At 66.9% G+C, this 100,942-nt stretch carries 89 protein-coding genes, 2 tRNA genes, 1 other RNA gene and 1 pseudogene; 28 read left to right on the plus strand and 65 right to left on the minus strand.

The features are described 5' to 3' along the window. Positions 1 to 24: 24 nt before the first annotated feature. The 3 genes from ABS761_RS14630 to ychF all read right to left on the minus strand — a co-directional run bounded on the left by ABS761_RS14630 (position 25) and on the right by ychF (position 3,376). Complete coding sequence (locus ABS761_RS14630; RefSeq protein ID WP_350409072.1) at positions 25 to 900, minus strand: hypothetical protein; 876 nt, start codon at positions 898 to 900, stop codon at positions 25 to 27. Then, positions 897 to 2,066: a tyrosine-type recombinase/integrase gene (locus ABS761_RS14635; protein ID WP_350409073.1), complete on the minus strand. Its 1,170-nt coding sequence runs from the start codon at positions 2,064 to 2,066 to the stop codon at positions 897 to 899. The genes ABS761_RS14630 and ABS761_RS14635 overlap by 4 nt, the downstream gene beginning before the upstream one ends. Before the next feature lie 218 nt (positions 2,067 to 2,284). Further along, positions 2,285 to 3,376, minus strand: a complete 1,092-nt coding sequence (gene ychF / locus ABS761_RS14640) for a redox-regulated ATPase YchF (RefSeq protein ID WP_350409074.1) — start codon at positions 3,374 to 3,376, stop codon at positions 2,285 to 2,287. Between the two features lie 74 nt (positions 3,377 to 3,450). Between ychF and ABS761_RS14645 the strand changes: the two genes are divergently transcribed. From ABS761_RS14645 to ABS761_RS14670, 6 genes are all read left to right on the plus strand, one after another. After that, positions 3,451 to 4,353, plus strand: a complete 903-nt coding sequence (locus ABS761_RS14645) for a LysR family transcriptional regulator (protein ID WP_350409157.1) — start codon at positions 3,451 to 3,453, stop codon at positions 4,351 to 4,353. A 204-nt stretch (positions 4,354 to 4,557) separates the two neighbouring features. Continuing rightward, positions 4,558 to 5,616, plus strand: coding sequence for a TRAP transporter substrate-binding protein DctP (gene dctP, locus ABS761_RS14650; protein ID WP_350409075.1), 1,059 nt, complete (start codon positions 4,558 to 4,560; stop codon positions 5,614 to 5,616). A gap of 77 nt (positions 5,617 to 5,693) precedes the next feature. Further along, positions 5,694 to 6,314: a TRAP transporter small permease subunit gene (locus tag ABS761_RS14655; protein WP_350409076.1), complete on the plus strand. Its 621-nt coding sequence runs from the start codon at positions 5,694 to 5,696 to the stop codon at positions 6,312 to 6,314. Beyond that, on the plus strand, positions 6,311 to 7,594 hold the full coding sequence (locus ABS761_RS14660) for a TRAP transporter large permease (RefSeq protein ID WP_350409077.1): 1,284 nt from the start codon (positions 6,311 to 6,313) through the stop codon (positions 7,592 to 7,594). The genes ABS761_RS14655 and ABS761_RS14660 overlap by 4 nt, the downstream gene beginning before the upstream one ends. Positions 7,595 to 7,628: 34 nt before the next feature. Further along, a complete protein-coding gene (locus ABS761_RS14665) occupies positions 7,629 to 8,315 on the plus strand; it encodes a DUF2848 domain-containing protein (protein WP_350409078.1) in 687 nt (228 codons plus the stop codon). 38 nt (positions 8,316 to 8,353) lie between these two features. Then, a complete protein-coding gene (locus tag ABS761_RS14670) occupies positions 8,354 to 9,703 on the plus strand; it encodes an amidase (RefSeq protein ID WP_350409079.1) in 1,350 nt (449 codons plus the stop codon). A 39-nt stretch (positions 9,704 to 9,742) separates the two neighbouring features. Here ABS761_RS14670 and ABS761_RS14675 read toward each other — a convergent pair whose 3' ends face one another. From ABS761_RS14675 to ABS761_RS14710, 8 genes are all read right to left on the minus strand, one after another. Then, positions 9,743 to 10,522 (minus strand): CPBP family glutamic-type intramembrane protease, encoded by a 780-nt coding sequence (locus tag ABS761_RS14675; protein WP_350409080.1) that lies wholly within the window; start codon positions 10,520 to 10,522, stop codon positions 9,743 to 9,745. Positions 10,523 to 10,538: 16 nt separating this feature from the next. After that, positions 10,539 to 11,144 carry an aminoacyl-tRNA hydrolase gene (gene pth / locus ABS761_RS14680; protein ID WP_350409081.1) on the minus strand — a complete coding sequence of 202 codons (606 nt, stop codon included), beginning with the start codon at positions 11,142 to 11,144 and terminating at the stop codon, positions 10,539 to 10,541. A gap of 92 nt (positions 11,145 to 11,236) precedes the next feature. Further along, positions 11,237 to 11,857: a 50S ribosomal protein L25/general stress protein Ctc gene (locus tag ABS761_RS14685; RefSeq protein WP_350409082.1), complete on the minus strand. Its 621-nt coding sequence runs from the start codon at positions 11,855 to 11,857 to the stop codon at positions 11,237 to 11,239. A gap of 103 nt (positions 11,858 to 11,960) precedes the next feature. Further along, the gene (locus tag ABS761_RS14690; RefSeq protein WP_350409083.1) at positions 11,961 to 12,911 is read right to left on the minus strand and encodes a ribose-phosphate pyrophosphokinase; all 951 of its coding nucleotides are present in this window, start codon (positions 12,909 to 12,911) and stop codon (positions 11,961 to 11,963) included. 97 nt (positions 12,912 to 13,008) lie between these two features. Next, positions 13,009 to 13,085, minus strand: a tRNA-Gln gene (locus tag ABS761_RS14695). A 3-nt stretch (positions 13,086 to 13,088) separates the two neighbouring features. Next, the gene (locus ABS761_RS14700; RefSeq protein ID WP_350409084.1) at positions 13,089 to 13,985 is read right to left on the minus strand and encodes a 4-(cytidine 5'-diphospho)-2-C-methyl-D-erythritol kinase; all 897 of its coding nucleotides are present in this window, start codon (positions 13,983 to 13,985) and stop codon (positions 13,089 to 13,091) included. A gap of 9 nt (positions 13,986 to 13,994) precedes the next feature. Next, positions 13,995 to 14,552: an outer membrane lipoprotein LolB gene (locus ABS761_RS14705; RefSeq protein WP_350409085.1), complete on the minus strand. Its 558-nt coding sequence runs from the start codon at positions 14,550 to 14,552 to the stop codon at positions 13,995 to 13,997. Continuing rightward, positions 14,549 to 16,327, minus strand: a complete 1,779-nt coding sequence (locus tag ABS761_RS14710) for a tetratricopeptide repeat protein (protein WP_350409086.1) — start codon at positions 16,325 to 16,327, stop codon at positions 14,549 to 14,551. Before ABS761_RS14710 ends, ABS761_RS14705 begins: the two co-directional genes overlap by 4 nt. An 83-nt stretch (positions 16,328 to 16,410) precedes the next feature. On the opposite strand from ABS761_RS14710, the gene mutM reads away from it, so the two are divergent. Together mutM and hmgA are read left to right on the plus strand one after the other, a co-directional pair. Continuing rightward, the gene (mutM, locus tag ABS761_RS14715; RefSeq protein ID WP_350409087.1) at positions 16,411 to 17,238 is read left to right on the plus strand and encodes a bifunctional DNA-formamidopyrimidine glycosylase/DNA-(apurinic or apyrimidinic site) lyase; all 828 of its coding nucleotides are present in this window, start codon (positions 16,411 to 16,413) and stop codon (positions 17,236 to 17,238) included. Positions 17,239 to 17,359: 121 nt separating this feature from the next. Further along, complete coding sequence (gene hmgA / locus ABS761_RS14720; RefSeq protein WP_350409088.1) at positions 17,360 to 18,655, plus strand: homogentisate 1,2-dioxygenase; 1,296 nt, start codon at positions 17,360 to 17,362, stop codon at positions 18,653 to 18,655. 23 nt (positions 18,656 to 18,678) lie between these two features. Here the strand turns inward: hmgA and ABS761_RS14725 are convergent, their stop codons facing one another. Further along, entirely contained in the window at positions 18,679 to 20,091 is a 1,413-nt protein-coding gene (locus ABS761_RS14725) for an FAD-binding oxidoreductase (RefSeq protein WP_350409089.1), read from the minus strand. 202 nt (positions 20,092 to 20,293) lie between these two features. Between ABS761_RS14725 and ABS761_RS14730 the strand changes: the two genes are divergently transcribed. Beyond that, complete coding sequence (locus ABS761_RS14730) at positions 20,294 to 21,682, plus strand: phosphomannomutase/phosphoglucomutase (RefSeq protein WP_350409090.1); 1,389 nt, start codon at positions 20,294 to 20,296, stop codon at positions 21,680 to 21,682. Here ABS761_RS14730 and ABS761_RS14735 read toward each other — a convergent pair. The 14 genes and pseudogenes from ABS761_RS14735 to ABS761_RS14800 all read right to left on the minus strand — a co-directional run bounded on the left by ABS761_RS14735 (position 21,671) and on the right by ABS761_RS14800 (position 36,586). Beyond that, on the minus strand, positions 21,671 to 22,795 hold the full coding sequence (locus ABS761_RS14735; protein WP_350409158.1) for a glycosyltransferase family 4 protein: 1,125 nt from the start codon (positions 22,793 to 22,795) through the stop codon (positions 21,671 to 21,673). The two genes, ABS761_RS14730 and ABS761_RS14735, sit on opposite strands and share 12 nt — an antisense overlap. Positions 22,796 to 22,981: 186 nt before the next feature. After that, positions 22,982 to 24,073 (minus strand): annotated as a pseudogene (locus tag ABS761_RS14740) (glycosyltransferase family 4 protein); the annotation flags it as partial. Continuing rightward, positions 23,994 to 25,127, minus strand: a complete 1,134-nt coding sequence (locus tag ABS761_RS14745; protein WP_350409091.1) for a glycosyltransferase family 4 protein — start codon at positions 25,125 to 25,127, stop codon at positions 23,994 to 23,996. The gene ABS761_RS14745 and the pseudogene ABS761_RS14740, both read right to left, overlap by 80 nt. Before the next feature lie 19 nt (positions 25,128 to 25,146). Then, positions 25,147 to 26,316, minus strand: a complete 1,170-nt coding sequence (locus ABS761_RS14750) for a glycosyltransferase family 4 protein (protein WP_350409092.1) — start codon at positions 26,314 to 26,316, stop codon at positions 25,147 to 25,149. Continuing rightward, positions 26,317 to 27,651 carry a murein biosynthesis integral membrane protein MurJ gene (gene murJ / locus ABS761_RS14755; RefSeq protein ID WP_350409093.1) on the minus strand — a complete coding sequence of 445 codons (1,335 nt, stop codon included), beginning with the start codon at positions 27,649 to 27,651 and terminating at the stop codon, positions 26,317 to 26,319. A gap of 55 nt (positions 27,652 to 27,706) precedes the next feature. Next, positions 27,707 to 28,732 carry an SDR family oxidoreductase gene (locus ABS761_RS14760; RefSeq protein WP_350409094.1) on the minus strand — a complete coding sequence of 342 codons (1,026 nt, stop codon included), beginning with the start codon at positions 28,730 to 28,732 and terminating at the stop codon, positions 27,707 to 27,709. A gap of 10 nt (positions 28,733 to 28,742) precedes the next feature. After that, on the minus strand, positions 28,743 to 30,017 hold the full coding sequence (gene tviB, locus ABS761_RS14765) for a Vi polysaccharide biosynthesis UDP-N-acetylglucosamine C-6 dehydrogenase TviB (protein ID WP_350409095.1): 1,275 nt from the start codon (positions 30,015 to 30,017) through the stop codon (positions 28,743 to 28,745). Positions 30,018 to 30,058: 41 nt separating this feature from the next. Continuing rightward, on the minus strand, positions 30,059 to 31,171 hold the full coding sequence (locus ABS761_RS14770; protein WP_350409159.1) for an MraY family glycosyltransferase: 1,113 nt from the start codon (positions 31,169 to 31,171) through the stop codon (positions 30,059 to 30,061). A 611-nt stretch (positions 31,172 to 31,782) separates the two neighbouring features. Then, entirely contained in the window at positions 31,783 to 32,454 is a 672-nt protein-coding gene (gene coq7, locus ABS761_RS14775) for a 2-polyprenyl-3-methyl-6-methoxy-1,4-benzoquinone monooxygenase (protein ID WP_350409096.1), read from the minus strand. Between the two features lie 14 nt (positions 32,455 to 32,468). Further along, positions 32,469 to 33,071, minus strand: coding sequence for a hypothetical protein (locus tag ABS761_RS14780; protein ID WP_350409097.1), 603 nt, complete (start codon positions 33,069 to 33,071; stop codon positions 32,469 to 32,471). Continuing rightward, a complete protein-coding gene (locus ABS761_RS14785; RefSeq protein ID WP_350409098.1) occupies positions 33,068 to 33,691 on the minus strand; it encodes an SCO family protein in 624 nt (207 codons plus the stop codon). The genes ABS761_RS14780 and ABS761_RS14785 overlap by 4 nt, the downstream gene beginning before the upstream one ends. Positions 33,692 to 33,703: 12 nt before the next feature. Beyond that, positions 33,704 to 34,291 (minus strand): c-type cytochrome, encoded by a 588-nt coding sequence (locus tag ABS761_RS14790; protein ID WP_350409099.1) that lies wholly within the window; start codon positions 34,289 to 34,291, stop codon positions 33,704 to 33,706. A gap of 31 nt (positions 34,292 to 34,322) precedes the next feature. Beyond that, positions 34,323 to 34,913 (minus strand): cbb3-type cytochrome c oxidase subunit II, encoded by a 591-nt coding sequence (locus tag ABS761_RS14795; RefSeq protein WP_350409100.1) that lies wholly within the window; start codon positions 34,911 to 34,913, stop codon positions 34,323 to 34,325. Positions 34,914 to 34,915: 2 nt separating this feature from the next. Beyond that, on the minus strand, positions 34,916 to 36,586 hold the full coding sequence (locus ABS761_RS14800; RefSeq protein ID WP_350409101.1) for a cbb3-type cytochrome c oxidase subunit I: 1,671 nt from the start codon (positions 36,584 to 36,586) through the stop codon (positions 34,916 to 34,918). A 172-nt stretch (positions 36,587 to 36,758) separates the two neighbouring features. Between ABS761_RS14800 and ABS761_RS14805 the strand changes: the two genes are divergently transcribed. Next, positions 36,759 to 37,181, plus strand: coding sequence for an OsmC family protein (locus ABS761_RS14805; RefSeq protein ID WP_350409102.1), 423 nt, complete (start codon positions 36,759 to 36,761; stop codon positions 37,179 to 37,181). A gap of 6 nt (positions 37,182 to 37,187) precedes the next feature. Here ABS761_RS14805 and ABS761_RS14810 read toward each other — a convergent pair whose 3' ends face one another. Genes ABS761_RS14810 through ABS761_RS14820 form a run of 3 tightly spaced genes read right to left on the minus strand, consistent with a single transcriptional unit; the run spans position 37,188 to position 39,773 of the window. Further along, positions 37,188 to 38,159, minus strand: a complete 972-nt coding sequence (locus ABS761_RS14810; RefSeq protein WP_350409103.1) for a thymidylate synthase — start codon at positions 38,157 to 38,159, stop codon at positions 37,188 to 37,190. Then, positions 38,156 to 38,977: an HpcH/HpaI aldolase/citrate lyase family protein gene (locus ABS761_RS14815; protein ID WP_350409104.1), complete on the minus strand. Its 822-nt coding sequence runs from the start codon at positions 38,975 to 38,977 to the stop codon at positions 38,156 to 38,158. Before ABS761_RS14815 ends, ABS761_RS14810 begins: the two co-directional genes overlap by 4 nt. A 28-nt stretch (positions 38,978 to 39,005) precedes the next feature. Beyond that, the gene (locus ABS761_RS14820; protein WP_350409105.1) at positions 39,006 to 39,773 is read right to left on the minus strand and encodes a crotonase/enoyl-CoA hydratase family protein; all 768 of its coding nucleotides are present in this window, start codon (positions 39,771 to 39,773) and stop codon (positions 39,006 to 39,008) included. Between the two features lie 230 nt (positions 39,774 to 40,003). Here ABS761_RS14820 and glyQ point away from each other — a divergent pair, with 230 nt between their 5' ends. The 6 genes from glyQ to gloA all read left to right on the plus strand — a co-directional run bounded on the left by glyQ (position 40,004) and on the right by gloA (position 45,664). After that, complete coding sequence (gene glyQ / locus ABS761_RS14825; RefSeq protein ID WP_350409106.1) at positions 40,004 to 40,903, plus strand: glycine--tRNA ligase subunit alpha; 900 nt, start codon at positions 40,004 to 40,006, stop codon at positions 40,901 to 40,903. Further along, entirely contained in the window at positions 40,900 to 43,056 is a 2,157-nt protein-coding gene (gene glyS, locus ABS761_RS14830; RefSeq protein ID WP_350409107.1) for a glycine--tRNA ligase subunit beta, read from the plus strand. Before glyQ ends, glyS begins: the two co-directional genes overlap by 4 nt. After that, entirely contained in the window at positions 43,053 to 43,601 is a 549-nt protein-coding gene (gmhB, locus tag ABS761_RS14835; RefSeq protein WP_350409108.1) for a D-glycero-beta-D-manno-heptose 1,7-bisphosphate 7-phosphatase, read from the plus strand. Before glyS ends, gmhB begins: the two co-directional genes overlap by 4 nt. Before the next feature lies 1 nt (position 43,602). After that, positions 43,603 to 44,337 carry a lysophospholipid acyltransferase family protein gene (locus tag ABS761_RS14840; protein ID WP_350409109.1) on the plus strand — a complete coding sequence of 245 codons (735 nt, stop codon included), beginning with the start codon at positions 43,603 to 43,605 and terminating at the stop codon, positions 44,335 to 44,337. Continuing rightward, positions 44,318 to 45,196: a M48 family metallopeptidase gene (locus tag ABS761_RS14845; protein WP_350409110.1), complete on the plus strand. Its 879-nt coding sequence runs from the start codon at positions 44,318 to 44,320 to the stop codon at positions 45,194 to 45,196. Before ABS761_RS14840 ends, ABS761_RS14845 begins: the two co-directional genes overlap by 20 nt. Positions 45,197 to 45,268: 72 nt before the next feature. Next, a complete protein-coding gene (gene gloA / locus ABS761_RS14850; RefSeq protein WP_350409111.1) occupies positions 45,269 to 45,664 on the plus strand; it encodes a lactoylglutathione lyase in 396 nt (131 codons plus the stop codon). Between the two features lie 270 nt (positions 45,665 to 45,934). Here the strand turns inward: gloA and rsmA are convergent, their stop codons facing one another. Genes rsmA through ABS761_RS14865 form a run of 3 tightly spaced genes read right to left on the minus strand, consistent with a single transcriptional unit; the run spans position 45,935 to position 50,606 of the window. After that, complete coding sequence (gene rsmA / locus ABS761_RS14855) at positions 45,935 to 46,726, minus strand: 16S rRNA (adenine(1518)-N(6)/adenine(1519)-N(6))-dimethyltransferase RsmA (RefSeq protein ID WP_350409112.1); 792 nt, start codon at positions 46,724 to 46,726, stop codon at positions 45,935 to 45,937. 2 nt (positions 46,727 to 46,728) lie between these two features. Then, positions 46,729 to 48,246, minus strand: coding sequence for a peptidylprolyl isomerase (locus ABS761_RS14860; protein ID WP_350409113.1), 1,518 nt, complete (start codon positions 48,244 to 48,246; stop codon positions 46,729 to 46,731). Next, entirely contained in the window at positions 48,243 to 50,606 is a 2,364-nt protein-coding gene (locus ABS761_RS14865; protein ID WP_350409114.1) for an LPS-assembly protein LptD, read from the minus strand. The genes ABS761_RS14860 and ABS761_RS14865 overlap by 4 nt, the downstream gene beginning before the upstream one ends. Positions 50,607 to 50,737: 131 nt before the next feature. On the opposite strand from ABS761_RS14865, the gene ABS761_RS14870 reads away from it, so the two are divergent. From ABS761_RS14870 to ABS761_RS14880, 3 genes are all read left to right on the plus strand, one after another. Beyond that, on the plus strand, positions 50,738 to 51,781 hold the full coding sequence (locus ABS761_RS14870) for an aminoglycoside phosphotransferase family protein (RefSeq protein WP_350409115.1): 1,044 nt from the start codon (positions 50,738 to 50,740) through the stop codon (positions 51,779 to 51,781). Beyond that, complete coding sequence (murU, locus tag ABS761_RS14875) at positions 51,781 to 52,506, plus strand: N-acetylmuramate alpha-1-phosphate uridylyltransferase MurU (RefSeq protein WP_350409116.1); 726 nt, start codon at positions 51,781 to 51,783, stop codon at positions 52,504 to 52,506. Before ABS761_RS14870 ends, murU begins: the two co-directional genes overlap by 1 nt. A gap of 163 nt (positions 52,507 to 52,669) precedes the next feature. Then, positions 52,670 to 53,392: a hypothetical protein gene (locus ABS761_RS14880; RefSeq protein ID WP_350409117.1), complete on the plus strand. Its 723-nt coding sequence runs from the start codon at positions 52,670 to 52,672 to the stop codon at positions 53,390 to 53,392. 12 nt (positions 53,393 to 53,404) lie between these two features. Here ABS761_RS14880 and glnQ read toward each other — a convergent pair whose 3' ends face one another. From glnQ to ABS761_RS14915, 7 genes are all read right to left on the minus strand, one after another. After that, entirely contained in the window at positions 53,405 to 54,133 is a 729-nt protein-coding gene (gene glnQ / locus ABS761_RS14885; RefSeq protein ID WP_350409118.1) for a glutamine ABC transporter ATP-binding protein GlnQ, read from the minus strand. Further along, positions 54,130 to 54,789, minus strand: coding sequence for an ABC transporter permease subunit (locus ABS761_RS14890; protein ID WP_502881450.1), 660 nt, complete (start codon positions 54,787 to 54,789; stop codon positions 54,130 to 54,132). The genes glnQ and ABS761_RS14890 overlap by 4 nt, the downstream gene beginning before the upstream one ends. Before the next feature lie 300 nt (positions 54,790 to 55,089). Then, positions 55,090 to 55,845: a glutamine ABC transporter substrate-binding protein GlnH gene (gene glnH, locus ABS761_RS14895; RefSeq protein WP_350409120.1), complete on the minus strand. Its 756-nt coding sequence runs from the start codon at positions 55,843 to 55,845 to the stop codon at positions 55,090 to 55,092. Positions 55,846 to 55,950: 105 nt separating this feature from the next. Beyond that, entirely contained in the window at positions 55,951 to 56,733 is a 783-nt protein-coding gene (locus ABS761_RS14900) for a MetQ/NlpA family ABC transporter substrate-binding protein (protein ID WP_350409121.1), read from the minus strand. A gap of 21 nt (positions 56,734 to 56,754) precedes the next feature. Further along, positions 56,755 to 57,414 carry a methionine ABC transporter permease gene (locus ABS761_RS14905; RefSeq protein WP_350409122.1) on the minus strand — a complete coding sequence of 220 codons (660 nt, stop codon included), beginning with the start codon at positions 57,412 to 57,414 and terminating at the stop codon, positions 56,755 to 56,757. Then, a complete protein-coding gene (locus ABS761_RS14910; protein WP_350409123.1) occupies positions 57,411 to 58,421 on the minus strand; it encodes a methionine ABC transporter ATP-binding protein in 1,011 nt (336 codons plus the stop codon). The genes ABS761_RS14905 and ABS761_RS14910 overlap by 4 nt, the downstream gene beginning before the upstream one ends. Positions 58,422 to 58,619: 198 nt before the next feature. Next, positions 58,620 to 58,695, minus strand: a tRNA-Lys gene (locus tag ABS761_RS14915). A 64-nt stretch (positions 58,696 to 58,759) separates the two neighbouring features. Here ABS761_RS14915 and ABS761_RS14920 point away from each other — a divergent pair. Further along, positions 58,760 to 59,533, plus strand: coding sequence for a metallophosphoesterase (locus tag ABS761_RS14920; protein WP_350409124.1), 774 nt, complete (start codon positions 58,760 to 58,762; stop codon positions 59,531 to 59,533). A 266-nt stretch (positions 59,534 to 59,799) separates the two neighbouring features. Here the strand turns inward: ABS761_RS14920 and ABS761_RS14925 are convergent, their stop codons facing one another. Both ABS761_RS14925 and mnmC read right to left on the minus strand, forming a co-directional pair. Then, positions 59,800 to 62,001 (minus strand): glycoside hydrolase family 31 protein, encoded by a 2,202-nt coding sequence (locus tag ABS761_RS14925; protein WP_502881448.1) that lies wholly within the window; start codon positions 61,999 to 62,001, stop codon positions 59,800 to 59,802. Between the two features lie 119 nt (positions 62,002 to 62,120). Beyond that, positions 62,121 to 63,995, minus strand: a complete 1,875-nt coding sequence (gene mnmC, locus ABS761_RS14930) for a bifunctional tRNA (5-methylaminomethyl-2-thiouridine)(34)-methyltransferase MnmC2/FAD-dependent 5-carboxymethylaminomethyl-2-thiouridine(34) oxidoreductase MnmC1 (protein WP_350409125.1) — start codon at positions 63,993 to 63,995, stop codon at positions 62,121 to 62,123. An 87-nt stretch (positions 63,996 to 64,082) separates the two neighbouring features. On the opposite strand from mnmC, the gene ABS761_RS14935 reads away from it, so the two are divergent. From ABS761_RS14935 to mgtE, 4 genes are all read left to right on the plus strand, one after another. Next, positions 64,083 to 64,922: an inositol monophosphatase family protein gene (locus tag ABS761_RS14935; protein ID WP_350409126.1), complete on the plus strand. Its 840-nt coding sequence runs from the start codon at positions 64,083 to 64,085 to the stop codon at positions 64,920 to 64,922. Further along, positions 64,919 to 66,136, plus strand: coding sequence for a M20 aminoacylase family protein (locus ABS761_RS14940; RefSeq protein WP_350409127.1), 1,218 nt, complete (start codon positions 64,919 to 64,921; stop codon positions 66,134 to 66,136). The genes ABS761_RS14935 and ABS761_RS14940 overlap by 4 nt, the downstream gene beginning before the upstream one ends. 102 nt (positions 66,137 to 66,238) lie before the next feature. Further along, positions 66,239 to 66,643 (plus strand): acyl-CoA thioesterase, encoded by a 405-nt coding sequence (locus ABS761_RS14945; RefSeq protein WP_350409128.1) that lies wholly within the window; start codon positions 66,239 to 66,241, stop codon positions 66,641 to 66,643. A 13-nt stretch (positions 66,644 to 66,656) separates the two neighbouring features. Then, complete coding sequence (mgtE, locus tag ABS761_RS14950; RefSeq protein ID WP_350409129.1) at positions 66,657 to 68,135, plus strand: magnesium transporter; 1,479 nt, start codon at positions 66,657 to 66,659, stop codon at positions 68,133 to 68,135. Positions 68,136 to 68,222: 87 nt separating this feature from the next. Here the strand turns inward: mgtE and secA are convergent, their stop codons facing one another. Then, complete coding sequence (gene secA, locus ABS761_RS14955) at positions 68,223 to 70,982, minus strand: preprotein translocase subunit SecA (protein WP_350409130.1); 2,760 nt, start codon at positions 70,980 to 70,982, stop codon at positions 68,223 to 68,225. Positions 70,983 to 71,073: 91 nt separating this feature from the next. Further along, positions 71,074 to 72,066, minus strand: a complete 993-nt coding sequence (locus tag ABS761_RS14960; protein WP_350409131.1) for a M23 family metallopeptidase — start codon at positions 72,064 to 72,066, stop codon at positions 71,074 to 71,076. A gap of 30 nt (positions 72,067 to 72,096) precedes the next feature. Between ABS761_RS14960 and ABS761_RS14965 the strand changes: the two genes are divergently transcribed. Beyond that, on the plus strand, positions 72,097 to 72,573 hold the full coding sequence (locus tag ABS761_RS14965) for a DciA family protein (protein ID WP_350409132.1): 477 nt from the start codon (positions 72,097 to 72,099) through the stop codon (positions 72,571 to 72,573). Between the two features lie 4 nt (positions 72,574 to 72,577). On the opposite strand, the gene lpxC is transcribed toward ABS761_RS14965, so the two are convergent. The 15 genes from lpxC to mraZ form a co-directional block, all read right to left on the minus strand. Next, positions 72,578 to 73,498 (minus strand): UDP-3-O-acyl-N-acetylglucosamine deacetylase, encoded by a 921-nt coding sequence (gene lpxC, locus ABS761_RS14970; RefSeq protein ID WP_350409133.1) that lies wholly within the window; start codon positions 73,496 to 73,498, stop codon positions 72,578 to 72,580. 241 nt (positions 73,499 to 73,739) lie between these two features. Beyond that, on the minus strand, positions 73,740 to 74,903 hold the full coding sequence (gene ftsZ, locus ABS761_RS14975; RefSeq protein WP_350409134.1) for a cell division protein FtsZ: 1,164 nt from the start codon (positions 74,901 to 74,903) through the stop codon (positions 73,740 to 73,742). Positions 74,904 to 74,986: 83 nt separating this feature from the next. Next, the gene (ftsA, locus tag ABS761_RS14980) at positions 74,987 to 76,213 is read right to left on the minus strand and encodes a cell division protein FtsA (RefSeq protein ID WP_350409135.1); all 1,227 of its coding nucleotides are present in this window, start codon (positions 76,211 to 76,213) and stop codon (positions 74,987 to 74,989) included. Continuing rightward, positions 76,210 to 77,013: a cell division protein FtsQ/DivIB gene (locus ABS761_RS14985; RefSeq protein ID WP_350409136.1), complete on the minus strand. Its 804-nt coding sequence runs from the start codon at positions 77,011 to 77,013 to the stop codon at positions 76,210 to 76,212. Before ABS761_RS14985 ends, ftsA begins: the two co-directional genes overlap by 4 nt. A gap of 15 nt (positions 77,014 to 77,028) precedes the next feature. Then, positions 77,029 to 77,976: a D-alanine--D-alanine ligase gene (locus ABS761_RS14990; protein WP_350409137.1), complete on the minus strand. Its 948-nt coding sequence runs from the start codon at positions 77,974 to 77,976 to the stop codon at positions 77,029 to 77,031. Further along, positions 77,973 to 79,382 carry a UDP-N-acetylmuramate--L-alanine ligase gene (murC, locus tag ABS761_RS14995; protein WP_350409138.1) on the minus strand — a complete coding sequence of 470 codons (1,410 nt, stop codon included), beginning with the start codon at positions 79,380 to 79,382 and terminating at the stop codon, positions 77,973 to 77,975. Before murC ends, ABS761_RS14990 begins: the two co-directional genes overlap by 4 nt. After that, positions 79,379 to 80,452: an undecaprenyldiphospho-muramoylpentapeptide beta-N-acetylglucosaminyltransferase gene (gene murG / locus ABS761_RS15000; RefSeq protein ID WP_350409139.1), complete on the minus strand. Its 1,074-nt coding sequence runs from the start codon at positions 80,450 to 80,452 to the stop codon at positions 79,379 to 79,381. Before murG ends, murC begins: the two co-directional genes overlap by 4 nt. After that, positions 80,449 to 81,642, minus strand: a complete 1,194-nt coding sequence (gene ftsW, locus ABS761_RS15005; protein ID WP_350409140.1) for a putative lipid II flippase FtsW — start codon at positions 81,640 to 81,642, stop codon at positions 80,449 to 80,451. The genes murG and ftsW overlap by 4 nt, the downstream gene beginning before the upstream one ends. Further along, the gene (gene murD, locus ABS761_RS15010; RefSeq protein WP_350409141.1) at positions 81,639 to 83,165 is read right to left on the minus strand and encodes a UDP-N-acetylmuramoyl-L-alanine--D-glutamate ligase; all 1,527 of its coding nucleotides are present in this window, start codon (positions 83,163 to 83,165) and stop codon (positions 81,639 to 81,641) included. Before murD ends, ftsW begins: the two co-directional genes overlap by 4 nt. Then, positions 83,162 to 84,334 (minus strand): phospho-N-acetylmuramoyl-pentapeptide-transferase, encoded by a 1,173-nt coding sequence (gene mraY / locus ABS761_RS15015; RefSeq protein WP_350409142.1) that lies wholly within the window; start codon positions 84,332 to 84,334, stop codon positions 83,162 to 83,164. Before mraY ends, murD begins: the two co-directional genes overlap by 4 nt. Then, positions 84,324 to 87,107, minus strand: a complete 2,784-nt coding sequence (murF, locus tag ABS761_RS15020; protein ID WP_350409143.1) for a bifunctional UDP-N-acetylmuramoyl-L-alanyl-D-glutamate--2,6-diaminopimelate ligase MurE/UDP-N-acetylmuramoyl-tripeptide--D-alanyl-D-alanine ligase MurF — start codon at positions 87,105 to 87,107, stop codon at positions 84,324 to 84,326. Before murF ends, mraY begins: the two co-directional genes overlap by 11 nt. Continuing rightward, positions 87,104 to 88,840: a peptidoglycan D,D-transpeptidase FtsI family protein gene (locus ABS761_RS15025; protein WP_350409144.1), complete on the minus strand. Its 1,737-nt coding sequence runs from the start codon at positions 88,838 to 88,840 to the stop codon at positions 87,104 to 87,106. Before ABS761_RS15025 ends, murF begins: the two co-directional genes overlap by 4 nt. After that, positions 88,837 to 89,145, minus strand: coding sequence for a cell division protein FtsL (gene ftsL / locus ABS761_RS15030; protein WP_350409145.1), 309 nt, complete (start codon positions 89,143 to 89,145; stop codon positions 88,837 to 88,839). Before ftsL ends, ABS761_RS15025 begins: the two co-directional genes overlap by 4 nt. Before the next feature lies 1 nt (position 89,146). After that, positions 89,147 to 90,220 carry a 16S rRNA (cytosine(1402)-N(4))-methyltransferase RsmH gene (gene rsmH, locus ABS761_RS15035; RefSeq protein ID WP_350409146.1) on the minus strand — a complete coding sequence of 358 codons (1,074 nt, stop codon included), beginning with the start codon at positions 90,218 to 90,220 and terminating at the stop codon, positions 89,147 to 89,149. A gap of 7 nt (positions 90,221 to 90,227) precedes the next feature. After that, positions 90,228 to 90,656 (minus strand): division/cell wall cluster transcriptional repressor MraZ, encoded by a 429-nt coding sequence (gene mraZ / locus ABS761_RS15040; RefSeq protein ID WP_350409147.1) that lies wholly within the window; start codon positions 90,654 to 90,656, stop codon positions 90,228 to 90,230. Between the two features lie 396 nt (positions 90,657 to 91,052). On the opposite strand from mraZ, the gene ABS761_RS15045 reads away from it, so the two are divergent. Then, positions 91,053 to 92,402 (plus strand): ABC transporter substrate-binding protein, encoded by a 1,350-nt coding sequence (locus ABS761_RS15045; protein ID WP_350409148.1) that lies wholly within the window; start codon positions 91,053 to 91,055, stop codon positions 92,400 to 92,402. Between the two features lie 118 nt (positions 92,403 to 92,520). Here ABS761_RS15045 and ABS761_RS15050 read toward each other — a convergent pair whose 3' ends face one another. From ABS761_RS15050 to rnpB, 5 genes are all read right to left on the minus strand, one after another. Beyond that, positions 92,521 to 93,726 (minus strand): branched-chain amino acid ABC transporter permease, encoded by a 1,206-nt coding sequence (locus ABS761_RS15050; RefSeq protein ID WP_350409149.1) that lies wholly within the window; start codon positions 93,724 to 93,726, stop codon positions 92,521 to 92,523. A gap of 11 nt (positions 93,727 to 93,737) precedes the next feature. Beyond that, positions 93,738 to 94,856 carry a branched-chain amino acid ABC transporter permease gene (locus ABS761_RS15055; protein ID WP_350409150.1) on the minus strand — a complete coding sequence of 373 codons (1,119 nt, stop codon included), beginning with the start codon at positions 94,854 to 94,856 and terminating at the stop codon, positions 93,738 to 93,740. Then, positions 94,819 to 95,526: an ABC transporter ATP-binding protein gene (locus tag ABS761_RS15060; protein WP_350409151.1), complete on the minus strand. Its 708-nt coding sequence runs from the start codon at positions 95,524 to 95,526 to the stop codon at positions 94,819 to 94,821. The genes ABS761_RS15055 and ABS761_RS15060 overlap by 38 nt, the downstream gene beginning before the upstream one ends. Beyond that, on the minus strand, positions 95,507 to 96,364 hold the full coding sequence (locus ABS761_RS15065) for an ABC transporter ATP-binding protein (protein ID WP_350409152.1): 858 nt from the start codon (positions 96,362 to 96,364) through the stop codon (positions 95,507 to 95,509). The genes ABS761_RS15060 and ABS761_RS15065 overlap by 20 nt, the downstream gene beginning before the upstream one ends. Positions 96,365 to 96,507: 143 nt before the next feature. Then, positions 96,508 to 96,909: RNase P RNA component class A (gene rnpB, locus ABS761_RS15070), an RNA gene on the minus strand. 117 nt (positions 96,910 to 97,026) lie between these two features. Between rnpB and ABS761_RS15075 the strand changes: the two genes are divergently transcribed. Continuing rightward, positions 97,027 to 98,853, plus strand: a complete 1,827-nt coding sequence (locus tag ABS761_RS15075; protein ID WP_350409153.1) for an ATP-binding cassette domain-containing protein — start codon at positions 97,027 to 97,029, stop codon at positions 98,851 to 98,853. Positions 98,854 to 98,867: 14 nt separating this feature from the next. Here ABS761_RS15075 and pyrC read toward each other — a convergent pair whose 3' ends face one another. Next, positions 98,868 to 99,932 (minus strand): dihydroorotase, encoded by a 1,065-nt coding sequence (gene pyrC, locus ABS761_RS15080; protein ID WP_350409154.1) that lies wholly within the window; start codon positions 99,930 to 99,932, stop codon positions 98,868 to 98,870. A 122-nt stretch (positions 99,933 to 100,054) separates the two neighbouring features. On the opposite strand from pyrC, the gene ABS761_RS15085 reads away from it, so the two are divergent. Next, entirely contained in the window at positions 100,055 to 100,327 is a 273-nt protein-coding gene (locus ABS761_RS15085; protein ID WP_350409155.1) for an SWIB/MDM2 domain-containing protein, read from the plus strand. 111 nt (positions 100,328 to 100,438) lie between these two features. Here the strand turns inward: ABS761_RS15085 and ABS761_RS15090 are convergent, their stop codons facing one another. After that, positions 100,439 to 100,804 (minus strand): DUF4870 family protein, encoded by a 366-nt coding sequence (locus ABS761_RS15090; protein WP_350409156.1) that lies wholly within the window; start codon positions 100,802 to 100,804, stop codon positions 100,439 to 100,441. Positions 100,805 to 100,942 lie beyond the last annotated feature (138 nt).

The raw sequence follows: 100,942 nt of genomic DNA on the forward strand, positions 1-100,942 counted from the left end.
CATCCCGCGTCCCGGCGGTGCGCGTCAACCGCTCAAGATAGTTGTCGTCCACCGCTCAAGATAATTGTCGTCGTCCAGTATCCCCTTCCACTGCTCGCTCACGCAGTTGTGAAGGCTGACCTCGAACCACTCTTCCTCGTCATATTCGCCTTCCAGGCCATACGTCACTCTGACCGGATGCAGCACGGGAGTCGTGCGCAATGCACGCAAGACGGTCATTGCTCGGCTCTTGGTCAAGGACTCCGCAACTCCAGCCATCTCGAACACGGCAGCAAGGCAACGCACAGCGTCCGGCAGATTGGGCTCTGCTTGATGCTTCCCCTCATTGCTGCCATTGGCCATCCGAATCGGAGACCATCCCGTCGCATGGCAAATTCGGACGAACTCTCGCGCAGCCCAGTGCTCGGCGTGCAATTTCGCACGCCCTGACGGCGATGCTCGCGACAATTTTGCCGAAGCCTTCTCTAGTTCACCCAAGGAGTCCGCCTGGATCGTCAATGGTAGGGCTTGGAACGGCCAATCGCCCGAGCAGAGCCTATCTTCACGATCTTCCTTCTCACTCACACTGGCGTGAGTCCATTGCAACGTCATTTGCTCGCCCAGCGTGCGGATCTCTTTGGGAGAGAGTTCAGCCAGTAAGGCAGCAAGCTGCTGTGATCGGGCTGATATCCTGGCAAACTTGGCCCGAGCATCATCTTGCTCTGATTGCCGTAGCCGCCGATATTGATACTCTTTTGCCAATCCGAACATGTGTCGGCAAAATCGACCCCGATCACGGAAAACGGCGAGGCCCTTTCTGCGAAGGCGGATTTGCGTCTCCACGGCGATCTGCGCGAATTTTTTCTGCGTCTCGGTCAGCTGGCCCTCATACCCCTCAGGTAAATACGGTAGTTTCTTCATTTGTTTTTCCACGCATCCAAGTGATCCGCCCAATCCTGCATCATCGCTCTACGCTCATCAAAGTAAGTCGCATGGTTGTAGGCGCGGCGCACGTTATTCTGATCCGCATGGGCCAGCTGAGCTTCGATAGCATCCGGCCGGTATCCCATTTCATTCAATCGCGTGCTACCGGTTGTTCGGGTGGCATGCGGGCTATATACCCCGCTCCACCCCAGTACCTTCAAGGCCTGGCGCAAGGAGGCCACCGACATCGGCCCATTACGATTATCCCGGCCCGGGAAAAGGTTCCTGCGGGTGCCTGTCAGCACATGCAGCCCCTTGAGCATTTCCACTGCCTGATTCGGCAAAGGCACGGTATGAGCTTTCTTGGCCTTCATCCGTCGTGCAGGAATGCTCCAGGTAGCGGCAACCAGATCAAACTCGGACCACTCCGCTTCGGCGGCCTCAGAAGGCCGCACCAACGTCCACCACATCAGCTGCATGCAGTAGTTAACCTGAAAAGTGCAGCGGTGGTTGTCGAAATCGAGCAGCAGTTTACCGATCTGCTCGACCGTCAGCGCCGTTTTGTGCTGGGTTTTGTTGGCCGGGATGGCCTTGCGCACAGGCCAGACCGGATCCGTATCCGCACGCAAAGTCGCCACAGCGAACTCAAATACAGCCGACATTGTTCGCCGCGCCTCGGCCGCCACCGAGGGGGCACCACGTTTCACAGTAAGCTGCAGAATCGCCAGCACATGTGCAGGGGTCACATCACGCACAGGCAGCTTGCCGATGCTTGGAAAAACGACACGGCTCAGCATATCCAGTCGCCGGTCTTTGGTCACATCTTTCCAGTCTTTCGTCTGTAGCCATTCCTTGGCGACCACCTCAAATGTGTTTTTAGCCGCGCTGGCCTGCCTGACACGCTCGAGCTGGCGCTGCTGAGCTGGGCTAATGCCTTGCTTCACGAGTTTGCGTACGGCGTCACAACGCTCTCGTGCCTGAGACAAGTTCACCCCAGGATAGTCGCCCAAAGCATACATGCTGGCCTTACCGTTCAAGGTATAGCGATAGCGCCATGCCTTCACCCCAGATGGCTTGACCTCCAGATAGAGACCACGGTGGTCATTGATCCGGTACAGTTTGTCGCGGGGCTTGGCATTGCGACAATGCGCGTCCGTAAGCATGGCGTGTAACCTTTAATGACAGTGAACATCGACACTGTACTCACTTTTCGCTTGCGTATCAATTTCCCGTACTCAGCAATGTACTCATAAAATCTCTGACAGCCCCAGAACAACAGAGGAACTATCAGAAACATAAAAGCCGCGTAATTACGCGGCTTTCCAGGCATAAAGATGATTTCACCAAGTTCCAGGAAACACCCAGAAATCCGGCATTCCCATTAGACGTTAAACAAAAAGTTCATCACGTCGCCGTCCTTGACCACGTATTCCTTGCCCTCGGCGCGCATCTTGCCGGCCTCCTTGGCGCCCTGCTCGCCCTTGCAGGCGATAAAGTCCTCGTAGGCGATGGTCTGGGCGCGAATGAAACCGCGCTCGAAATCCGTGTGGATGACGCCGGCGGCCTGGGGCGCGGTGGCGCCGATGCGGACGGTCCAGGCGCGGACCTCTTTGACGCCGGCGGTGAAATAGGTCTGCAGGCCGAGCAGGCCGTAGCCTGCGCGAATCACGCGATTGAGGCCAGGCTCGTCCATGCCCATGTCGGCAAGGAACACCGCCTTGTCCTCGTCGTCCATATCGGCGATCTCGGCCTCGATGGCGGCGCAGACGGCGACCACCGGGGCGCCCTCGGCGGCGGCGTAGTCCTGGACCGCCCGCAGGTGTGGATTGCCGTCGAAGCCATCCTCCTTGACGTTGGCGACGTACATGGCGCGCTTGGCGGTGATGAAGCAAAAGCCCTTGATCACGGCCTGGTCCTCGTCATCCAGCCCCAGGCTGCGCACCGATTGGCCCGCATCCAGCGCGGCGACGATGCGCTCCAGCAGGGCCACCAGGCGGATGGCCTCTTTGTCGCCGGAATTGGCGAGCTTGCGGTTCTTTTGCAGGATCTTGTCGGCGGTGGCCAGATCGGCCAGCGCGAGCTCGGTGTTGATCACCTCGATATCCGAGACCGGGTCGATGCGGCCGGCCACGTGGACGACGTTCTCGTCCTCGAAGCAGCGAACGACGTGCACGATGGCGTCGGTCTCGCGGATGTTGGCCAGGAACTGGTTGCCCAGGCCCTCGCCCTTGGAGGCACCGGCCACCAGGCCGGCAATATCGACGAACTCGACCACGGCCGGCACGACCCGCTCGGGCTTGACGATGGCCGCCAGGGCCGCCAGCCGGGTGTCGGGCACCTCGACCACGCCGACGTTGGGCTCGATGGTGCAGAAAGGATAGTTTTCCGCGGCGATGCCCGCCTTGGTCAGCGCATTGAACAGAGTGGATTTACCCACGTTGGGCAAACCAACGATGCCGCATTGCAGAGCCATGAATTCGATTATCCTTGTGAGACGGGAGGCGGGGCGCGAGCCCGGCCCGGACGAAACTGCGATTGTACTGCCCAATCATGGATTTCAAGCATATCGAAGCCTTCGTATGGGTCGCCGAGGTCGAGAGCTTCCGCATTGCGGCGGAAAAGCTCCACACCACGCAACCGGCGATCTCGCAACGCATCGCGGCGCTCGAGGCGTCGCTGTCCGTGCGGCTGTTCGAACGCAGCGCGCGGGGCATCAAGCTGACCGAGAAAGGCCAGGAACTACTGTCCCACGCGACCCGCATCCTCGACATGCGCACCGACATGCTGACCGCCGCCCAGCGGGAAACCCCGATCCGCGGGCTGTTCCGGCTGGGGGTGGCCGAGACCCTGGTGCACACCTGGCTGCCCGAGTTGCTCGAACGGCTGCACAAGCGGCACCCCGCCCTGGTGGTGGAATTGCAGGTGGACACCAGCCACATGCTGCGCTCGCAGCTCATGTCGCACCAGATCGATCTCGCCATGCTGGTGGGCACCTCGCAGGATCCGCGCGAGCACAGCCTGCACCTCTGGGATTATTCCCTGGCCTGGATCGCCAGCCCCAGCCTGCGCCTGCACGGGCGCACGGTAAAGGTCGGCGAACTCGCCGCCTACCCGATCATCACCTATCCGCCGGCCAGCATCCCGCATCACGCGGTCAAGCGCATCCTGCAGGATGCGGGCATCAAGGAACCTCGCCTGTACGGCAGCGGATCGCTCAGCACGATCGTCCACATGGCGCGGCACGGCATGGGGCCGTGCGTGATCGCGCCCGCCGTGATCTCGGAGGAGCTCGAGCAGGGCAAGCTGCGCATCCTGCGCACCGACGGCACGCTGCCCGACATCAGCTTTCACGCCTGCTGGCTGGACACCCGCGACAGCCATACGGCCCGGATCGTCGCGCGGATGGCCCAGGAGCTCGCGCGCCAGGCGGGCACTCCGAAAAGTCGGTGATAACCCTGGACATTCCGCTGTTTCCCCCTGCGGTCAGCTCGGATAGCGTCCTATCAAAACCATTATGAAACAATGAGTTATACATAGTCGATAAATGATTCTTATGACTTGGCATGCCGATTGATAATTGGACAGCCAAGACACTGCTGGGCTGCAATGGCGGGGTATCGCTCATCCAGAGCATCGTCATATCGAGGAGACCTCATGAAGCATCTGGCAACCGTAACGCTCGCCGCAGGCGCGGTCCTGCTCGCCTCCACCGCCTTTGCGCAAGACAAGGTGGACGGCCTGCCCAAGACCCAAATCCAGGTCGCGGGCGCACTCAGCAACCTGACGCTCTACCAAAATTTTGAACAGCCCTTCTGGACCAAGACCGTCCCCGAACTGTCGAACGGACAGGTCACGGCCACGATCAAGGGTTTCAACGAAATGGGCCTGAAAGGCCCGGAAATGCTGCGCCTGATGTCCCAGGGCGTCATCCCGGTCGGCACCTCGACGCTGGCCTATTTCGCCAGTGACAACCCCATCAACGAAGCCATCGACCTCGCCGGCCTGGCGCCCACCGCCGCGATCGCCAAACAGGTGACCGACGCCTATGCGCCGGCCTACGCGGCCTTCTACGACAAGCAGAACATCAAAGTGCTGGGCTTTTCCTCCTACCCCGCACAGGTCCTGTTCTGCAACGGTGCGATGAACGGCCTGGCCGACCTCAAGGGTAAAAAGGTCCGCACCAGCAGCCGCACGCAAGCCGAATTCATCGAGGCCTTCGGCGGCAGCAGCGTGACCCTGCCCTTTGGCGAGGTGGTGCCGGCGCTGCAAAACGGCGTGGTCGACTGCGCCATCACCGGCTCGATGTCGGGCTACTCGGCCAAATGGTATGAGGTCAGCACGCATCTGTACGCCCTGCCGATCAACTGGAACCAGCAAATCCACGCTGCCAACAAGGCGTACTGGAACAAACTCGATCCCAAGGTTCAGGACTTCCTGCAAAAGAATCTGAACACGATGTTCGACGCCATCTGGGCCGACGCCGCCTCCGAGACGCAGCAAGGCTACGACTGCAACACCGGCGCCGACAGCTGCACGCAGGCGGTCAAGGGCAAGATGACGCTGGTCCAGCCCTCGGACGCCGACCAGGCGCTGCTCAAGAAAGTACTGGCCGAGACCATCGTGCCGAAATGGGCCGCGCGCTGCTCCGAGCAATGCGTCAAGGACTTTAACGACACCGTCGGCAAGATCGTGGGCATCACCGCGTCCAAGTAGGCGGACACGGTCCTCGCTTCGGCTGCAAACCCACGGCCGGCGGCTCCCCCGCCGGCCATTCCGATCCCGGACCCAACATGAACTCTCCCGACCGATACCGCATGCTCGACGGCTTGCTGCGCCGAGCCAACACGCTCTCGCGCGGCGCCATCTGGGTGGCCGGCGGCCTGACCCTGGCGAGCGCCCTCTACATCACCGGCGACGTCCTCGCCCGCTACTTCCTGGGCAAACCGCTCGGCGGCGCCGACGAGCTCTCGGGGTACGCCTTTGCCATCAGCATTTCGTGGGCGCTGTCGTTCGCGACACTGCAGCGCGCCAACATCCGCATCGACGCCATTTACCAATACCTGCCCCCGCGAATCAGCGCCGCGCTCGACTGGATCGCCCTGGTCGTCCTGGGTGTCTTCATCATCTACTGGACCCGCTACGCCGCCACGGTCGCGGGCTTGTCCTGGGACCACCAGGCGACGGCCAACACGACCTTCGCCACGCCTTTGTGGATCCCGCAGTTCCTCTGGGTCGCGGGCCTGCTGTGGCTGTGCGTGGTGCTGGTTCTCATGCTCCTGCGCTCGACCATCGCCCTGGTCACCGGCGACCTGCCCACGGTGCGTGAGATCTGCGGCGTGCGCAGCACCAAAGAGGAAGCCGAGTCCGAAGCCGAAGCCGGCAAGCGCCTGGTCGAAGGAGACGCGCGATGATCGGTACCGCCCTCATCCTGCTGCTCGCCCTGCTGGGGCTGAGCATCCCGGTCGGCGCCGCGCTCGGCGTGCTCGGCCTGATCCTGGACCCCTTGTATTCGATGCTGCCGCTCACCCAGGCCATGGGCGAGGTGTCATGGGGCACCAGCAACGAATTCCTGATGGTCGCCATCCCCTTGTTCATCCTCCTGGGCGAGATTCTGCTGCGCTCGGGCATGGCCGAGAGCATGTACACCGCCATGAGCCTGTGGCTGTCATGGCTGCCGGGCGGGCTGATGCACGCCAATATCGGCGCCAGCGCCTTGTTCGCCGCCACCTCAGGATCCAGCGTGGCGACGGCGGCCACCGTCGGCACCGTCGCCATTCCGCAAATCAAGAAGCAGGGCTACAACCCGTCCCTGTTTCTCGGCAGCATCGCGGCCGGGGGCACGCTGGGCATCCTGATCCCGCCGTCCATCAACCTGGTCATCTACGGCGTGCTCACCAACACCTCGGTGCCGAAGCTCTATCTGGCGGGCATCGTCCCGGGGCTGGCCCTGGCCGGACTCTTCATGGTGGCCATCGCAATCGCCTGCATCGCGCGCCCGCATTGGGGCGGCCAGCGGGTCCACGCGCCCTGGGGCGCCCGGATCCGCAGCCTGGTCCAGCTCGTGCCGCCCATCGGCATCTTTCTGCTGGTCGTGGGGTCGATCTACGCCGGCATCGCCACACCGACCGAGGCCGCGGCGCTGGGCGTCGTCGGCGCGCTGATCCTCGCACTGTTCCAGAGGCGCCTGGGTTGGGCCATGCTGCGCGATGCCCTCGAAGGCACCATGAAATCCTCGGCCATGATCATGCTCATCGTGATCGGCGCGGCCTTCCTGAACTTCATCATGTCGGCCACGGGCCTGACCGATGCGCTGATCTCGACCATCAGCGGCCTGGGGGTCTCGCCCACGGTCATGCTGCTGATCCTGACGCTCTTTTACCTGGTGTTGGGCTGCTTCATGGAAACCCTGGCCATGATGATCACCACTATCCCCATCGTGGCGCCCATCATGTTCGCGCTGGGCTTCGACCCCGTCTGGCTGGGCATCGTCATCATCATCCTGGTCGAATGCGCGCTGATCACGCCGCCGGTCGGGCTGAACCTGTTCGTGGTGCAGAGCCTGCGCTCATCGGGCAGCATGAACGACGTCATCGTCGGCGCGTTCCCCTTCGTAATCATGATGCTGGTCATGATCGCCCTGCTGGTCATCGCGCCCGACATCGCGCTCTGGGTCCCCCGGGTCTTCGGCTAGCGCCCCCCGTCCCTCCTCTTTACCGGAACATCGCATGAAACTGTCTTTCGATCTCTTGTCCACCCAGGCACCCGCGAACCGCGTGGCCGTCGAGTTCCGCCAATGCATCGTGGCCGGCTGGGCCGGCCGCGACCAGGCGGCCATCGAGCATCATATCGAGGAGCTGGCCGCCCTGGGCGTGCCGCGCCCCAGCGCCGTGCCCCTGTACTACCGTATCGCCGCCAACCAGCTCAGCCAGGACGATGCGCCGCAGGTGGTAGGGCCGCATTCCTCGGGCGAAGCCGAGGTCTTTGTATTTCCGGTCGATGGCCGGCTTCTGGTGAGCCTCGCCTCCGACCACACCGACCGCAAGCTCGAATCGGTCAGCGTGGCCCTGTCCAAGCAGATCTGCGTCAAGCCCGTCGCCCGCGAGGCCTGGCTGTTCGACGAGATCGCCACACACTGGGACTCGCTGATCCTGCGCTCGTGGATCGAAGAGGGCGGCCGGCGCGTGCTCTACCAGGAAGGCGCCCTGTCCTCGCTGCGCCACCCCCTCGAACTGATCGATGGTTGCTTTGGCCCGGCGGACATGCCGGCCGGAGCCGGCATGACCTGCGGCACCATGGCGGCTATCGGCGGCATTCGCCCCTCCGCGTCATTCGAGATGGAACTCTTCGATCCCATACTGGACCGCAGCATCCGCCACGCGTATCGTACCGACACATTGCCCGAAGTCGCCTGACCCCGCTTTCATTTCCCGCCACACCGCAAACATACGCCATGCTTCCCTCCCTCATCGAACTGCAAAACGCCCTCGAAGACGGCCGGACCACGTCCGTCGCACTGACGCAGGCCGCCCTGGCGCGCATCGCCGATCCGGACGGCGAAGGCGCGAGCGTGTTCACCACGGTCTGGGAGGAACAGGCGCTGGCCGCCGCTCGTGCCTCCGACATCCTGCGCGCGGCGGGCCTGGCACGCTCGCCGATCGACGGCCTGCCGGTCTCGATCAAGGACCTGTTCGATGTCGCCGGACACGTCACGCGCGCGGGCTCCGCGGTGCGACGGGACGCCGAGCCCGCCAAGCGCCACGCCGACCCGGTGCGGCGCCTGGCGCAGGCGGGCGCCGTGCTGATCGGGCATACGAACATGACGGAGTTCGCCTTCTCCGGGCTGGGCCTCAATCCGCATTACGGCACGCCCAGCAGTCCCTGGGACCGCGCGCGCCGGCGCATCCCCGGCGGATCCTCGTCCGGGGCCGGTGTCTCGGTCGCCGACGGCATGGCGGCGGCCGCCTTGGGCACGGACACCGGCGGCTCGGTGCGCATTCCCTCGGCATTCTGCGGGCTGACGGGTTTCAAGCCCACGGCGGCGCGGATTCCCTCGGGCGGCATGTTTCCCCTGTCGGCAAGCCTGGACTCCATCGGTCCGCTGGCGGCGTCGGTGAGCTGCTGCGCAATCCTGGATGGCATTCTGTCGGATGATGCGCGCCGCGCGCCGGTTGCGCCGCCGCCCTCCCGGCTGCGACTGGCCATCACGAACAGCCTGGTCCTGGACGGGGCCGACGACGTCGTGCGCGGCACCTTCAATGTCGCCATCGAGCGCCTGCGCGCCGCCGGCGTGATCATCGACACACTCGAGATCCCCGAGTTCAGCGAGCTGGCGCACATCAACCGGAAAGGCGGGCTCGTCTGCGCCGATGCCTACGCCGTCCATCGCGAGGCGCTGGAAACCCAGTTCGACCAGTACGACCCACGGGTCGCCTCGCGCATCCTGCGCGGCCGCGACATCGACGCCGCCGACTACATCGAGCTGCGCGCCCTGCGCGCGCAATGGATCGCCGCGATCGAGGCCCGCCTGCGCAACCATGATGCCCTGTTGATGCCGACCGTGCCCGTGATCGCCCCGACCATCGCGTCCCTGCAGGCGTCGGACGAGGCGTACTTCGCCGCCAACGGCCTGATCCTGCGCAACCCCACCCTGATCAACTTCCTCGACGGCTGCGCCCTGAGCCTGCCGTGCCACGCGCCAGGCGAGGCACCGGTGGGCCTGATGGTCGCCGGCCCCGCGCATGCCGATGCGCGGATCCTCGACACGGGTCTGGCGATCGAAGGCATACTGGGCGTGCGCTGACCCAATCGCCTGGAGCCGACCGGCTCGCCTGAACCGCGCTCAGGCGAGCCCGGGGGCGAAGCGCAGGATCAACAGCACTATCAGCAACGGCCCCGCATTGAACAGCGCATGCAGCAGCATCGAGGCGCCGATGCCCCGGCGCACGCGCATCCAGCCGAGCACCAGTCCCGTGAACCACTGCGGCAGCACCAGCAGGGGCATCAGGGCGATCGGCATCTCGTACAGTTGGAAGTTGTACAGGTGCACGGCGCCGAAAGCGACCGCGGACAGGTGATAGAGCCAGGGATATGCGCGCAACATCCCGCGGCGCCGCGCCCAGGACAGGCTCCAGCCTCCGCGCAGACGCGCACTCGCCGGACACCAGAGTGGCGCGAGGCACAACAGCAACGCCACGGCCGCCATCAGCCCCGAGGCAAAGCCCGCCCCTTGGACGACGATGGACACCATCAGCGGAACGAACCACCATACCATGGCGGGTCGCCGCAAGACGTGGCGGAAGGTCAACTCCTCGACGATGGGCGCCCAGATCAGTGCCTGCATCCACGGCAGGTTCGCGAGGCTCAAGCGGTGCTGCGCGCCGCCCATCTCGGCCGCGCCCACCGCCAGCGGCCCGAACACGAACAGATTGGCCAGCCACAGCAGCAAGGCCCATTGGATGAGCCTGACGCCGCGAATGTTCGGCAGGAAATCCACCTGGACGCCATGGCCCACGGCCCGGCCCGGGAGGCGCCGGCCGGGCCGCGGACGGCGCACGAAGCGTAGAAAATCCATGAGTTCGGCACGCAGCCCCACCGGGTGCCCGTCTCGCTTGCCGGACATGCCGCCCCTCCCCGATTCAGGCATTGGCCTGATGGTTGGCCTGATGGAGACGCTCGACCGCTCGGTCGAACTCGCCGTCCAGCAGCAGGGGCAAGGCCACGCGGCAGCGATCGATGACGGCCTCGATACCCGTCAGCTCTGCCCGGCGCGGAGGGTGCAGGACAAAGTTCACGACCTCCTGTGCCAACCCCAGGCTGCGCGGATGGCCGATGCCGATGCGCAGCCGCCAAAAGGCGGGCGAGCCCAGGGCGGACTGGATGTCGCGCAGGCCGTTATGGCCCGCATGGCCGCCGCCCTGCTTGAGCTTGACCGCGCCCGGAAGCAAGTCGAGCTCGTCGTGCAGGACCAGGATTTGTTCGGGCCGCAGCTTGTAGAAGCGCGCCAGCGCGCCCACCGCCTGGCCCGATTTATTCATGAAGGTCGCGGGCTTGGCGAGCAGGAGGGGCTCGCCCGCGTGCCGGGCACGCGCCACCCAGGCAAAGAAGGCTTTTTCCAGCGTGAAGGGCGCGTGCAGGTCGTCGGCGAAATGATCGGCCAGCCAGAAGCCGGCATTATGGCGCGTGGCTTCGTACTCGGGGCCGGGATTGCCCAGCCCCACGATCAGGCGTATGGACTCGGTCATGGGAAATCCGGAAACATGTGACATGATAAGGCACACGGCGCAGTCCGCGGGGAGCTGCGCCGTGCCGGGTCTTGCAAAAAACCGCGTCGGGTTTATTCGGCGGCGGGTTCCGCGGCGGCCGGCGGCGTGTCCTCGTCGTCCGAGCCGGTGCCCTTGGGCATATTGGCCTGGCCCAGTAGCGGATTGACGTCATCACCATGCGGCACGAACTTGACGCCGATCGGCAGGGTGACGTCCGACAGGTGCAGGCGGCCGCCGCCGATCAGGTTGCCCAGGTCGACTTCGATGAAGGGCGGCAGATTGGCCGGCAGGCAGGTGATGTCCAGTTCGGCGGGACCATGGGTGACGATCTGGCCGGCGAGCTTGACGGCCGGGCTGATGTCGGCGTTCAGGTAGTGCACCGGCACCTTGGTGGTGACGGCCTGCGAAGCATCGACGCGCTGAAAGTCCACGTGCAGGACCAGCGGACGATAAGGGTGCCATTGCACGGCACGCACCAGCACCGGCTCGGCCTTGCCGTCGAGCACCATATCGAGGATGGAGGCGTGGAATTCCTCTTTGTTCAGGGCATGGTAGATCTCGTTGTGGTCGAGCTCGATGTTGGCGGGCGCGGACTTGCCACCGTAGACGATGGCGGGCACCCGACCTGCGCGGCGCAGGCGGCGGCTCGCACTCGAACCCTGGACGCTACGCGAAGTGGCGGTAAATTTCATTGAAGACTCCAAAAACGGGACCGTCGTCGGGCCCCGCGATGCAAAAAGTAGCCGGAGCTACGAAACCCCCCGGCCGCGACCAGCCGGGGAGGGAAAAAACCATTCAGTCGGCGAACAGCGAGCTGACGGACTCGGCATTCGAAATGCGCAGGATCGTCTCGCCCAGCAAGGCCGCGCACGAGAGCTGGCGAATCTTGGGGCATTGGCGCGCCTCCTCGGACAGCGGGATGGTGTCCGTCACCACCACCTCGTCGAGGGCCGACTCGAGGATGCGCTTGACCGCCTCGCCCGAGAGCACGGGATGCGTGCAATACGCATAGACCGACCCGGCGCCCCGGTCCTTGAGGGCCTGGGCGGCCTTGCACAGCGTGCCGGCCGTATCGACCATGTCATCCATGATCAGGCAGGTGCGCCCATCGACCTCGCCGATGATGTTCATGACCTCGGACACATTGGCGCGCGGCCGGCGCTTGTCGATGATGGCCAGGTCGGATTCGAGCTGCTTGGCCAGGGCGCGGGCACGCACCACGCCGCCGATGTCCGGGGACACGACCACGAGGTTCTGGAAATTGCGGCGCCAGATGTCCCCCAGCAGGATGGGGCCGGCGTAGATGTTGTCCACGGGGATGTCGAAGAACCCCTGGATCTGGTCGGCATGCAGGTCCATCGTCATGACGCGGTCGACGCCGACGACCTGCAGCATGTTGGCGACGACCTTGGCCGAAATCGATACCCGCGCCGAACGTGGGCGGCGATCCTGGCGGGCATAGCCGAAATACGGAATGGCGGCGGTGATCCGGCCGGCCGACGCCCGGCGCAGGGCATCGACCATGACCATGATTTCCATGAGATTGTCGTTGGTCGGGGCACAGGTGGGCTGCAGCACGAAGACGTCCTTGCCGCGCACGTTCTGGTTGATCTCGACCATGACCTCGCCGTCGGAGAAACGGCCCACGGTCATCTTGCCCAGCGACATGTCGAGGTGATTCACGACGTCGACGGCCAGCCGGGGATTGGCCGTGCCAGTGAAAATCATGAATCGATCTTGTGCCATGGTGTCCCAGCCGGGTTGTCAAACGACAAGGCTGTTGACCAGCGCCCCCCGGGGGCCGCCTCAACAGCCTTTGATGTGCCTGATGCGTACAGGCGTCTGGCTGGGGAAGAAGGATTCGAACCTTCGCATGCCGGAATCAAAATCCGGTGCCTTAACCAACTTGGCTATTCCCCAACACTAACCATTGATCCAATGCCTCAAGGGATGATCGTGCAGGCCGGTGCAAGCCCATGACTGCTCGATCGAACCATCCCCAAAGGACGCTATTTTACTGATAATCCGGTCTTGGTGCATCCGCGCCTGGGCGAGATCGTCAAGCGGTGCAAAGACGCACGAACCCGACCCCGTCATGCGGGCATCGAGCCCCACATCCCGCAGCGTCCGCAGGACTCTTGAAATCCGCGGGTGGCGCCGAAGGACGACCGCCTCCAAGTCGTTGCGACCATAAAGGCCCCAATGCCTGGACTGCCAATCAGCAAAGACCGAAATTTTGACCGAAGGCGTGTTTCTTGTCAAATCCTCGGCCGAGAAAATCTCGGCGGTGGACACCTGCACGGGCGGGCGGACCACCAGATACGCGCGGTCGGGCAGCGCCACCGCCGTCAGGTCTTCGCCGATGCCCTGCGCGAAGGCCGGCTGGCCAAAGACGAACACCGGCACATCGGCGCCCAGCGGCTCGGCCAGGCGCATCAGGGCCGCGCGATCCAGGCCCGCGCCCCAGAGGCGGTTGAGGGCGATCAGCGCCGTCGCCGCATCGCTCGAACCCCCGCCCAGGCCGCCGCCGACGGGAATGCGCTTTCGATAGCGGATCCGGGCACCGTAGGAGACGCCCGCCGCCTGCTGCAAGGCGCGCGCCGCCCGCAGCACGAGGTCCTCGGACGCCGGCAGGCCGGGCGGCACGTCGCCCTCGCGCGAGAGCCCGCCGCCCTCGACCCGCTCGAAATCGAAGGCATCGGCCAGATCGATGAAGCGAAAAACCGTCTGCAGCAAGTGATAGCCATCGGCCCTGCGCCCCACCACGTGCAGGAACAGATTGAGCTTGGCCGGAGCCGGCACGTCGTACAGGGACGGCATGATCGGCCTCTAGTCGACGATCAATTGCACGCTGATCCGGCGCCCCGCCTGATCGCGCGCCAGTCGCAGCCGCCCGGGCCCCAGGCCGTCGTAGTCCCACAGGCGCACGGTCCAGCCATCCTGGACCAATTGGATGATGCGGCCCTGGTCGTCGCGCCGGACGGCGTCGACCGCGCCGCCCGCCCACGGCCGTCCCTGGATCCAGGCGCGCAGACCCGCGACCGGCACGGCCTCGCCCCAGAGCTCGGCGAGCAAGGCGTCGGCGTTGGCGGCGCGCTCGCGCTCGCCGTTGGCCCGTTCGAGAACAGCCTGGCCGGGTTCGACGAAAATCCGGGCCAACACACCGCCCATGGGACTGAGCAGATCCAGTCGCAGGGCGGCACCGGTGTCCCGCCAGGCAAAATTCCCCTGCGCGGCCTGAGCCGGGCCCTCGGCCGGGCGGGCGGAGACCGCGAAGCGGCCGGTGCGCTCGAATGCCGGGCCGGCGCCGCCGATGCGCTCAGGTGTTGCACAGGACGCCAACAGCACGGCGACGAGCGCCAGCGCCAGAATCCGCACCCACTTCATTTGGGCAGCTCCACCTTGAGGCGCCTCAGGGTCTCGAGCAGGGTTTCATTGTCCGGGTCCTGGCGCCGGCCCTCGACCCAGATGCCGCGCGCCTCTTGCGGGCGGTTCAGGACCCACAGGACCTCGCCCAGGTGGGCCGCCACGTCGGCCGCGGGCAGCTTGTCATAGGAGCGCCGCAGATACTCGAGCGCCGCCTCGTAGTCCTTGATGCGAAAGAGATACCAGCCCACGCTGTCCAGGATGTAGGGATTGTCGGGCTCGAGGTCCAGCGCGCGCTCGAGCAGGCCCTGGGCCTCGTCCAGGTTGCGCGCCTGGTCGGCATAGGTGTAGCCGAGCGAGTTGTAGGCATTGGCGTTGTCGGGATCCAGCTCGATCACGCGCCGCATCAGGGTCTCGAACTCGGCGGTTTGGCCCTGGCGCTCGAGCAGCATGGCGAGGTCGTATTTGATCTCTGCGGCATCGGGCATGTCGCGATCGGCGGCGCGCAGGATCTGGACGGCCTCGTCGCTGCGGCCCGCGTCCCGGTAGATGGAAGCCAGGGTGAGCTGACGCACGATCCGCTCGCGGCGGTCGGCCGGACGGATGGCGTCGATGGTCGCGCGCGCCTGGGCGAGATCGCCCAGCTTGCCCTCGAGCACCGCCTCGTGGATGCGCGCCTGGAAACGCAGAGAGGGCTCGTCGATCATCCGCAACTGGCGGATGGCCTCTTTGTAGTCCTCGCGCCGTTCGGCGATCTGCACCAGCAGCAGACGCGCGTCCGAGGCATCGGACTGGGCGTTGGTCGCGCCATCCTCGATGGACTGGCGCCGCTGGTTCTGCACCGAGATGTAGTCGTTGAGCAGGCCGACGGCCACGTCATAGCGGCCGGCGCGCGCATTGACCTCGGCCTCGGTGTAGAGCAGGTCGAAGTCCTCGGGGGTGCGCCGCCGCATGTCCTCGAGCATCTGCAGCGCCTGCTCGAATTTGCCGGCGGAGGTCAGGCGGCTGACCAGCAGGAGGTGCAGCGCGCGCTGGTCGGGATGCGCCCCGAGATAGCGCTGGGTCTGGGCAATGGCGGCGTCCGGATCGACCCTCAGGCCGTATTCCAGCACGCGCTGCGCCGCGTCGTGCGAATCGGGATCGAGCGCCTGGGCGCGCCGCGCCTCATCCAGGGCCCGGCTCGCGTCGCCGGCGGCCCAGGCCGCGTCGGCCAAGGCCAGGCGCGCAAAAGCGGAGGTGTTGACGACGCCCGCCAGCGCTTTTTCCAGGACGTCCAGCGCCAAGTGCTTGTCGGCCATCTTGGACACGATGCCGGCGGCTTGCACGATGGCCTGATCCTGGTCCTCGGCCTTTTGGATGCGCCGCGCCAGGGTCTGGGCCAGGCCCTGCGTCTGGCCGTTGGAGGCCGCGAGCGCCAGCGAGGCGGCGACCGCCTCGGGATTCTCGGGATCGAGCAGGACCCATTGGCGCGCGGCGCGCAGCGCGAGCGGAATATTGCGCGCCGCCATCGCCATCTGGAAGGCGCGCCGGGCGAGCCGGGGATCGAGGGTGTCCCGCGCGACGCCCAACAAGGTCTGGCCGGCATCGTCGAACAGGTCCCGCTGCGCGGCGATCTCGGCCACGAGGATGCGGTACAGGATATCCGGTGTGAGGTTGACGGCGGGCGGCTCGCCGCTACGCAAATGAATGGTTTCGACCGGCTCGGCTGGCGTGGCGGCCGACGGGGCAGCCAAGGCCGCCCCGTGTGCGGCGACCAGCGCCAGCAACACGGGGAACGCGGATGCAGGAAATCTCATTTGCGGTAACCATAGCCGATACGCAGGGAAAATGCGTCAGGTGGCAAAATTGCACAATCGAATGAGGATGTTATCACCCTACCATGCCCGAACTGCCAGAAGTTGAAACCACTCGTCGTGGAATTGCCACGATCATGCCGGGCCGCGTATTACGTCGCCTGCTGGTGCACGACGGACGCCTGCGTTGGCCCGTGCCCGTCGGCTTGCCGGCGACCCTGGAGGGCCGGCGCGTGCTCGCCTGCGAGCGCCGCGGCAAGTACCTGCTGATCCGTTTTGAACACGGGACCCAGATCGTCCACCTGGGCATGTCGGGGTCGCTGCGCCGCGCGCCGCTGGACGAGGATCTGCGCAAGCACGACCATGTCGAGTGGCGCTTCGATGACGCGCGCTTTCTGTTGCACGACCCGCGCCGCTTCGGGGCGGTGCTCTGGCACCCGGCCGAGGCCGGCCCGCTGCTCGCACACCCGCTGCTCGCGAACCTGGGCATCGAGCCCTTCGATCCGGGCTTCACCCCCGAGCTCCTGTATGCGGCCCTGCAGTCGCGCGCGCAGGCGGTCAAGGCGCTGCTGCTGGGCGGGCGCATCGTCGTGGGCGTAGGCAATATCTACGCCTCGGAGTCCCTGTTCCTCGCCGGCATCGATCCGCGCACGCCCGGGCGCCGGATCTCGCGGCCGCGCAGCGTCCGCCTGCACGACGCGATCCTGCAAACGCTCTCTCAGGCCCTGGAATCAGGCGGCAGCACACTGCGCGACTACGTGAACGCCCAGGGGGCCCCGGGCGCCTATTTCACGCTGCACGCGGCAGTCTACGAGCGCGCCGGCCAGGCCTGCCCACGCTGCGGCACCCCGATCCGGCGCATCGTCCAGGGCCAGCGCACCACCTATTTCTGCCCTGGCTGCCAAAAGCGCTGATGACTCCGCCACGGACCAAGGCACTCCCGGCGAATCGCGCCGGCGGCACCCAGGTGCTTCACATATTGACCATTAAAGGTTTAAACTTCAGTCGTATCTTAAAATAGGACGGCGTTACGACATGAATAACCACCTCAGCGGTTTTGGCAACCACCACACCACCGAAGCCCTGCCGGGCGCCCTGCCCGAAGGTCGCAATTCACCCCAACGCTGCCCCTACGGCCTGTACGCCGAGCAGCTCTCGGGCACCGCATTCACGGCGCCACGAGCCGAGAACCGCCGCTCATGGTTGTACCGGATCCGTCCGGCCGCCGCCCAGCCGGCGTTCTCCGCCTGCGACGCCTTCCCGGGCTGGAACCAGGACTATCTGCGCGGACCGGTGACGCCCAACCGGCTGCGCTGGGATCCGCAAGCCCTGCCCGAGGCGCCGACCGACTTCCTGGAAGGCATGCGGACCTGGGCGGGCAATGGCGGCTGGGACCAGCAGGCCGGCATCGCGATCCACCTGTACGGCGCCAATCGCTCGATGCAAGGCCGTTATTTCTACAATGCCGACGCGGAACTGCTGCTGGTTCCGCAGGCGGGTGCGCTGCGCCTGCGCACGGAGCTGGGCACGTTGGAGGTCGCGCCTTGCGAGATCGCCGTGATCCCGCGCGGCGTGCGCTTCCTGGTCGAACTGCCCGATGGCTCGGCGCGCGGCTACGCGCTCGAGAATTTCGGCGCGCCGCTGCGTCTGCCGGAACTGGGCCCGATCGGATCGAACGGCCTGGCCCAGGCCCGCGACTTCCTGTATCCCGTTGCCGCCTACGAGGACGTGGACGGCGAGATGGAGCTGATCGCGCGGTTCGGCGGCGGGTTCTGGCGCACGACGCTGGATCATTCGCCGCTGGACGTCGTGGCCTGGCATGGGACCCATGCGCCCTATAAGTACGACCTGCGCCGCTTCAATGTGATCGGCTCGATCAGTTTCGACCACCCCGATCCGTGCATTTTCACCGTGCTGACCTCGCCATCCGACACCCCGGGCACGGCAAACCTGGACCTGGCGATCTTTCCGCCACGCATCCTGGCGATGGAGGACACCTTCCGCCCGCCTTGGTTCCACCGCAACATTGCCGGCGAGTTCATGGGCCTGATCCAGGGCGCCTACGATGCCAAGGCCGAGGGCTTCGCGCCCGGCAGCGCCAGCCTGCACAACACCATGAGCCCCCACGGCCCGGATGCGGACACCTTTGCCAAGGCCAGTGCGGAGGACACGGGCAAGGCGCACTACATCCGCGACACCATGGCCTTCATGTTCGAGACGCGCCGGGTCATTCAACCATCCTCGGCGGCCATGGACAGCCCCACCCTGCAGGCCGATTACGACCGGGCCTGGATGGGCCTGCGCAAGCACTTCGATCCGACGCGCCGCTGACCGTGCCGGCCGGCGCGCCGGCCTCAGCCCAGGACCTTGCCGGGGTTCATGATGCCCGTGGGGTCCAGGGCGTGCTTGATGCGGCGCATCAGGGCGATTTCGACCGGATCCTTGTAGCGCGGCAGGACATCGCGCTTGAGCTGCCCGACGCCGTGCTCGGCGCTGATCGAGCCGCCCACGGCATGGACGCTGTCGTGCACCAGTTCATAGACTGCCGCCTGGCGCGACAACAGCTCGCCCTCGGCCCACCCCTCGCCGCGGGCGACGTTGTAATGCAGATTGCCGTCGCCCAGATGGCCGAAGATCACGTGGCGGATTCCGGGGAAGGCCCGCTGCAAAGCGAGATTGGTGTCCCGCACAAAGGCCGCCATGCGCGACACCGGGATCGAGACATCGTGCTTGATGCTCTTGCCGGATTCCTTTTCGGCGAGCGGGATGCTCTCGCGCAGGTGCCACAGCGCCTTGCTCTGCGCCATGGACTCGGCGATCACCGCATCGCGCACATGGCCGGACTCGATCGCCTCGCCCACGACGGCCTCGAAGCGCTCGCGCGCGTGGGCCTCGCTCTCGCTGTCGGAGAGTTCGAGCAGCGCATACCACGGCAGGTCCGCCGAGGCGCCCTCGAAGGGCAGGCGCTGTTGTGGAAAGCAGCGCACGACATCCTGCAGGCAATCGCCCGCCATCAACTCGAAGCCGGTCAACGAGGCGCCCAGGCCGCGCCGCGCCAGCGCCAGCATGGCGACGCCGTCCTCGATGGAGTCCAGGGCGAGCAGGGCCGTGCAATGCGCCACGGGCTGGGGATAGAGCTTGAGTGTCGCCGCGGTGATGATGCCCAGCGTCCCCTCGCTGCCGATGTACAAGTCGCGCAGATCGTAGCCGGTGTTGTCCTTGCGCAGCCCGCGCAGGCCGTGCCAGATCTCGCCCTCGGCGGTCACGACCTCGAGGCCGAGCGTCAACTCGCGCATATTGCCGTAGCGCAGCACCTGGGTGCCGCCCGCGTTCGTCGCGAGATTCCCGCCGATCGTGCAACTGCCCTCGGCCGCCAGGCTGAGGGGAAACAGGCGATCGGCCGCGCGCGCGGCCTCTTGCACTGACTGCAGGACGCAGCCGGCCTCGACCTCCATCGTGTCATTGTCCAGGTCCATGGCGCGGATGCGGTTCAGGCGCAGCAGGGACAACACCACGGCCTGCCCCGAGGCATCGGGGGTCGCGCCGCCGCACAGGCCGGTATTGCCGCCCTGCGGCACGATCGGCGCGCCGTGCGCGGCACACAGGCGCAGCACAGCGGCCACCTCGTCGGTCGATCCCGGACGCACCACCGCCAGGGCCTGGCCGCTGTAGCGGTCGCGCCAGTCCGACAAATAGGGCGCCGCATCGGCGTCAGTCAACACATGCTGCCCGCCCACGGCAGCGCGCAAGGCATCCAGAAGACTCATGATCCTATGATTCCAATATCCCTCCCCGCGAAGGGGAACCCAGTCATTGTAAACACCGCGCTCGAGGCTGGCATCCCGAGGCCCCGTTCGATGAATCATTCTTCAAACGGGGCCTGCGGCGCGGGCCTTTGGCGGCCACCGGGCGGACCGTGGCGGCATGGGCGATAATCCCCCCGTGATAATCCCCGACGGAGCCCGAACCGTGTCCCAACAGCCCGACTTGCCCGATGCCGTCTTCAAGGCCTACGACATCCGGGGCACCGTGCCCAACCAGATCGACGAGGGATTCGCCCGGCGTCTGGGGCTGGCCCTGGCGGCCCAGGCACGCACCGAGGGCGTCTCGGCCCTGGTGATCGGCTACGACGGGCGCCTCAGCAGCCCCGCCCTGGCCGCGGCCTTGCGCGACGGCCTGCGCGCCGGCGGCATCGACACCCTGGACCTGGGCCTGGTGCACACGCCCCTGGTTTATTTCGCCGCCCATCTGCAGGGCACCGGCTCAGGGGTGGCGATCACCGGCAGCCACAACCCGCCGGACTACAACGGCTTCAAGCTGATGATGGCGGGCCGCACCCTGCACGGCGAGGACATCCAGGCACTGGCCGCGGCCATGCGCGCGCCGCAGCACGAGACGTCCGCACGCGGCGCGGACGAGCGCCAGGACCTCGTCGACACCTACGTTCGCCACATCGCCGATCACGTCCACCTGGCGCGCGGCATGCGCGTGGCCATCGATTGCGGCAACGGCGTGGGCGCGGTGGCCGCGGCGCGCCTGTACCGCGCCCTGGGCTGCGAGGTCGACGAGCTCTACTGCAGCGTCGACGGACGGTTCCCGAACCACCACCCCGATCCCGCCGACCCCGCCAACCTCCAGGACCTCATCGCGCACGTCCAGGCCTCGGACTGCGAACTGGGCCTGGCCTTCGACGGCGACGCCGACCGCCTGGGCGTGGTCACCAAGTCCGGCCAGATCATCTGGCCCGACCGCCAGATGATCCTGTTCGCCCGCGACGTGCTGCGCCGCGTCCCGGGCGCGCCCATCCTGTTCGACGTCAAGTGCAGTCGCCACCTGGGCCAGGCCATCGCCGAGGCGGGCGGCCAGCCCGTCATGGCGCAGACCGGGCACTCCCTGATCAAGGCAAAGCTCGCGGAAACCGGGGCGCCACTCGCCGGCGAGATGAGCGGCCACATTTTCTTCAAGGAACGCTGGTTCGGCTTCGACGACGGCTTGTACGCGGGCGCGCGCCTGCTCGAGATCCTGTCGCGCGACCCGGACCCCAGCCGGGTGCTCGAGGCCCTGCCGCAGGGGATCTCGACCCCCGAGCTGAAGCTGCCGATGCGCGAAGGCGAGCCGCACCGGCTCATCGAGCGCCTACGCGCCGAGGGGCGCTTTCCGGGGGCCGGGCGCCTGGTGACCATCGACGGCGTTCGTGCCGAGTACGCCGATGGCTTCGGCCTGGCGCGGGCCTCGAACACCACGCCGGTCGTGGTGCTGCGCTTCGAGGGCGACACGCCCGAGGCGCTCGCCCGCATCCAGGACGAGTTTCGCGCCGCCTTGGGCGCGCTGCAGCCCGGCCTCGCCCTACCCTTCTGAACCGCGCAGCAGGGTGCGATAGAGATCCAGGTGCGCCTGGACGACCGGCCGGATGCCGAAATCGCGCTCGGCCAGCGCGCGCCCCGCGGCCCCCATGGCGACGCGTGCGGCCTCGTCGGCGGCCAGCGCGATCACCGCATCGGCCAGCGCCCGCGCATCGCGCGGCGGCACGAGCACGCCGCTCACGCCCGGGTCGACGGCATCGCGGCAACCCGGCACATCCGTGGTGACCACCGGCCGGCCGCAGGCGGCGGCCTCGACCAGAGACTTGGGCAGGCCCTCGCGGTAGGACGGCAGCGCCACCAGGTGCGCCGCCGCGTACAGCGCGGCGACGTCGGCGCATTCACCCACGTATTCGATCGTTCCCGCGCGCACCCAGGCATCCAGCTCGTCCCGGGTGATGGAGGCCGGATTGCCGGGATCGGGGCTGCCCGCCAGCACCCAGCGCAAACCCGCGCCGCGCGCGGCGGCCAGGCCGGCCGCCTCGACGAACTCCGCCACGCCCTTGTCGCGCAACAGGCGCGAAGCCATGACGACCGTGACGGGCCCTGGAGGCAGGGGCTGCGGCGCGTATCGATCCAGATCGACGCCCGAGCCACGGATCATGACAGCCCGCTCGGGGCGCACGGCACCGGCCGCGACCAGCACGTCGCGGTCGCTGGCGTTCTGGAAAACCACGCGGCTGTTGCGATGGCCCAGGGCGAGGCGATAGAGCCACAGGGCACCCTGGCGCAGGGGGTCGACGCCGCCGCGCCCACGCATGAACACGTAGCCCAGCCCCGAGACGGCGGCCACATAGGCGGGTACCCGGGCCAGGCGGCACGCGATGCCGCCGTAGAGGACCGCCTTAATGGTCACGGCATGCACCAGATCCGGCCGCACGCGCCGCAACAAGCGCCGGAACGCCAGCAGGGTGCGCGCTTCGACCCACGGATTGGTGCCGCTGCGCGAGAGCGGCACCACGTGATGATGCAGGCCATGGGCCAGGATCTCGGCCACCGCCGGGCCGTCCGGGGTCGCCACGTGAACCTCCATGCCCGCATCGCGCGCGGCCAGGGCGAGCGGCAGCCGGTGCGAGACCAGGAAGCCCGGATTGTTCACAAAAAACAACATGCGCCGGCGCCCCGTGTCGCCGGCTATCGCAGCCGCCCCGGGCGTCGGAAAGTCCTCTGCCAGGCGGCGCCAGATCGTCGCATAACGCCGCGTCATGGCCCGCAGGCTGTAGCGCGCGGCCACCGACTCGCGCGCCGCCCGCAGGCGCTGCGCCGCGTCGGGCGCGCGCACGGCCGCGATGGCGCGCTCGATGGCCTCGGCCAGGGCGACCGGATCCTGCGGCGGCACGATCCAGCCATGATCGCCCACGATCAGCGCCGCATCCCCCACGTCCGTCGCCACGCAGGCGACGCCGCTGGCCATGGCCTCGGAGACTACATTGGGGAAGCCCTCGGCGCGGCTCGAAAGCACATGCACGTCCAGGGCACGCATCAGGGTCGGAACATCATCGCGCCGCCCCAGGAAAATCAAGTGATCGAGCAGGCCGTAGTGCCGCGCCAGGGCCATCATCGGGGCATTGTCGCGCGACATGCCGGACCCAGCCAGCACACAGCGCAAGTCCGGATGGCGCCGCACGCACAAGGCGAGCGCCGCAAAGAGATTGGCGTGGTCCTTCAGGGGATTCCAGCGGGCCATGCTGCCCAGCAGCGGGACGTCCTCTCTCAGCCCCCACTCGGCCCGCAGGCGGACGCGATCTTCGGCGTCGGGATGCCAAACGTCGAGATCGTAGCCGTTGGGGGCGAGCAGCAGGCGATCGGCGCGATAGCCCCAGTCCGCATGCACCTCGGCCGCCTTCCGGGCGCAGGCGACGATCACTGCGGGCACCCAGCCGGATACGCGCGCGCACAGCCAGGCCGTCGCCCGCGAGGAACGGCTGCTGCGGCCCAGGTCGACGCCCGAATTTCGAATACCCCAGGCCACCGCGCGGATTCCGGCCAGGCGCGCCACCAGGCCGCCGATGAGATCGGCGTGATACATCCAAGTCTGCACCACATCGGGCCGCCGCGCCCGCAGAATGCGGTACAGGCGCAGCAGGCCCCGCGCGGTGCCCGCAATGCCTTGCATGTCCAGCGTGACCACCTCGATCCCCGCCTCGCGCAGGCGCGGACCGAACACGCCCTCGCCGCGCATCGAGACCACGGAATGCCGGACACCAGGTTCGGGGGCCGTCGCGAGGCGATGCAGGACGGTCTCGGCGCCGCCGTGCAGCAGTCCCGAAATGATGTGCATCACGTGCAGCGGCACGGCCACCTCTGAATCAATCGTGTTCATATTCATGGATCTCCGGGCTGCCGGCCTCGTCCGACCACGCGGCGTCCCATTGTCGCAAAATGCCATCCAGGCCGTAGCGCGCGCGCACTGAGGCGGCGGCGCGGTGGCCCAGATCCTCGCGCCATTGCGGCGTGGCCGACATGAGCTGGTCCAGCGCCGCCGCAAGGGCCGCGTCATCGCCCGCCGGCACCAACTGCGCATCGCGCCCCCCGCGGCTGAGCTCGCGCGGACCGCTCGGGCAATCGGTGGCGACGCACGGCAGCCCCAGCGCCATGGCCTCGAGCAGGGCGTTGGGGAAACCCTCGACCGCCGAGGACAATACAAAGGCATGGGCGCCGGCGAGTTCGCGCCACGGCGCCTCGGTGCGGCCCGGCAGCAGAATGCGGTCCTCGAGGCCCAGCTCGGCCACGCGCCCCAGGCAGGCCACGCGCCGCGGCCCGTCGCCCCAAATCACCAGATCCCAGTCAGGATGGCGCGGCGCCAGGTCCGCGAAGACCTCGATCAAGGCCTCGAAGCGCTTGACCGGATTGAAGCGGCCCAGGGCCGCCAGGCGCCGGCGCGCCGGCGCGCCGGGCTCCCGAGCGCGCGGCGCGGGCAGACCATCGGGCAAGGGATTGGGGATGACGGATAAACGGCGCGTGCCGGGCGCCACCGCCATCAGTCGCGGCAGGCTCTGGCGGGTTTGGACCACCACGCGGCGGGCCCAGGGATAGGTCCAGCGCCGCAGCATGCGCAGGGCGGGCTCGAGGTTGACGCTGTGGGCGGGATCAGTGCGCTCGGACACCACCACCGGCAGGCCCAACCCCCGCGTGGCGAGCAGCACAGTGACGTTTACATTGGTGAGAAACGATAGCACCCGGTCGGGCGCCGTCTCACGCGCCAAGGCGCGCAGGGCGCGCAGCTTGTCCAGCGGCCGCCGCCAGCGCGGCCCCTGGATCCGGTCGGCGAGCCAGAGCAGGCGCACACGGGCATCCAGCGCATAGGCGCAGGCCCCCCGCCCCGAATAGCAGCACACCAGCGTGACCGTATCCCCGCGGCGCGCCCAGGCATTGGCCAGCGTCGCCGCCACACGTTCGGCGCCGCCGCCGTGCATCGAGCTGACCAGGAACAGGATGTGCATCGCCCCATGCCTCGCCGGTCTACTCGGCCTCGACCCGCCGGGTCTCGCCGGCGGCTCTCGAGACACCCACCGAACGGCCCTGAAAGACCAGTTCCCACATCGCCATCACACGCGGCACGCCAAAGCGGTCGCGCACGTCCACCGCACGGCTCGCATAACGCCGGCGCTCCTCGGGATGGGCCATCAGGTTTGACAGCCAGGCGGCCAGGGCCTCGGGGTCGCCCTCGGGACGCACCAGCACCCCGTCGATCCCGTCCCGGATGATCTCGCGCGGGCCGGTGTCGCAATCGAAGGCCACGCACGGCAGGCCGCAGGCCATGGCCTCGAGCAGGGTGTTGGACAGGCCCTCGGCGCGCGAACTGAGGACATACAGGTCGGAGGACTCATACCATTGAGTCATATTGCCGACCCGCCCCGGCAGGGACACGCGCGCGGCCAGGCCCGCCTCGTCCACGGTGCGCTGCAGCTCGCCGCGCTGGCCCCCCTCGCCCAGGATCACCAGGTCCCAGTCCGGGAACAGCGGCGCGATGCGCGCAAAGGCGGCCAGCAAGAGGTCGAACCCCTTGACTGGATGCAGGCGGCCGGCGGCCAACAGGCGATGCCGGCCGGGCTGCGCCGGCGGTTCGATCACCGGCTCGCCGGCACCCAGGGGCCAACGCACGGCGTTGGGAATCACCTGGGCCCTGACCCCGGGCAGCGCCTCGTCCAGCCAACAGGCGGTGTCCCGCGTCAGGGCGATGACCGCGTCGGCGCGGGGGTAGGCCCAGCGCCGCAGGCGCTGCCAGACCTCGGGCAGGCGCTGGATCGGCGGATGGGTGTGTTCGGTGGCGATCACGCGGCACGGCAGGCGGCGGGCGGCCAATACGGACAGGATCGAGGCCTTGGTCATCATGCCCAGCACGACACCCGGCCGCTCGTTGCGGATCAATCGCCGCAGGGCCCGCACCCGGCGCCAGTTGCCCCATGCGGCCCGCAGGCCGCCACCGCCATGCGCATCCAGGCCGAGCGCATGGCGCCGCACCCCGTTGGGCAGCGCATAAGCGTCCTCGGCGTCCGTCGTCTGCGTCACGACCGTGACCCGGCACCCCTGGTCGAGCCAATAGGCCGCCAAGTCGACGGCGACGCGCTCGGCGCCGCCGCCACGCAGCGAGTGGATCACGATCATCAGGTGGGCCTGCCTGCCAGTCATTCAAACATTTCCATCGGAGGGTACGGCCGGGCGCCGCAGCGCCAGGCACAGATAGCATACATAGGACGAGGCGTACATGAGGGCTGTGGCCAGCATGATGCCCGCAGGCCCCATGACCGGCGCCAGTACATGATTCATGACCGCCTTCACCAAAAAGTTCAGCACCGCGATCAGTGCCATCAGTCCGTAGCGGTTCTGGCTCGCGAGCAGTTGCACAAGGATCAGCACGCCAAAATAGAAGGGCAATTGCAACAGGCCCCAGCGCAGCACCTCGGACACCACCAGCGTGTCACGCGCGGTGAAGGCGCCGCGCTCGAACAACAGGCTCACGCCCCAGGGCGCCAGCCACCAGCCCGCCAACACCACCAGCGCGCCCACGACCAGCATCCCCGCCGACCATTTCAAAGCCATGCGGCGCGCATGCGCCGGATCGCCCCGCCCCTGGATATCCGCCAGGACCGGCAGCGCGGCGCGCCCCACCGAGGCCGCCCCGATCCCCAGCACCAGGGACAGCAGGCGCGTGGCGTAGCCCAGCACCGCGTTGGCGTTGTCGCCCAGCCGGGCCGCGGTGTACTGGTCTATGGGCCCCACCAGGCTCATCGCCAGTTGGCCCACCAGCATGATGCCCGCCGCCGCGGCCAGCGTCGACCACTGCGGCGCACGGCGGCCCAGCACTGCCCCGCCAGGATGGCCGTCCGCGCGGGCCGCGAAGGCGGCCAGCAAGGTCGCCTGCAAAGCATAGCCCACCAAGGTCCCCCACAGCAGGGGCCACAGGCCCCCCGAGGGCGAGGCCAGGACCCATGCCAGGATCACCAGGGCCGGCATGCTGTCGAGCAGGGTGTTGACATGGCGTTCGTGCGCGCGCAGGCGCGCGGCGCTCAGGCCGGTCCAGACCGTGAACAGGGCCGCGGGGGCAAAGCCGAGAATCAGCAGTGTGCTCATCTCGCGCACGGGCGCGGCCAGGCCCTGCCCGACCCAGGGCACGACCAGCGGCCAGAGCGCCAGCAGCGCGAGGCCGGTCGCCGCACCCAGCAGCAGCGCGGCGCCCTGCAGCTCGCGCAGGAAACGACCGTGCTCGGGCAGGCGGCGGCTGTGCACCAGCGCGGGGATCAGCACGACCGAACAGGCGCCCACCAGCGTGACCGGCAGCCAATTGGCCAGGGTCAGCGTGAACTGATAGGCGTCGACGATGTCGCTCACGCCGTAGCGGTAGGCCACCGCCATTTCCTTGAACGCCCCCACTACCTTGCCCAGCAACAGAAAGAACGCCACGCGCGCCGCCCCGAGGGCGATGCGGCGGTGATCCGCATGCAGGCTTGCGAGCCTGCGTCTCACGCCGAGCGCCACGCGCGCCTCGTCCAGGCCCGCATCGCCGCGATGCGTGTCCCGCTCAACGCAGGAACTGGGTATACCAGGGCATGGCGACCTCGAGCCCCTGGAGGATGTCGTGGCTGGGCACATAGCCCAGCAGCTTGCGGGCCTTGCCGATGTCCGCCTGCGAGTGACGGACGTCACCGGCCCGGAAATCGCCATGCCGCGGCGCGCGCGCATAGCTCACACCGTTGCGCCCCAGCGTGTCGCGCAGATGTTCGAAGAGCTGGTTGAGCGTGGTGCGCGCGTCGTAGGCCACGTTGTAGACCTGGTTCACGCCCTCGGGCGGCGCGAACGAGGCCAGTAAATTGGCCTGCACGACATTGTCGATGTAGCAGAAATCACGGCTGGTCTCGCCGTCCCCATTGATCACCACCTCTTGCTGGCGGATCATGGCCGACACCCATTTCGGGATCACCGCCGCATAGGCGCCGTCCGGATCCTGGCGACGGCCAAAGACGTTGAAGTAGCGCAGGCCGATGGTGCCGAAGCCGTAGGCCCGCGCAAATACATCCGCATACAGCTCGTTGACGTACTTGGTGACCGCGTAGGGCGATAGCGGCTTGCCGATGCGATCCTCGACCTTGGGCAGGTCGGGGTGATCGCCATAGGTCGAGCTTGAGGCGGCGTAGACAAAGGATTTCACCCCCTCGTCGCGCGCGGCGACCAGCATGTTCAGCTGTCCGCCCACATTGACCGCGTTGCTGGTGATCGGGTCCTTGAGCGACCGCGGCACCGAGCCGAGCGCCGCCTGGTGCAGCACGTGCTCGGCCCCGCGCACCGCCTCGCGGCAGGTGTCCAGGTCGCGGATGTCACCCTCGATGAAGCGAAAGCGCGCCCAGCGCTCGGGCGTCACCAAGCGCTGGATCTCGTCGAGGTTGTGCTGGTGGCCAGTGGCGAAATTATCAAGCCCCACGACCGTCTGATCCAGGTTCAGCAGCGTTTCCAGCAGATTCGAGCCGATGAAGCCGGCGCAGCCGGTCACCAGCCACGTGCCGGGCCGGGACCGCAGCGCCGCGCACACCTCCTGGTAATGGGGATTCATAGAGGGCTCCTTACAGACGCAGATCGGATTCGTTGGCCCGCAGGACGTACTTCAGGTCGTAGAGCACATGCTCGGGTTTGCCCAGGGCGCGCAGGGCGGTGGCGCCCATCTCGCCGAACTCGCGATGGGACACCGCGAGGATGATGCCGTCGTAGGCGCCCACCGCCGGCTGAGCGACGGGCCGGATTCCGTATTCGTGCATAGCCTCCTCGGCATTCACCCAGGGATCGTGGACATCCACGTCGATGCTGTATTCGGAGAGCTCGCGCACGATGTCCACCACCCGCGTATTGCGCAGATCGGGACAGTTTTCCTTGAAGGTCAGCCCCATCACCAGCACCCGCGAGCCCTGCACCTGGATGCGCCGCTTGGTCATGGCCTTGACCAGTTGCGCGACCACGTAACCGCCCATGGAATCGTTGAGCCGGCGCCCGGCCAGAATGATTTCCGGGTGATAGCCGATGGACTGGGCCTTGTGCGTGAGGTAATACGGATCGACCCCGATGCAATGCCCGCCGACCAGCCCCGGGCGGAAAGGCAGGAAGTTCCATTTCGTGCCGGCCGCCTCGAGCACGTCCAGGGTGTCGATCCCCAGGCGGTTGAAGATCAGCGCCAGCTCGTTGATCAGCGCGATGTTCACGTCGCGCTGCGTGTTCTCGATCACCTTGGCCGCCTCAGCCACCTTGATGGACGAGGCCCTGTGGGTGCCGGCGACGATGATTTGCCGATAGAGCGTATCGACCAGGTCCGCGACCTCGGGGGTCGAGCCCGAGGTGACTTTGCGGATGGTCGACACCCGATGCGCCTTGTCGCCCGGATTGATGCGCTCGGGACTGTAGCCGGCGTAGAAATCCTGGTTGAACGTCAGGCCCGAGATGCGCTCGAGCACCGGCACGCAGACCTCCTCGGTCGCGCCCGGATAGACAGTCGATTCGTAGATCACGATGTCGCCGCGCTTGAGCACCCGGCCGATGGTCTCGCTCGCACGCTCCAGCGGCGTCAGGTCCGGCTGCTTGAACTGGTCGATGGGCGTGGGCACCGTGACGATGAAGACGTTGGCCTCGGCGAGCTCGGCGGGATCGTGGCTGAAGCGCAAATGCCGCGCCTCGGCCAGCTCATCGCCGGACACCTCGAGGGTATGATCGGTCCCCGCGCGCAATTCCTCGATGCGGCGCGCATTGATGTCGAAGCCAAGCACCTTGCACTGCTTGCCGAACTCGACCGCCAGGGGCAGGCCCACGTAGCCCAGGCCCACGACGGCCAGCTTTACGTCCTGAATTTCCAAGATTTTCTCCGTTACCGAGATGATTTGCTTTAGGCCCCAGTTTACTTATGACGGCCGCCGCGGCCCAGCGACGGCAGCAGCAGCCAACGCGGGCGCCTCCAGGACACCAGGCGCGAATACAGCCAGATGTAGACCCCGGCAAAGGCCGCCATGCTGATGCACAGCATCCAGGGATCGTCCCACCAGATCGTGGCCGGCACCAGCCCGATCAGGGCCAGGACCCATAGATAAGGCGAGGCCAGGGCGTTGCATAGCGCCGGCACCGCATGGCGGCGGTCCCGGCTGAAGGTGACGCGCACCAGCCGTCGAAAGACCAATTGGTGCAGGTGCAGGGCGTCAGGCTGATCGACGGGGACGCCGCGCTTGAAGCGCCGGCGCCAAATCGAGAACAGGGTCTCGAACACTGGATAAAACAGCACGGCCAGCGCATAGAAGGGAGACACGCCCGGGTTGCGCACCACGAGCTGCACCGCCAGTTCAGCCAGCATGAAGCCCAGGAAATAGGCGCCGCCGTCCCCGAGGAAGACCCGCCCAAAGGGGAAATTCCACACTAGAAAGCCCAAGGTGGCCGACGCCAGGGCGGTGGCGATCAAGAAGATCGGGACGTCCTGGACCTGCAAAGCCACCAGGGCGAGGGAGACCGACATCAGGGTCGCGATCATCCCGGCCAGGCCGTTCATGCCGTCGACGATATTGAGCGCGTGAGTGCAGCCGCCCACCGCCACCATGGTGAAGACCAGGGATAGGGGCCAGAACGCGAGCGCCGCATCCGCCCAGGACCACCCCACACGCGACACCCCGCCCAACAGCCACCAGGCAATGGCGGCCGACAGGAAGGCGGCGACGAGACGTTTTCCGGAGCCGACGTCCTTGGTGATATCCTCCAGCAGACCTGCGACGAAGACCGGCATGGCGGCGATGAACAGCACCGGCCACAGCCAGGTCAGCGTCATGTTGCTGGGCCCCAGGACCAGAAGACCGGCCAGGCTGCCGGCCACCACCGCCAGCCCGCCCACGCGGGGTGCGGGGCGCGTATGCACCGCCTGCGGCTTGTGCATGTCGGTGTCGCCGGTCAGCCGCACGTGCCAGCGTTCCGAGGCCACGATCAGCCCGCCGACCACGAAGGCCACGATACCGATGACCGGCCACGTCAGTGTTTCCGACAAGTTGGGAACATTCACGGCAAAACCAGCAAAAAAGGCTACAGGGGGAATTATCGGGCGCGAAGGCCGGCCTCGTCCCCGGTCAAGCGATAAAAATGTAACAAAACGAGCGGCGACACCCTTGCTCGAGCCGCTATCTTACGCTGCACCGCGAATAACTCAACTCGCGCCGCGCCAAGGCGACGACAAGCCCACCCAGCCGTATTCGCGGCTCGAGACCCCCGCCGTGGCCCGAATGAGGCCGGGCCACGCCCCATGGCGAAAAAAAAGCCCAAGATCCGAAGATCCTGGGCTAAATCCACCAAAGGAGGAGGGTGGAGGAGACAACCTGGGCAAGTCGTGGCTACGAGGGCCTGGGCCCGAGCCTGGCGTGATCTAGGGTTTTCCCGCTGCAATCACGTTTCGACATCCGATAAGCAAATTATATAGATGTGAATGGTGCAACGCAAGAAAGATTTGTGTTTTTTAGTGAGCAGTGGCTGAGCGTGGTATTTTTTTAACAAAACCATCGCTGAAATCCGTAATTTGTCATTCAGGACAAACCCTAGGCTCACAATTCTTTACATCATCAACCCGCAGACGCGCCGACACCGGCCGCCGCCCTAGAAACGATAGGCGGTGGTCGTCATGATGCGCGACATCCCGCGCATGGCCATCCGCACAGGCGCCGGCAAAGGATGCGCCCCGTGGTCCTCGGCGGTGGCGCGATGGCCGATCTCGTCATCGCGCATCTGTGCCACGATGCGGCGTGAACGCTCGTCCTGCGGGGGCAGCGCCTCGAGATGGCCCTCGAGGTGTTCCTCGACCTGGCGCTCGGTTTCGGCCATGAACCCCAGGTTGTAGGGAATGCCGGCGCGACTGGCGGCGACACCGAGGGAAAAGGCGCCCAGGTACCACAAGGGGTTGAACAGGCTCGGACGGCTGCGCAACTCGTCGAGACGCTGGCGGCACCACACCAGGTGATCGACCTCCTCGGAAGCCGCCTGATACAGAACCTTGCGAATTGATGCATTGCGGCAAAACAGCGCCTGACCCCGGTACAGAGCCTGTGCGCAAATCTCGCCAACGTGGTTCACGCGCATCAAGCCCGCCGCGTGACGCGCCTGCTCACCCTCGAGGTCGACGGCATCCGCCGGTCGCGGCCCGGCAGGGTTGGGCCGCCCCGCCGTCACCGAGCCATCGAGCACCTGCAACGCCCGGCCCACCTCTGCCAGCACGGCGTCCAACGGGCCTTGGCGCCGCTTCCATCCTGTATCCCCTACAACCTGCGTCACGATGACGGGACTCCTCAACGATTCAAATAACGCCAGATCGGGCCGATCCGGGCCAAAAGCCACGCCGTGGGCAATATGATCGACAAGGCGATCAGGCCCATGCCGGTCCAGGCCTGGTCGTCCTGCAGGTACGCATTGCATAGGCGCACCGGCTGGTCCTGGTAGATCAAGCCGACGATCGCGCTCATCCAGCAGAAATTCCCCAGGAAAAAGAGCTTGACCACCGTATTGGAGCGCCGCAGCGACGCCCTCAGGATCCACCCCGCCAGCGGCAGGCCCAGGACCTTGAAAGCGGCCACCCGCCAATCGACCAGCGCATCGTCCAAGGCCTTGGGCACCATCCAGCACGCACCCACCAGGCTGACGAGCAACAGCCCCGGCATGCCGTATTCATTATAGGACCAGGCCGGGCGTGGTCCGTCGGAGACCCCGCGCGGCGCACGGTCGCGCCACGCGCGCCAGGCCTGCTCGGCACACACCCCGGTCAGCACCAGCAAGGGAATCTGCACCAGCATGTGCGTACTCATCAACGCAGTCAGCGGCGCGCGCCAGATCAGTGCGAGGGCGCACAGCCCCAGCGCGGCGACCGCATTGGCCAGGATGCCGCGCGCGCTCATCGCGCCGCCCCGGCGGCCAGAGCCTCGGCGGCTTGCAGCGCCTCGCCCGGATCATCCAGATCGACGATGCGCGCCAGGCGCCCGCCGGGCGTGACGACGTGAAATGCGGCATTGTGCTCGAACTGACCCAGGGGCGCGGGCACCACGACGATCCCGAACAGGCTCAGCAGCCGGTCGCGCGCGGCCGGATCGGCAAAGGACAGGAACTGCCAAATTTCCGGGCGCGCGTGCATGCGGCGCGCGTAATCGGCAAGCTCGGGCGCGCGGTCGCGCGAATCGAAGCTGAGACTGATCAAGCGCACGCGCCCGGCCAGCCCCTGCTCGTCGATGGCCCGCTGCAGGCGTTCGGTCTGCGCACCCTGGGCCAGGCACAGGGACACGCAGCGGGAATAGAAGAAATTGATGATCGCCACCCGGCCGTCGGCCGACAGCACATCCAGCAGGGACAGCGTCCGCCCGTCGGCTGCGAGCACCCGCGCATCGGGCAGGGGCCGCGGTTCGAGCGCCACGGCCTCGCGGCGGGCATCCTCGGCGGTCAGGGCGGTAAAGCCCGCCGTGACCCAGTACAGCGCCCCTACCCCGGTGGCCAGGGCCAGCAGCAAGGCCAGAGCCCAACGCATGCGCTACGCCGGCTATTTCTTGAGCATCGGCAGGAGCTCCTCGTCGCCGTTCCAATGATCCGGATGATCCTTGGTGGCCTCACGCTCCTGCTGGACCAGCTTGGCGTCGATCTCGCCGGCGGTATTGCCGAAACTCGTGCGTATGTGGCTGACCACCGCGGCCAGCTCGGCATCCGAGAATTTTTCCTTGAAGTGCGGCATCTCGCCGTCGTATTTGGCGCCCTGGACCGTCAGCGGCCCCTTGATGCCATGCAGCACGATGCGCACCGCCACCGCGGGATCACCGATGACCCACTCGGACCCGGCCAGCGGCGGAAAAACGCCCGGCACACCCGCGCCGGAGGCCTGATGGCAAGCAACGCAATTGGCGGTGTAGAGCTGGCCGCCATCCGCCGAGACCGGTACGGCGAAGTCGGCGGCCACCCGGTTATCGCCCAGGCTCGGCGGCATGGGATTGTAGGTCGACCAGATATAGTACGCCGCCCAGACGAACAGGACGCCGATGATGGTGAGCACCACCTTGGGCACCGGGCGGCTGCCCTCGTAGGGCTCGGGCTGCTCGCGTCGCTGCTGGCTGTTCGTCGTCTTTCGTTCCGTCATTCATGTTCTCCTTCGTACCCGCGGCCCGCGTTCAGCGCAGGACGGCGTTGGGCTTGATCGGATACGTATGATCCAGCCCGATGAGGTACTCGACCAAGTCGAGCGCCTCCTGCGAGGCCACGATGACCTGGCCGGACGGCGCATAGCTGGGCGGGACATTGACCACCTTGTCGCCTGGATCGGCCTTGTCCTTGAGTTTGAACAGGAACGGGAACGCGGGCATGGTGCTGCCCGGCACGTAGGCGCGCGGTTCGTAGAGGTGGCCGAGATTCCAGTCCACGCTGGGCTGGCGCGCGCCGATATTGAATAGGTCCGGGCCTGTGCGCATCGTCCCCAGCAGATGCGGGTGGTCGTAGTAGTAGTCTCCAGCCACCGGCGCGCGGCCCCAGCCGCGCTGGAAGTCGGGCGCCTGGGACTGGCTGCGGGGCTGCTGCGAATGGCAATAGACGCAGCCGTTCGCGATATAGACCTGGCGCCCCCGCAACTGAGCCTCGGTGTAGGGTTTGAGCCCCTCGGGCGGCTGCACGTCGGACAACTGCATATAGGGCACCACGACGAGGGTGGCGGTCGCCAGCGCGAGGGTCACCATCGCGCCGCTGAGGAGTTTGTATTCACTTTCCATGATCAGGCACCCACCATCGCCCGAGTCCCAGGCTTACGCTTCTTGTGCAATAGGGCCGGACCCACGCGACGCGGGCCGTAGCGCAGCGCCATGAGAGCGAAATGCACGGCAAAGACCAGATGGCCCAGCGTCATGATCGCGCCGCCCAGCGTGCGCCCTTCGAGGTACGGAATCGTGACAAGCACGGAATCCATGAACGGCCGGCTGGCGTCGAGCATCGCCAGGCCCTGCAGCCAGCCGCCGATCGACAGCGTCACGAAATAGATGGCGAAGCCGACCACCACCAGCCAGAAATGCAGAATGATGAGTTTCGGATGTGGCCACTCCCAGGACATGACGCGCGGCATGACGAAGTACATGGCGCCGAACATGACGAGCGAAAAGAACGCATACAGCCCAAGGTGGGCGTGGGCCACGGTGAAATGGGTGAAGTGCGCGACGGTGCTGATGCTGCGCAGGGCCTCGAAAGACCCCTGCACCGAGCTCAGGGTATACATCATGGCGCCCAGCACGATGAAGCGCAGCGTCGGCGAATAGTACATGGTGCGGAAGTTGCCGCGCATGGTGAGGTGCTGGTTCACCGAGAACGCCAGGACCGGCACGATCATCATCATGCTTTGCACGATGGACAGCGTGATCAGCCAGTGCGGCACCGGCCCGCCGACCAAGTGGTGGCCGCCGACCTGGCCGTAAAAGAACGCCAGCGCCCAGAAGCCGATCAGCGACAGGTTGTAGGACTGGATCGGGCGACCGATGATCTTGGGCAGGAAATAGTAGACCGAGGCCAGCGCGATCGGCGTGTAGTACAGCCCGAGCACATTGTGCCCGAACCACCAGTTCATGGTCGCCTGCTCGACTCCGAAGTGCACGCCGGGAATCTTGCCCACCAGGTACAGCACCGGAAACCAGAACAGGGCGGCGCCCATGTACCAGATCGACACGTACAGGTGCTCGACCTTGCGGTTCTGCAAGGTGAACACCAGGGGCAGCGCGATCAGCGCTCCGCCCAGCACGATCAGGATGCTGACTTGCCAGGGAATTTCGAGCCACTCCAGGCCGTCGTTGATGCCGGCGGCGATGCTGCCCAGGCCGGCAATCAGGCCCGCATTCCACAACATGCAGCCCAGGATGGCAAAGCGCCCGCCGTACAGATGGGTCTTGAGCAGACGCGGCAAGGTCCAGATGGCCACGCCGAAGGCCGCCATCGGCGCCCAGCCGTAGGCCACCATGTTCAGGTGCAGCGTGCGGGTGCGCCCGAAGGTCAGCCAGGCATATTGAGTGAGGAACTCCGGATCATGCAGCTTGATCGAGCTGATCAGGCCGAAGGTCGAGGCCAGGACCAGCCAGACGACCGCGCAGCACAGAAAGGTGAACACCACGAAGGCCGTCGAATGGTCGGCCTCCAGGCGTTCGGCGAGCTCGGCCTTGAGCTGCTCGGCGAGCGAGTGATCGACGGCCACCACACCACTGTCGGATACCGTCTTTTGCAAGCCGGCCTTTTGCTCGGCGGTCGCCGAGGGATCCTCGATGTGGCCGATCTCGCCCGTCGAGAAAATCACGCCCGCCGCCTCGGGATTCTCGTCGAACATATTGCGTCGCAACGACCAGATGAAAATACTCAGGCCGGTGACGGATAAAATGAACGTGAGCAGGAGTATGGTGACGGTATCCACGAGGTTCCCGATTGATGGCTAAGAGGCATGGGAGCGGCCTGAAATCGGCCTTCGACGGGCTGCCAATGGTCTTGTAATATTGATTTATGATAAATCTATTGCCTTAATCAATCCTTAATTTCCCTATATTGTCCGCGGGCTTTCCTGCGGGCTCTCCACAGGATCCACCATCATGGAATGCACGATCGACTGGCGCGGCCCCGAGGGCATGCTGTTCATTTCACGGACGGGCAGCGGCCACGTCATCGCCATGGACGGAGCCCCCGAGGGCGGCGGCCAGAATCTCGCCGCGCGCCCGATGGAAACCGTGCTGACGGGCGCGGGCGGCTGCGCCGCCTACGACGTCGTGCTGATCCTCAAACGCGGCCGGCACGCGATCACAGGCTGCCAGGTCACGCTCACCGCCGAGCGCGCCGACACCGACCCTAAAGTCTTCACCGCCATCCACTACGCCTTCACGGTGGGCGGGCGCGACTTGCCGACGGCCGCCGTCGAGCGCGCGGTCGAGCTCTCGCACACCAAGTACTGCTCGGCGATCGCGATGCTGGAAAAGACCGCCAAGATCACGCACTCGGTCGAAATCCTGGCGGCCTGAGCGCCCCTACACCGCCATCGGCGCCGTCAAGGGCGCATGATGCCGGTAGCCCACCAGAGTAAAGTCCGCAGGCTCGACGCGCTCGAGCCATTCGGGCTCGACGCGCCCAGTCCGGGCATAGTCCGGGATGCGCGGGGACAAGACCAGGCGTGGCAGCGGATGGGGCTCGCGGCGCAACTGCTCGCGCAGCATCTCGACGTGCGTTTCGTAGATGTGGGCATCGCCGATGAAGTAGCTGAACCAGCGCGGCTCGTAGCCCGTCAGGCGGGCCATCAGATGCAGCAACGCGGCGCCCTCGGCCAGGTTGAACGGCGTCCCCAGCCCCACATCATTGCTGCGGATATACAAGCACAGCGAGAGTTCGCGCGTGCCGGGATTGGCGAGAAATTGGTAGAGCAGGTGACACGGCGGCAGGGCCATCTCGTCGAGTTGCGCCCAATTCCAGCCATGAAACAGGATGCGCCGGCTGCCGGGATCGTGAATCAGGGCATCCAGGCAGACGCGCAACTGGTCGACCGCCTTGTACATGAGCACACTGGGCACGCCCTCATCGTCGAACGCGGCCACGCGGCGATAGCCCAGGCCGCCGGCGTGGGCGATGCGGGCTTCGTCGCGCGCGGGCAGCAGCTTGTAGGCGGGCCAGCGGCGCCACTGCACCCCATAGACCGGCCCCAGGTCATCCGGCCCCGACCGATGGGGGTTGGCCAGCCAATGGGCGTTCTCGTTGGCGTTCTGGTCCCAGACCTTGCAACCCAGCGCGCGGAACTGCGCGGCGCTGTCCGCCCCCCGCAGGAAACCGACGAGTTCGCCGATCGCGGACTTGAAGGCGAGCCGCTTGGTCGTGACCGCGGGGAAACCCTCGCGCAGGTCGAAGCGCAGCGACGCGCCCGGCAGGCTGAGCGTGCGCACGCCTGTGCGATTGGCCTGCCAGGAACCCTGGTCGAAAATGCTCTGGACGAGGTCGAGATAGGCTCTCATTGGACGCCTCGCGCGAGCAGGCGACGCGCCCGTTCGATCAGGGGCAGGTCCACCATGCGCCCGTCCACCCGGAAGGCCTGCGCGCCGCTGCGACCGGCCTCGTCGACCACGCGCCGCGCCCAGTCGAGTTCGTCGGCCGACGGCCGGAACGCCTCATGCACGACGGGAACCTGGGTCGGATGGATGCACAGCATCCCGCCGAACCCCATGTCGCGCGCCACCGCGATCCGCCGCGCCAGGCCCTCGAGATCCGAGAAATCGGCGTAGACCGTGTCCAGCGGCGGCGGCAGGCCGTTCATGCCGCTATGCAGGAGGATCTGGTAGCGGATCTGATCGAGGATGCGCGCCGCTCCCTCGGTGCCGGGCCGCGTCCCGAACTCGAGCATCAGATCGAGGATGCCGAAGGACAGGCGCCAGACCCCGGCCGCGCCGGCGATGCCGTCCAGGTTGCGCAATCCGCGCGCACTCTCGATGACCGGCATCAAGGGCTTGCCGGCTCCGGACACGATATGGACGTGGCGCGCCGCCTCGGCCTTGGGCAGCACGATCGCCACGACATTGGGCAGCTCGCGGCACAAGGCCAGATCCTGATCGAACCACACGGTGGTGCCGTCGTTGATGCGCACCATGAAGCGCTCGTCGGGATGTGCCAGCGCAAACTCGGACAAGTGGCGTCGCGCGGTAATTTTTTCATCCCGAGGGACCGAGTCCTCGAGGTCGACGATCACCGCGTCCGCCCCGCTGGCCAGCGCCTTGGGGAGACGGTCGGGGCGGATGGCCGGGACGAACAGCGCGGTGCGCAGCAGTTTGTCATGCATGTCGCTCACTCCTTCGACGGCGAATCGATTACTTGCCCCGCCAGACCGGCGGGCGCTTCTCGGCAAAGGCCGTGGCGCCCTCGCGCGCGTCCTCCGAGACAAAAATATGGGCAATGCGCGGGCGCTGCAGGTCGAACATCTCGTCCTGTCGCCAATTGCGCGACTGCGCGATCACCTGCTTGGCGGTGCGCACCGCCAGCGGCCCGTTGGCCGCGATGCCGCGACCCAGCACCAGCGCCTCGTCCAGCGCCGCACCGGGCTCGGCCAGGCGATTCACCAGGCCAAGCTGATGCAGGCGCTCGGCGCCCATCATGTCGCCCGTGAGCACCGCCTCCATCGCCACATGGTACGGAATGCGGGCCGGCAGGCGCAGCATGCCGCCCGATCCCGGCACTAGGCCGCGCTTGGTCTCGGGCAGGCCGAAGCGGGCCTCGCGCGACGCCACGATCAGGTCGCAGGCCAGCGCCAGCTCGCAGCCCCCCGCCAGGGCATAGCCCTCGATGGCGGCGATCAGCGGCTTGGCCGGGGGACGCTCGCACAGGCCCGCGAATCCGCGGTCGCCCACATAGGGGCGCTGGCCGGTCCGGGCAAAGGCCTTCAGGTCCATGCCCGAGCAGAAATGGCCACCCGCGCCGGTGAGGATGCCCAGGGCCACATCCGGATTGCCGTCCAGTGCGTCCATGGCCGCCGCGATCGCCTCGGCAACCTCTAAATCGACGGCGTTGCGGGCCTGCGGCCGGTTGATGGTCATCACCTGAATGCGGTCCACGATCCGCAGTTCCAGGATTTCGCTCATGATTCCCCCCTTGTCCTCGCCCGGCGAGTGATGGCTGTTCCCCCGATTGTATTGCGTCCCTGCCGACGCGGCCGTCCGGCCCGCCCGCCCATAAGGCGCGGTGAAACAGATAAAATGGGGCGCGGCGCACCGGTCCACTCTCAGGACGGCCCCGGGCGCCAGGCCCGCGAACCGGCCTTCGAACCAAACCCGACCCCACTGACTGCGACGCCCGCGCTACGCCCCATTCCATGCTCACATTCCAACAACTGATTTTATCGCTCCAGCAATACTGGGACCGGCAGGGCTGCACCCTGCTGCAGCCCTACGACATGGAGGTCGGCGCCGGGACTTCGCACACCGCCACGTTCCTGCGCGCGATCGGCCCCGAGCCCTGGCGCGCCGCCTACGTTCAGCCCTCGCGCCGCCCGAAGGACGGCCGCTACGGCGAGAATCCCAACCGTCTGCAGCACTACTACCAATTCCAGGTGGTGCTCAAGCCCGCGCCGCCCGAGATCCTCGACCTGTACATCGACTCCCTGCGCGCCCTGGGCATCGACCCGCTGCAGCACGACATCCGCTTTGTCGAGGACGACTGGGAAAACCCGACGCTGGGCGCCTGGGGCCTGGGCTGGGAGGTCTGGCTCAACGGCATGGAAGTCACGCAATTCACCTACTTCCAGCAGGTCGGCGGCCTGGACTGCAACCCGGCGACCGGCGAGATCACCTACGGCCTCGAGCGTCTGGCGATGTACCTGCAGGGCGTCGAATCGGTCTACGACCTGGTCTGGACCGAGGACGGCCGGGGCGGCCAAGTCCTGTACCGCGACGTTTTCCACCAGAACGAGGTCGAGCAATCCACCTATAACTTCGAGCACGCCTCCACCCAGATGCTGTTTGCCCATTTCAACGACTATGAGGCCGAAGCCAGACGCCTCATCGAGGTGCCGCTGGCGCTGCCCGCCTACGAGGCAACCCTGAAGGCCGCACACACCTTCAACCTGCTGGATGCGCGCGGCGCCATCAGCGTCACCGAACGCGCCGCCTACATCGGCCGCATCCGCAATCTGTCGCGCGCCGTGGCACAGGCCTACCACGACTCGCGCGAGCGCCTGGGATTTCCCATGCTGCGCAAGGAGGTCGCAGCATGAGCACGACCGCCACCCCGCGCGAACTCGTCCTGGAACTCATCACCGAAGAGCTCCCGCCCAAGGCGCTGCATGCGCTGGGCCAGGCCTTCGCCCACGGCCTGCGCGACATCCTGCGCGAGCAGGGCCTGCTCGCCCCGGACTGCGACTGTGTCGACTACGCCACGCCGCGCCGCCTGGCGGCGCGGTTCAGCCACGTCCTGGGCCAGGCACCCGATCGCGCCTATTCCGAGAAATTGATGCCGGCCGCCATCGGCCTGGACGCCTCGGGCGCGGCCACGCCGGCACTGCTCAAGAAACTCGCGGCCAAGGGCCTCGAGGGGATCGACCCCGCGGCACTGGCGCGGCGCAGCGACGGCAAGCAAGACGTCCTGTACGCCGAGGGCATGGCCCCCGGCGCCACCCTCGCCGATGGCCTGCAGCAGGCGCTGGACTACGCCCTGACGCACCTGCCCATCCCCAAGGTCATGCAGTACCAACTGGCCGACGGCCATCGCTCGGTCAAGTTCGTGCGGCCCGCGCACCGCCTCCTCGCCCTGTGGGGCGCCGATGTGGTCCCGCTGCGCGCGCTCGGACTCGAGGCCGGGCGCCTGAGCATGGGCCACCGCTTCATGGGCCGCCCCGAGCTCGAAATCACCGAGGCTGCCCAGTGGTCGCGACAGGTGCGCGACGACGGGATGGTCCTGCCCGCCTTCGAGGAGCGGCGCGACGAGATCGCCCGCCAGCTCGCCCGCGAATCCGCGGCGCTGGGCGCCACGATAGACCCCGCCCCGGGGGGCAGCCCCGAGGTCGCCGAGCTGCTCGACGAGGTCACCGCGCTGGTCGAGTACCCGACGGTCTACGTCGGCGCCTTCGATCCGGCGTTCCTGGCGGTCCCGCCGGAATGCCTGATCCTCACCATGCGGCTCAACCAGAAATACTTTCCACTGTTCGATCCCGCCGACGGTCGCCTGACGCACCGCTTCCTGATCGTCAGCAATATGCGCCCCGACGACCCGCATCACATCATCGAGGGCAACGAACGGGTCGTGCGCCCGCGCCTGGCCGACGCACAGTTCTTCTACCAGACCGACCTCAAGGTCCGCCTGGCGGACCGCGTGGGCGAGCTGGCGCATAGCGTCTATCACAACAAGCTCGGCTCGCTGCTCGAGCGCACCGAGCGCGTGCGCGCCATCGCCCGCTGGCTGGCGCCCCTGCTGGGGGCGGACGCCGAGCACGCCGACCGCGCCGCCCTGCTGGCGCGCGCCGACCTGAACACCAGCATGGTGGGCGAATTCCCCGAGCTGCAAGGCATCATGGGCGCCTACTACGCGACGGCGGACGGCGAGCCCGCCGACGTGATCCAGGCGTTGCGCGAACAGTACCGCATCCGTCTCGACACCCCGGTGACCGCCGGCACGCTGAGCGCGGCCATCCTGTTCATGGCCGAGCGCGCCGAGACGCTGGTCGGCATCTGGGGGATCGGGCTCGCGCCCACGGGCGAGCGCGATCCCTACGGCCTGCGGCGCGCGGCGCTGGGCCTGATCAGCGCCTACGAGCAACTGACCGCGGGCGGATGGCTCTCGGCCAGCGAGGACTCGCCGGCGCGGCTGTCGGCCCTGCTCGAACAAGCCCACGCGGGCTTCGAGCCGGGCCGCCTGGCGGCGGGCACCGTGGCCGAGGTCCGCGACTTCGTCTACGAACGCTACCGCAACCAGCTCGCGCAGGCCTTCGACCGCGCGGCCGTCGATGCCGTGCTCGCACTGCAGCCACCGCTGCACCAAGTGCACGCGCGCATCCAGGCCTGCGTCGATTTCGCCGCGCGGCCCGAGGCCACCGACCTCGCCGCCGCCAACAAGCGCATCGCCAACCTGCTGAAAAAGGCCGAGGGCGGCCTGCCCGCGTTCGATCCCGGCCTGGTCGCCGAACCCGCCGAGCGTCGCCTGGCCGAGATCATCGCCGGGCTCGCCCCCGAAGCCAGCGGCCACATCCGGGCCGGCAACTTCACGGCGGGCCTGGCGGTGCTGGCCGGCGCGCGCGATGCGGTCGACGCGTTCTTCAACGACGTCATGGTGATGGCTGAGGACGCGCGCGTGCGCGCCAACCGGCTCGCCCTGCTGCGCTCGCTGCACGAGCTGATGAACCAGGTCGCGGATCTCTCGAGGCTGGCGCGGTGAAACTCATCATCCTCGATCGCGACGGCGTCATCAATCACGACAGCGACGATTTCATCAAGTCGCCCGCCGAGTGGATTCCGGTGGACGGCAGCCTGGACGCGATCGCCCGCCTGTCGCGCGCCGGCTGGCGCATCGTGGTCGCGAGCAATCAGTCGGGCATCGCCCGCGGGCTGTTCACCATGGACACGCTGACCGCGATCCACATCCGGATGCACCAGGCCGTGGCCGACGCGGGCGGACAGATAGACGCGGTCTTCATCTGTCCGCACGGGCCGCACGAGGGCTGCGCCTGCCGCAAGCCGGCGCCCGGCATGCTGCACGACATTGCGCGGCGCCTGGACGTGCCGCTCGAGGGTGTCCCGGTCGTGGGCGACAGCCTGCGCGACCTGCAGGCCGCCGTCCAGTGCGGATGCGCGCCGTGGCTGGTGCTAAGCGGCAAGGGCCGCAAGACCTGGGCGGACGCGGGCCAACAAGGCCTCCTGCCTGCCGGAACCGAGGTCCGCGAGGACCTCGCGGCCGTGGCCGACGCCTTGCTGAAGACCTGACATGAACACCCTGCGATCCAGCCTCTACATGGCCTTCATGGTCGTCACGGTGATCCCGTATGCGCTCGCCTGCGTGCTGTGGGCGCCGCTGCCCCTGCACTGGCGCTACGTGCTGACCACGGGCTGGCCCCGCATGTGCCTCTGGGCGGCCCGCTGGATCCTCGGCATCCGCTACGAGATCACTGGCATGGAAAAGCTGCCCGACGGCCCGCTGATCATCCTCTCGAAGCACCAATCGGCCTGGGAAACGCTGTTCTTCGCCACACGCATGCCGCGCGACGTGGTCTTCGTCTACAAGAAAGAGCTGCACCGGGTGCCGTTCTTCGGCTGGGGGCTGGCCCTGCTCAGCATGATTCCCATCGACCGGCGCAAGGGCCGGGAATCCTTCGATCAGGTCGTGAGCATCGGCGGGCGCCGCCTGCGCGAGGGCCGCTGGCCGGTCCTGTTCCCCGAAGGCACCCGGGTCGCGCCGGGCGAAACCGGCCGCTACAAGCAAGGGGGCACCCTGCTGGCCTGCCGCACCGGCACCCCGGTCGTGCCCGTCGCCCACAATGCGGGCGAGCGATGGCCGCGCAACGCGTTCATCAAGACTCCGGGCCTGGTCACGGTGTCGTTCGGGCCGATCATCTCACCTGAGGGCAAGACACCGGCCGCCCTCAACGCCGAGGTCAAGGACTGGATCGAGACCGAAATGCGTCGCCTGAATCCGGAACGCTATGCCGGGACAACAGCTTGAGTTGTTCGACCCCGCCCCGGCGGCGGACGCCCGGCAGCGCCCGCGCGCGCCGGCGACCATCGCCGTCCCCGAACCGGCGCCGATCACCCTGCCGGCACGTCCGGCCATCCTGCCGGCGGGCACCCGCTGGCGCGAAATCGCGCTGGACGCCCGGATGCTGGGATTCCTGCTGCGGCGCTCGCGCCGCAAATCCATCGGCCTGGTGATCCGCGACGATGGCCTGCTGGTCCAGGCGCCCACCTGGAGCACGCTGTCGCAGATCGACCACGTGGTGCGCGAAAAGGCCGGCTGGATCCTGCGCAAACTCGAGGAACGCGATCAGCGCCTGCACCTGCTGGCCCTGCAGGCGACACAATGGCGCGCGGGCGGTGCCATCCCCTACCTGGGCGTGCGCATCGAACTCGTCCTCGACAGCACCCGTCCCGCCGGCTATGCGGGCGACGCCGACGCACCCCGGGCCGGGGACGCACTCAGCCTGCCGCTGCCCGAGGATGCCGCCCCCGACCGGGTGCGGGACAGCGCGGGCGCCTGGCTGCAGCAGCGGGCGCGAATCGACTTCGGGCGCCGCCTCGACCGTTTCCTCGGCGCGGCGGGGCTTTCGCTCAAGGACTGGCGCCTGTCCTCGGCCGCGGGGCGCTGGGGTTCGTGCAACAGCGACCGGCGCATCCTGCTGAACTGGCGCCTGATCCATTTCGAACCGCACCTGATCGACTACGTCGTCGCGCATGAGGTCGCGCACCTGCGCGTCATGAACCACGGCCCGGCGTTCTGGCGCGAGCTGGGACGCCTCTACCCCGGATTCAAAGAGGCCCGCGATACCCTCGCCCAGCATCATCCCGACAGCCTCCCGCTGATCTGAGGCCCCCCGTGAGAACCCACATTTGCGTATGATGGGGGAACTCACCATCACCAGGCAGGAGATCCCCTCATCATGCGTCTGCTACACACCATGCTGCGCGTGGGCAACCTCGACCGCTCCCTGATGTTCTACACCGACATCCTGGGCATGCGGCTGCTGCGCCAGAAAGACTACCCCGACGGGCGATTCACGCTGGCCTTCGTCGGCTTCCAGGACGAGGACGACGGGGCAGTGCTCGAACTGACCCACAACTGGGACACCGAAACCTACGCGCTGGGCGACGGCTACGGCCACATCGCCATAGAGGTCGAGGACGCATACGATGCGTGCGCGCGCATCAAGGCCAAGGGCGGCCACGTGGTCCGCGACGCGGGGCCGATGAAACACAGCAGCACCGTGATCGCCTTCATCGAGGATCCCGACGGCTACAAGGTCGAACTCATCCAGCGCGAGGGCCGCGTGGACTAGGGCCTGTTCATACTAATCAAGGAGATCGCGTTGGGTCTGTGCGCTGTCGAACGCAAGGCGTCTACCGCAGCAAGGCTTAATGCCTTGCGAGGATGGACAACGCAGCGGGCGGCGGCGCACGGACCCAACCCTTCGGGAAGCTATGAAAAATCCGTCTGCCCTGCGTTGCCCGTCTTGCGCGTATGGACATACGCGCTGCGCCAGATGCCTTGTTCAGCCAAATTTTTCATGGCTTCGCGACTCCTTGATTAGTGTGAACAGGCCCTAGGGTCAGGCGGTCGGCTCGACCCCGCTGGCCGCCAGGGCGTCGGCCATGTCCATGAAACGGTCGGCCGACAGCTCCTGGGGGCGCGCCGTGGGGGCGATCCCCAGGGCATCCCAGTCCAGGGCCTCGGCCCAGACGCCGAGGCTGGCGCGCACCATCTTGCGGCGCTGCTCGAAGGCGCGCGCCACGACGCGCTCGAAGGCGCGCGCGCTGCGCGGGCGGCGCAGCATGTCTCCGGCCAGCGGCCGCATGCGGACCACCGACGACACCACGCGCGGCGGCGGATCAAAGGCCTCGGGAGGCACATCGAACAAGCTGGACATGCGATAGCGGGCCTGCAGCATGACCGAAAGGCGCCCATACTGGGTGTCCCCGGGACGGGCCACCATTCGCTCGATCACCTCGCGCTGCAACATGAAATGCTGGTCCGTCACCTGATCGGCCCACTGCATCAAGTGAAACAGCAGCGGCGTCGAGATGTTGTAGGGCAGATTGCCGACAATTCGCAATTCGGCGCCCAGCGCGCCGAAATCCATCCCCAGGGCGTCGGCCTCGCGGACCTCAAGGCGTTCGGCCGGCCATTGATCACGCAGCCGCGCCGCAAGGTCGCGATCCAGTTCGATGACCACCAGGCGGTCGAGCCGCTCGAGTAGAGGGCGGGTCAAGGCCGAGAGGCCTGGCCCGATCTCGACCATGCGATCCGCGGGCTGCGGGTCGATGGCCCGCACGATCGAGTCGATCACCGCCTCGTCGCGCAGGAAATGCTGGCCAAACCGCTTGCGCGCCTGATGGGCCATGCTCAGCGCGCCTCGGGTGCGCTCTTCTCGAGGCGATTGTCGATGTAGGCCTGGGCGCGCAATTGATCCAGCCATTCCTCGTACGCGGGCCCGATCCGGCGCTGCATCAGCTCGCGGCGCGCCTGCATGCGGCGGAACTCGTTTTCCATATTCTTGCTGCGGCGCTCCTCGACCTCGATCAGATGCCAGCCGAAGGGCGACTGCACGGGCTGGCTCACCTGCCCATCGCCCAGCGCGTCCATGGCTTCCTCGAAGGCCGGCACGGTGTCGCCGGGCGACACCCATCCCAGGTCGCCGCCCTGCGGCGCCGTGGCGTCCTCGGAGTATCGCTTGGCCAGCTCCGCAAAAGACTCGCCGCGCTCGATGCGCGCGCGCAGCTTCTCGAGCAGCGCGCGCGCCTTGTCGTCGGTCATGACCTTGGTGGTCTTGATCAGGATATGCCGCACATGGGTCTGGGTAACCATCATCGGCCCAGAGGGGGCCTGGCGCTGGGCTGTCTGCTGAGCCGGCGCCGGGGCGGGCTGCGGGGCGGCCTGGCGGCGCGCCGACGACGGCGCCTGGGCATAGCCGCGGCGCAGCACCTTCAGGATATGGAAGCCGCGCCCGCTTTGCAGAATCCCCGAAACCTGGCCTGGCCCGAGATTCCTGACCGCCTGTGCGAACAGATCGGGCCAGTCCGACAACGGGCGTACGCCCATATTGCCGCCATCGAGGGCCTGCGGACCATCCGAGGACGCCGCGGCCGCGCCGGCGAAATCCGCCCCGCTGCGCAGCTTGCGCAGGATGGCCTCGGCCTCGCGGCGTTTCTCCTCGACGACGCCGCTGGGCGCGCGGTCGGGCACCTCGATCAGGATTTGCGCCAGCTCGAGGAGCTCGGGGCCGCGCGCGGCGGGCGGTGCCTCGGGCTGCGGTTCGGGCGTCTCGACCCTCGACGGCGGCACGACCGCCTGGCCGGCGCCCCCTTCCGTGCTCAGAAAGGCATCGATATCGCTATCGCTGATGGTGATGTGATCGGCGACGAGGCGCTGGCGCAGCATGTCGTCCAGAATCTGCTGGCGCAACTCGCGCCGGTAGGCATCCCAGGTCAGGCCGCCGCGCTCGATCTCGCGACGCAGCTGTTCGACCGTCAGTCGGTTGCGCTGGGCGACGGACTGGATGGCATGATCCACCTGCCCGTCGCTGACCCTCAGGCCGACCCGCTCAGCCTCCTGGCGCTGCAATTCTTCGTTGATCATCTGCTGGAGGACTTGGCGGCGCATGGTGGCCTCGTCGGGCACCGGCACGTTCTGCAGCCGCATCTGCTGGCGGATCTGCGCGGCCTTGATCTCGAGCTGGCGCAGGGTGATCACCTGCTTGTTGACCACCGCGGCGATGCCGTCGACGAACTGCTCGCTCGGGGCTTGGGTCGGTTGGGGCTTGGCGGCCCGGGTCGCCGCCAGGGCCGTGCTGCCGGCGGCGAGGCCCGCGAGCGTCCCGAGAATCAGGGCAACGCGGGCCAGATGGTGCGGACGAGACATCATTCATACCTCTCGAAGGCGGTTTTTTCAGGTATGGGCGCGGCCACCGACTCATAGCCCACGACCCGCTCGGACAGCAGCCGCATGGGATCGGTGCCCAACGACCCCAGTCCGGAGAGCTCCAGTTGCAGGAACACGGCCGTGTTGGCCTTTTCGGCCGATACCGCATAGCGCTGCATGACCACGCGGGCCGTCCAGCAGCAGTCGCCGCGATATTCCAGGCCCAGGATCGACTGGGTGCTGCGCTTTTCCTGCAGGGAATAATCATAACGGCCCACCCCGTACCAGCGGCGGGCGATCGGCCATTGGCCGCTCAGGCTGATCTGTTCGCGTGACTCGATCGTGGTGTCGTCGCTATAAACCCGGTAGGGGTCGGAATAGGCATTGGGGTCGCGCTCGTAGCGGTAGGCCAGCGACACGGTCGCCAGGCGCTTGGGGTTCCAGCGCACACCCGTGCTCAGGCGCTCGCGCTGACGGGTCTCGGCCTTGAACTGGCCATCGAAATACACCGAGAATTTGTCGGTGAGCGCCGCGTTCGCCCCCAGCAAATAGTCGGATTTTTTGTCCGACCGGGGAGCCTGGCCCGGCAGCGTGACGCGCAAGTCGGTGAAGTAATAGCGCTGGGCGGCCGAGAGGGACAGGCGCTCGAATCCGGTGTTCGCGTCCAGCCATCGCGTCGTCACCCCCAGCGTGAGCTGATTGGCGTTGGCGATGCGGTCCCAGCCACCGCTGAAGATATTCTCGTCAAAGGCCTGGATATAGTTGAAGGTGGCGACCCCGGTGTCGAAGACCGGCAGTTGCGACTGGTCGCGATAGGGAACGTACAGATAATAGGCGCGCGGCTCGATGGTCTGAACGGCATCGTTGCCGAACAGCGTCGTCGGCCGCTCGAACGTGAGCCCGCCGTCCACCGAGGCGATTGGCAGCACCCGCGACTGGCTGTGCGGCCATCCCGCATAGGCCGGCAAGTCGGCCGAAAACCATTCGGTCTCGTACTGGCTCATGTGCAGGCCGATCTTGGGGGTCAGGTAGGCGCCCGGCAGGAGGAAGGGCCGGGAAATCGTGGTGTAGGAGGTGGCGCGGGTCCCGTTGGGCACGAGGCGTTGGCCGGACTGCTCGGGAAAGGCATCGCCGTGATAGATGGGCGACACGAAACGCGTCGCATAGTTTTCGGACACGATGTCCAGGCCATTCCAGTTGTAGCGCTGCGCCCGCAGATACAGCTCGGGCAGCTTATCGTAGGGCGGCGTGATGAACGCGCCGGTGCTGTCCTGCAGGGTCTGATAGCGGTAGAACTGCAGCGAGCCGCTGAGGTAGCGATTGCCCGTCCACGAAAGCAGGGCCTGACTGGGCATGTAGGTCACGGCCGCGTCGTTCAGGCCAAAGGTCGAGAAGTCGCGGAAATAATCATCATCGGACACCTTGCGCGCATCCAGATAGGCCGTCAGCCCATAGCGGAGCTGTTGCGTGTGCTGCCAGGAATACATCCAGCGCTTTTCGCTAGTCTGCTGGTCGCGCATGAGGTAGGTGCCAAACGCCTGCCCGTTGTAGGATTCGCCCAGATAGCGCGTCTCGAGGCCCAGCTGCAGGCCACGCTTGCTCATGTAGCGCGGAAACAGCGTGGCGTCGTAATTAGGCGCAAGGTTCAGGTAATACGGCGTGGTGAGCTCGAAGCCGCTGTTCGATGAAGTGCCGTACGTGGGCACCAGGAATCCGGACTTGCGCTCGTCGCTGAGGGGAAAGGTCAAGTACGGGGAATACAGGATGGGCACATCCTTGAAGTACAGGACGCCGTTGCGCGCCACGCCCTCGTTGCGATCCAGGTACAGGTCGACGCGGCTGGACTCGATGGTCCAGGCCGGATTGGGACACGGGCAGCCGCTGTAGCTCACGTCATACAGGCGCATCATGTCACGCCCGAGGATGTCGGCGGCGCTGGCCGTCCCGGCGCCGGCGCGGGCGCCCAGGCGAAACGCGGGCTGCTCGATGCGGCCCTTGGACGAGTCGACGTTGTAGCGCAATCGCGGCCCGGTGACGATGCTGCCGTCGCGCATCAGGAGCCCGTTGCCGTGCACGTCCAGATCGCCGGTGGCGCGGTCGTACTCGATCCGGTCCCCTTTGACGACGCCATCGACGCGGCGGACCTGCGCCGCGCCCTCGAGGATGATGCGATCATCGGCGCCCCGGCGCACCTCGTCGCCGATCAGAAAGGCCGGCTGGTCATTGCCACCCGCCACCCGGTGCGCGCCCAAGCTGCCCACCATCCGCATCCCGGAGGACTCGGCCGCGGGCGCTTGCGCCCATGCCTGCGCAAATGCCGCCAGGCATGCCCCCGAAACAATGATGCGCCAGATCCGATGCACGAAGACCCAGTCCCCCAAGGATGATGTTTGTACCGCGACTGATCCGCGCGCCCACAACGACCAGCGACCCAGTATTATAGAGAAGCCGCCGCAGCCGTGCGTGCGACCTCCGACCACCCTGCCGCATCCCGATGAAGACTCCGCCCGCCCCCGATCCCCGTCTCGACAGCCTGAAGCAATGGCTGCGCACTCTGCCCGCCGCACTGGGCGTCGAACCCGACAGCCTGACACCCGTTTCGGGCGACGCGAGCTTTCGGCGGTACTTCAGGGTCGCAACGTCGGGCGGCACCCGCATCGTCATGGACGCGCCGCCGCCGCACGAGGACTGCGGCCCCTTTGTGCGCATCGCCCAGCGGCTGGCCGGGGCCGGGTTGACCGTACCGGCCATTTTCGCACACGAGACGGCCCGGGGATTCCTGCTGCTGTCGGACCTCGGACGGCAAACCTATTACGAGGCCATCCAGGCGGGCCTGGATCCACAGGCCCTGCAGCGGCGCTACCGCGCCGTGCTGCGCGACCTGCCACGGATACAGCAGGTGTCCTGCGAGGGGTTGCCGCTCTATGATGAAACACGCCTGCTCGACGAACTTGCCCTGTTCCCGCAATGGTATCTCGAGACCCACCTGGGCCTGGGGCCCGATGCGGATCGGCAGGCCGTGCTGCAAAGCACCTTCGAGCGTCTCGCGCGAGACGCGGCCCGCCAGCCCCGGGTGTTCGTCCACCGCGACTTTCATTCCCCCAACCTGATGATCAACGAGGCCGGGCCCGACGCGGCGCCCGGCATCATCGATTTCCAGGATGCCGTGCATGGGCCGCTCAGCTACGACATCGCCTCGTTGGTCATGGACGCCCGCACGACCTGGGACGAGCCCCAGCAACTGGACTGGGGCATCCGCTACTGGGAGGCCGCGCGCGCCGCCGGCCTGCCCGTGCCCGCCGACTTCGCCGAGTTCCACCAACAGTATGAATGGATGGGCCTGCAGCGCAACCTGCGCATCCTGGGCGTATTCGCGCGCCTGTCGCACCGCGATGGCAAGCATCACTACCTCGGCCACATCCCACGGGTGCGCGCCTACGTGCGCCAGGTCGCCGGCCGTTACGACGCCTTCCACCCCTTGCTGCGCGTGCTCGACCAGGCCGAGCAGATCCAGACCACCGACGGCTATTCATTCTGATGCGCGCCATGATTCTGGCGGCCGGGCGCGGCGAACGGATGCGGCCGCTGACCGACACCTGCCCCAAACCCCTACTGCCCGCGGGCGGCCAGCCTCTCATCGTCTGGCACATCCGTCGCCTGGTCGCGGCCGGCATCCCCGACATCATCATCAACCACGCCTGGCTCGGCGCGCGGATCGAGGCTGAACTGGGCGACGGGCGGGGCTATGGCGCCCGCATCGACTACTCGCCCGAGTCCACCGCGCTCGAAACCGCGGCCGGAATCGCCCGCGCGCTGCCGTTTTTCGGGGACGAACCCTTTCTCGCCATCAACGGCGACATCTGGTGCGATTGGGATGTCGGCCAGGCGCCGCGATTCGCCGCAACCCTGGGCGACGGGACGCTGGCCCGGCTGGTACTGGTGGACAACCCGGCGCACCACCCCGCGGGCGACTTCTTTCTCGGGCCCGACGGGCGCATCGCTTCCGAAGGCCGGGATGCCCTGACTTTTTCGGGTATCGGCCTCTATCACCCCGCCCTGTTTGCCGGTGTACCGACCGACCACCCGGCGCCGCTCGCCCCGGTGCTGCGCGCGGCCATCGCACGAGGCCGGGTCGCGGGCGAACACCATCGCGGGCACTGGGTGGACGTCGGCACGCCCGAGCGCCTGCGCGCACTGGATCAGTGGCTGCGCACCCGCGCCAGCGGCCAAGGGCCGGGCGACGGTCCGCCCGCACGCTGCTAAACTTCCGATTTTGGCGCTTTGCGCGCCGGATCCGATTCTTTTCCGTGTCTGGCAAATCGAAACGGTGTATGTGAACGGCGCCAGCCGGCCCGCACAACCGTCTAAGCTTCAGGATTTCGCAGGCCCGCGGGCCTCGGGCACACCGCAGTACAGGAACGCACCCATGTCTTTCGGCTCTTCGAAACGCCCCGCCTTCAAACCCACTCCCTATGGCTATACGCGCCAGCGCCGGGGTATTCCGCGCTGGCTGGTGCTGCTGATCAGCGGCATTGTCCTCGGTGCCGGCGGCGTCGTGTTCCTGCAGCGCAGCTACGGCCCGCCACGGCTCACGGCCGAGCAGTCCGAGCAATTACGCATGGACCTCAATTCCGCCAATCTCGAAAAGCAGCAGTTGCAAACGCAGGCCAAACAGCTCAGGACCGATCTCGAGCAGGCCCGCCAGTCGCTGGCCGACCAGACCGGCAAGCTCGAGCAATTACGCGCCGACCACGCCAGCATGGAAGCCGGCGTGGCCGAGCTGATCGCGGCGATCCCCCCTGATCCGCGCGGCACCTCACCCGGCATCCGCGCGGCCGACATGGTCACGCGCAACGATCGGCTGGCATACAACACCCTGCTGATCCAGGAACTGCCCGAGGGCGCAACCGAGGCGCCAGCCTTCGACGGCGCAATAAAGCTCATCGCCGCTGGCCACTACAGCAACGGACAGACGGTCTACGTGGACATCGCCACTCTGCCGCTGCACATGGGGCGCTATACCCAGATCAAGGGCGAGTCCGAGTTGCCCAAGGGCTTTCGCGCCCGCCAGGTGACCGTCCAGATCACCGCGGCCGGTTCCGACAAGATCACCGCGACGCGCACCATCCGCGTCACGCAGGGCAAATAGCGGGACGCCGGCTCAAGCCACGTGCTGCAGAAAATCCTTTAGGCGCTGACTGGGCGGATTGCTGAGCAGGGCCTGAGGATCGCCATCCTCCGCGATCCGGCCCTGGTCCATGAAGATCAGGCGGCTGCCGACCTTGCGCGCGAACTCCATCTCGTGGGTGACCACGATCATGCTCATGCCTTCCTCGGCCACGTCCTGCATCACCCGCAGCACCTCATGGCGCAATTCGGGGTCCAGGGCCGAGGTGGGCTCGTCGAACAACATCAGCCGCGGCTTGATCGCCAACGCGCGCGCAATGGCGACGCGCTGCTGCTGGCCGCCGGACAATTGCCCGGGATAATGTCCGGCCCGTTCGGCCAGGCCGACTTTCGCAAGCAGGGCGTGGGCCTGCTCGCCCGCCTGGACGCGCGGCGTGCCGCGCGCATGGATGGGGCCGAACATCACATTCTCGAGCGCCGTGAGCTGGGGAAACAGATTGAATTGCTGAAACACCATCCCTGCCTCGCGGCGCAGTTCGCGCACCTGCGCCGGGCTGCCGAGCACGCTGTGTCCGTTGACGACGATGTCGCCGCCCTGGATGGTCTCGAGCACGTTGATGCAGCGCAGGAAGGTGGACTTGCCGGATCCCGAGGGCCCCACCACCACCACGACCTCGCCCGGCTCGATCGCCAGGTCGATTCCGTCGAGGACCACATTGTCGCCAAAGCGTTTGGTGACGTTCTTGAATTCGACGATGCTCATACGATCCTCGTCCTGTGCTCGATAAACTTGAGGGCCAGCGCGATGCAGCCTGTCAAGATCAGGTAGATCACGGCCACCGCACCCCAGATTTCGACCGCGCGGAAGTTGCTGGCGATGATTTCCTGCCCCCGGCGGGTGAGCTCGGCCACGCCAATGACGATGAACAGCGACGAATCCTTCAGGCTGATGATGCACTGATTACCCATGGTGGGAATCATGCGGCGCAGCGCCACCGGGCCGACGACGTGCAGCAAGATTTTGTAAAACGGCAGCCCCATGGCCTGGCCCGCCTCGTGCAGCCCCTTGGGCACGGACTGCAGCCCGCCGCGGACAATCTCGGCGATATAGGCGCCCGAATTGATCATCAGCGTAAAGACCGCCGCCGAGAATCCGTCGATGCGCAGGCCCACGATCAGCGGCAGCGCGAAATAGATGAACATCACCTGCACCACGATGGGTGTCCCCCGGATCACCAGGATGTACACCTGGGCGACAAAGGACAGCCCCAGCGGGATCCAGGCATGGAAGCGCCAGACCAGCAGGATCACGATGGCCAGTTGGACGGCCCACCAGGCCCAATCGGGCACCTCGCCCAACACCCCGGCACCCAGCCAGAACGCCAGCCGCAGCGCCCCGTAGACCACCACCACGCCCATCACCGACAGCAGCGCCGAGCGCCAGGTGACCGGGACCCGGACGTAGGTGGTGACCACGCCCGCCAGGGCGCCGATGAGGACGCCGCCGATGAGGCCGAGCAGTGTGATCTGGATCGTCATGAGAGTGCCATCGAGCAGATCGGGCATTGCGGCCCAGATGGCGGACCATTCAAAAGTCACGTTCGTCACCCCGAGTGAGGAATTGGCCCAGCGGCAAAGGTGAACGGCGATCGAGTGGTGCCACCCGATCGCCGTTCACATGAGGCTCGCGCCTGTCAACGCGAAATGAAAAGCCGCGCCCTACTTGACCGCGTCGGCCTTGTTGCCGAACCAGGTCTCGTAGAGTTTGTCGTAGCTGCCGTTGGCGTGCAGCGCCGCCAGCGCCTTGTTCACGACCGGAACGAGCTCGCTGCCCTTGGGGAAGGCGATACCGTAGAAGTCACCGCTCTTGAGGGAACCCACGACCTTGACCTTGCCCTTGCCGGCGGTCTGGGCGTAGTACTGCACATTGGGCGTGTCATGCACCACGGCGTCGACCCGGCCCGTGGCCAGCTCGAGAAAGGCATTGTCGATGTTGGGAAAGAGCTTCAGCTTGGCCGAGGGCACATTGGCCTTGAGGTAGTCCACGGTCGCGGTACCGATCTTGACGGCGACGGTCTTGTCCTGAAGGTCCTTGGCGGTCTTGATCGGACTGTCGTTCGCGACCAGGATGGCCAGGCCGCTCTCGTAGTAGGGATCCGAGAAATCGATGACCTTGGCGCGGTCTTCGCGGATGGTGATGCCAGCCAGCGCCACGTCGAGATTATGGGTCTGCAGCCCGGGAATGATGCCGTTGAAGTCCATCGGTTGCAGGCGGTACTTCAGGCCGGCTTCTTTGGCGATGGCCTCCCAGAGCTGGATGTCGAATCCGGTGTATTTGCCGTCCTGCTTGAACTCGAAGGGAACGAAGGCGGTGTCGGTCGCCACGACCAGTTCCTTGTCCGCCGCCTGGGTGGAGGGCAGCGCCAGGGCCAGGGTCAGGCCAAGCAGCATTGCTTTGAGGGTCTTGGGCAGCATGGGGTCTCCTTGTGGGATAAATTCTGCTAGCTGGGTTCTTCAGGTGTCATGTTAACTGAAAAGAACCACGGCCCGCGAGGGCCGTTTCCCGTGTACGGCGGCCGCTCAGAAGGCCGGAACGATGGCGCCTTTGTAGTGCTCGAGGATATATTGGCGCACCTTGTCGGTGTGCAGGGCGCCGACGAGCGTGCGGATCGCCGGATCGTCCTTGCGATCGGCGGAGGTCACCACGATATTGGCGTAGGGTGAATCCGAACCCTCGATAAAGAGCGCGTCCTTCACCGGGTTCAGACCGGCTTCCAGGGCGTAGTTGGTGTTGATCAGCGCCACGTCCACGTCCGGCAGCACGCGCGGCAGCGTGGCGGCCTCGAGCTCATGGAACTGAAGGCGCTTGGGATTTTCGACCACGTCGCGCGCGGTCGCGAGAATGTTGCTCGGATCCTTGAGCGTGATCAGGCCCTGCTTTTGCAGCAACAACAGCGCGCGCGCGCCATTGGACGGGTCGTTGGGAATAGCCACCTTGGCGCCGTCCTTCAGGTCCTTGATGTCCTTGATCTTCTGGGAATAGGCGCCGAAGGGCTCGACATGGACCAGGCCGACCGTCACGAGCCGGGTGCCGTGTTCCTTGTTGAAGGAATCCAGGTAGGGCTGGTGCTGAAAGAAGTTCACGTCGATCTGCTTGTCGGCGACCTGCAGATTGGGCTGCACGTAATCCGTGAACACCTTGATGTCCAGCTCGATGCCTTCCTTGGCGAGGTCGGGCTTGACGAACTCCAGCAGCTCGGCGTGCGGGACCGGCGTCGCCGCGACCGAGAGTTTGGCGGCCTGCGCGGGAATGGCGAAGGCCAGGGGAAGCGCCAGCGCCAGCGCGAACGTCTTGAACAGCATGGGGAAACCTCCTGAAAAAAATTACTTCCTGTTCATCCTGGCGACCCAACGGTCGCCAAAGACCTGCAAAAGTTGGACCATCACCACCAGGATCAGCACCGTGACGACCATGACGTCGGTCTGGTAACGCTGATAGCCGAAGCGCAGGGCCAGATCGCCCAGGCCGCCGCCGCCGATCACGCCCGACATGGCGGAGTAGCCGACGAGGGTGATGGCGGTGACCACGATGGCCGCCAGAATCCCGGTGGTCGCCTCGGGGATCAGGGCCCACAGCACGGTCTGCCGGGAATCGGCCCCCATCGCGCGGCAGGCCTCGCTCACCCCGGGGTCGAGCTCGCGCAGCACGTTCTCGACCAGACGCGCGAAAAACGGCGCCGCGCTCGCCACCAGCGGCGGGATCGAACCCTGCACGCCCAGGGCCGTCCCCGCGAGCATTCTCGTGAGCGGAATCATCACGATCAGCAGAATCAGGAACGGCACCGAACGCAGCACGTTCACGATGAACGCCATGCTCTGGTAGGCCGCGCGGCTGGACAGCATCTGGCCCGGTGCCGTCAGGAACAGCAGGATACCCACCGGCATGCCGATCAGCACCGTGAACAACAAAGAAAAACCCGTCATCAGCAAGGTGTCGATCGTCGCCTGGCCGATCAACCACCAATCCACATTCGCCAGCATCATGGCCTCAGCACCTCGTGATCGACTCCGGCCGCCGCCAGCATGCCCGCCAGGCGCTCCAGGCCCTCGTGCGGCCCCTGGACCGCGACCACCAACTGCCCGAACGGCGTTTCCTTGATCCGTCCCACGGAGCCCTGCAGGATGCTCAGATCCAGGGACAGCTCGCGGCTGATCCGGCTGAGCAGGGGCTGGACGGTATTGTCGCCGCGAAAGCTCAGGCGCAGCAGGCGTCCGGCGAGGCCATCGGCCATGGCGCGCCAGCCCTCGGCATCGACGCCGCTTTCGGACAGCAGGGATTGCGTGGCGCCGTGCCGCGGGTGCAGGAACACCTCCAGCACCTCGCCGGACTCTACGATGCGGCCCGCCTCGATCACCGCCACCCGGTCGCAGACCGCGCGAATCACGTCCATGCTATGGGTGATCAGGACAATGGTCAGGCCCAGGCGCCGGTTGATGTCGCCCAAGAGGCGCAGGATCGACTGCGTCGTCTCGGGATCGAGCGCCGAGGTCGCCTCGTCGCACAGCAGCAGCCGTGGCCGGCTGGCGAGGGCGCGGGCGATGCCCACACGCTGCTGCTGGCCGCCCGACAGTTGCCCCGGATACTTGTGCGCGTGATCCGACAAACCCACCAGGGCCAGAACCTCGCGCGCCCGCGCCAAGCGCGGCTCGCGGGCCATGCCCGCGAGCCGCAGCGGAAAACAGACGTTGTCCAGGACAGTGCGCGAGCGCAGTAGATTGAAATGCTGGAACACCATGCCGACGCCTCGGCGGTACTCGCGCAACTGGGCGTCGCTGAACGCCGTGATGTCGCGTCCGTCGACCCGCACCGCGCCCTCGGTGGGGCGCTCGAGCAGATTCAACATGCGTATCAGCGTGCTCTTGCCCGCACCCGAGCGGCCGATGATGCCGAACACCTCGCCCTGACGGATCGCCAGGTTCACATCGGCCAGGGCGTGCACGGCGCGCCCCGCGGAATGATAGGTTTTACGGATGTTCTCGAGGTCGATCAAGATACATAATCACTCATGAAGGCCGCCCACCGGTCGGGCGGGCAGCGAGGCACAATTTAACATGACCGATCCAACGAAAAATCAACTAGCTTATTCTGGCTAGTGATATGCGGGGCCCGCATGCCAGCGCCCCGGGCGCCAAACGCGCCACCCCGAACGTAAAAGCGCCAGCCCCCAAAAGGACTGGCGCCTGGATCCTGGTGGGTCGTGCGCGGCTCGAACGCGCGACCAACGGATTAAAAGTCCGGTGCTCTACCGACTGAGCTAACGACCCAACATAAGCCTTAAATTATCGCTTTTGCTCGAAATCCTGTCAAATTAACGGAATCAGCACCGCCATGAACCATTCCAATCTGCGCCTGCACATCCTGTCGGACCTGCATCTGGGCGTCCAGGGCATGCCGCCGCCCGAGGTCCATGCCGACCTCACCATCCTCGCCGGCGACATCGCCCGGCCACAGGCCGCCATGCAGTGGGCAGGCGCGCTGGGGCGCCCGGTACTCTACGTGCCCGGCAACCACGAATTCTACGGCGGCGACATCGCCGGCACGCGCCAGCGACTGGCGGACCTTGCCCACGAGCAGGGCGTGCACCTGCTTGACCAGGGCTGCCTGGTCTTTGGCGGCGTGCGATTCCTCGGCACGACCCTGTGGACGGATTTCGAACTGTTCGGCCCCGAGCTGCGCGCATCGGCCCAGGAAAAGACCGAGGCCTTCATGCGTGATTTCCAGGTGATCCGCAACACCGACGGCAGCCGCTACACCCCGGCCGACGCCTGCGCGCTGTTCGCTGCCCAGTACGAATGGCTCGATCGGGCACTGGACGAGCCATTCGAGGGCCCAACGGTCGTCGTCACCCACCACGCTCCCAGCATGCGCAGCGTGCACCCACGCTTTGCCGATTCGCTGATCAGCGCAGGATTCGCCTCGGACTGCACCTCGCTGATGGGGCGCGCGACCCTATGGATCCACGGGCACACGCACGACAGCTTCGACTATTCGGTGCGCGGCACCCGCGTGATCTGCAATCCGCGCGGCTATTTTCGCGACGGCATCCCGGAAAACCCGGCCTTCGATCCGGCGCTGCGGATCGACATCCCGCTGCGACCGTAAGCAGCATCCTCTCACAGTGCACGGGGCGGCTTAAAAGGTTTTCCGCAACCTTTTGGCCGGCGCCGGAAGCTTCTGAAGGGAACGCGGGGGAATCCGGCGGGCACTGTTTGAGGAGCGCGTAGCGCGACGAGTTTGCCCGCCGCCCGCGTGGACGAGGAAGGTCCGGGGAGTCCGGCGGCAGGCCGGACCGCCGGACGGGTTGCAGAAAACCTTTTAAGCCGCCCCGGGTACGGCGGAACGCAAGCGCACGAATAGGCGGCGGCCGCCTAACGCGCCCGCGAGATCCGGACCTCGGCACCCCGGCGCTTGACCTCCAGCCCCTCCGAAGGGAGGATGCGCAGGCCCTCGAGCCCCTTGATATAGCTCGAGCCCTGCATCTGCATGACGCGGATCTTGTTGCGCATGACGACGGGGCTATGCTCGGGCATCCCGAACATCCAGACCTCGTCCAGGATACGGGCCGAGTTGATCTCTCCGGTATGCTGGGCAATGGGCCCAAGGCACAACATGTGGCCCTCCCGACCGAACACCGGCAGCGTATCCAGGCCGGGCGTCATCGCCAGGCGCGATCCGCCCTCATAGCGCCAGCCCGTGTTCAGATCCCACCAGGCTGCGCCCGCGGGCAGATAGACCTCGGCCCGTCCGCCGGGCTGCATCACCGGGGCCACCAGCAGCGCGGGCCCCAAGAGATACTGAGTATCCCAGACATGGGCCTGCACATCGTCGGGAAAGGCCTGGGCCATCGAGCGCTGTACCGGCAGGCCGGTGCGCACCGCATCCTCGATGATACCGGCCACATACGGCACCAGCCGGTAGCGCCACTGCAACCAATGCTCCACCAGCGCGCGCGTCGCCGCATCGAATGCGTCGGGCATCAGGGCTGGATGCCCCTGGAGGCTGAAATTGGCCGAAAACACGCACATCGCCAGCCAGCGCAGGTAGAGCTCGCCGTCCATGGTCTGCGCCGGCCGCGCCGCGCAGCCCAGGCCGTGGGTCTGCACCGCGATGCCGCTATTGCCCACGGCCAGTGCGGCGCGCAGGGTGCGGGCGTACCCGTCCCAATCGTTGGCGACCTCGGGACCGAGCTGCCAGGCGTAACGCTGGGCGCCCGGGAACAGGTCGCGGCTGGGCAACACCCCCTCCTGGGGGGTCTTTTGTCCCGCCACGGCGTCGAACAGCGCCCGGCGGGCGAGATGCGGGTACAGCGTGCGCAACACCGAGCCGGACTCTCCGCCGCGCGCTTCGACCGTATCCGGAATATCGAATTGCGCGTGGCACACCGGTGCGGCGAGGTTTTCCTCGAAAGCCTGTGCATGGCGCTCGGACCAGAGCCGGTAGACATCCTTATGGGTCAGATCCAGGAGGGCGAACGCGTGGCCATCCGTGACCGGTTGGCCGGGAAAAACCTGCGCCTCGCCGTCCTCGCCGCACAACAGCCAACCGCGATCCTCCCATTCGGCGAACAGCGGCGTATCACGGAGCACGCCCGGGAAACAGGCGCCGGCCACGTGCACATCGAGCGCGCCGCAGGCGGCGGAAAACTCGCGCCAGTCGGGCAGGCGCTGCGCCCACTCGAAGACGGGCTTGTCCGCCTGGAACCCCAGTGCGGCCGGCGGCGCCAGGCTCAGGGCATCCAGGGCAAGGCCCTGCTCGCGCAGCCTGTGGATCTGGTGCAGGGACGCCGCAGCGGCCTGCGCGGGCGCCTGCTCCAGCCAGACGCCCATGGGCCACAGGCCGGGCTGCCCCGCCCGGCCTGTGAGCGCGGTGTACTGGTTGAGGATCTCGGCGGGCTCGCCCACGAACAGGAAGGCATCGAACTGGGCGCCGGCCGCCCGGACGCAATAGGCGTCCGCGTCGGCTGCCACGTCGTGTTCGACACGCCCCAGGGTATTCACATAGAGGCCCCAGCCGCGCGGGCTCCAGGCCAGCGGCAGCACCCGGGCGGCCGGATCGTCGGACACCAACCGGACGCCGCGCCGATCCAGATCGCCCTGTGTCTCGCCCAAGCCGAAAAGCCCCTCGTCCTCGCCAAGGGCCAGGCCGAATTGCCAAACGCGACCGCCCTCATCGTCCTCGACGCCCAAGGCGCCGGGCAGGCTTTCCACGACGAACCGATCGACGTGCTCGACCCGCAAGGCGAAGGGCTCGGCATCGAGCCGCAACACCGCATCGCCCTGGGCAATCCGCCAGCCGGCGCCATCCTCGAGGGCCTCGCAGTCGAGCTCGCCGACCGCCTCCTGGCGCGTCAGCAGCAACTCGGCGTGCCGCTGCGCCCGCGGCGTCGGTTTGTCCGGGTCCAGCGTCCGCCGCTCGCCGCAGCGCACACGAAAGACCCCCGGCGCATGCGCCTCTATCCTGAGGCGCAGATCGCCGCCTTTGAACGCGAAGTCCACGCAGGATGAATTGGCGCGGACAAACTCCAGACCTGTTTCAAGCAATTGGCTAGCCAGTTCCGATTTGGGCGACACAGCGTGATCCCCTGGGCATGACGCCCGTGTGAGTCGTACAAAAACCCTTATTCTGACGGATTTACGCCATAAAATAAAATCCTTGGCCTCTTTGCGTCGTCCGCCAGCCGAATTCCGGCTCAGCGCGGCCGGATACGGTAGGCCAATTCGCGCTCGATCGGCGCGGGCTCGGCGTCCAGTTCCGCGCCCAGTATATCGCCCGCCAGAGCCGACCAACTCAGGCCCCGCGAGCCATAGGCGCACGCCAGCCACAGACCGGGCGCATCCGGCACGCCACCGATGATGGGCAGGTGATCGGCGGTGGCGGCGCGCCAGCCGGCCCAGCCTTCGGGCGAACCGCGATCCAGCCAGGGCACCGCCCCCTCGGGCAGCCAGGCGGCCAGTTGCGCCCGAATCTCCCGATGCCCGGCCGCGTCGACCACGCTTTCGGCGGCGTCGGGGCGATAGGTGCTGCCGGCAACGCCCCAGCCCATGCGCGGCGGCAGGCAATAGCCCTTGCCCGACAGGATGCAGCGCGGCACGTCCGCGCCAGGGGTGCCCGCCGGCACCCGGTACACGCTGATCTGGCCAGCCAGGCGCTGCACGGCCGCGAGTTTGGGCAGGCGTGCCGCTGCATGGCCGGTCGCCAGCAAGGCGCTCGCCTCGGCGGCATTGGCCAGGACGACCCCATCGGCCTCCTGGAGGACGCCCCCCTCGGGACCCAGCAGACGCCAGGCGCCGCCCCCAGCCGCCCGCAGGGCATTGACACACGCCGCGCGGGTCTGGACGCCGGGCATCCCCAGCAAGGCCGGCAGCAAGGCGCCGGGCCGCAGCAGCAACGCCTGTTCGAACCACAAGCCGCCCTCGTGCAGGGTCGCGCCGGCCCGCGCGCCGGCCTCGGCCGCATCCATCCAACGGACCCATTCGGGAGGAAACGCCAGGGCGTCCAGAGCGGCGCACTGTGCCGCCGCCTCGTCCCGGGTCCGTGCGCAGACCAGTGCGCCGCAAACCTCGGGGCGTGCCAAACCCGGCAAGCTCAGCCAGCGACGGCGCGCGCACGCCAAACCCGAACGACTCAAACGCGATCGAGTGTCATCATCCGGGGTCAGCGCGGGCACCAGGGCGGCTGCTCCACGCACCCGCAGCGCCTCCTCGGGTCTTCGCGCGAAGACCGGATCATAGACACACACCTCGTGACCACGCAGGGCAAGCGACTGGGCAATGCCCGCGCCCGCGATGCCGCCACCGACCACGGCCAGCCGCCGGGCGCGCGGCGCGGCAGCCGGCGTCCCCAGGCCCGGGCGCAGCACCGCCACCGTCATGTCCCGCTTGCCGCCGAACCCGGGCGCCTTCTCGACCAGGAAGCCCGCATCGCGCAGATCGCGGCGCACCTGTCCGGCGCTGCACCAGGTCGCGGCGGTGGCGCCGGCCACGGCCAGGCGGCGCAACTGCCCAAACAGCGCCGGCGTCCACATCTCGGGATTCACTCCAGGGGCGAAACCGTCGAGGAAGAAGGCATCCACGCGGGCTTGCGCCTGGGGCGCCATCCGGCGCACCGACCCAAAGGCCAGGGTCAGGGTCACGGCGCCCCCCTCGAATTCGAGGCGATGCAGGCCCGGCGTCAGGAGTGGCCAGCGATCTGCCAGGACGGCGGCCAATGTCGCCAACGCGGACGGCAGACGGGACGACAAGGCACGCCGAAGATCCGCGGCCTCGAAGGGATGGGCCTCGAAGGCGAGATAGTGCAGGCGGCGGCTGCGCCGAGGATCGTCGCGCCACGCCTGCCAAGCCGCCAGGAAATTCTGACCCAGCCCGAAGCCGGTCTCACACACGGTGAAGGCCGCCCGGTCCCGCCAACGCTCGGGCAGGCGGTTGCCGCGCAGAAAGACATGCCGGGCCTGCTCCAGCGCGCCCGAGGCGCTGTGATAGACATCGCCGTACTCCGTGCTGCACGGCACGCCTTGCGCATTGAAATGCAGGCGCGCCGCCCGCACGGCTTCATAACTTCCTGACATGCAAGACTCTTGAGGGCTCACGTACAATGCATGGGAACGCCATGTGCCTTCCCGGGCCCGACGGCGCTGCAGGGGGGCTCCCACGCCATGCAAGCTTCGCATTACCTGTCCGCCGACTGTATGGACGCCGCCGTGACCGCGGCGCACGCCGCAGCCGCCATTCTACAGACCCACGCCCTGCACCGCGCGGATCTGGTCGTCGACTTCAAAATGCGCAACGATCTCGTATCGCAGGCCGATCGCGAGGCGGAACGCGCCATCATCGACATCCTGTCCACACGCACCCCGGATATCGGCATCATCGCCGAGGAAAGCGGCGGCCAGCGGGGCGCCCAGGCAACCTGGCATGTCGACCCCCTGGACGGCACCACCAATTTTCTCAGCGGCATCCCGCACTACGCGGTCTCGATCGCCCTGATCGGACATGCCGGCGCCCACGTCGAGGGGCCGGGGCGCCTCGCGCAAGACACCCCGCTGATCGGCGTGATCTACGACCCCAACCGCGAGGAGCTCTTTTCCGCTATGCACGGCATCGGTGCCTGGTCCAACGGGCGGCGCATCCATTGCTCCGGCGCGAACGACCTCCGCGAGTCGGTCATCGCCACGGGCTTTCCCTTCCGGGATTTCTCGTTCGAACATCAATACATGCCCGCCCTGCGCGAAGCCATCGCCTCCACGCGCGGCGTGCGGCGCATGGGCTCGGCGGCCCTGGACCTGGCCTGGACGGCTTGCGGGCGCTACGACGGTTACTGGGAAATGGGCCTGTCCTCCTGGGACGTGGCGGCCGGCGTCGCACTGGTGCGCGCCGCCGGCGGCATCTGCGAAGACCTCCGCCACCGCCAGCCCTGGCCTGAGGGCGGCGACGTCTACGCCGCCAACCCCCACATCGCCGAAGCCCTCGACGCCATGATCGCCAAACACCTATGAAAAACGACGTCCTCGACACCCTCGGATCCTGGCACGCGGATTTCACCGCCGTCCGCCGCGCCATTCACGCCTGGCCCGAGCTGGCCTTCCAAGAGGTGCGCACGGCGGACACGGTGGCGCGCCTGCTGGAATCCTGGGGCATCGAGACGCATCGCGGCCTCGGCGTGACGGGCGTGGTCGGGCGCATCACCGGCCGCGCGCCCGGTGGGTCGATCGGCCTGCGCGCCGACATGGACGCCCTGCCCATGAGCGAATCCAACACCTTTGCACACGCCAGCCGCAACCCCGGCGTCATGCACGCCTGCGGTCATGACGGCCACACCGCCATGCTGCTGGCCGCCGCCCGCCACCTGGCCCACCACCGCGACTTCGAGGGCACGGTGCAGGTGATCTTCCAGCCGGCCGAAGAAGGCCAGGGCGGCGCGCAACGCATGATCGAGGACGGCTTATTCGACTTGTTCCCGGTCGAGGCCGTGTTTGGCATGCACAACTGGCCCGGCATTCCGGCCGGCTCGTTCGCCCTGACCGAAGGCCCCATCATGGCCTCTAGCAGTACCTTCGAGGCCATCATCACCGGCCGTGGCGCCCACGCCGCCATGCCGCACTTGGGCGCCGATCCGGTCGTCGCCGCCGCGCAGCTCACCCTGGCCTACCAGAACATCCTTACGCGCGACCTGGACCCGCTCGAGCCCGCCGTCATCAGCGTCACCCAGATCCATACCGGCTCAGCCGACAACGTCATCCCCGACCAGGCGGTCCTGCGCGGCACCACGCGCACCCTGTCGGCGCACGCGCTGGATCTGATCGAGGCACGCATGGGCGAAATCACCCGGGGACTCGGGGACGCCCTGCGCTGCACCACCGAATTCCGCTTCGACCGACGCTATCCCGCCACCGTCAACCACCCGGCCGAGTCGGCGTTCTGTACCGAGGTGCTGTGCGAGCTGGTCGGCGCGGAGCACGTCCAGACCGGCGTCCGGCCCTCCATGGGCGCCGAGGATTTCGCATTCATGCTGCAAGCCCGCCCGGGCTGCTACGTCTGGATCGGCAACGGCACCGGCGACCATCGCGAGGCTGGCCACGGGCTGGGGCCCTGCACTCTGCACAACGGTAGCTACGATTTCAACGATGATCTGATTCCGCTGGGCGCCGCATACTGGGTGATGCTCGCGCGCCGCTGGCTCGAACGCCGCCGGCCCGAGCCTCCGGGCTGACACCGTTTCACCTTAAAGCTTGCCGTAAAATACGGCGACCTCCGGGTGCCCTGCCCCGACGACCCCACGCCGCCCGGCGACCGCAACGCGAAAGGCCTCCCCATGACCCCAGACACGCCCACCACCCTGCCTGCCCCCGAGCGCCATGCGATCTTGCGCGTCATGCCCATGCCCGCAGACGCCAACATCCATGGCGACGTCTTCGGCGGCTGGATCATGTCCCAGGTCGACATCGCCGCCTCCATCCCGGCGGCGCGCCGCGCCGGCGGACGGGTGGCGACCATCGCCGTCAACGCGTTCACCTTCAAGCAGCCGGTGTTCGTCGGCGACCTGCTCAGCTTCTATGCCGACATCGTCCGCACCGGGCGCACCTCGATCACCGTGGCGGTCGAGGTCTATGCCGAGCGTCAGCGCCTGTCCGCCGAGGTCGTCAAAGTCACCGAGGCGATACTGACCTACGTGGCCACCGACGACCAGCGGCGCAGCCGCCCCCTGCCGCCGATCTGACCCCGGGACGACCATGCCGGATATCCAGGACAGCCCGGAAAGCATGCCGCTGATCATCCCCCGTCGCCTCGACCCGGAGGATGCGCAACTGGCGCTGCAGGAACTACAGGCGATCCTGAAGCGCCAGGAGGTCGTGGACGCGATCGCCCAACGCCAGCACGAGGACGAGGACGCCTCGAACCTGCTCGAAGGCATGTTGCAGCGCCAGCACGAGGACGAGATCCGCCAGATCATCAACGCGCTGCACCCGGCCGACATTGCCTTCATCCTGGAATCGCTGCCTGTGCTGCAACGCCAGGTGGTCTGGCAACTCGTCGGCCAGGAACACGACGCCGACGTGCTGCTGGAGGTCGAGGATTGGGTCCGCGAATCGCTGATCGAGTCCATGGACCACGAGGACTTGATCGCCGCGACCGAGACCATGGACGCGGACGAGATCGCGGACATCGCGCCGGACCTCCCGCCGGACGTCATCGCCGAGGTGCAGAAAGGCCTGACCGAGGCCGAGCGCGCGCAGTTGATCGAGGCCATGGGCTACCCCGAGGACACGGTCGGCGCCATCATGGATTTCGAGATGGTGCGCGTACGCGAGGACGTGACGCTGGAGGTGGTGCTGCGCTACCTGCGCCGTCTGCACGAGCTCCCAGACCATACCGACCAGGTGTTCGTAGTCGACCGGCTGGACCGCCTGCGCGGCACGCTCTACTTGTCCAAACTGCTGGTGAGCGAACCAGAGTCCCTGGTGGCCGACGTGATGAAGGCCGACTTCCTGAGCCTCAATCCGCTGGACTCGGACGCCGACGCGGCCGGCGCCTTCGAGCGCTACGACCTGGTGTCCGCGCCGGTGGTCGACGACCAGGGCCGCCTGATCGGCCGGGTGACCATCGCCGAGGTCGTGGACGTGCTGCAAGAAGACTCGCACGAGCAGGAACTGTCGCGCGCCGGCCTGCAAGAAGAGGACATCTTCGCACCGGTGCTCAGCGCGCTGCGCAACCGCGCGCCCTGGCTCCTGATCAACCTGTGCACGGCCTCGATCGCCTCGCTGGTGGCCTCGCGCTTCGAGGACACGGTCAGCCGCATCGTGATACTCGCGTTCCTGATGTCGATTGTTGCCGGGATCGGCGGCAACTCGGGCAACCAGACCATGACCATGATCATCCGCGCCATGGCGATGGGCCGCGTGACCGGCGCCAATGTCTGGCAACTGGTCAAGCGTGAACTGCAGGTGACTTTCCTGGTGGGCGCCTGCGGCAGCCTGGTGGCAGCGACCTTCGCCTGGGTGATCTCGGACTCGTACGCGGTGGCCGGCGTGATGATGGCGGCGATGGTCGGCAATATGTTGATCGGCGCGGCGCTGGGCGTGCTCATCCCGCTGCTGCGCGACCGGTTCGGCAAGGATCCGGCGGTGGGGTCCTCGGTGCTGTTGACCTTCGCGACGGACTCGCTGGGTTTCTTTCTGTTCCTGGGGCTGGCGACGATTTTCCTGTTGTGAGGGATTCCTGCCTCAAGCGCACAAAAGCAGCGGGAGCCGCAGCCCCCACTCACCGCCCTCACGCCCACAAGGCAATACGCCTGAACCTCAGGCCAGTCGCCCGTGGCAATGCTTGTATTTTTTGCCGCTACCGCACGGGCAAGGTTCGTTGCGTCCGACCTTGGGGACGCCGCCCATCATGCCCGCCGCTGCTGCGCCGCCGCGCGGATTCGCCGGCTGATCCAGCCCGGGATCCTCGCCGCGCAACGCCGCGTCGTAGTCCGCATGGTGATAGCGGACATTCTCGAGTGCCGGGGACTCGGGCTCCTCGACCTCGACCTGCTCGGGCGACTGGATGCGCACCGTCATGAGGACGCGGATCGTCTCGTTGCGGATCCGGTCGAGCATGTCGGAAAACAAGGCGAACGCCTCGCGCTTGTAGGCCTGCTTGGGATCCTGCTGGGCATAGCCGCGCAGATGGATGCCCTGGCGCAGATGGTCCAGCGAGGCCAAGTGCCCGCGCCAGTTGGAATCCAGCGACTGCAGCAGCACCGAGCGCTCGAATGGCTCCCAGCCCTCGCGGCCGACCTGTGCGATCTTGGCCTCATAGAGGCGGCGCGCCTCGGCCAGGACCCGCTCGAGCAGGTCGTCGTCGGTCAGGTCCGGCTCTTTCTCGAGCATCTCGGTGAGCGACAGCGCAATCGCCCAGTCCGACTCGAGGGAGGACTGCAGCGCGGGGACGTCCCACTGCTCCTCCATGGTGTCCTCGGGGATACTGCGCCGGAACACCGCCGTGATCTCGGCGTCGCGCAAGTGCGCGATCGTATCGGCCACCGAGCTCGCCTCCAGGACCTCGTTGCGCTGGGTATAGAGCACCTTGCGCTGATCGTTGGCCACGTCGTCGTATTCCAGGAGCTGCTTGCGGATGTCGAAGTTGCGGGCTTCGACCTTGCGCTGGGCCGACTCGATGGAACGCGATACCATGCGCGCCTCGATGGGCTCGCCCTCGGGTAGCTTCAGGCGCTCCATGATGGCACGCACACGGTCGCCGGCGAAGATCCGCATCAGCGAGTCGTCCAGCGAAAGGTAGAAACGCGACGAGCCCGGGTCGCCCTGGCGGCCGGCGCGGCCGCGCAACTGGTTGTCGATCCGGCGCGACTCGTGGCGCTCGGTGCCGATGATGCGCAGCCCTCCCGCCTTTTTCACCGCCTCGTTGGCCGGTGCCCATTCGCTGCGGATGGCGGCGATGCGGGCCTCTTTTTCCTCAGGTGTCAGCTCGGGGTTGGCGCGCGCCAGATCGACCTGTTTTTCGACGCTGCCGCCTAGCACGATGTCGGTGCCTCGACCCGCCATATTGGTGGCGATCGTGATGTGGCCGGGCTTGCCCGCCTCGGCGACGATCTCGGCCTCGCGGGCGTGCTGCTTGGCATTGAGGACCTCGTGAGGCATCCCGTCCTTGCGCAGGGCGGCGGACAGCCGCTCGGAGTTCTCGATGCTGGTCGTGCCCACCAGCACCGGCTGGCCGCGCTCGTGGCAGTCGACGATGTCGGCCAGGATCGCCTGGTATTTCTCGGCATCGGTCTTGAACACCTGGTCGTTCTGGTCATCGCGCGCCATTGGACGGTTGGTGGGGATGATGACCGTCTCGAGGCCGTAGATCTCCTGGAACTCGTAGGCCTCGGTATCGGCCGTGCCCGTCATGCCGGCGAGCTTTTCGTACATGCGGAAGTAGTTCTGGAAAGTGATCGAGGCCAGCGTCTGGTTCTCGTTCTGGATCTGCACGCCTTCCTTGGCCTCGACCGCCTGGTGCAGGCCCTCGGACCAGCGCCGGCCGGCCATCAGCCGGCCCGTGAACTCGTCGACGATCACGACCTCGCCGTTCTGGACGACGTACTGCTGGTCCCGGAAGAACAAATTGTGCGCCCGCAGAGCCACAATCAGATGATGGATCAGCGAGATGTGCCGCGGGTCGTAGAGGGATTCGCCCTCGGGCAGGATGCCCTGCCGGGCCATGATGTCCTCGGCCTTGAGCTGGCCGGCCTCGGATAAATGCACCTGCTGCGCCTTTTCGTCGACCCAGAAATCGCCCTCGGGCTCGGGCTCGTGGGGCTTGGGCTCCTCGGTCATGCGCGTGAGCAGCGGCGGGACCGCATTCATGCGCACGTAGAGCTCGGTGTTGTAGTCGGCCTGGCCCGAGATGATCAGCGGCGTGCGCGCCTCGTCGATCAAGATCGAATCGACCTCGTCGACGATGGCGAACACCAGGCCGCGCTGGCGGCGATCGCCCGGGCGGAACTCCATGTTGTCGCGCAGATAATCGAAGCCGTACTCGTTGTTCGTGCCGTAGGTGATGTCGGCGCGATAGGCGGCGCGCTTTTCCTCGTTTTCCTGCTGTGGCACCACCACGCCCACGCTCATGCCCAGAAAGCCGTACAGGCGTCCCATCCATTCGGCATCGCGGCGCGCCAGGTAGTCGTTGACCGTGACGACGTGCACCCCGCGGCCGCCCAGGGCATTGAGGTAGACGGCCAAGGTGGCCATCAGGGTCTTGCCCTCACCGGTGCGCATCTCGGCGATCTTGCCGTTGTGCAGGGCGATCGCACCAATCAGCTGGACATCGAAATGCCGCATGCCAAAGACCCGCTTGCTGGCCTCGCGCACGACCGCGAAGGCCTCGGACAACAAGGAGTTGAGCGACTGTCCGTCGGCCAGGCGCTGGCGGAATTCGTCGGTCTTGGCTTTGAGCTCATCATCCGACAGGCCCGCCATGGACGGCTCGAGCGCGTTGATTTGCACGACCTGCTTGCGATATTGCTTGAGCAGGCGGTCGTTGCGGCTGCCTAGAATCTTTTTGAGCAGAGAAACCATGTCGTGTCATCGGTTCGAGCCCTGGGATGGTCCCCGAGCCCGGTTGCGTGGACGCGGCCGCCCGACGGCTGCCGCAGGTAAACGATGCAGTTTAACGCAGCTCGGAGGCTGTCGCATCGGAAGCCCCCTCTGTGGCCAGCGCGCCGGACCGCGCCAGGCGCAGGTCCGGCGCGCCCTGCGGCGCCCCGATAAAGAGCGCCGGATCCAGGGGATAGCCGGCCATGCGCACCTCAAAGTGCAGGTGCGCTCCCGTCGAGCGTCCGGTATTGCCCACGCGCGCGATCAACTGTCCCTGGCGGACAATATCCCCGGGCTTGACCGCGAGCGAGGAGGCGTGCGCATAGCGGGTGCTCAGTCCGTTGCCGTGGTCGATCTCGACCATCTTGCCATAGCCACGCACGGTGCCCGCGCGCAGGACGAGGCCGCCCGATGCCGCTTGGATCGGCGTTCCGCGGGGCGCGACGAAGTCCAGGCCCTCGTGCATGCCGTGGCGGCCGCTGACCGGATTGCGTCGCCAACCAAAGGATGAACTGAGGTACGGATAGTCGACCGGCGACAGCGTCGGCAGGCTGGCCTCGAGACCGGCGCGACTGGACATCGCGGCATCGATCAACGCGTAGGAGTCCTCCTGCACTGACACCCGATCACGCAGCGCGTCGATCCTGCGGCCCAGCACCTCGGCCGACCCCGGCGCCCCGCCCTCGAGCCAATCGGAGGGGATGTCGTCCATCACCGGCGCCGCGTCGGCATCGCCGGCGGCCTGGTCGAGTTCGGGGGCGCTATGGGAAAGGCCCGCGGCATCGGTCACACGCTGCCGCACCGCGTCCATGGCGATCAGACGGGCCTGAAGCTCGCCGAGTTTGGCCGCCAAGCCCGCGATGCTGTCGTCGATAAGCGTGGATTCCCGGCTCAGGCGCTGATCCAGCGCATGTAGGCTCCCGGGATCGAGGCTGGCCGCCGAAGCCGTGCGCGCCTGCCACTGCGCCCCGCCCCAGGCCGCCGCCGCCAGGGCGAACCCGCCGGCCAGGACCTTGAGCGCCTTGGCGTTAGAATGCCCCAGACGGGACAGGAAAGTATGAGTCATTCATCACCATCGTTCAGGAATTGATCCGACATGAGCCGCGGCCCTCGATCCGCCCACGGCGGGACACCCGCGTCCGGCGCCCTGCCGCTGGACTGGATCGCGGCCGACCAGCGCGGCGCGGGCATCCTGGATGTCGCGCGCCACCTGATGGCGGCCGAGGCGCTGTTGGCGCAGGTGCTGCCCCCGGGGCTGGCGCGCTATTGCAAGGCGGCCCTGATTGACAGACAGCGCCTGACGATTTCGGTTCCCAGCCCCGCGCATGCCGCCCGCCTGCGCCAGTTGGCGCCCACGGCTGCGGCCCACCTGCGTGCCGCCGGATGGCCGGTCGAGGACATTGTCGTACGGATCGACGCCGGGCTCGCCCGGCTGACGACAAAACAGCCCCTTCGGCAAGCCGAGGGGCTGGGTGAACACGCACTGGATTCATTCGAAGCCCTGCGCCGTTCACTGCGGCCGGGGCCGCTGGCCGACGCCATCGGTCGGCTGCTACGCCACCACCGCCAATGAACCGTCAGGCCAGTTGCCAATCGCGGGTAAAGGCGGCCGGCGCCGCCGGCGACTCGTAGCTGACGAGTTCCCAGGCATCCTGCCGCGCCAACAGGGCGCGCACGAGCTGGTTGTTCATGGCATGCCCGGACTTGCAGGCGACATAGCGCGCCACCAGCGGCTTGCCGGCTAGGTACAGGTCGCCGATGGCGTCGAGGATCTTGTGTTTGACGAACTCGTCGGCATAGCGCAGACCGTCGGTGTTGAGCACCCGGTACTCGTCCATCACGATGGCATTGTCGAGACTGCCGCCGCGGGCCAGGCCCATCGAGCGCAGGGCCTCGACCTCGCTGGCGAACCCGAAGGTGCGCGCGCGCGCAATGGTTTTGACGTAGGAATCGTGGGCAAAATCCACCTCGGCCGTATTGGCCGTTGAATCGATGGCGGGATGCCTGAAATCAATGGAGAACGACAGCGCAAAACCGTCGTAGGGCTCGAGGCGTGCCCATTTTTGCTGGTCGCCCTCGCCTTCACGCACCTCGACGGGCTCGAGCACCCGCAGAAAGCGCTTGGGCGCGGCCTGTTCCTGCAGGCCGGCCGACCGCAGCAGGTAGACGAATGTGCCGGCGCTGCCGTCCATGATGGGGACTTCCTCGGCATTCAGGTCCACGTGCAGATTGTCCACCCCGAGGCCGGCCAGGGCCGACATGAGGTGCTCGACCGTCGATACCCGCACATCGCCCTGCTGCAGCACCGAGGCCATGCGCGTGTCGCCCACCGCATCAGCGCGGGCGGGCAGGTCCACCACCTGGGGTAGGTCGACGCGATGGAACACGATGCCCGTGTTGGGCTGGGCCGGACGCAGCGTGAGATCCACACGGCGGCCAGAATGCAGGCCCACGCCCTTGGTGGAAATCGCTTGTTTGATGGTGCGCTGAAGAAGCATGAAGGCAACCAGTGAATTGCGAGGAGATGGCGCGGCAAATCCCGTCCATCTGCATAGACCCCCGTATTGTAACCAAAACCCGGGTTTACCACTATGTTTTTTATTCTTGAAGCATCCGGATCTTGCCGCATCGAGGCGAAGGCACGCGCCCCCCCAGGGGAAGGGGCGCGCGCGCCAGCCGCTACGATCCGCCGCGGACGGCGGGTCGATATGTGAGAGGCGGACGAAGCGGGGAAACCGCTCAGTCCGCCTGCTTGCGCAAGAACGCCGGAATGTCGAAGTGGTCCATTCCCGCGGTCTCGAGCGCCCGCACCTGGGCCGAGGCATTGCTGCGCGGATTGCGCATCACCGACGGCACGTCGGTGTTGGCGAAACCGCCGGCCAGGGGCAGATTGTCCGTGCCGGTGCGCTGGGCCTCGACATTGTTGGAGACGAGCTGCGGACGGCTATTGCCGGCACCCAGGCCCGTGGCCACCACTGTCACCCGCAGGTTCTCGCCCATGGACTCATCGTAGGCGGTGCCGAAGATCACCGTCGCATCCTCGGACGCGTAGCTGCGGATGGTGTCCATGATCTCGCGGGTCTCGCGCATCTTGAGGGTGCGGCTGGCCGTGATGTTGACCAGGATGCCGCGCGCGCCGTGCAGATCCACGCCTTCGAGCAGCGGGCAGGCAATGGCGTGCTCCGCGGCCACGCGGGCACGGTCGGCGCCGGCCGACACCGACGTCCCCATCATGGCCTGGCCTTGCTCGCCCATGATGGTCTTGACGTCTTCGAAGTCGACGTTCACATTGCCTTCGACATTGATGATCTCGGCAATGCCGGCGCAGGCGTTGTGCAGCACATCGTCGGCGGCCTGGAAGCAGTCCTCCTGGGTGGCATCGTCATCCATGAGCTCGTACAGGTTCTCGTTGAGGACCACCACCAGCGAATGCACATGCTTGCCCAGTTCGCGGATGCCGTCCTCGGCCATCTTCATCCGCTTGGCGCCTTCGAACATGAAGGGCTTGGTCACCACGCCCACCGTCAGGATGCCCAATTCCTTGGCCACTTCGGCCACCACGGGGCCCGCGCCGGTGCCCGTGCCACCGCCCATGCCGGCCGTGATGAAGACCATGTGCGCACCCGTGAGCGCCGCGCGAATTTCCTCACGCGCGGTTTCGGCCGCGGCGCGCCCCTGCTCAGGTTTGGCGCCAGCGCCCAGTCCGGAGCGGCCCAGGCGGATCTGCACAGGCGCCTCGCTGGTCGCGAGCGCCTGGCCATCGGTATTGGCGCAGATGAAGTCCACGCCCTGCACACCCGAACGGATCATATGGGACACGGCATTGCCGCCCGCCCCGCCCACACCGACGACCTTGATCACGGTGCCATTGCTGCTGGTATCCAGCATTTCAAAGTTCATCATGGATGACTCCCTCACATATCGAAAAATACAAACAACTTCCCCTGAACTGCCGTGTGGCTTTCTTTAGGTTCCGCCGCCGGCCCCTAATTCATGAACCACTCTTTCATGCGGGCAAAAATGGACTTGACCGCCCCCTTTTGCTGCGCAACCTTGCGACCACGGGCGCGCTGCATGCGCGCCTCGGTCAACAATCCCATCACCGTCGAGAAGCGCGGATTGCGCATCACGTCGGACAAACTGCCCTCGTACATCGGCACGGCCACGCGCACGGGCTTGAGGAACACGTCCTCGGCCAGCTCCACCATGCCGGGCATGAGGGCGGTCCCTCCGGTCAGCACCACACCCGAGGACAGCAGCTCTTCGTAGCCGGATTCGCGCACCACCTGCTGCACGAAACCGAACAGCTCCTCCATGCGCGGCTCGATCACCGCGCCCAGGGCCTGGCGCTTGACGCTGCGATTCGGACGATCGCCCAGGCCCGGCACCTCGATCATTTCGTCGGCGTGGGCCAGCACCTGCTTGGCGATGCCGTGGCGCAGCTTGATCTCCTCGGCATCCGGCGTGGGCGTGCGCAGCATGGCCGCGATATCGCTGGTCACCTGGTCGCCCGCGATCGGGATCACCGAGGTGTGGCGGATCGCGCCGCCGGTGTAGATGGCGATGTCGGTCGTCCCGCCGCCGATGTCCACCAGCACCACGCCGAGCTCTTTCTCGTCGATCGTCAGGCACGACAGGCTGGAGGCCAGGGGCTGCAGAATCAGGTCCTGCACCTCGAGGCCGCAACGGCGCACGCACTTGACGATGTTCTGCGCCGCGCTGACCGCGCCGGTGACGATGTGCACGCGCACCTCAAGGCGCATGCCGCTCATGCCGATGGGTTCGCGGATGTCCTCCTGCCCATCGACGATGAACTCCTGCGTCAGCACGTGCAGCACTTGCTGGTCGGTCGGGATGTTCACCGCCTTGGCGGTTTCGATGACGCGCGCCACGTCGGTGGCCGTCACCTCCTTATCCTTGACGGCGACCATGCCGCTGGAATTGAAGCTCGTGATGTGACTGCCCGCGATCCCGGTGAATACCTCGCGGATCTTGCAATCGGCCATCAGCTCGGCCTCCTCCAGCGCACGCTGGATGGAGTTGACGGTGGACTCGATGTTCACCACGACGCCCTTGCGCATGCCTTCGGATTCGTGCTGGCCCAGGCCAAGCACCTCGAACCCCCCATCTGGCAGGATTTCGGCGACGACGGCGGCCACCTTGCTGGTGCCGATATCGAGTGCAACGATCAGGTCTTTGATGTCACGGGTCATGGCTTTCGAGGTTTTGGAGTAGCTTGGGTTTCAGGGGCCAGCGTGATGGCAAAGCCATTGGAATAGCGCAGGTCGGCGCTGGCGATCACGCGCTCGCCCAGCCGCCTGGACAGCGCCGGCCAGGCCTGGACGAAGCGCTCCATGCGCATGGCAAACGGCAGGGCGCCCGAGCGTCCGTGGGGATCGGTGGTATCGGCCGCCGGGTCGCGTCCCAGGCGCAGACGCACGCCGTCCGAGAGTTGGACCTCCCAGGCATAGCGCGCACTGAGGGTGGCTTCGCGCACCCGCAGGTCCAGGGGCGCGAACCAGCGGGCGATCTCGGCATAGCGCTGGACCACCAACCGCTCGGAACTCGCCGGGCCATTGAGCTGAGGCAGCCACAAATCGTCGGGCAATTCGCCCTGATTTGCCGTGAAGGCCTCGCCCCAGGTGTTGATCATCTGGTTTTCGTTCCAGAGCGCCAGGGGCTGCTGCTCCTCGATGCGCACGCGCAGGATGTCGGGCCAGACCCGCTGGACGCTCGCATGCCGCACCCAAGGGGTCGACTCGATCTTGTGGCGCACCTCGTCCAGGTTCAGCAGAAAGAAATTGCCCTGCACCTGGCCGGCCAGCGCCGTGCGCAGGCTCAAGGGGGTGACGTATTGCAGGCCGGCGGCCGCCACCGGCGCAATCTCGATGCGGGCGATCGTGAAGTACGGCCGGCGCACCGCCCACGCCAGCGCACCCGCCAGCATCGCCAGCACGGCGAGCAGCGCAAGCGCATTGGCGATCAGATTGGTCAGGCGGGCATCGGCGAACACGTCCAGGTCCTCCGCTCAGGTGCCGGCGGGACGGCGCAGCTTGCAGCGCGCCATCGCCAGGATTTCCACGCACAGGCGGCCATAGCTGATGCCGGCCGCCTTGGCGCCCATGGGCACCAGCGAGTGGCCGGTCATCCCGGGCGAGGTGTTCACCTCGAGCAGCCAGGGCTCGCCCCGAGCGTCCAGCATCAGGTCGGCGCGGCCCCAGCCCTCGCACCCCAGGACCCGATAGGCCTCCTCCGAAATGCGCTGGATGCGCCGCGCGAGCGCCTCGTCCAGTTCGGCCGGGCAGATGTAGCGCGTCTCGTCCGAGAAGTACTTGTGCTCGTAGTCGTAATTCCCCCCCGGGGCGATGATCTCGATAATGGGCAGGGCGTGCGCGCCAGCCCCCGACCCCAGGATCGGCACGGTCAGCTCACGGCCCTGGATGTAGCGCTCGGCGAGCACCACGTCGTCGAATCGGCGCGCTTGCTCGTACGCCGGCAAGACCATGCCGATCTCGTCGACCCGCGTCACCCCGACCGTCGAACCCTCATGCGGCGGCTTCACGATCAGCGGCAGCCCGAGCGACGCCGCGAGAGCCTCGGGATCGGGCGCCGCCATCAGCGCCTCGAACCCGGGCGTCGGCAGTCCGTGATGCAGCCACAGCCGCTTGGTCATGACCTTGTCCATGGCGACGCCCGAAGCCGTCGGCCCGCTGCCGGTGTACGGCAGGCCCAGCAGCTCCAGCGCGCCCTGCATCGTGCCGTCCTCGCCATAGCAGCCATGCAGGGCGATGAACACCCGGTCGAAGCCGGCTGCCGCCAGCGCTGTCAGGTCCTGCTTGCCCGTATCAAACAGATGGGCATCGACCCCCTCGGCACGCAGAGCCTCGCAGACCCCGGCCCCCGACAACAAAGACACCTCGCGTTCGGCGGAGATACCGCCATACAACACACCGACCCGGCCGAAGGAATGATTCATGCGGCCACCCCCAACAATTGCGCCGGAACGCGGCTGATCGAGCCCGCGCCCATGATGATGATCACGTCGCCGTCCCGCGCAAAGTCGCGGATGGCGCCGGCCAGTTCGCCGACCTGCTCGACGAACACCGGCTCGATCCGGCCCGCGACGCGCACCGCGCGGGCTAGCGCCCGGCCATCGGCGGCGATCAGCGGCGGTTCGCCGGCCGGGTACACCTCGGTCAGCAGCAAGGCATCGGCCGAGCTCAGGACCTTGACGAAATCCTCGAAGCAATCCCGCGTGCGGGTATAGCGGTGGGGCTGGAAGGCCAGCACCACCCGGCGCTCGGGCCACGCGCCGCGCGCCGCCGCCAGGGTCGCGGCCATCTCGACGGGATGGTGCCCGTAATCGTCGATCACCGTATAGGCGCCGCCGCCACGGGCTGCGGGCACCGGAAATTCGCCGACCTGGGTGAAGCGCCGCCCCACGCCGCGAAAATTGGCGAGCGCATCGACGATGACGGCATCGGGCACCCCGAGTTCGGTGGCGACGGCGATCGTCGCCAGGGCGTTGAGCACATTGTGCCGGCCCGGCAGGCTCAGCCGCACCGACATCGACGCGAGCTCGCCGCCGGCGCCCTGGCGCCGCACATCGAAGCACATGGATACTCCATCGGCACGCACCTGCTCGGCGCGCACCTGAGCGGGGGACTCGATGCCATAAGTCGTGATGGGCCGCGAGACGAACGGGATGATCTCGCGCACATTCGCATCGTCCAGGCACAGGATCGCGCTGCCGTAGAACGGCAGCCGCTGGGTGAACTCGACGAAGGCGCTCTTGAGTCGCGCGACGTCATGCCCGTACGTGTCCATGTGATCCACGTCGATGTTGGTGATGATCGCCATCACCGGCAACAGGTTCAGGAACGAGGCGTCGGACTCGTCGGCCTCGACCACGATGTACTCTCCCTGCCCCAGGCGGGCATTGGCGTCGGCGGCATTCAGACGCCCGCCAATGACGAAGGTCGGATCCAGGCCGCCCGCCGCCAGGACGCTGGCCACCAGGCTGGTGGTCGTGGTTTTGCCATGGGTGCCGGCAACCGCGATGCCGCGCTTGAGCCGCATCAGCTCGGCAAGCATCAACGCGCGCGGCACGACCGGCACGTGGGCGGCGCGCGCCGCCAGAACCTCGGGGTTGTCGGCGCGAATCGCCGTCGAGGTCACGATGGCGCCGGCGCCCTGGATATTTTCCGTGGCGTGGCCGATCATGACGTGCGCGCCCAGCCCCGCCAGACGGCGCGTCACCGCCGTTTCCTGGATGTCCGAGCCGCTGATGGCGTATCCCAGGTTCAGCAGGACCTCGGCAATGCCGCTCATCCCCGATCCGCCGATTCCCACAAAATGGATGCTTTGTATGCGGTGCTTCATGCCGCCTCCTCGATCGTGTGCACGCAGGCGTCGGCAATCAGTTGCGCGGCGTTCAGGCTGGCGTGTTCGTGGGCATGCTGGGCAACGCCCGCAAGCTCGGCGCGACTGCGCTCGCCCAGCCACGCCGCCAGGGTTCCCGCCTCGAGGGCACCTTGCGGCATCATCCAGCCTCCTCCGCATTCCGACAGGTAGCGGGCATTGGCCGTCTGGTGATCATCGATGGCATGGGGCAGCGGGATGAACAAGGCGGCCACGCCCACCGCGGCCACCTCGGCCACCGTCATCGCCCCCGCCCGGCAGATCACCAGGTCCGCCTCGGCCAGGGCCGGTGCCATATCCTCAATGAAGGCCGAGGTCTCGGCGCTCACGCCCAGGGCCTCGTAGCGCGCGCGCACCGCCTCGGCATGGCGTTCGCCGGCCTGGTGGCGCACCCTCGGGCGCTGCGGCTCCGGCAGGCGGGCAAGGGCTTCGGGCACCAACTCGTTGAGTGGCGCGGCGCCCAGGCTGCCGCCCAGGACCAGCAGCCGCAGCGCGCCCTCGCGCGCGGCATAGCGCCGCGCGGCGGGCGCGACCCCGAGCAGGACCTCGCGCACCGGATTGCCGACCATCAAGGCGTCGGGCAGAGCCCCCGGAAAACCGGTCAACACCCGGGCCGCCAGGCGCGCCAGCCAACGGTTGGCCGTCCCGGCCACCGCGTTCTGTTCATGCACCACCAGCGGAATGCCCGACAAGCGGGCCATGAGCCCGCCCGGGAAAGCGGCGTATCCGCCCATGCCCAGCACCACGTCCGGGCGACGCTCCCGCAGCAGGCGGCGTGCACGCCAGCAGGCGGCCGTCAGGCCGAAGGGCAACTTGAGCCACGCACCGAGGCCCTTGCCGCGCACGCCGCCGAAACGCAGCGCCAGCAGCTCGTAGCCCTGCGCCGGCACGAGCCGGCCTTCCATCCGGTCGGGATTGCCCAGCCACAGCACGCGCCAGCCGCGCGCGCGCAGCTCTGCGCCGACTGCCAGCCCCGGCATGATGTGCCCACCGGTGCCGCCGGCCATGATCAGGATCGTGTGGGCGCTCATGTGCGGCGCCCTCGCATCATGCAGCGCGTCTCGTAGTCCACGCGCAGCAGCACCGCCACGGCCATGATGTTCATCACGATCCCCGAGCCGCCATAGCTCACCAGCGGCAGCGTCAGGCCCTTGGTGGGCAACAGCCCCAGGCAGACGCCGATGTTGATGAAGGCCTGCACGCCGAACCACAGGGCCACGCCCTGCGCGACCAGTCCCTCGAACATGCGTTCCATCGCGCTGGCCTGGCGCGCGATGTCGAAACCGCGCATCACCATATAGACGAAGACGGCGATCAGGCAGCACACCCCGACGAAGCCGAGTTCCTCGCCCACCACGGCGACGATGAAGTCCGTATGCGCCTCGGGCAGGTAATGCAGCTTCTCGATGCTGGCGCCCAGGCCCACGCCAAACCATTCGCCCCGCCCCAGGGCGATCAGCGAATGCGAGAGCTGGTAGGCGCTGCCGTAGGCGTTGTCGGGATTCCAGGGATCCAGATACACGAACAGGCGTTCGCGGCGCCAGGGCGAGGCCCAGATCAGCGCGAAAAAGCTCCCGACCATGATGAGCAGCAGCGTAGAGAACAGCTTGATATTGATGCCGCCGATGAACAGGATGCCGACCGCGATGGACACGATCACGATGAAGGCACCCAGATCGGGCTCCATCAGCAGCACGATCCCCACGACCGCCAGCGCGAACGCCATCGGCATGAAACCACGCCAGAAATTCTGCATGTGCGCCTGCTTGCGCACGACATAGTCCGCGGCATACAGCAGCACGGCCATCTTCATCCATTCCGAGGGCTGGAAGTTGATCGGCCCCAGGGGCAGCCAGCGCCGCGCGCCGTTGACCTCGCGCCCGATGCCAGGGATCAGGACCACCACCAACATGAACAGGGCGAACAGGAACAGCGGCACGGCCATTTTCTGCCAGACCCGCATGGGAATGCTGGCGGCGAACAGGCCGACCAGCACGCCCACGACGATGAACACCGCATGCCGGCCGACGAAGTAGAAGCGGCCGTAGCTCTCGTAGCGGGGCCCGTCGGCCAGGGCGATCGAGGCCGAGTACACCATCAGCAGCCCAAAGAGCACGAGCGTGCCGGCCGCGATGATCAACCCCAGATCGATGCTGGGCATCGTGGTGCGGCCAGGACGCACCGCATTGACCCCTGCGCTGAGTTCGCCGAATACGCTCATGCGACCTCCCCGCTTTCGGCCGCAAGTTCGCGCACCGCCTCGACGAAGCAGGCGCTGCGATGGGCATAGTTGCGAAACATGTCCATGCTGGCGCAAGCCGGGGAAAGCAGGACTGCATCGCCTGGGAGGGCATGCGCCAAGCCCTGGGCCACGGCCTGCTCGAGGCTGGCGCAAGGCACCAGCGGCACGCCGGTGGACGCCAGAGCCTCGCCGATCGCGGGGCCGTCGCGGCCGATCAGCATGACGGCGCGCGCATGGGCGCGCACGACGGGCACCAGCGGCGCGAAATCCTGCCCCTTGCCCAGGCCTCCGGCGATCAGTACGACGGGCTGGCCCAGGCCGCGCAAGGCGGCCAGGGTGGCGCCCACATTGGTGCCCTTGCTGTCATCGATGAAGTCGACGTCCGCGATGCGCCGGACGAACTCGGTGCGATGCGCCTCGCCGCGATAAGCCTGCAGCGCATGCAGCATCGGCGCCCAGCCCAGGCCGATCTCATGGCCCAACGCCAGCGCCGCCAGGCCGTTCAAGGCATTGTGCATGCCTCGGATCCGCAACGCCTCGACCGGCATCAGCGCGTCGCTGCGTCCGGCGCGGCGGCGCGGCGCCGCCTCGGGCGCCCGTGCGCGGCGCGGCGCCGCCGCGCGCTCTTCGGGCTCGACATCCCGCGCATGGGCCAGCCAGGCCATGCCGTCGCGCACCTCGATGCCCAGGTCGCCCGCGAGCTTCGGCGCGTCCGCGCCGAAGCTGCGCACCCGCGCCTCGTCCAGGGCGGGCACCATGGTGCTCACCAGGGGATCATCGCGATTGACGATGGCGACGCGGGCCATGGCGAGCACGCGCGCCTTGGCCCGCGTATACGCCTCCATGGAGCCATGCCAGTCCAGGTGATCCTGGGTCACGTTCAGCACGACCGCGGCGTCCAGCGCCAGCGTTTCGGTGGCCTCGAGCTGGAAGCTCGAGAGCTCGAGCACCCAGACCTGCGGCAAGTCGTCCTCATCCAGCGCCTGCCGCAGGCTGGCGAGCGCCGAGGGGCTGATGTTGCCCGCCGCCCGCACCTTGCGGCCCGCGGCCTCGGCCAGGCACCGGACCAGCGCCGTGACCGTGGTCTTGCCGTTGGTGCCGGTCACCGCCACCATGGCCGGGGCATAGCCCTGTCCGCGCAGATCCGCGAACGCGCGGGCGAACAGCTCGATCTCGCCCAGCACCTCGATGCCGCGCGCGCGCGCGGCCGCCAACAGCGCGGCGACAGGCTGCTGGCGTGGGTTCAGGCCCGGGCTGAGAACCAAGGTATGGACATCCTCGAGCGCCTCGGGGACCAGGGCATCGGCCCCCAATCGCAGGTCCGCGTCCGCGACGCGCGCGCGCAGGCCCTCCAGGCCGCCCGGCTGCTCGCGGGTGTCCAGCACGCGCAGACGCGCACCGTGCGCGGCGCACCAGAGCGCGGCGGCCAGGCCCGTCTCGCCCAGGCCCAGGATGAGGGTCAGGCCGTCGCGCCGCACGGAGGGAAAGGCGTAAGCGTTCATCGCAGCTTCAGGCTCGCAAGACCGATCAGGACCAGCATCATGGTGATGATCCAGAACCGCACCACCACCTGAGTCTCTTTCCAGCCGCCGACCTCGAAATGATGGTGCAGCGGCGCCATGCGGAATATCCGCCGGCCCTCGCCATAGCGCTTCTTGGTGTACTTGAACCAGGACACCTGCAGCATCACCGACAAGGTCTCGACCACGAACACGCCGCCCATGATGAACAGCACGATTTCCTGGCGCACCACCACGGCGATCACGCCCAGCGCGCCGCCCAGGGCCAGCGCGCCGACGTCGCCCATGAACACCTGGGCGGGATAGGTGTTGAACCAGAGAAATGCAAGTCCGGCCCCGGCGATCGCCGCGCAGATCACCATCAGTTCGGAGGCGCCGGGAATATAGGGAAACAGCAGGTACTTGGAATAATCGACGCGGCCGACCACATAGGCAAAGATTCCGAGTGCGCTGCCGATCATGACCGTGGGCATGATGGCCAGGCCATCGAGCCCATCGGTAAGGTTCACGGCGTTGCTGGATCCCACAATCACGAGCCAGGTCAAAATCACGAAGCCGAACACCCCCAGGGGATAGCTGATCGTCTTGAAGAACGGCACGATCAGATCGGCGCGCGCGGGCAGCGGCATGGTAAAGCCGCTCAGCACCCAGTCCTGGAACAGCGGCCACAGGGCGGTATTGGCCGGTGCCGACACGGCAAAGCTCAAGTAGACGGCCGCCACCAGACCGATCAGCGCCTGCCAGAAGAATTTCTGGCGCGCCGGCATGCCCTCGGGATCGTGGTTGACGACCTTGCGGTAGTCGTCGGCCCAGCCGATCCAGCCGAAACCGAACGTCACCAGCAGCACGACCCAGACGAAGCGGTTCGTCCAATCGGCCCACAGCAGCGTGCTCACGCCGATGGCGATCAGGATGAGCGCGCCGCCCATGGTCGGCGTCCCGTTCTTTTGCAGGTGGGACTGCGGTCCGTAGCTGCGCACGGCCTGCCCGATCTTCAGGGCGGTGAGCCGGCGGATCAGCCAAGGGCCGGCGAGCAAGCCGATCGCCAAAGCGGTCGCGCAAGCGAGCAGCGCGCGGAAGGTGATGTACTCCACCACCCCGAACGCACGGAAATGCTCATCCGACAGCCAGCGAGCCAGTTCAAGCAGCATGACCATCCTCCTTGCCGGCGGCATCGCCGCGCAGGGCCTGCACCACGCGCTCCATGCGCATGCTCCGGGAACCCTTGACCAGCACGTGACCAGGCCGCAAGGCCAGCAAACGCCGCAAGAGCGCGTCCAGCGCGTCGAACGCCTCGGCCCCGGAGCCAAAGGCGGCCGCCGCGTGGCGCGAGGCCTCGCCCAGCGTCAGGAGGAAATCAATCCCGCACTGAGCCGCGTAGGCACCGACCTCGGCATGCATGCTCGGCCCCTGGTCACCGACCTCGCCCATGTCCCCCAGCACCAGGATGCGACGGCCGTCGAGTCCGGACAGCACCTCGATCGCGGCCCGCACCGAATCCGGATTGGCGTTGTAGCTATCATCGATCAATTGGAAGCCGTCGGCCATGGCCTGCGGCTGCATGCGCCCGCCCACGGGGCGGAATGCCGCCAGCCCCTCGGCAATCGCCGCCAATGGCGCCCCGGCGGCGCGGGCGCAGGCGGCTGCCGCCAGGGCGTTGCGCAAATTGTGGCGCCCGGGCGCATGCAGGACGACCGGCACCTCCTCGACACCCGCGCACAGGCGGAACTCAGTACGCTCCAGGCCCGCGCGGATCTGCGCGGCGTGCACGTCGAAGGCCGTATCGAAGCCGAAACGCCGCACGCTTCGCGCGCCGGCCATCCCGGCCCACAATGCCGAATACTCGTCATCGCCCGGGAACACCGCCACCCCATCGGCCGGCAGGGCCTCGACGACCGCGCCGTTCTCGCGGGCCACCGCCTCGACGCTGCACATGAACTCTTGATGCTCGCGCTGGGCGTTGTTCACTAGCGCGATGGTCGGCTGCGCGATGCGCGCCAGCACCGCGATCTCGCCCGGGTGGTTCATGCCCAGTTCGAACACCGCCGCGCGATGCGTGGCGCGCATGCGCAGCACCGTCAGCGGCAGTCCGATGTCGTTATTGAAATTGCCACGCGTCGCCAGGCGGCCGTCCTCGCCCAGCCAGGCCACCAGGATCGACGAAATCATTTCCTTGGTGGTGGTCTTGCCGTTGCTGCCAGTGACCGCGATCACTGGATACTCGAACAGCCCGCGCCAGACCCGTGCAATGCGCCGCAGGGCCATGCGCGTATCGCCCAGTACGAACTGCGGGATGTCCACGCGCGCGTCGGCATGCGCGACCAGCGCCGCTGCCGCGCCCGCGGCGCGCGCCGCCTCGAGGTAGTCATGCCCATCGTAGCGCTCGCCGCTGAGTGCGAGGAACAGCTCGTCCGGCCGGATGCTGCGCGTATCCGTCGACAGGCCCTGACTGCGTTGCCAGGTCAGCGCAACGCCGGCCCATTGCCGATCGTCGAAGGGACTGCGCTCGTGATGCACCTCCTGGTAGGTCTCGTGCCCCTTGCCCGCGAGCAGCACCACATCCTTTTCATCCGCGCGCCAGATCGCCCCCAGGATGGCTTCGGCCCGATCCAGTTCAACGCGCGCCGGCCCTGGCATGCCGGCAGCGATCTGGTCGACGATGGCCCGCGGATCCTCGGAACGCGGATTGTCGGTGGTCAGCAGCACCTGGTCGGCGAGACGACTCGCCACCTCGCCCATCAGCGGGCGCTTGCCGGTGTCGCGATCGCCTCCGCAGCCGAACACACAGACCAGTCGGCCGCCGCGGGATTGCGCAGCCGGGCGCAGGGCGAGCAGGGCGCGTTCCAGTGCATCCGGCGTATGCGCATAATCGACAACCACCAGGGCCTGCGGCCGGGCGTTGCTCGCGCCGCCCAGGGCCTCGACCACCTGCAGGCGGCCGTTGACCGGCCGCAGGACGGCCAGCGCCCGCGCGATCCGCCCCAGGCCCCAGCCCAACTCGCGCAGCACGCCCGCCACCAGCAGCAGATTGGAGATATTGTGCTGGCCCACGAGATGGGTGAAGATCTGGGCGCTGCCTTGCGGCGACATCAGATTGAACACCAGGCCCTCGGCGCCGTTCTGGATGTCCTCGGCGCGGAATGGCGCCTCGACGCCGCGTCCGATCGCATAGCCGATCCGGGCTATGCCGCCCGCCATCGACAACAGCTCCATGCCCGCGGGATCATCGGCGTTGATCACGGCGCTGCGCAGGCCGCCCTGGCTGAACAAGGAGAACTTCGCCGCCTTGTAGCGCTCCAGCGTGCCGTGGTAGTCGAGGTGGTCGCGCGTCAGGTTGGTGAAGCCGGCGACCTGAATGCGCACGCCGGCCAGCCGCCCCTGCTCGATGCCGATTGACGAGGCTTCGATCGCCGCGGCCTCGCAGCCCGCCGCGACGATGGCCGCCAGGCTGCGATGCATGGTCAGGACATCCGGCGTGGTCAGCACCCCGCCCAGGTTGCGGCCGTCGGCCAGCGTCACTCCCAGGGTGCCCACCGTCCCGCAAGGCCGGCCCTCCGAATTCATGGCGGCGGCGATCCACTGCACGGCGGAGGTCTTGCCGTTGGTGCCCGTCACCGCGATCACTGTCAGGGCGTCCGAGGGCCGTCCGTACCAATGATGGGCAATCTCGCCCAACAAGGCCGACAACCCCTCGACCCGCAGAATCGGCACCGGGGATTCCACCAGGGCGGGGCCACCCGCCGTGGCGACCACCGCCGCCGCGCCGGCGGCGACGGCCTGCGCGATGTACTGCCGGCCATCGGCCGAAATGCCGGGGCAGGCGAAAAATACGTCACCCGGGCGGATCTGGCGCGAATCGAGGGACAGATCCGCCTTGCGGTCCACCCGTTCGTCGAGCCAGGAGAGAATGTCAATCATATTCATCGCGTTGGCGCCTCCCGCCCGGCGACGGCGACCAGCGCGTCCACCGGCGCGTCGGGCTGCACGCCCAGGCGGCGCAGAGAGCTGGAAACAATGTCCGAGAAAACCGGCGCCGCCACGCGGCCGCCGTAGTAACCCCCGGCGCCGGGCTCGTCGATCGAGACCGCCACGACGACGCGCGGATTCGAGACGGGCGCAAAACCCACGAAGGAGCTGCGATATTTGGTCTTGCTGTATTGGCCGTTGACGATCTTGCGCGCGGTGCCGCTCTTGCCGGCGACCCGATAGCCCTGGACCTGCGCGCGCTTGGCGCCATCGGGCCCGGCCGCGGCCTCGAGCATCGACCGCATCAGCGCAGCCACGCGCGGGGTATATACCTGGATGCTGGTCGGCTTGCCCTCGCGGCGCAACAGCGACAGGGACACCATGTCGCCCTGACGCGCGAACGCCGTGTACGCGTGGGCGACCTGGATCAGCGATACCGAGAGGCCATAGCCGTACGCCATGGTGGCCCGCTCGATCGGGCGCCACCGCTGCCAGGGCCGCAGCCGGCCGGAGGCCATCCCGGGAAAATGCGTCTGCGGCACACGCCCGAAACCCAGCTCGGAGAACTTGGCCCACATCGCCTGCGAGGACATCCTCTCGGAAATCATCGTCATTCCGACGTTGCTGGAATGCTGGATGATGCCCGCCACATCGAGCACACCGTAGTGCCCCACGTCGGAGATCAGCGCGCCCTGATAGCGATAGCGCCCGTCGCCGGTGTCAAAGCGCGTCTTGAGGTCGATCTTGTTCTCGTCCAGCGCCAGCGCGGCCGTGAAGGGTTTCATGATCGAGCCCGGCTCAAACGTATCGGTCATCACCCGGTTGCGCAGCGCCAGGCCGCTGCGTTGCGCGGTGTCATTCGGATCGTAGGTCGGCAGGTTGACCATGGCCAGAATCTCGCCGGTCGCGGCATCCAGCACCACCGCCGCCCCGGCGCGCGCCTGGTGTTCTTTCAGGGCGGTCTTGAGGGCCGCGTAGGTGTCGAACTGGATGCCCGAATCGATCGACAGGCGCAGGTTCTGCCCATCGACCGGCGGCACCACGGCCTGCACATCCTCGACCACGCGCCCCAGGCGATCCTTGATCACCCGGCGCGAACCCGGCTGCCCGGACAGCAGGTCGTCGAACGCCAGCTCGATCCCCTCGATGCCTCGGTCCTCGATATTGGTGAAGCCGACCACGTGCGCCATCACCTCGCCCTCGGGGTAATAGCGGCGCGTCTCGGTCAACTGCTGGACACCCGGAATCTTGAGCGCGCGGATCCGCTCGGCCACATCCACGGGGACCTGGCGCTTGATGTAGACGAAGTTTTTTTCCTCGTCGCGCGTGCGCTGCCGGATATCGGCCGCACCCATGTCCAGCAGCTTGGCCAGTTCGCGGACCTGCCCATCATCGGCCTTGTGGAAGTCCTCGGGAATCGCCCAGATCGCCTTGACCGGGACGCTGGAGGCCAGCACCACCGAGCCGCTGCGGTCAAAGACCTTGCCACGCGTGGCCGGCAGCACCAGCGTGCGCTCGTAACGGCGCTCTCCCTGCCGCTGCAGGAACTCGTTGGACAGAATCTGCAGGTACAGCGCCTTGCCGACGAGCGCCACAAACCCCAGCAGCAGCATGATGAGCACCAGGCGGGCGCGCCAGAAATTACGACGCCCCGCGAGCACGGGGCTTTCGTGAAAGCCGAAGCGCTTCACGACCGGCCTCCGGCGCCGGGGCCCGGTTGCGTGGCGCGGGACTCGCCCGGCCTCAGGTAGATGGTCCGGTCGGGCGTGGTCGGCACGAGGCCCAGCTCATCGCGTGCCACCTGGTCGACGCGCACATTGCGTGCGAGCTCGGCGCGCTCGAGCTGCAACCGCCGCCACTCCGTGTCGAGTTCGTGTGTCCGCGAGGCCAGACGCTCGGAGGCGACGAAGAGCTCGCGCGACTGGAACCGCACGGTCACCAGCGACAGGGCGGACACCATCAGCAGGACTGCGAACACGATGACCAACCGGACCATGTCAGCGCCCCCTTCGCTTGCGCGCATCCGCGCCGTGTCGCCGCCCCGGCACGAACGCCTGCGCCACCGCCGGCGCCAGACACTCGCCGGTGCGCTGCGCCACGCGCAGCACCGCCGAGCGCGCGCGCGCGTTCTCGCGAACCTCGGCCTCGTCGGGCAGGATGCGGCCCAGGAGGACGACGTAGGGTTTGGGCATGTCCCGCTCAGCGATCGGCAACCGCGCCTGCTCCTGACCGGGGCGCGCCGCGGCCGCCAGGCACTGCTTGACCATGCGGTCCTCAAGGGAATGGAAGCTGATCACCGCCAGGCGCCCGCCGGGTTTCAGCAACCCTAGAATTGCCGGGAGGGCGTGCGCGAGCTCCTCGAGCTCTTGATTGAGGTGAATCCGTATAGCTTGAAAGGTCCTTGTGGCCGGATGTTGACCTTTTTCGCGCGTGCGGACGACACCGGCAACGAGCTCGGCAAGCTCGTGCGTGGTGCGCAGCGGCCGGGTTGCGCGGCCCGCAACAATCGCCTTTGCAATCTGGAAAGCAAACCGTTCTTCGCCATAATCAGCAATGACCTCCTTCAATTCTTCCTGGCTGACCTCCGCCAGCCACTGCGCGGCGGTGAGGCCGCGGCTCGTATCCATGCGCATGTCCAGGGGGCCGTCGCGCATGAATGAAAATCCCCGGCCCGGATCGTCGATTTGCGGCGACGACACCCCGAGATCGAGCAGGACGCCGTCGACGCCGTCGACGCCCAGCGCCGCCAGGCGCCCGGGCATCGAGGCAAACCCGTCATGAATCACGCACACCCGGCCATCGGTCTCGCCCAGAGCGCGGGCAGCCTCGATGGCCAGGGGATCCTTGTCGAATACGATCAGGCGCGCCTCGGGCGCCAGCCGGCGCAGCAGCAGCCGGCTGTGTCCGCCGCGGCCGAAGGTGCCGTCCACATACGTCCCCCCCAGGCGCACCCGGGCCTGCGCCTCGGCGCCCGCCTGCGGATCGGCGCCGCGCGCCTTGCCGCCGAACGTCGGATTCAGCAATGCGTCGATGGCCGGTTCAAGCAGAACGGTTCGATGTGCAAACACCATGGCGGACTCAGAAAGTAAATTTTTCCAGAACCGCTGGATCCAGATTTTCGATGTCTTCGGTATCGCGGCGCGCCCACTCGGCGCTATCCCACAATTCGAAATGCGTGCCGATGCCCATGAGCATGACGTCGCGCGTCATGTGTGCGGCGGTGCGCAGCTCGGGCGCGATCAGAATGCGGCCGGCGCCGTCGAGTTCAACGTCCTGCGCGCTGCCCAGCAGCAAACGCTGCAAGGCGCGCGCATTCATGGGCAGCGCGGCGATCTGTTCGCGCTTCGCCTCCCAGGCGGTGCGCGGATAGATCATCAGGCAGCCGTCCGGGTGGCGAGTGATGGTCAGGCGCCCCTGTTCCGTCGACAGCAGCACATCACGATGCCGGGCCGGAATCGACATCCGTCCCTTGGCATCCAGCGTGAGCGCACTGCTCCCTTGAAACATGAGGATAACCTCCCACTTTTTTGCACTTTGGCCTACTTTTCCCCACTCTAAGGCATGGATATACCCCCGGTCAAGGTCTACATTGAAATTTATTCAATGACAACAAGCACTTACAACTGTTTTTAATAATTTATAGATAAATAAAACCTGAAAAATCAACGCATTGGAAACCAAACTGAAAGTCTTTTATCAGATTGGGAGGGGCATGCCCCCCATCGACCGGACCGGAGCGCACCTGCACCAATCCCCGATTGACACACCCGAAGACAGCCGATGTAATGGACCCCACCCTCCCGGGCTGTAGCACCGGCATGCCTGGGTGCCAGACTCGAAAGCATCCGAGCCTTTTTTGCGTTTGCCTGTCCTCTCGTCAGTCACCAGAAAGGAGTTCTCCACATGTCGGATCAGACCCGTTTCCCCCAATCCCGCCGCCGCTTCCTGCAATCCACAGGGGCCGCTGGCGGTGCCCTGATGCTCGGCGGCCTTCTGCCCTTGCATCGCGCCTTGGCCGCAGGCGCTCCGCCCGCCATCAACCTGGGGCAGGTCCTGCCCATGACGGGTTCGGCGGCCGAGTTCGGCCCCTATTACCGCGACGCCGTGCGACTCGCCGTGGATCAGATCAACACGGCCGCCAAAGAGGTCTTCGGCGGCCCGATCATCGCCAACCATGTCACGGCCGACAGCGCCACCCTGCCGACGGTCGGCGTCCAGGCGGCCCGCCAGATGATCGATACCCAGCACACGCCGGTCATCATCAACGGCTGGTCCAGCGGCGTCACGGTCGCCGTGGCGACATCGGTGACCATCCCGTCGGGCGTCCTGCAGATCGGCAACGGCACCACGTCCCCGCTGGTCAGCGTGCTGCCCGCCGACGCCAAGGCCGACCTGCTGTTCCGCACCAGCGCATCCGACGCCATGCAGGGCGTGGTGGCCGCCCAGTTCGTCAACGGCGAAATCGACCCGAACTACAAGTTCAAGCGCGTCGCCACCATCTACATCAACAACCCCTACGGGCAAGGCCTGTCCAATGCCTTCGCCAACGCCTTCAAAAAGCGCGGCGGCACCGTCCTGGCCGAGGTCCCGCACCCCGAGGAGGTCCAGCCGACCTACAAGTCCATGCTGTCCCAGGCGCTGAAAGACAAGCCCGATCTCCTGCTCATCGTCAGCTATCCGGCGCACACCATCGCCATCTGCAAGGAATCCCGCGACACCTTCAATTTCACCAATTGGCAGTTCACCGACGGCAACGCCAGCATCGACATCATCAAGGAGGTCGGCGTCAAGGACATGAGCGGACGCTACGGCACGGCGCCCGGCGAGGACACCACCACGCAGTCCTACAAGGATTTCGCCAAGACCTACATGGCCACCTACAAGTACGACCATTTCCCGCCCTTCACCACCTGCTCGTACGATGCCGGGCTGGTCGCCGGGCTGGCCATGGCGGGCGTCGTGGCCGGGGGCGCCACCGATGCCTCCAAGATCACGGGCGTGATGCTGCGCGACGAGCTGCGCAAGGTCTCCAACCCGCCCGGCGACATGATCGACGGCGGCGACCAGGGCCGCATCACCGACATGCTCAAGGCCCTGAAGGCCGGCAAGAAAATCAACTACAACGGGGTGGCCGGCCCGTGCGACTTCGACCAGAACGGCGACGTCATCACCCCCGTCAATATCTGGAAGTACTCGAACGACCAGATCGAAACCGTCAAGATGGTCGCCGCCAAGGACATCCCGACCAGTTGAGCCACACCGCCCAGCCAAAGGGAAAAGGCCCGAGTCCGGCGCAACACCGGGCTCAGGCCAGCGGTTCCATCCTCGCGGCGCCCGCGGACGTTTCAATCTTTGAACGCCCCGGGGGGCCTCAGTCCTCGGGTTCCGAGTCAAGAAAGCGCGACACGCGCTTTTTCTCGGGTAGGATGCCCTGCGGACGATACAGCACGATCAACGCCAGCAGCAGCCCCACAAAGGCCCAGCGCAGGAAGGACATGCGCGCCGCGATGTCGGGCGCGACCCCCTGAAGCGCGACCTGCAGTGAGTCCGTGACGAAGCCCGTGCCGCTCCAGACAGCCCAGATCACGAACGCCCCCAGGATGGCGCCCTTGTTGTTGCCGCTGCCCCCCAGCATCAGCATCACCCAGACCAGGAACGTGGCGAACAGGGGCTTGAAGTGGCTATAGTCGATCGTCACCATGTACGGCGCATACAGGGCACCGGCCATGCCGATGATGACACCGCCCAGCACAAAGGACTGCACGCGCAGGGACTTGACGTGCTTGCCGCTCATCGCCGCGGAGTCCTCTTCGTCGCGGACGGCGCGCAGCGCGCGCCCCCACGGGGAGCGCACCATGGTCTCCAGCACGAGATACACCAGGGCCAAGCCCAGCGTGACGATGACCAGGTACAGATAGCCGTAGTCCCGGGGCTGCATGACCGAGAGCGCGGATTGCAGGCCGTCCGGCAGCCAGCCACAGCCGCCGCGGTCGAAAACGCAGGACAGAGGCTGGGGGATGCCGGACATGGGCTGCGGTCCGTTGGCCAGCCAGCGCTCGTTCTGGAAGATCAGCCGGATGATCTCGGCGATCCCCAACGTCGCGATCGCGAGGAAGTCCGCACGCAGGTGCAGAATGGGCTGGGCGATCAGGTAGGCCACCACGCCCGCCATAAGGCCCGCCGCCGCCACGCCGATCAGAAAGGGCGCATCCAGGCCGAACCACTGCTGGGCATATGCCGCCATCAGGCCCGAGGGCGGCGATGTGACGAATAGCGCCATGGTGAAGGCCCCGACGGCAAAGAAGCCGGCCACGCCGAAATTCAGGTGGCCGTTGTACCCCCATTGCGCATTCAGGCCCAGCGACAGGATCGAATAGATGATCGCCATGATGCTGAAGGACACCAGGTAATCCATGATGCCGGGCAGCCCGCCCGCCACGCCGAAGGCCAGGATACCGCCCAGCACGAGGGCCGCCGGCAGGCGCGTCCACCAGCGCCAGCGCGAAAACAACAAGCACCCCAGCAAAAAGGCTGGCACCAGCAGGAAACAGGCTTTGAGCAGATGCAAAGAGTCCATGGCATAGGCCCCTAATGAGCGAACAAGCCCTGGGGCCGCATCAGCAGCACCAGCACCATCAGGACGAAGGCGACCGCCGGCCCGTAGGCCGGGTTGAGGAAGGCGGACGTCAATTGCATGGCGACCCCGATGATGACGGATCCGGCCAGTGCCCCCCAGGCGCTGCCGATCCCGCCCATGATCACCGCCGCGAACAGCGGCAGCAGCAGGACGAAACCCATGTCCGGTCGCATCTGCGACGCCAGCCCGTACATGACGCCACCAATAGCCGCCAGGCCCGCGCCGATGGACCAGGTCCAGGCGATGACCTGTTCGGTGTCGATGCCGCGCACCTGAGCCAGGTCGGGATTGTCGGCCGTCGCGCGCATGGCCTTGCCGATGCGCGTCCGGGTCAGCATCCAATACAGCAGCGCCACCAGGATGATGGCCAGGGCGAAGACAAAAAGCTGATCCGCCTGCAGGCGCAGGCCGAAGGGCAAGTACAGCGCCGGATTGGCGCGGCCCGAATAATAGAAATGAAAATCCGACCCCCAGATGAGGTAGACGACGGCCCGCAACAGGAATTCCATGCCCAGCGACGCCATGGCCAGCAGGACGAGCGGCGACTGGTGCCTGCGCAGCGGCCGATACAGAAGGCGGTCAATCACGATTGCCACGACGGCGGTCACCGCCGCCGCCAGCAGCAGGCCGACGATGAGTTCCCAGCCGAAGGAAAACCGCCAGATGGGGTTGGACTGCGGCAGGACGAGCACCATGCCGTAGGTCACGTACGCCCCCAGGGTCAGAAATTCCCCATGGGCGAAATTCGGGAACTTCAGGACGCCATAGCACAAGGTGAGGCCGATGCCGCCCAGCGCGATGATGCCGCCCAGCATCACACCCCATGCGGTGAGGGACAGCATGTCCTCGGCGCTGGTGCCCGAGAGCCAGCCCGCGGTCCACATGCCGACCAGCACCAGCAGCAGCACGCCACCGACAAAGCGGCTGCTGCGCGCGCCGCCGGAATCGCGCGCATCGACCGCCTCGGCGTCCGCGGACGCCGCGAGCGCATCACCATCATCCGTCGCAGCCTGTGCTGAATCGACCATCGCCTCACCCTCCCAAGTAGAGCCGCCCGACATTCGGGTCATCGAGCAGATCCCGCCCCGTGCCCTCATGACGGTTCTCGCCGTTGGCCAGCACATAGCCGCGATGGGCCATCCCCAGGGACTGCCGCGCATTTTGCTCGACCATCAGGATGCCGACGCCGCTCTCGTTGATCCGGGCGATGCGCTCGAAGATCTCGTCCACGAGTTTCGGGGACAAGGCGGCCGTGGGCTCGTCGAGCAGCAGCAGCCGGGGATTCATCATCAGGGCGCCCCCCATCGCGACCATCTGCCGCTCGCCGCCGGACATTTTTCCCGCCAACTGCCGGCGGCGCTGGCGCAGCTTGGGAAACATCGCGTACACCCGTTCCTTGTTGTCCGACAGATCGACCGCGCCCATGGGGAAAGCACCCATTTCGAGGTTTTCCTCGACTGTGAGCGACGTAAAGACATTGGCCACCTGCGGCACGTAGCACATGCCCAGGCGCACGATGCGGTGCGGCGCCTCGTGAGTGATGTCGTGGCCGTCGAAAGCGACCGCGCCCTGGCGCGGATGCAGCAGGCCGAAAATCGTCTTCATCAGGGTGGACTTACCCGCCCCGTTGGGCCCGATGATGGCGACGACCTCGTCGGCCTCGACTTGGATGGACACCGTGCGCAGGATTTCGGTGTCGCCATAGCCCGCCGTGACGGCGTCAACCCGCAGCAGCGGCATATTGCCCCCCCAGGTAGGCTTCCAGCACGGCCCGGTCATTGCGCACGACCTCGGGCGCCCCTTCGGCCAGCTTGCGGCCCTCGCTCATGACAATGACCGGGTCGCACAGACTCATGACCATGTTCATGTCGTGCTCGATCAACAGAAAGGTGATTCCGCGTTCACGCGACAAGGTCTGGATGTTCTGGACAATACTTTGCAGCAGTGTACGGTTGACGCCGGCCGCGGGCTCGTCCAACAGAATGAGCTGGGGATCCGCCATCAGCATGCGGCCCATCTCTAACAGCTTTTTCTGGCCGCCCGACAGGTTGGCCGCATATTCGTGCTGCACGTGGGTGAGTTGCAGGTACTCCAGGACCTCGCGCGCCTTGTGCAGATGGCGGGATTCCTCGGCCCGGATCAAGCCCGGGCGCAGCAGGGTATTCCACCAGCGTTCGCCCGATTGCCCGGCCGGCACCAGCATGAGGTTTTCCAGGACGCTCATCGTGCCGTGTTCGCGGGGAATCTGAAAAGTGCGGCACAGCCCACGGGCAAAGACCTGATCAGGGCGCAAATGGCCGATGTCCTCGCCGTCCAGCAAAATCCGCCCTGAATCGGGGGGAATGAAGCCGGTCATGAGATTGAACACCGTCGTCTTGCCGGCGCCGTTGGGGCCGATCAGACCGGTGATGGTGCCGCGCCCCACCTGGAATGAACAATGATCCACGGCCCGCAGGCCGCCAAAGCTTTTCGTCAGATCACGGACCTCGAGCAGCGCATGCCGCTGACCGACATCCGCGTCCGACAGGGATGTTGCTGTCGAATCCGTCACCGATGCCTCCTGCAGGATTTCCACCATGGGAATCCGGCCGGCGTACCCTTCGCGCCTCTGCGCAACGGGCCGTCGGTTCGCAATGATGGCCCAGAGTATCACAGCCTTCGCAGCGACCGAATGCGCAACTTCCCTGAGCCCCCACGCGGCCCACGGGTACTTCAAAAAAGGAGCGGAACAGATCTATAGGCCGGATTCTGTACACCGGGTCGCCCCGGCGGGCAATCATTCCTCTGGGCAGGCCATTGCTGGACTGCTCTAGCCATCTACCCGCATGCTTGGGCGGACCGCCCTGCCGGCGCGAAGCCTGCGCATGCCTATTTGATGTTGCTCCCGATAGAGGTTGCCGCGTTTCACCCTGCCACGGCATGGCGGCATGCGCCGCCATTACGGTACGGAGATGGCCGTACCGGTGTGCGTCGAAGCGCACCCCCGTGGCAGACTCGTCTCTGTGGCCCTGGTCCTCGGCTCGCCCGCAAGGGGTCGCCGGACGGCTGTTAGCCGCTATCGCGTCCTGTGGAGTCCGGACCTTCCTCGATGCCCGAAAGCACCGCGATTGCCCGATCTGCCCCGCAACCCGGATTGTACGGCAAGCGCCATCCCAGCGCCTGTTCGCGCTCATTTGGCGCGAACAGGCCCTAACCTGCGACAATGTCCCCTAGAGGCTATTTTTTCAGCATTTGTCTTTCATGTCCGATACGATCATCTCCCTTGCCCAGGCCCAGCTCGCCTACGGCCATCATCCCCTGCTCGATCACGCCGACCTGGCCATCCAGGCCGGCGAGCGCATCGGTCTGATCGGCCGCAACGGCGCGGGCAAGTCCTCGCTGCTGCGCGTCCTCGACGGCCGCACCCAACTCGACGATGGCGACATCCGGCACACCGGCGGGCTGCGGGTCGCCACCGTCGAACAAGAGCCCGAGCTGCCCGAGGACCTCACGGTGCTCGAGACGCTGTGCGGCGACATGCTCGATGCCGAGGACTGGACGCGCTCCGCGCGCGCCAGCGCGCTGATCGATGCCCTGGGCCTGAGCCCGGACGCGCGGATCGACGGCCTGTCGGGTGGCACGCGCAAGCGCGTCGCCCTGGCGCGCGCGCTGGTCGAGGAGCCCGATCTGCTATTGCTCGACGAACCCACCAACCATCTGGACTTCGATGGCATCGCCTGGCTCGAGGGCCTGTTGCTGGCCTCGCGGATCGCAGTGGTGATCATCACCCACGACCGCCGCTTTCTCGATGTCGTCGCCACGCGCATCATCGAGCTGGATCGGGGACGGTTGCTGAGCTTCCCGGGCAACTTCACCGCCTGGCAGGCGCGCAAGGCGCAATGGCTGGAGTCCGAGCGCCTGGCCGACGCCCGCTTCGACAAACTTCTGGGCCAGGAGGAAGTCTGGATCCGCAAGGGAATCGAGGCGCGCCGGACCCGTAACGAAGGCCGGGTCCGGCGCCTGGAGGCCTTGCGCCGCGAGCGCGCGACCCGCCGCGAGCAGCAGGGCCAGGTGCGCTTCTCGCTGGCCGACGGCCAACGCTCAGGCAAGCTCATCGCCGAGCTGCGCGGCATTACCCACGGCTATGGCGAACGAACCCTGATCCGCGGCTTCGACACCACCATCCACCGTGGGGACCGGATCGGCATCATCGGTCCCAACGGCGCGGGCAAGACGACGCTGCTGCGCATCATCCTGGGCGAACTGCAGCCCGACGAGGGCTCGGTGCGGCTGGGCACTCAACTGTCCATCGGCTATTTCGACCAGATGCGCGGCATGCTGGACGAGGGCGCCACCTTGGCGGACACCATCAGCCCGGGCAGCGAATGGGTCGAGATCGGCGGCCAGCGCAAGCACGTCATGAGCTATCTCGAGGATTTCCTCTTTCCGGCGGCGCGCGCGCGCTCGCCGGTCTCGAGCCTGTCGGGCGGCGAGCGCGCCCGGCTGGCGCTGGCGCGCATGTTCGCACAGCCGCACAACGTGCTGGTCCTGGACGAACCCACCAATGACCTGGACATCGACACGCTCGAACTGCTGGAATCCCTGCTGCAGGACTTCGGCGGTACGGTGCTGCTGGTGAGTCACGACCGCAGCTTCCTGGACAACGTGGTAACCCAGACCATCGTTGCCGAAGGCGAGGGCCGGTGGCAAGAGTACGTGGGCGGCTACGAGGACTGGATCGCCCAGCGCCCCGCGCCGGCGGCGTCCGACCCCGCTGGGCGCCCGCCGTCCGCCGCGCGGGAGACCGCAAGCACACGGCCCGTGGCCGCCGATCGAGGGGCCGCCGAGGCGCGGCCCCGCAAGAGCCGGCTGGCCCCCTGGGAGGAACAGGAACTCGACGCCCTGCCCGGGCTCATCTCAGAGCTGGAGGCGGAGCAAGCCAGTCTCGCGGCCCGGCTGTCCGATCCTGACCTCTACCGCTCGGGGCCCGAGGAGGCCGAGTCCATACAAGGCGAGATCGAGACGGTCGAGGCACAGCTCGAGTCGAGCTACGCCCGCTGGGAGCTCCTGGAAGGCAAAAGGGAATGACGCCGGCCCCGCCCTCAGCGCCGCACGCGCCAGGGTAGGGACTCGCCGGCCGCCAGGGGGACCACTACGTCATCGCCCATGGGCAGCTCTTGCGGGATGGCGGCATCGGCGCGCTCGAGCGTCAGGGTCGCGGTGTTCACGGGCAGGCCATAGAACGCCGGCCCGTTGAGACTGGCGAAGGCCTCGAGACGCTCGAGCCGGCCCACGGCCTCGAACGCGGTGGCATACAGCGCCATGGCGTGGTGCGCGGTATAGCAGCCCGCGCAGCCGCAATCCTGCTCTTTCGCGCCCCGGGGATGGGGCGCGCTGTCGGTTCCCAGAAAGAATCGCGCGCTGGCGCCGGTCGCGGCCTCGATCAGGGCCAGGCGATGGGTCTCGCGCTTGAGCACCGGCAGGCAGTACCAGTGAGGTCGCAGCCCCCCCTGGAACAGCGCATTGCGGTTGTACAGCAGATGATGGGCGGTGATAGTGGCGGCGATCGGCCCGGGGGCCTCGCTGACGTACTGCGCGCCCTCGCGTGTGGTGAGGTGCTCAAAGACCACCTTGAGTTCGGGAAAGGCCTTGCGCAGGGGCATCATGACCCGCTCGATGAAGACCGCCTCGCGATCAAACAGATCCACCGTCGGATCGGTGACCTCACCGTGCATCAGCAAAGGCATGCCTTGGCGCTGCATGGCCTCCAGCGCGCCGGTGCAATGCCCCAGCAGATCCGTGACACCGGCATCCGAGTGGGTGGTCGCGCCCGCGGGATAGAGCTTGACTCCATGAACGAAGCCGGATTCGCACGCCCGCAGAATCTCGTCCGGCGCCGTATGGTCCGTCAGATAGAGCGTCATCAGGGGCTGAAAGCGGGTGGCGGCCTCGTCCGGAACCTCGGCAAGCGCCCCCAGGATCCGGGCGCGATAAGCGGCGGCCTGGGCCGTGGTCGTCACCGGCGGCCTGAGGTTGGGCATGATGATGGCTCTGCCGAATTGGCGCGCGCTGTCGCCGAGAATCGCCTGCAGCACGGCTCCGTCGCGCAGGTGCAGGTGCCAATCGTCTGGTTGCCTGATCGTCAGGGACTGCGGGGGATGGCGCATGAGGGGCTCCAGAAGGTGTTTAGTTTGTAAAAATTCTTACGGAATCCACTTTGTCTTTCGGGGAAACACGCGGTATGCTGCGAGGGCATCATATTTTCCAACGAAGAAGGAGCCTGTCTCTCATGGCAACCACCGAAAAGTCCGCGCGCAAACCCAATGCCGCTTTCATGAAACCGTTGACCCCCAGCGCCACGCTGGCCGCGGTTATTGGCGACCAGGCCGTGCCCCGCACCGAGGTTACCAAGCGCATCTGGGACTACATCAAGAAAAACGATCTGCAAGACCCGAAAAATCGCCGCAATATCAACGCCGACGCCAAGTTACGCCCCTTGTTTGGCAAGGACCAGGTCTCGATGTTCGAGCTGACCAAGCTGGTCAGCCAGCACTTGAAGTAATCCTTTTGCTCCCGGGGAGGCCGGCGCCCATGGGCGCGCTCCCGAGCCGCCGGATCCACCGTCCGGCAGGCGTCCCCAGGCCCGCGCCCAGCGCGGGTTTATCGATGGGGCTCAGAATCCAGGCAGGGGCGTCTCGCCGGCGAAATGAGCCAGCCAGCCCTTGGCGATCCGGTAGACGATCCAGATGATCGCAACCAGGCCCGTCGCCCAGCCGATGAACACCAGCGTCGCCAGCGCGCTGAGCGCAAGCCACAGCAAACCCCACCAGAAGGTCCGGATGATCCAGTCGATATGGCCGGCGTAGACCGTCCCGATCGCATCACCGCGCTTGAGGTACGCCAGGACGATGGCCGCGATGACCGCCACACCGAAAAATCCGCCGGTGGCGATGCCGATGGCAAAAAGGGCGTACATCAGGTGAACGAGCTGGCGCATGGTCAGCCCGCTGTCGTTCTCGGGGGTGTCTCCCTGAGTCATGGAGGTCTCCTAAGTGCGCCCTGCGGGACGCGGATTACTGTTCAGGCTATTTTACCGTTTTCCCATAAAAAAACCCCCGCAAGGTTTATTTTGCGGGGGTTTTGCATCAGAGCCTGACGATGACCTACTTTCACAGAT

Origin of the sequence: Castellaniella sp. GW247-6E4 (assembly GCF_040276065.1) — a bacterium.
GTDB lineage: Bacteria > Pseudomonadota > Gammaproteobacteria > Burkholderiales > Burkholderiaceae_B > Castellaniella.

Excerpts from the sequence above, each read along its gene's own strand:
- ABS761_RS14920 (WP_350409124.1), top strand. The coding sequence starts at position 58,760 with ATGAACCATTCCAATCTGCGCCTGCACATCCTGTCGGACCTGCATCTG.
- ABS761_RS14805 (WP_350409102.1), top strand. The coding sequence starts at position 36,759 with ATGGAATGCACGATCGACTGGCGCGGCCCCGAGGGCATGCTGTTCATT.
- hmgA (WP_350409088.1), top strand. The coding sequence starts at position 17,360 with ATGAATAACCACCTCAGCGGTTTTGGCAACCACCACACCACCGAAGCC.
- ABS761_RS14665 (WP_350409078.1), top strand. The coding sequence starts at position 7,629 with ATGAAACTGTCTTTCGATCTCTTGTCCACCCAGGCACCCGCGAACCGC.
- ychF (WP_350409074.1), bottom strand. The coding sequence starts at position 3,376 with ATGGCTCTGCAATGCGGCATCGTTGGTTTGCCCAACGTGGGTAAATCC.
- ftsW (WP_350409140.1), bottom strand. The coding sequence starts at position 81,642 with ATGAGCGTATTCGGCGAACTCAGCGCAGGGGTCAATGCGGTGCGTCCT.
- ABS761_RS14780 (WP_350409097.1), bottom strand. The coding sequence starts at position 33,071 with ATGAGCGCGCGCGGCATCCTGGCCAATGCGGTCGCCGCGCTGGGGCTG.
- murG (WP_350409139.1), bottom strand. The coding sequence starts at position 80,452 with ATGAGCGCCCACACGATCCTGATCATGGCCGGCGGCACCGGTGGGCAC.
- ABS761_RS14810 (WP_350409103.1), bottom strand. The coding sequence starts at position 38,159 with ATGAGAGCCTATCTCGACCTCGTCCAGAGCATTTTCGACCAGGGTTCC.
- ABS761_RS14790 (WP_350409099.1), bottom strand. The coding sequence starts at position 34,291 with ATGACGGAACGAAAGACGACGAACAGCCAGCAGCGACGCGAGCAGCCC.
- ftsZ (WP_350409134.1), bottom strand. The coding sequence starts at position 74,903 with ATGATGAACTTTGAAATGCTGGATACCAGCAGCAATGGCACCGTGATC.
- ABS761_RS14630 (WP_350409072.1), bottom strand. The coding sequence starts at position 900 with ATGAAGAAACTACCGTATTTACCTGAGGGGTATGAGGGCCAGCTGACC.
- ABS761_RS15090 (WP_350409156.1), bottom strand. The coding sequence starts at position 100,804 with ATGACTCAGGGAGACACCCCCGAGAACGACAGCGGGCTGACCATGCGC.
- glyS (WP_350409107.1), top strand. The coding sequence starts at position 40,900 with ATGAGCACGACCGCCACCCCGCGCGAACTCGTCCTGGAACTCATCACC.
- ABS761_RS14940 (WP_350409127.1), top strand. The coding sequence starts at position 64,919 with ATGAAAAACGACGTCCTCGACACCCTCGGATCCTGGCACGCGGATTTC.
- ABS761_RS14745 (WP_350409091.1), bottom strand. The coding sequence starts at position 25,127 with ATGCACATCCTGTTCCTGGTCAGCTCGATGCACGGCGGCGGCGCCGAA.
- pth (WP_350409081.1), bottom strand. The coding sequence starts at position 11,144 with ATGACCGAGTCCATACGCCTGATCGTGGGGCTGGGCAATCCCGGCCCC.
- dctP (WP_350409075.1), top strand. The coding sequence starts at position 4,558 with ATGAAGCATCTGGCAACCGTAACGCTCGCCGCAGGCGCGGTCCTGCTC.
- murD (WP_350409141.1), bottom strand. The coding sequence starts at position 83,165 with ATGAACGCTTACGCCTTTCCCTCCGTGCGGCGCGACGGCCTGACCCTC.
- ABS761_RS14860 (WP_350409113.1), bottom strand. The coding sequence starts at position 48,246 with ATGATGTCTCGTCCGCACCATCTGGCCCGCGTTGCCCTGATTCTCGGG.
- ABS761_RS14635 (WP_350409073.1), bottom strand. The coding sequence starts at position 2,066 with ATGCTTACGGACGCGCATTGTCGCAATGCCAAGCCCCGCGACAAACTG.
- mutM (WP_350409087.1), top strand. The coding sequence starts at position 16,411 with ATGCCCGAACTGCCAGAAGTTGAAACCACTCGTCGTGGAATTGCCACG.
- ABS761_RS14960 (WP_350409131.1), bottom strand. The coding sequence starts at position 72,066 with ATGACTCATACTTTCCTGTCCCGTCTGGGGCATTCTAACGCCAAGGCG.
- ABS761_RS14900 (WP_350409121.1), bottom strand. The coding sequence starts at position 56,733 with ATGCTGTTCAAGACGTTCGCGCTGGCGCTGGCGCTTCCCCTGGCCTTC.
- glnH (WP_350409120.1), bottom strand. The coding sequence starts at position 55,845 with ATGCTGCCCAAGACCCTCAAAGCAATGCTGCTTGGCCTGACCCTGGCC.
- ABS761_RS15060 (WP_350409151.1), bottom strand. The coding sequence starts at position 95,526 with ATGCCGCTGCTGCGGGTTGACGCCGTCACGGCGGGCTATGGCGACACC.
- ABS761_RS14735 (WP_350409158.1), bottom strand. The coding sequence starts at position 22,795 with ATGTTGTTTTTTGTGAACAATCCGGGCTTCCTGGTCTCGCACCGGCTG.
- ABS761_RS15085 (WP_350409155.1), top strand. The coding sequence starts at position 100,055 with ATGGCAACCACCGAAAAGTCCGCGCGCAAACCCAATGCCGCTTTCATG.
- ABS761_RS14870 (WP_350409115.1), top strand. The coding sequence starts at position 50,738 with ATGAAGACTCCGCCCGCCCCCGATCCCCGTCTCGACAGCCTGAAGCAA.
- murC (WP_350409138.1), bottom strand. The coding sequence starts at position 79,382 with ATGAAGCACCGCATACAAAGCATCCATTTTGTGGGAATCGGCGGATCG.
- pyrC (WP_350409154.1), bottom strand. The coding sequence starts at position 99,932 with ATGCGCCATCCCCCGCAGTCCCTGACGATCAGGCAACCAGACGATTGG.
- rsmA (WP_350409112.1), bottom strand. The coding sequence starts at position 46,726 with ATGGCCCATCAGGCGCGCAAGCGGTTTGGCCAGCATTTCCTGCGCGAC.
- gloA (WP_350409111.1), top strand. The coding sequence starts at position 45,269 with ATGCGTCTGCTACACACCATGCTGCGCGTGGGCAACCTCGACCGCTCC.
- ABS761_RS14655 (WP_350409076.1), top strand. The coding sequence starts at position 5,694 with ATGAACTCTCCCGACCGATACCGCATGCTCGACGGCTTGCTGCGCCGA.
- ABS761_RS15050 (WP_350409149.1), bottom strand. The coding sequence starts at position 93,726 with ATGGACTCTTTGCATCTGCTCAAAGCCTGTTTCCTGCTGGTGCCAGCC.
- ABS761_RS14965 (WP_350409132.1), top strand. The coding sequence starts at position 72,097 with ATGAGCCGCGGCCCTCGATCCGCCCACGGCGGGACACCCGCGTCCGGC.
- ABS761_RS14710 (WP_350409086.1), bottom strand. The coding sequence starts at position 16,327 with ATGAGATTTCCTGCATCCGCGTTCCCCGTGTTGCTGGCGCTGGTCGCC.
- ABS761_RS14935 (WP_350409126.1), top strand. The coding sequence starts at position 64,083 with ATGCAAGCTTCGCATTACCTGTCCGCCGACTGTATGGACGCCGCCGTG.
- ABS761_RS14685 (WP_350409082.1), bottom strand. The coding sequence starts at position 11,857 with ATGAAATTTACCGCCACTTCGCGTAGCGTCCAGGGTTCGAGTGCGAGC.
- ABS761_RS15045 (WP_350409148.1), top strand. The coding sequence starts at position 91,053 with ATGTCGGATCAGACCCGTTTCCCCCAATCCCGCCGCCGCTTCCTGCAA.
- glyQ (WP_350409106.1), top strand. The coding sequence starts at position 40,004 with ATGCTCACATTCCAACAACTGATTTTATCGCTCCAGCAATACTGGGAC.
- murU (WP_350409116.1), top strand. The coding sequence starts at position 51,781 with ATGCGCGCCATGATTCTGGCGGCCGGGCGCGGCGAACGGATGCGGCCG.
- ABS761_RS14785 (WP_350409098.1), bottom strand. The coding sequence starts at position 33,691 with ATGCGTTGGGCTCTGGCCTTGCTGCTGGCCCTGGCCACCGGGGTAGGG.
- ABS761_RS15065 (WP_350409152.1), bottom strand. The coding sequence starts at position 96,364 with ATGGTGGAAATCCTGCAGGAGGCATCGGTGACGGATTCGACAGCAACA.
- ABS761_RS15075 (WP_350409153.1), top strand. The coding sequence starts at position 97,027 with ATGTCCGATACGATCATCTCCCTTGCCCAGGCCCAGCTCGCCTACGGC.
- ABS761_RS14890 (WP_502881450.1), bottom strand. The coding sequence starts at position 54,789 with ATGGGCGTGGTGGTGGTCTACGGGGCGCTGCGGCTGGCGTTCTGGCTG.
- ABS761_RS14795 (WP_350409100.1), bottom strand. The coding sequence starts at position 34,913 with ATGGAAAGTGAATACAAACTCCTCAGCGGCGCGATGGTGACCCTCGCG.
- ABS761_RS14700 (WP_350409084.1), bottom strand. The coding sequence starts at position 13,985 with ATGCCGTCCCTGTACGACGTGCCGGCTCCGGCCAAGCTCAATCTGTTC.
- ftsL (WP_350409145.1), bottom strand. The coding sequence starts at position 89,145 with ATGGTCCGGTTGGTCATCGTGTTCGCAGTCCTGCTGATGGTGTCCGCC.
- ftsA (WP_350409135.1), bottom strand. The coding sequence starts at position 76,213 with ATGACCCGTGACATCAAAGACCTGATCGTTGCACTCGATATCGGCACC.
- ABS761_RS14750 (WP_350409092.1), bottom strand. The coding sequence starts at position 26,316 with ATGACTGGCAGGCAGGCCCACCTGATGATCGTGATCCACTCGCTGCGT.
- ABS761_RS14845 (WP_350409110.1), top strand. The coding sequence starts at position 44,318 with ATGCCGGGACAACAGCTTGAGTTGTTCGACCCCGCCCCGGCGGCGGAC.
- mraY (WP_350409142.1), bottom strand. The coding sequence starts at position 84,334 with ATGCTGCTTGAACTGGCTCGCTGGCTGTCGGATGAGCATTTCCGTGCG.
- ABS761_RS14990 (WP_350409137.1), bottom strand. The coding sequence starts at position 77,976 with ATGAATCATTCCTTCGGCCGGGTCGGTGTGTTGTATGGCGGTATCTCC.
- ABS761_RS14880 (WP_350409117.1), top strand. The coding sequence starts at position 52,670 with ATGTCTTTCGGCTCTTCGAAACGCCCCGCCTTCAAACCCACTCCCTAT.
- glnQ (WP_350409118.1), bottom strand. The coding sequence starts at position 54,133 with ATGAGCATCGTCGAATTCAAGAACGTCACCAAACGCTTTGGCGACAAT.
- ABS761_RS14760 (WP_350409094.1), bottom strand. The coding sequence starts at position 28,732 with ATGAATCCCCATTACCAGGAGGTGTGCGCGGCGCTGCGGTCCCGGCCC.
- ABS761_RS14690 (WP_350409083.1), bottom strand. The coding sequence starts at position 12,911 with ATGGCACAAGATCGATTCATGATTTTCACTGGCACGGCCAATCCCCGG.
- ABS761_RS14670 (WP_350409079.1), top strand. The coding sequence starts at position 8,354 with ATGCTTCCCTCCCTCATCGAACTGCAAAACGCCCTCGAAGACGGCCGG.
- ABS761_RS14820 (WP_350409105.1), bottom strand. The coding sequence starts at position 39,773 with ATGAGCGAAATCCTGGAACTGCGGATCGTGGACCGCATTCAGGTGATG.
- ABS761_RS14660 (WP_350409077.1), top strand. The coding sequence starts at position 6,311 with ATGATCGGTACCGCCCTCATCCTGCTGCTCGCCCTGCTGGGGCTGAGC.
- ABS761_RS14905 (WP_350409122.1), bottom strand. The coding sequence starts at position 57,414 with ATGATGCTGGCGAATGTGGATTGGTGGTTGATCGGCCAGGCGACGATC.
- murF (WP_350409143.1), bottom strand. The coding sequence starts at position 87,107 with ATGAATATGATTGACATTCTCTCCTGGCTCGACGAACGGGTGGACCGC.
- ABS761_RS14945 (WP_350409128.1), top strand. The coding sequence starts at position 66,239 with ATGACCCCAGACACGCCCACCACCCTGCCTGCCCCCGAGCGCCATGCG.
- mnmC (WP_350409125.1), bottom strand. The coding sequence starts at position 63,995 with ATGTCAGGAAGTTATGAAGCCGTGCGGGCGGCGCGCCTGCATTTCAAT.
- ABS761_RS14815 (WP_350409104.1), bottom strand. The coding sequence starts at position 38,977 with ATGCATGACAAACTGCTGCGCACCGCGCTGTTCGTCCCGGCCATCCGC.
- ABS761_RS15055 (WP_350409150.1), bottom strand. The coding sequence starts at position 94,856 with ATGACCCGAATGTCGGGCGGCTCTACTTGGGAGGGTGAGGCGATGGTC.
- ABS761_RS14705 (WP_350409085.1), bottom strand. The coding sequence starts at position 14,552 with ATGAAGTGGGTGCGGATTCTGGCGCTGGCGCTCGTCGCCGTGCTGTTG.
- lpxC (WP_350409133.1), bottom strand. The coding sequence starts at position 73,498 with ATGCTTCTTCAGCGCACCATCAAACAAGCGATTTCCACCAAGGGCGTG.
- ABS761_RS14840 (WP_350409109.1), top strand. The coding sequence starts at position 43,603 with ATGAACACCCTGCGATCCAGCCTCTACATGGCCTTCATGGTCGTCACG.
- rsmH (WP_350409146.1), bottom strand. The coding sequence starts at position 90,220 with ATGGTGTTTGCACATCGAACCGTTCTGCTTGAACCGGCCATCGACGCA.
- secA (WP_350409130.1), bottom strand. The coding sequence starts at position 70,982 with ATGGTTTCTCTGCTCAAAAAGATTCTAGGCAGCCGCAACGACCGCCTG.
- ABS761_RS14725 (WP_350409089.1), bottom strand. The coding sequence starts at position 20,091 with ATGAGTCTTCTGGATGCCTTGCGCGCTGCCGTGGGCGGGCAGCATGTG.
- mgtE (WP_350409129.1), top strand. The coding sequence starts at position 66,657 with ATGCCGGATATCCAGGACAGCCCGGAAAGCATGCCGCTGATCATCCCC.
- mraZ (WP_350409147.1), bottom strand. The coding sequence starts at position 90,656 with ATGTTTCAAGGGAGCAGTGCGCTCACGCTGGATGCCAAGGGACGGATG.
- ABS761_RS14675 (WP_350409080.1), bottom strand. The coding sequence starts at position 10,522 with ATGTCCGGCAAGCGAGACGGGCACCCGGTGGGGCTGCGTGCCGAACTC.